The following is a 115,343-nucleotide window of genomic DNA, read 5'->3' as shown; positions in this document are numbered from 1 at the left end:
GGAGACGGCATCGACCAGCAAACCCTCCTGCACGGGCGGCCAGGCCACTTCGGGCTTCCAGGAATGCAGGCCCACGCGCAACGCATCGGCGCCTCCATTGAGATCCTCAGCGCACCCGGTAAAGGCACGCGCATCACGCTTCGCGTCCTGACCCGGCAGCGAACCTGGCGGTGGTGGAACACTCTCCGCCGCCACTCCAACCCCACCCATGCCGCAGCACCAACCACATACGAAACAAGCAGGCCGAATGAACCCAATACCCCACCAAGCCAAAACCCAGCCCTCTGAGTCCTTGCCGGAATCGCTCGCCATCCCCGGCACAATCACCGTCCTCATCGTGGACGATCACCCCATGGTCCGCGAGGGCCTCGCCGGCGTGCTCGAACGCCACCACATGAAAATCACCGGCCTCGCCGCAAACGGCCGCCAGGCCATCGAGATGTACGCGGCACAACGGCCCGACGTCATGCTCCTCGACCTCCGGCTGCCCGACCAGAGCGGCTTCGACGTCGTCCGCTCCGTATTGAAAACCGACCCCGCCGCCCGCATCATCATCCTCAGCTCTGCCCAGGGAGACGCATCCATCCACACCGCCATCGCCCTCGGCGTGCGAGGCTACCTGCTCAAGGGCATCGATGGCGCCACCCTCGCCGAACAGGTCCGCCACGTGGCGCGCGGCGGCAAAGCGCTCTCCTCGGAGTCAGCCGAGAAACTCGCCTACTTCGTCGCCTCCCGCAAGCTCACCGACCGCGAACTCGAAGTCCTCAGCCTCATTTCCAAGGGCAACAGCAACAAGGAGATCGGTAAACTCCTCTTCGTGACCGATAACACCGTCAAGATGCACGTCAAGAACATCCTGTCCAAGCTCGAAGCCAGCGATCGCACCCAGGCCGTCGTCATCGGCATTCAGCGAGGCCTCCTGGATAGCTAAAACGTCGATGTCCTGAACGCCGCTGTTTATATCTCGTATAAATCCACTTAATATCTCTGCGTAACTTTTCCTACCTACCCTTTTGGGTACTTCCAAAACTATCCCTAAGATGCCGGTCATCCCAGCACATTGTTGCTAGTCTTTGGCCAGAGTTTCTTCCAGCTTTCATAAAGCCGGTCCCACTTACATGCATCCTTCCGGGCCACGTGCCGGGGAGCCAGAGATCCACCTTCTTGAAAACTCTGCCAGCGCAGCTCGGAACTCCCACCGGCAGCCAACCCCAAAACTTCCCCGCAACACTTGATCGAAACACGCTGCTCAGCACAGAAACATTTTTCGGAGGCAACACCATGAGGATTGGAAACTACATTCGCAAGGCCTGGATCGCCAGGCAACTCTGTCGCGCGGCCGCTGCACTCTTGCTCGTCGCCGGCGTCTCTGCCGCCTCGGCGCAAAGCTCGCCGCAAGCTCAGCCCAGGCCCCAGATCACCACCGCCGTCAATCCCGCACAGCGAACGGTCATCGGCAACTCCGTCCATCCTTTGGCCAACTCCGCCAACGACCGCGGTCGCGCCGAATCGGGCACTCCCATGAAAGACATGATCCTCCTGCTGCACCCGACGCAGGACCAGGCCGCGGCGCTCAAGCAGCTCGTCAGCGACATGCACAATCCCAACTCGCCCAGCTTCCACAAGTGGCTCACCCCTGCGCAATACGCCACCCGCTACGGCGTAGGCGATGCCGACATCCAGACCGTGAGCAGCTGGCTTTCGTCGAGCGGATTTACCGTGGACCAGGTTGCCAAGGGCAAGAACTGGATTCGCTTCTCCGGCACCGCCAGCCAGGTGGAATCGGCCTTCCAGACCAGCATCCACCAGTATTCGGTAAACGGCGAGAAACACATCGCCAACGCCACCAGCCTGTCGATCCCCGCCGCCCTCACCCCCGCCGTTTCCGGCGTGATCCGCGTGAACAACTTCCTCTCCCAGGCAGAACACATCGCCCCCGGCAAGATCACCCGCGATAAATCCGGCAAGCTGGTACGCACCAACGCCACTGGAACCGCGCAGGCGACAACCGGCAACAACAACCCCAAGCCAGCTACCACCATCAACGGCGACCAGACGGAAACCTTCCTCACCCCCGGCGACTTCGCCAAAATCTATGATTCGCAGTCTTCGATCGCCGCAGGCGTCGATGGCACCGGCACCTCCATCGCCATCGTAGGACGCTCCGACATTGAACTCTCCGACGTCGAAGCCTTCCGCAAGCTCTTCGGCCTTCCCTTCAACGACCCCACCGTCCTCTACGCCACCACCGACCCAGGCGACGTCTCCGGCGATGATGTCGAAGCCACACTCGACGTCGAATGGTCCGGCGCAGTCGCACCCAAAGCTAAAATCAATTTCGTAGTCGGCGCATCCACGGGTGCCACCGACGGCGTCGACGTAGCGGCAACCTACATCGTGGACAATGCCCTCTCGCCCATCATGTCGGTCAGCTTCGGCCTCTGCGAAGCCTTCATGTCCGACACTCAGGTCGCCTTCTACAACCTGCTCTGGCAGCAGGCAGCCTCCGAAGGCATCTCCGTCTTCGTCTCTACCGGCGATTCCGGCGCAGCCGCTTGCAATAACCCTGGCTCCCCTTCCACTGTCTACGGTTTCGGCGTCAGTGGCATCGCCTCCACCCCGTACAACACCGCCGTCGGTGGCACCGAATTTGACGACGCTACCCTGACCACCTACTGGAACCTCACCAACAACGACTCCGATCAGAGCTCCGCCAAGGGCTACATCCCCGAAGCCGTCTGGAACGAGTCATGCACCGAAGGCATTCCCTTCGGACCGACCAACTGTAACTTCGCTCCCTACAACGTCGATAGCTACGCCGGCAGTGGCGGCGCCAGCTCCTGCGTCAGTCGAACCACGGACGACTCCGGCGATGAGTTCTGCGCTACCGGATACCCGAAGCCCTCGTGGCAAACCGCTCCCGGCGTTCCAGCCGATGGCGTTCGCGATATTCCCGACGTCTCGCTCGCCGCAGCCTCCGCGCACGATGGCTACACCTTCTGCTTCGAAGGCGGATGCCAATGGACCACCAACAACGACGGCAGCCTGAACATTCAGAACGCCAACGTCATTGGCGGCACCTCGGCCTCAGCACCTTCCATGGCCGGCATCCTCGCCCTGGTCGAATCCAAGCACGGCCTCTTCCAGGGATTGGCGAACTACCAGTTCTACAACATCGCCGCAGAATCCAGGAACAGCTGCGACTCCAGCAAGCGCACCGATCCCACCCAGGCCAGCTCCTGCGTCTTCAACGACGTCACCAGCGGTTCAAACGCAGTCGCCTGCTTCTCCGGCAATCAGGATTGCCAGGGCACAGATCAGCCCGTCCAGGTTGGTGTACAGCTGCCGGCAGCCGTATTTTTCCCCAATAGCCAGATGGACGGCCACGCCGCCACAAACGGATATGACCTCGGCACCGGTCTCGGTTCGGTCGATGTAGCCAATCTCATCGCGGCATGGGGAACATCCTCGACGGCCAGCTCCGCAACCACCCTCCAGCTCTCCAAAACCACCTTCGCGCACGGCACCCCTGTCACCATCGTCGGAGCCGTGGCACCTGCATCCGGAACAGGAACCCCAACCGGAGACGTCCTGCTGGTGACAAGTTCCAACACACCGGTACTCACCACCCCGCTGACAACCGGCGCCTACAACACCAGCAGCATCGACCTGCCCGGTGGCACCTACACGGTCACCGCGAAATACTCTGGCGACACCACCTTCGAAGCCAGCGCATCGCAGCCCGTCTCGGTAACGGTCACGTCCGAAAGCAGCAGCCTCGCCGGAGCAACCTTCGCCCCCAGCCGCTTCTTCATCCTGGGCAGACAGCCCATCATCCAGACCAGCAACACCCTCCTGGGCAATACCTTCTGGGTACAGGTTCAGGTTGCCGGCGCCTCAGGATCCACGGCAGCCACCGGCACCATCAAGCTCAGCATCGCCGGCAAGACATTCGGAACCTACCCCGTCAACAACTCCGGCCTGATCTACATCACCTGCGGTCCGGAAACCGAATGCGATCTGCCTCCAGGCACCTACAGCATTCAGGCGGATTACTCCGGCGACAGCAGTTTTCAACCGAGCACCACCACCATCCCCTTCACCGTCACCAAGGGCCACGCCTATTGGGAAACGCGGGCAAACATTGTCGAACCCGTTGCCAACACCCCGGTCATCGGATACGTCATCTTCAACAGTGACCCCGGCATTCCTCCCACCGGATCAGTTACGCTGACCCGCGATGACACCGGCGCCGTCCTCGGCACAGCAACCATCGACAAGACCGGGGTCGCAACCATCCCGTTCTCGCCGGCTCCAGGCGACTTCAACCTCATCGCAACCTACGCTGGCGATAACAACTACACAGCAGGCGGGCAGCACTCGACCCAGGAAATCATTACCCTGGTCAACTCCGGCACCAAGAAGATGGGTCTCGGCATCAACCTGGGCGGAACCACCTTTGCCCTCGGCCAGCGCAGCCAGGTCAACGTCACCGCCATCTCCACCACCCCCGGCAGCACGGCAACCCCCATCGGCTACGTCACGCTGTACAACCAGTATGGGCAGGTCGGCGGTCAGTTCCTGCTCACCAACGGCAAAGCTACCGGCCTCGTCGAGTGGGATACCCCTGGCGCGCAAAGTGTCTACGCAGTCTATGGCGGAGACGGCAACTATGCCCCCGGATCGAGCCCCAAAGTCGCGATCACCGTCAACAAGGGTGTTCCGACCGTCGTTGTCCAACCCCTCGCTTCCGTCGTCGCAGTCGGTGGTCAGGCCAGCGTCACCGCCCTGCTCGGCAACCCCAACCCAGCTTCAGCAACCGCTCCCGCTCCGACCGGCACCATCCAGTTCTACGACTCGGTCAACGGCGCCGCTGCTGTCGCCCTCGGAACTCCGCAAGGTGTGACTGGCGGCAACCAGGGAACGCTGCTGGCAACGCTGGCTCCAGTCCTCGCGACCGGCTCCAACGTCATCACCGCCGTCTACTCCGGCGATGCCAACTGGGCCAGCGCAACCTCCGCTCCAACCGCACCCATCCTCGTCACCAGCCCGGGCTTCACTGACTCGGCAACCCCCAACGCGCTCGCCATCACCGCCGGTCAGACCGCAACCGTCTCCGTCAGCACCCAGAGCATCCTCGGCTTCACCGCCGACATCGCCCTGAGCTGCGGCGGAACCCTGCCCGAAGGCGTCACCTGCGCTTCCACCTCGGTCGCCCCTGGCTCCACCGGCACCATCAGCATCACAACGGTCGCTCCCGGCGAAGCAACGGCAACCGCCTCCAACCACAACCCGCTCCTCGCAGCTTCAGGAGTCGTCGCGATGGCCGGGCTCTTCTTCATCTGCATCCCCAACCGCCGCCGCTTCTACAACCTGTCCGCTGTCCTGCTCGTCCTCGGCCTCTTCGGCGGAGTCATCGGTTGCGGCGGAACCTCCGTCAAAACCACCTCCCTCGTCCTGTCCTCGGCCAGCACCAAGGTCGCCTCCGGCGGCACCGTAACTCTTACGGCCAACCTCCAGTCGCGAAACAACGCCACCGGAACCGTCACCTTCTACGACGGAGCCACCGCCATCGGCTCAGCCGTTCCGGTCACCAGCGGCGTAGCCACCCTCACCACCACCAGCCTCGCCGTCGGAACGCATCCCATCACAGCCAAGTACTCCGGCGACAAGCATGACACCGCCAGCCCCAGCTCCAACACCATCGAGCAGACCGTCACCGGCACCTTCACCCTCAACATCAACGCGACCTCAGGCACCCTGAGCGAGCCCATCGCCATCCCCGCAACGCTGCAGTAAACCAGCGTCGCCGCACAATCGAAGGCAACACAGAACGAAAACGGGGTGACCGGTTTCCAGGCAGCTGTCCTGGAACTCCGGTCACCCCGATTTCGTTTGCCCAAGATTCATGCCAATAAAAAACGAGAGCTCCAGCAGAAGCAAAGCGGCTAATCGACCAGGCGCCCAGAGCACGCGCACCCGCCGTTGCTCTAAACTCTACTCATGGCAGAGCGAACACCGTACCAGGCAATCACCCGAGCAATCGCAGTAAGCGTAGAGCCCGCATATCACGAAGCAAATTCTTCCCCGGCCAGCTCGCAATACTTCTGGGCCTACCGCATCACCATCGAAAATCAGGGCACCGAAACCGTCCAGCTCCTCAACCGCCACTGGATGATCACCAACGCCCGCGGCGAGTTCACTGAAGTCAAAGGCCCCGGCGTCGTCGGCGAACAGCCAATCCTCAAGCCCGGCGAGAGCTTTCAGTACACCAGCGGCGCACCCCTCAACACTTCATCCGGCATGATGGGCGGAGCCTACCAGATGCAAAGCGAGACCGGCGAACTCTTCGACATCGAGATCCCCACCTTCTCGCTCGACACCCCAAATCAAGGCGTAGTCCTGAATTAGTAGTCCTGAATTAGTAGTCCTGAATTAGTAGTCCTGAACGAGTAGCCCTGAATGAGCCGTTACTGCGCCTTACCCTCCAGCCGCCCCAGCAGCAGCTTCAGAAAACCACCCTCATCCGACTCCAGGCAGACATTGGCATTCGGCTCCCCGTCCACCTTCGTCGTCAAACCCTTCTCATCCACCGCAATCCGCATCGGCGTCATCGGGCATAGATCAGGCCGGAACGTGTAAGCCGCCGCCACCGGATCGAACAACGTCGGCGTCACATTCTTATCCCACGAACCAGCGATCCACTGGTGATACAGGATCGTCAACTGGTCCGTCAGCGGATTCCCCACCGCAAACAGCGCATCCCGCTCCTTCGTCTCCAGCGGAATCTGCGTCGAATCCAGCGGTGCCATGTAAATCGCCACCCCCGCCTTCAGCAGCTGCGCAAACCCCTTCGGATACTGGTCGATATTCCACTCCGGCACCGCCGGTGCCGGAGGCTTACCCTTTCCGCCGCCATACCCCCGGTTGATCGACCCGCCCATCATCACCACCCGCTTCAGCTTCTTGAACGTCGCCGGATCCCGCTCGATGGTCGCCCCGACAGTATTCAACGGCCCTAGCGCAATCAGCGTCACCTCACCCGGATGCGCCCTGATCGCCGCCAGCATCGCCGCCACCCCATCCCCATGCTTCCGGTCCGGAGCCTGCCGCCCATACGCCCCCTGCGTCATCGGATTCTTCGTATCCGAATGCGGCCCCGCAAAAACGGGAATCCCCTTCTCGCCCGTAGCCGCCAGAAACCGGTCCAGAATCCGCGCCCGCATCTCCGTATCGCCATACGTCGTCGAAACCCCCAGCAACTTCAGCTCCGGGCTCCGCACAATCAGCCCCACCGCAAACGCGTCATCGATATCGTCCCCAACATCCGTATCCACCCAGACCAGTTGCGGCGTCTTCGCCCCCTGCGCCTGCCCCCGTGCAGACAAGGCCGCCATAGCCCCAACCACCATCAGCCCCGTCAACACCACCCTTCCAGCCAACCCATTCCCAACCCGCATCCCCGCCTCTTTCGTTGAGCCAATCCCTAACCGCAATCTCCGTACAGTAGCATCATGCCAGACCCACCGCCATCCGCAGCGAAACGCACTCAGCGCAGAGCAGGACCTGTCGAGCAGGAAAGTCGTCCAGCATGAGCCTCGTCTTGCCGTACAAATTTTGTCCGTAAAGGCTCAATGAAAGACAGCGCCAAAGGCGCGCGCTATACCAGCCCAGCCTGAAGGGCTGGGTCAGCCAAAGCAAGAAATCCGAGGGCTGAAGGCCCGTCCCATCTCTGCATTCCCCAATTTCAGAGACAATAGAAACGTGCCCCTACCCCCACAGGACCGCCAGCTCCTCCAGATCGTCGACGCAGCCTTCGCCGACTCCGCCCGCCGCAGCGGCCCGCATCTCGTCTGCCGCCCCGGCTGCACCCAGTGCTGCCACGGAGCCTTCGCCATCAACGCGCTCGACGCCCTACGCCTCCGCGAAGGCATGGCACAGCTCGCCCTCACCGCTCCCGAAAAGGCAGCAGAAATCCGCAACCGCGCCGATAAATATTGGAAGGAATTTGCCCCGGACTTCCCCGGCGACCCCATCACCGGCATCCTCGGAGACAGCGAAGCAGAGCAGGAAGCCTTCGAAGACTTCGCCGACGAAGCCCCCTGCCCCGCACTCAACCCCGAAAACGGCCTCTGCGAACTCTACGAATATCGCCCCATGACCTGCCGCGTCTTCGGCCCACCCGTCCGCAGCCAGGCCGAACCCCACACAGAAGATGACCCCAGAGACGATTTCTCCGAAGACGCAGAGCCCGAAGAAGGTATCGCCATCTGCGAACTCTGCTTCACCACCGCCACCCCGGAAGAAATCCAAGCAGCAGAAATGCAAGTCCCCCACAAAGAGGAAGAAGCCCTGCTGAATCAATTAACCCAAAGCGGCAACACAATCATCGCCCACTGCCTAATCACTAACCACTAACCACTAACCACTAAATCACTGCTTCTTCAGCACCACAGTAGCCCGCTCATCGGAAAGAATAACCCCCTCCAGATGCCGGAAGTCCGCCTGCTTCTCCGCCGGCAGCTCCACCTTCTTCACCGTGTAATCCCGCTCGTAGTGCAGCACTTTGTCCTTCGCCGAAATCGTCGAATGGTAGCTGGCAAAATCCGTATCCAGGTTCACCGGATCAGGCATCTCATCCACCACATACCCATCCGGCAGCGCAATGTCATAGCTGTCATGCCAGTGCCCGGTAGCATTCAGATCAATAGGCACCGTCCGCGGCTTCGGTGAAAACTGGTGCGCATAACTGGCCACCACTCGGGGCCTGACCAGCATCAGAGGCCCTGCGAGGTGCCCATATTGGTGCGCCGTAAGTTCGTAGTGCAGCGTAACCGGCTTTTCCAGCGCCTGCGGCTCATCGTACTGATACTTCTCCAGCGATACTCCGGGAATGTCGCGCCCCAGCGACTGTTCCAGTTCGTCGTGTCGCTCCTTCTCGTCGCTGCGCTTCAGGTGTAGCCGCAGATTCCCGCCGTCTGCCCCGATCCGCGACGTGTCAACTTCTCCGCTCAACGTTCCATCCGCCGCCAGCTTGAAAGCTCCCTTGCGGTCCGCCCCGCTCGCATTCGGAGCCAGCACCGGAAGCTGAAACACCTGGCTATCCGAGCCAGCCACAAGCAACCCAAAACTCCCCTGCAAATCCGACCGCAGATACCCCACCGGCGTCCGCTCATCCGTCGGGTCAAAGATCAGGTACCGCTTCCCATTGCCTGCCTGGATGACAGCCTGCAGCCGGTCATCCTGGAAACCCGCAGGAACCTCAATCGCCGAAATCATATGGTCGCCGTACGCCGAAGGCAGCGCCGGGTCCACAAAGCCGCGCCGGTCATCCACCGGCACATAGTAGGCATGAATCCCCGCCACCTGCAGCATCGAGATCACCAGCGTCGCCTTGTCCTTGCAATCCCCATACCTGTACTTGAAGATATCCCCCGCAGGATGCGCCTGGTGTCCGCCAATCCCGCGCTCGATCACAAAATAGCGGATGTTCCGCTGAACATAATCCGCCACCCGCGCCAGTTTGTCGTAGTAGTTCGTTACCCCATCGGTCAACTCATGTGTCTTGGCAGTGATCTCCGGCGAAGGGTCCGTCCGGTGCGCCTCCAGTTGGTCGAACCATTGGCCTATCGCCCGCCACTGGTTATCGCGCCCAGCTACCGATGCGCCGCCCCACTGCACCGTCATCCGAGCAGCCAACGCTTCCCACTCCGGGTGCGCCGGGATATCCCGCAGATCGAGCGCCGGAACGTTGCTCAGCTCCCACCGCCAGTGGTTTGGAGAGACCTCAGTCGGCTTCACGGCGGCAAAGTTATGCCATGAATCACTATGCGCCCTTCCCGCCGGCAGGTCCACTTCCAGCGCCTCGCTCACCACAGGAACCGAATACTGGAAGCGCCACATCTTCTCATCAATATAAGAGCGCAGTTGCACCTCAGACTCGCATACAACCACAGCGCCCGGATCGGCACCCGGCCCCATCACCAGCCGTGATTTCTCAGTCTCCAGCAGAATCGAATCCTGCGTATATCCAATCTCGTAAAAGTCGGACTCCATCGCCTGCAACTGCTTGCCGTCCGGCAGAATCGTCCATACACGCAGGTAGTTGATCTTCTCGTCAACGTCGTAGCTGGCCCCACATACACCCCACTTGCGCCCCTGCGGCTTCAGGATGCGCTTCACCTCACGCTCCCGCTCCACGGCGCGCCCCTGACCATCCACCGTCAAAAGATACTCATCGGAGAGAATCACCGCTTCGGCATCCTTCGCGAGATCAGGCGTGCGCACCTTCGCCGTCTCCACACCCCACTGCGGAGCAGGCTGCGGCTTCTCATGCCCGAAGATTGGGCCGGCCAACCCCGCCGCCGGCAAAGCCACCAGCACACAACCCACCAAAACCCGCCGTCGAATTCGCATCGTTCCCCCGATTCCCCGCTCGCCCAGCCCCAAGAACGGGCCTAGTTCCCCGGAGCCTTCGCCGCCCCCACCTGACCAGCCCCATCCTTCGCCGGCGCCGCCACTGCAGCCGTCAGCACGAGCTGCTGCTGATCCGCCGTCTGTACCTTCTGATAAAAATCCCGCAGCGCCCCGTAATCCTTTGGCTGAACCAGCGCAAAGGCCCGCGCAAACACCCGGTCTACGATGACCCGATTCTTATCCACCTTGGCCTTCAGCACGAATGCCGCGTGCCCCGTCCACGGAATGCTCGTATCCGCGGGCGCGCTCTCCACCGAATACGCCTCAGGCATCTCGTAGGTCACCTCGTCCTGCGTCTGCTCGGCATATTCCATGTCCACGGTCGTTGTCCGCTGGTCGGTCGCCACAAACGGGTGCCTCGCCCGCGACTCAAAGAACACCCCCGGCACAAACGCCCGCTTGCCCGTCGAGTTGCCAATGTTGCCCGAGATCTTCACGATCCCCATCAGCTGCGAATGAAAGTCCTCAAGTCCAAGAAAGTGATCGAAGTCCGCTGTCACTCCATCCGGCACCAGGTTCTTCATGTACTCGTTGAACTGCTTTTTGATCTCATCCTCGTCGTTCTCAATCGCTAGCTCGCGCCATCGCGTGGCCCTCGGCCCGTTCATCGAAACGCGCGCTGTTCCCGATATGTTGCCTTCCTTGTCGATCGTCAGGATCGCCGTGCGCAGCGTCGAGGCATCCTTGTAGGAGTTGGCGGGCGTGCCCACCAGCATTGCACCTTTGTCCGATTGCCGTATGCCTCCTGCCAGCGAATGCCGCCAGTCCAGTTGCCCGTACGGAGCAAACTTCTTCCCCGGATCCAGAAACTGCTCTTTGTCGCCGATCGTGACCATGACGATCACATCGTCAAACTGCCGCATCGAGAGAAAATATGGATTGAAAACTTCGCGATCGCGATTGCAAACCGTGACCGCATACGCCTTCAGTCCTGCGCTGCGGGCCATCGCGATATAAAGCAGCGCAATCTCATCGCTTGAACCGCTCTTCTGCCGCCAAACATCCTCGGCGGTCTTCGCCTGCTTCAGCCCCATTTGCTTCAGCTCTACCTGGCTCTTGCGGCGCGTGTAATCGGTATTCTCCAGCGTCATCACCTTGTCATAGATCTTGCGCGCCTTTGCCTCGTCACTGTCACCCGGCGCCACAATGCCCGACACTTCTTCCTTCAGCCCCTTGCTCTCGTTGGCAAAACGGTCCATCTCCTTCGACCATCGCGAACCCTCATGCTGCCAGAAGTCGTCCTTGCTGGTATACGGCGTGTAATAGAACTGCACCTGGGCGATCAGGGAACTCATCGGCGGCATGTATTCCTCATCGGGAATCGGCGAGAGATCACCCACATCCAGCACATAGCGTCCCGACGCTTCATACACAACCTTGGAATTCGCCGGCAGCAGAGTGCTGTACAGCAGCTTGTTTGCCGACTCGCCCTTGCCGTTGGTCACGTTCTCCAGATACTTGTAGGGAGTGAACGCATAGTGCGCCTTGCGCACATAGTAGCGCTGCTGCAGATCCCAGTAAGGCGAGTTGAGCCGGTCATCATCGTAACGCAGAGCCCAGCGAAATTCGAGAATGCTCCCCACCTCGACACTCGGCAGCGTGAACACCACCTTGTTGATCTGGTAGCCTTTGCCCTTCGCCTCCACCAGGTCCGTCGGCTTCACATCCAGGGGAATCACCTTGCCGTCGGAATGAATCGTGCGCGCCTTCACATCTGTGATCGAAACCGCGCCCTTCTCATAGGGAACGCTCTGCGTCGCCAGTTCCTTACCCTTCTCCGTCAGCACCTTAATCCGCGCATAGAAGCTGTGATAGTGCAGATTGTCATCCACCGTCTCTTCGCGATACAGATAGACCGCCGCAGCGCCCGGAGACTTCGGCTCCGAAGTCATCGACAACTCTTCAGCAGTCGGCTGCTGGAACTGGGCAAACAAGGCAGCGGGAAAGAGCAACGTCGCGAAAGCGACCAAAACGTACAAGCGGCGGCGAACTTGCATGACAACTCCTGTGGATTACGGCCCCCGAAACTGCCGAGAGCCAGACTGATTTTTTGCGCCTGAATCGTGCCGACAGAAGTGTCGATTTCAGAGACGGAGTACCCAAACAGGTTTCTGGAGAACTGTGCTCAAACTAACTGCATCGATGGGTGAAAAGCAAGGCATACTAAGTAACACCAAAGTTCGCACCTGCGCGTGTATTGCGATAAGAGTTATAACTCGGGGTAATGTTGATTACTTTAGCAATACCATCAAGACTGAATCACGATGGGATCGGCTCAACCCACCCCCCCTGCAACGCCAGTCCGGCATCGAAGCCTCCCTCCGAACACGCCGAAAATGGCCCGGATCAGCGTCCCCTTCTGCTATCGTTCAGCGCAAATTGAGGCCTTTAGCAACCCTAAGAACCACCCGCCAGCGGACGAAAATGTTCCACGTGGAACATCGCATCCACCCATCGCACCAGGCCACACCAACTCTCAGCTGCTTAACCAGTCCAACTCTCCACATGCTTCAGCAGCAATGTTCCACACATTGTTCCGCGTGGAACAATTTCCGTATTCCCCCGCTGCAAAATCCTGTCAAGCATTTTTGTTCGAAGCCCTTAGCCTGCAACACTTTGCATTTGCGTAAAATTACCCCCATTTGTGCATCAGATTTTCTTGACCGAATTGCCCATAGCAGAACTGATATATCCTCGACCCCAAGCGATTTCCAAACAGCCTTTGAAATTGCTAGGGGATTTGGCCGTGTTGTGGTTTGCTTAGGCTTATCCAACTATGCGCATTTCTCTCGAACGCTATTTTGAGTTCCATCGGCTGGGCACCAACTGGCGCACTGAGATTCTGGCTGGGGCCACTACATTTCTGACCATGGCATATATCGTGGTGGTCAACCCCTCGATTTTGAAGCAGACTGGGATGCCGCTGGCGGCGGTGACGGCGGCTACGTGCCTTTCGGCGGCGTTTGGGTCGATCCTGATGGGGATCATTGCGCGGTACCCGATCGCGCTGGCTCCGGGGATGGGGCTGAATGCTTACTTCACTTTTACCGTTTGCCTGAAGATGCATATTCCCTGGCAGACGGCGCTGGGGGCGGTGTTTCTTTCCGGTGTGGTCTTTCTGCTGCTGACTGCGTTTGGCATCCGGCAACTGATTCTGAAGGCGATCCCGCAGGAACTGTATGCCGCGGTGGCCTGCGGGATCGGGCTGTTTATTGCGTTTATCGGGCTGACCAAGGCTGGCCTCGTCGTCAAGAGTGACGCCACGCTGGTGCAGATGGGCAATATCAAGGACCCGAGCACAGCGCTGGCCCTGCTGGGCCTCGGCCTGATGGTAGCTCTCGAAATCTGGAAGGTGAAGGGCTCAATCCTGATTGGCGTGTTGACCGTGACGGCAGCGGCGTGGGGAATGGGTCTAACGCACTTCACGAGGGCCGAAGGCGGAATATCGAGCCTCACCGCGACAGCCTTTAAACTCGACATTCCCGGCGCGCTGCGAGTCGGGCTGGTGGAGATCGTCTTTATCTTCTTCTTTGTGGACCTGTTCGACAATCTTGGAACGCTGGTGGCTGTCACCAAACGTGCCGGCCTGCAGGCGCAAGATCACTCGATTCCGCGGCTGAATCGCATCCTGTTTGCTGACGCTGTTTCGACCGTGGCTGGCTCGCTGACCGGTACCTCGACCGTGACCAGCTATGTGGAGTCGACTGCTGGTGTCGCTGCTGGCGGACGCAGCGGCGTGACGGCGATTGTCACCGGGATGCTGTTCCTCGTTGCCATGGTAGCTGCGCCCTTTATCGGCATCGTGCCGGACGCGGCCACAGCTCCGGCGCTGATCCTGGTCGGTTCACTGATGCTGACGACAGTGACCGAGATTCGCTGGACGGAGCCGCTGGTGGCAGTGCCGGCATTTCTTACGCTGATCCTGATTCCGCTCACCTATTCGATCGCCAATGGACTTGGGTTTGGCATCATCGCCTGGGCTGTCCTGCATCTGGCTGCGGGCAAGGTCACGAAGAAAGACTGGCTGTTGTATGTTCTGGCGGTGCTGTTCCTGGTGCGGTTCATCTATCTGTCCGCGAGCTAACGTGAATGCCGAGTGCGCGAAATGGTTCGCTGGATTCGAGTTACGCGACAACTGCAACGGAAAGCCGTAAACTGACTGGGACAGCTTCAAATCAATGGACACAGCAGGCAGCTGGTGGGCAGAGGGCATGACGAGAGACGCAATGGAGATTTCCGGAGGGAGTTCGGGGTTGGGAATGGAGACCGGAAAGAAGCGGCTTTCGCTGCGGATGCTGTCGGTTGCGGCAGGGTTGAGCCTGGCTGGTTCTTTGCTGCTGGCGGGATGCCAGAGCATCTCCGGGTTCAAGCAGGTGAGCCTGGTTCGGGTGATCGATGCCTCGTATAACGCTCCGGCGATCAACGTCTATATCGAAGGCGCGATTTACGCTTCCAATATCGGGCAGGGCAACATCTCCGCCTACGGCCAGTTTGCGCCAACGAACAATGCAGTGGTGAAAGTGACGGCTACCTCCAGCACCAAGTCCCTGGTGACTTCGAATGCCACGCTGGCGGCGAACAAGAGCCAGTCGGTATTGATCTCTGACATCAATGCGCAGTACCAGGTCCAGGTGCTGGAGGATCAGGCAACGCCGGCTCCCAGCGGCCATTCGGAATTCCGGCTGCTGAACCAGGCTCCGTCGACGGGCGCGGTGGATGTGTACTTCCTCTCCGGGACTTCGACGACGGTATATGCGACGGCCAAGCCGGTGATTACATCGCTGGCGGTAGGCGCGACTTCCGGGTACGTGACGATTCCCTCTTCGACCTTATATATGGTGATTGCTCCGGCGGGGACGACTCTTAGCACGACGGCGACAACAATTTATAGTTCGGCAGCCCTGCCGCTGGTCGGCGGGGAGGTACGCACGGTATTGATTGTCGATCCGATCCTGGTGACGCAGCCGGTGCAGGTATATATCGCGAACGACGTGGACTGACCCTCCACAACTCACGCTATTTCGAAACAACCAGAGTGAAAACAAGCGAAGCCGTCTGCCCGGACGAGCCGACGGTGATTTTTGGTGTATAGGTGCCGACGGGAGCGATTGCCGAGGCGACCAATGTGAGCTGGCCGGAGGGGTTGGATTCGGACTCCTTGTATGTCTCGGTCACGCCTGGAGGCAGCCCGCCAATGGCGAAGGTGGCTGTCTCAGTCGGGGCGACGATGACGACCGGCACCTGGACGGTCGTTCCCTGGGCGATTTCCACGGTGGGGTTGCTGAGGGAGACGGAGAGAACGATGGGTGGGGGCGCATTGCTGGTTTTTCCGCCGCAACCGGTCAACACCAGCAGGGCTGCTGTAGTTGCCGCAGCACACATGCCAATCAGAAACGCTGGCGGAGTTCTCTTCACCGTGCTCTCCTGCGAATGGGAGTGATTAAAGCACGGACAAGTTACAGCGTGCAGTCAAATTCGCAGGCGCACGGAAGAGAGATCGAAGTTTGTATCGGGTAAGCGAGCGCTCCCGGCTCCAGGGGTTGGGACTTAAACGTCCTGCTGTTTTTGGAAGCAGGCGCGGCAGAGCACAGGCCTGCCCTGAACGGGGCGAAACGGGACTGTTGTCTCCGTGCCGCAGTTGGCGCAGGTGGTCCTGATTTCGGGGCGTGGACGAGGACCGCTTGCGGCTCGCTTGGCCTTGCAGGGCTTACAGTGCTTGGGGTCGTTGGTGAAGCCTTTTTCGTGAAAAAAAAGCTGTTCTCCTGCGGTGAACACAAATTCATTGCCGCATGAGATGCAGGTGAGAGTCCTATCCGTGAATTCCATCTCCGGCTTTCCAGATCAGGCGATCAGAAGCCCAAGCCGCAGGGGTTTCGCAGCTCGGTGAGCCGATCGCCAATATCACAAACGTGAAATTACGACTGGGGCCCCGAGCCGTCAGAGAACCTGAGCGGCTATTCCACGAAAGGCGGATTGCTAGCCAATCGGGAAGTTAGATCGCGCGCTTGATATGTGCGCGATGGAGATAGGGTCGAAAGACTTGCGGTCTTGACCGAGTTGGAGTTTGTCGGCTTCGCCCTGGTCGCGGAGAAATTTCTGCGAGTTGGGAAACCGGAACCTCAGTAGCGAACTCTCGCGGCTGGGGCATGGACCGGATGGCACGTATGTACGGTTAAGCCGGCCCGGATTTCGGTGGACTGAAAACCGGACCGGTTTGGATTAATCCTGCTCTTTACGAGCTTTCTTACGATTCCGCTTGCGCGCCAGTGCTTCCTTGACGCGACGCTTCTCACCGGGCTTCAGGTAGTAGGAGTGACGTTTGACTTCCTTGATGATGTCTTCCTGCTGAACCTTCCGCTTAAACCGGCGGAGCGCATTCTCAAGCGGCTCGCCTTCTTGTACGCGAACCTCTGCCAAAGTGTATACACCTCCCAACCTGCCTAGTGGCTCTTACTAGAATACGGGATTTTTGGGGTTTCTGCGAGTCGTTTGGGAAAGCATCCTTTATTCCCATCCACATCAGGTCTCCGTTCGTGAATTCGTATGCTATAACTTCGCATGGCTCCGGTGCTCGATCATCTTCTCCACTGGTTCTGAGGCCAGATCTGTGCCGGAAGCGGTGTGGGCGACATAAAACGGTAGCAACGAAAAGCAAACAACAAACGCCACCCAGATAAGCACGCGTCTGAGTTGCTCACCCACCCAGGTGAGAGCTATCTGTCGATGTGGCGGGGAGTTAATGCTGGTTGTCGCAGCCATTGGCGCCGACTCCATTGGCCGTCTGGTGACCAAGCTCTTTCCTTCGAGATTCCCTGCGCGCGTCCGGAGGCATGCCGCAACTCCAGGATTCTCAGAACTCATCCTTTTCTTGTGCAGTGGCGCTCTCGTCTTTCTCGCATCTGTGCAGTATGTGATCCTCAGAGCCCACGGCGTCACGTTCGCTCCAGAACGGGCTCACGAAGCCGTCGCGCAATCCGAAGGGTTTTTCCTGGCGGCGATCCTAATCGGGATCGGTGTTATTCTGACGACGGACGGGTGAATCCATGAGCGAATACACGATTGGCGCACTCATTGCCGGTTTCATCGCTCTGGTCGTCGGCGTGTCCAGGGTAACGATGCGTGCCAGGCAGATCGCTCAGCACGGCTTTGAAGAAGAGGATCGACCTGCAACCGTGGCCAAGAAAAGCCGGACGGTGGGTACATAGGCTTCCGACACACCATCGACGAAATCCCGGTGGAACACTATGCTGTTTGAGATGGCTGGTCAGCGATGATCAGCCTTTTCCATTTGGCTCTCTGAGGAGAAATGCATGATTCGGACGTATCAGGGACATCACCCGGCGGTGCCGGAGTCGAGCTACATCGATCTTTCGGCGCAGGTGATTGGGGATGTGGCGATTGGCGAGCACTCCAGCGTTTGGATGAATGCGGTGATCCGAGGCGACGTGAACTCGATCCGCGTGGGAAGCTACTCGAATGTGCAGGACTGCGCGGTGCTGCATGGGCAGCGGTATCTGTATTCGGTGACGGTCGGCGACTGGGTGACGATCGGGCACAATGCGACGGTGCATGGGTGTGTGCTGGAGGATGCGGTGCTGATTGGCATGAATGCGACGGTGCTGAACAACGCCAGGGTGGGCGAAGGATCGATCATCGCTGCCGGAGCGGTGGTGCCGGAGGGAACCATCGTTCCGCCAAAGACGCTCTGGGCCGGGATTCCGGCGAAGATGCGGCGCGAGCTGGGCGATGCCGACCGCGAGCTGATCCTGACCTATGCGCGGAACTATGTGGACTATACGGCGATCTATTTAAGGGAGACGGGACGGTAGGCAAAGAGCTCGAAAAGTACGGGTGACACGCCTGGGCGAAGAAACGTTACACTCGACTCGTGAAAATAAAGACTTTGTTTCGACCTATCTTCGTATTCGTCTTCGCGACTGCGCTCGCGTCGACCGTATCTGCGCAAACCAACAAAGCGTTTCTGGGACGCTGGGATCTCACTGTGACTCCGGCCTCCGGCAAGCCCTATGCACAGTGGATAGAGCTTACGGAGAGTGGCGGCAAGATCGAAGGACGCCTTCAGCCACGGGGTGGCGCCTGGCATCCAATTTCCGGCGCTCACCTGGAATCGGGCAAGCTGATTGTGCCCCTGGGCGAGCCCGGCTCTGCTTCGACGGCTAGCTGGGAGCTCACTGCGCTTGGTTCCGGTAAGCTGACGGGCGTCGAAAAGAGCGGCGAGGCAGCCGACGGTTTGACGATCGCGGGAGTGAGGGCGCCTGCGCTGGATCGCCCGATGCCGAAGAAGTGGACAGCTCCCAGGGCTCTTTTTGACGGCAAAGACCTGCAAGGCTGGGAGCCGATCGGCAATGTTGAGAACAACAAGTGGGTGGCGCGCAATGGCGAGCTGGTGAACGACAATCCTGAAACGCCCGGTCAACAAAACCACGGCGCTGCGAACATCATGACTACGGAAAAGTTCCAGGATTTCAAACTGCATATTGAAGTGAACTGCCCGGATGGCGGCAACAGCGGAATCTATCTGCGTGGCCGCTATGAGGTGCAGGTGGGCACGGAAGGCGGCAAGCAGCCGACGCATGAAATGGGCGCGATTTACAGCCACTATCCACCGCCGGCGGGCGCCGAGCTTGGTCTTGGAAAATGGACGGCGTTTGATATCACGCTCGTGGGCAGGCATGTGACTGTCTTGCGCGATGGCAAGATGTACCACGACAACGTCGAGATTCCTGGCCCGACGGGCGGCGCCCTGGACAGCCATGAAGCAGAACCGGGACCTTTTTTCCTGCAAGGGGATCATCACGGGGTGGTTACTTTCCGCAATATCATGGTTTCCGTGCCGGAGAAGTAGAGGCCGCAGGAATAGGGATTAGGGAATAGGGATTAGGGAATAGGCTACCCCCATGCAGATTCAATAACTATTGCTTAATCAAAATGAAAACGCCTGCCGGAGTGGCAGGCGTTTCTGTTTGCTATTCCCTAATCCCTATTCCCTGCTCTTTAGTGTCCGACACCAGCGGGCTTGGGGTTTGCCTTGTCGTAGCGGGCTACCTGGATCTTCTTGGCGAGGCCGAGCTTGGAGAGCGTCCAGATGATGTAGAAGTTGGGGTCAAACTCATACCAGCGGAGGCCGTGGCGCGCGGAGACGGGGTGGGCGTGGTGGTTGTTGTGCCAGCCTTCGCCGCCGGTGATCATGGCAACCCAGAAGCTGTTGCGCGAGTCGTCGCGGGTTTCAAAGCGGCGGCTGCCCCAGAGGTGGGTGGCTGAGTTGACCAGCCAGGTGGCGTGCAGGCCCAGGGTTACGCGAAGGAAGACTCCCCAGAGGACCATCTTCACGCCGCCAGCCAGTCCGTGATCGATCCACGAGCCTAGGCCGAAGAGAACAACGCCGCAGGTGACCAGCGTGACCCAGTGATACTTGCTCAGCCAGACATGCACGCGGTCGCGGGCGAGATCGGGAACGTAGCGGGCCAGGACCGAGGTCTTGGCGTGCATGGACTTGCCGAGAACCATCCAGCCGATGTGCGCCCACCACGGGCCTTCTTTCGGAGTGTGCGGGTCGCCGGTGTGGTCGCTGTGCTGATGATGAACGCGGTGGACGGCGACCCAGAAGATCGGTCCACCTTCGAGCGAGAGTGTGGCGCAGATGGTCAGGAAGTACTCGATCCACTTGGGGGTCTGGAAGCCGCGGTGCGTGAGCAGGCGGTGATATCCGACGCCAATGCCGAAGTTGATGGCCAGCACCCAGAGGACAACGAAAACTGCCAGGCGGCTCCAGCTAAAGTAGAAAAGAGCGGCGATGGCACCGATGTGGAAGGCACCGATGAAGCCAGCGGTGATCCAGTTGATACCGCCGTAGTTGGCTTCGCGGCCCATACGAATCTCTTCACGTGCCGGGGCGCGGCGAGTTGCGGTAGAGACTTCCGGGGAGCCGGGGTGGACTGCAACTGCGGAATCGATTTCCGGCAGGACGTTCGTGGCGACTGGGGTCATCCGTTACTGTACCTCTGGCGAAACTAAAGTCAATAAATTGACTGGTACCTCGATTGTACCGTCCAAGTAAGTATTTAGCATCGATTGTTTGTTGGCTGAGCTGCATTGACCTTTGACGCAGCTGAAAATGGGGCCGCATGCGGCCCCATTCTGGGAGGGTGAATTTAGCTTTCCGGTGCGGTTTCGGGGGGAACTTCGGGGACTGGTCGCGGGTTGCGGTCAGCAAACTGGCGTTGATGCCAATACGGATAGACCGGGGTCTGTTCGCTGGCGCGGTCGAGTTTGGCAACCTGCTCCGGGGTGAGGTTCCAGCCGATCGCGGCGAGGTTCTGGCGAAGCTGCTCTTCGTTACGCGCGCCAATGATGACGGACGAAACAGTAGGACGCTGCAGAAGCCAGTTGAGCGCAACCTGGGGAACGGTCTTGCCGGTCTCCGCGGCTACGGCATCGATGGCGTCGACCACCTTATAGAGGTACTCGTCTGCGACCTGGGGCCCGAAGTCCGCGGTTTTGTGCAGGCGGCTGGTTTCCGGCAGCGGCTGGCCGCGGCGGATTTTGCCGGTGAGGCGTCCCCAGCCGAGCGGGCTCCAGACGAGCGCGCCGACCTTCTGGTCGAGAGCGAGCGGCATGAGTTCTTCTTCGTAATCACGGCCGATGAGCGAGTAATAGACCTGGTGGGCGACGTATTTGGCCCAGCCATAGCGCTCGGAGACGGCGAGCGACTTCATCAGGTGCCAGCCGGAGAAGTTGGACGCGGCGATGTAGCGGACTTTGCCCTCGCGGACGAAGGTGTTGAGGGTGTCGAGGGTTTCTTCGATGGGGGTGGAGGCGTCGAAGGCGTGCAGGTGGTAGATGTCGACGTAGTCGGTGCGGAGGCGGCGCATGCTGGCTTCAAGAGCGCGGCGCAGGTGGTAGCGCGAAGATCCGACGTCGTTGGGGCCGTCGCCGAAGCGGAAGGTGGCCTTGGTGGAGATGAGGGCCTTGTCGCGATTGCCTTCTAGGGCGGCGCCGAGCACTTCCTCGGAGAGCCCCTGCGAGTAGATGTTCGCGGTGTCAAAGAGATTGATGCCGGCTTCGAAGCAGATGTCGAGGAGTTTGCGGGCTTCCTCAACGTCTGTGGAGCCCCAGGCTTTGAAGAATTCACCACCGCCGCCAAAGGTGGCGACGCCGAAGCTGAGTGCGGAAACCTTGAGGCCGGAGCCTCCGAGAAGTCTATATTCCATGCCGTCTTGGATGCGGAGGCCTTTGGATTGGGTTCGCATAGGTTTCGCCATTTGAAACTCAGATGGGCCAGGGCGGGGCTTTATGCGGTTACGTTCCCAGATAATTGAGAAGTGAAAACTCTGGAAGCAGCTTCTTCGGTGGAAGCGTTGGAAATTCTGGCGGCGCGGATTGCTCCGCTGCGAGCCCGGTTGGCGGCTCACCCGCTGTATGCGCGGATTCAGACGGCGCAGGATTTGCGGACGTTTATGGAGTCGCATGTGTTTGCGGTCTGGGACTTTATGTCTCTGCTGAAGGCGCTGCAGACGCGGCTGACGTGTGTTGAGGTGCCGTGGCGGCCGACGGAGTTCCCCGAGAGCCGGCGATTTATCAACGAGATCGTGCTGGGTGAGGAGAGCGACGTCTTCGAGGGGCGGGCTATCAGCCACTTTGAGCTGTATCTGGAGGCGATGCGCGAGGCTGGTGCAGACGTTGGCCCCATGGCTGACCTGCTCGAAGGATTGAAGACCGGGGCAGTTGATCTGGACGGCGTTCCAGAGGCGGCGAGGCGGTTTGTGGCTTCCACCTTTGCCTTGATCGACGCAGGCGGAGTGCATGAGCTGGCCGCAGCGTTTACCTTTGGCCGCGAGGATGTGATTCCGGATATGTTTCGCAGCCTGGTGCGCGACTTGAATGCTGAGCTCGGCGGCCAGTTTGCCAAGTTCCAGTGGTACCTGGAGCGGCACATCGAGGTGGACGGCGAAGACCACGGCCCGCTCTCGCTGCGCATGGTCGCCGATCTCTGTGGGACCGATGAGCAGCGCTGGGAAATGGCTTCGGTTGCCGCAGAAGAGGCGCTTCTGGCACGACTGGCGCTCTGGGATGGGATTCTGGAGTCGCTGTGAGCCGCTACCAGATGCGCTGAACGCCGTATGTATCGAAGATCGCGTCGCGGCTGACGAGCGGGACGTTCAACTCCAGCGATTGCGCGGCCAGCAGGCGGTCGAATGGGTCGCGGTGGTGAAAGGGCAGTAGACCGGAACGGATCGCCTCGGCGGTTTCAATACTCTGGATCGAGAACCCCAAACGGAGCACTCGCTGTTCGAAATCAACCAAGAGCTTCGCAGCCTGTAGTTTGCCGGAGTTCGATTTGATTGCCAGTTCCCAGGGAACAACGATAGACACCTTTACTGTAGAAGCTGGATCGTGAAGAAGACTGTCGGCGGTTTTGGACAGCTTTTCCGGAGCCGTCGACGCCCATAGAAAGGTGTGGGTGTCGAGCAGGATCTTCATCCAGCTAGTTTCTCTTCGGCTTCTTCGCTAACCAGCTTGCGTTCCAGCATGAAACCAAAGCCGTAATCCACAAGCTCTTGATCCGTGAGCGGATCGAAAGCGCTATCGTCGTACTCGGCGAGCCCACGGAACTGTCCGAGGACACGCTCGTCAGGCGCAGCTACCGGATCGCTCGCCGCAGCGATGACGATGCGAATCCCAGGCTTGCCCTCGCGCTCAATGACGACTTCCTTCCCTTCCTCGGCGTCGGCGAGGAGTTGGGCGAGATTGTTCTGTGCCTGCTCGAGGGTGTACGTCATGGATTCAAGTATGGGATTGGTTAGAAACGAAGTCAACCAGCGCTGAGGTTTGGGTCGGCTCTGCTATTCCCTTTTTGACCCTTCTATCTCCGGTTTCCAGTTGAGGCCGAAGAAGCGCGGGTCGCCTAACATGCGCTGGTAATAGTCTTCTTTCGGATACGGGTTGTAGATGCGCTGGCCTTCGTGGAATTTCGAGTACTTCGCCCAGACCGGGTTGCTTGCGTCTGATCCACCAAGATCGGTGAAGGTGAAGGTCAGCCAGGGCCAGACGCGCATAAACTCAACGGCGATATGCGGGATTTTGTTCTCCTCCTCGATCACTTTGCCGTAGACCCGGACGAGCGCCAGCGGCGGGATGGACTGCGGATCGGCGTGCAGCGTGGCGCGGAAATCTCCGCCGCCGGAGTACGAGACAAGCATAATGTGCGAATCGGTCATACCGTCGAAGAACTTCTGATCGAGCAGCAGCGTGATTTCGTTCTTCTGCGGATCGGAAACGCTGATTCCGCGCACGATTCCATACCAGCTCACGTACTTGCCTGCCTTGCCATGGATCTTGTAGGGGGCCAGAAACGATACCGTCGAGACTTCGTCCCGGCTGAGTCTCTTGTAGTAGGGCTGCTCCTCGGCTACAGGCGAATACATGGAAGTGGATAGTGTGCCGGTTGGCTTGAGATCTTTGACGGGCTCGACGTAGATCGGGGTCTGGGCTGCGGCCACCAGACTGCACATAGACAACATGGCAAGGACAATTGCCGGAAGTCGCATCGAGACCTGCTTTCGGTGAAAGATGATGCTTGGACGTGATTTGCTTCTTGGGGTGATCTCACTTTACACGCGATTTCCTGCCGGTGGCACTGCTTATGTACGACTGACTCCCGTGCTAGGATTGCGTCATCTCTATGCGTAACTTCCAGCTGCTTTCCCTGTTCCTGGCTTCCTGTCTGGCTGTCGCTTCTGCCCGGGCGGATGGCGTGAAAAAGGCGGAAAAGCCCGGTCCGCATGAGCTTGTGGGATTTCTGCTTCGACAGAATCGCACAGCCATTGAGACGCGTCTTGGAAAGCCATTTCATCAGGAAGAGGCCGATGGCTGGATGGGCTATGCCTATCACCTTGAGAAAGGACGAGACGCATATCTGGTCGCCTTCTATGGCAAGAAAGATCGCGTACTCAAAATGGAGCTAACGGGCGACGACTACACCGGTCCGACCGGCTTCTTCGGCTTGCGGCTGGGAGACTCAGCGGAGAAAGTGCAGGCTGCGCTCGGTAAACCCGCGACGATCTCGCATGAGGCAGATGTCAACGTTGACTTATGGGATTACAAGGATGCGACCTACTCGGTTGAGATGAGCGCCGACCATAAGCTCTACAGCATCCAGATTGTGGATGACAACGAATCCCTTCCCGCTGCATATCCGGAAGGAGATGCGGTCTATGCTTTTGCCAAAACGTATGCAGAGCACGATATGGATGCGGTTATGGCTGCCGCGTCTGGGGAGATTGAGTGCTCGGACAAGGATGACTACGGCATCCAGATGGGCGAGGCGCGGAAGTTGCTTTCCGACGACAAGAGCGCCATTTCGGTTTGCCTGAAGAAGGCGGCCAGCGCGATCCTGGCCCTTGGCCCGGAGATGGAGGGAACTGACGACTCGATGCGGGTTTGGCCGGAGGTGAGTCGAACTGGAGCAGTGGTGAAGATGCCTGCGACTTCGCCGCTAGCTGAGGTGGTGTTCGTTGTGGAGACAGGTGGCTGGCGTGTGTATGAGGTCACGTTCCGGCAGAAGACCGGCGTAGGCAAACCTACGCAGTAGCCAAACTCTTGTTCGATCGGATCGAAGCCACAAACTGGAACGTTACCGCTAGAGCAGCGTGAGGAAATGATCTATCGTCAGTCCGGCTATCTTAATCAGACTTCTCAGAGTGCCTTGAGCTAGTTCTGTGTGCATCGGAACTGTGAGATTCGCACGTTCACCCGATTTCGTCATGACGCAGTGGCTGCCCACTTGGCCCCGTACGCTCCAGCCGCACTTTTCAAATGCCTTAACAGCCTGTTTCCCTGAGATATTGCTTAACCTTCCCATGGAACCTCACACCCTCAATTGCAACACAAATGGGGCTGTGGATAATTCGGCATGTGCATCGATTTAGGGCTACACGGCTACAAGCAACGGAGACATTCCAGGCGGAAGGGCGTCGGTCGCTTTCTGGTCCTCTGCCCAAAGCCAGCCTGCGATCGCTTCTTTGATATTGGCGAGGGCCTCTTTTTCGTCCTTACCCTGGCTAATGCAGCCGGGGAGAGCAGGACATTCCGCAACGATCCAGCCATCTTCTTCGGGGTGCAGGACGACGTGAAACATCATGGCTTGGCTCCTCGGAATGCTCTATGCCGTATTGTGGCGGCCGATCCAGTCTGTCGTCAATCGCCGACAGACGTATGGATTTAAGCCTACCACCATCGAACATTTAGACTAGAAGAGCGATGAGTACATTGAAGGCAGTGCGGGGGACGCGGGATCTTTTGCCTGCGGAGACAGGGCTTTGGAACCGGATTGAGGCGACGGCTCGGTCGGTGTTTGCGCGGTACAACTTTGGGGAGATTCGGACGCCGGTCTTTGAGGATACGGCGCTGTTTGCCCGTGGTGTGGGCGAAGAGACCGATATTGTCTCGAAGGAGATGTACACCTGGGAGGACCGGGCGCGGGCGCAGTCGGAAAAAACCCAATCTCTGACGCTGCGGCCGGAGAACACGGCCGGCGTGGTGCGGGCTTATATTGAGCACAAGCTGGGCGAGACCGGGCAGTTGCAGAAGCTCTATTACATCGGGCCGCAGTTCCGGCGGGAGCGGCCGCAGCGGGGACGGTACCGGCAGTTTTCGCAGATTGGGGCAGAGGTGATCGGGCCGGTTTCGGCTGGGTCCGAGTCACCACTGCGCGATGCCGAAGTGCTGGAGATGCTGGCTACCCTGCTCGACGAGCTGGGAATTTCCGGCTGGGTGTTGAAGATCAACTCCGTGGGCTCGTCGTCGGACAGGCCGAAGTATATCGAGACGCTGCGCGAGGCGCTGAAGCCGGTCGTCGGACAGATGTGCGTGGATTGCCAGCGGAGGGCGGAGACCAATCCCCTGCGCGTGCTGGACTGCAAGGTGCCGGAGGATCAGCCAATCATTGACGCGCTGCCGAAGATTGCCGATTGCCTGGACGAGGCTTCGCGTGCGCACTTTGCGGCGGTCTGCGCGGCGCTGGATGCGGCGGGTGTGCCGTACGAGCGCGATCACCGGCTGGTGCGCGGGCTCGACTACTACACGCGTACAACGTTTGAGTTCACGCACGGCGGCCTGGGCGCGCAGAATGCCCTGCTGGGCGGCGGGCGGTATGACGGGCTGAGCGAGATGATCGGCGGCCCGAAGGCTCCGGGCATCGGCTTCGCCATGGGTGAGGACCGTCTGGTGCTCACGTTGCAGGCGCTTGAGGCCGCAAAGCCGGAGCTCGCGGATGCTTACATCGCTCCGCTGGGCGACGGGCAGAATCCGGCGGCGCTGGAGCTGGCGCGGGAACTGCGCCGCGCCACTCCGGAACGGCCCGGCCTGCGCGTTGAGTTGGGTGACGGCTCGTTCCGGCTCAAGAAGTCGTTTGAGGCGGCGGATAAGGTGGCGCGGGCGATTGTGTTGCTGGGTGAGGATGAGGTCGCGTCCGGTATTCTTACGGTGAAGGATTTTGCTGCCGGGGAGCAGGTCAAGGTGGCCCGGGCGGAGTTGGCGGCGCATCTGATTGGTCTACGGAAATAACCGCAATCCTGTTGCTTTCCCACGTGGCGTTGTTACTCCCACCCCGATTTTTGTTGTTCAAGTAAAGGAATTTTTCAGTGCTTGATTTTATTGGCAAGTTGGAACGGACGAACACCTGCGGCGAGTTGCGCGCGAAGGATGCTGGCAAAGAAGTCGTGCTGATGGGCTGGGTGAACCGGCGCCGGGATCATGGCAATCTCATCTTCCTCGATGTCCGCGACCGCAGCGGCATTACGCAGGTGGTCCTGGATAAGGAACTGACGCCCGCGGGCCACGCCAAGGGCGAGATGGTTCGTCCGGAGTATGTCGTGGCGGCCATCGGACGCGTCTGCTTGCGCGAAGAGCTGGCCATCAATCCGAAGATGCCCACGGGCGAGATCGAGATTGAAACCACCGAGCTACTCGTGCTCAATGACGCCCGCCTGGCGCCGTTCTCTCCTGCTGAAGAAGCCATCGCCAACGAAGAAGTGCGGCTGAAGTATCGCTACATCGACCTGCGCCGCGCGGAGATGCAGCGCAACTTCCGCGTGCGGCACAAGATCACGCTCGCCGTGCGGCAGAGCCTCAGCGATCAGGGCTTTCTCGAGATCGAGACGCCCATCCTGACCAAGTCAACGCCGGAAGGCGCGCGCGACTTCCTCGTGCCGAGCCGCGTGCATCCGGGCGAGTTCTACGCGCTGCCGCAGTCGCCGCAGATCTTCAAACAGATCCTGATGATCTCGGGCTTCGATAAGTACTTCCAGATTGCCCGCTGCTTCCGCGATGAGGACCTCCGCGCTGACCGCCAGCTTGAGTTCACCCAGGTCGATCTGGAGATGAGCTTCCCGCAGCAGGAGACCGTTTTTGGCGTAGTCGAGAAATTCCTCGCCGCTGCGTTTGCCGCGGCTGGCGTGACGATTCCTTCGCCCTTCCCGCGCATCACCTATGACGAGTCGATGCGGCAGTTTGGCAGCGATAAGCCGGACCTGCGCCTGCCCGGCCTCACCGACGTGCGCTCTGCATTCACAGACGAGCAACTGGCCACATTGCAGATCGATCCGGCGCTGCCGGTGGTCGCGCTGCGCATTCCTACGGTTGGCGAATTGAGCCGCAAAGAGCGCGAGGATAACCATCCCAGCTTCGATCTGAAGAAGGGCGCGAAGTTCATTGACGACTTCAAGCGGCTGGCCAAGGGCTTCCCTGAAGCTGCTGCGAAGGTGCGCGAACTCGCCGGTGCTGCAGAAGAAGACTTTGTCATCATCGTCGCTGGCGACCCGGCGCATCACATCCATGCCAGCGACACCAAGTTCCCTGGACGCTTGTCCGAGCGCGAGATCAATGTCTATCTTGCAGCGGGTAACTTCCGCAGCGAGCTAGCCAAGAAGTATGCCTCGCGCCACGGAGCTTTCGGCGTGACCGAAACCATCGTCGCTGCCGCTGATCCCGACGGCGAGTTCGTGGATGGCAGCAAGGCCTTCCAGCCAATCTGGGTTACGGACTTTCCGATGTTCGAGTTCGATGCGGCGACCAGCAAGTGGATGCCTGCGCATCACCCGTTTACGGCTCCCTTCGATGCGGATATGGCGAACCTGGTCTCAGACCCCGCCAGTGTGCGCGCCAACTGCTATGACCTGGCAATGAACGGCCTTGAGCTCGGCTCAGGCTCGATCCGTATTCACCGCAAGGATGTGCAGCAGCAGATCTTCAAGGCACTCGGCATTTCGGACGAAGAAGCACGAGCCCGTTTCGGCTTCTTCCTGGACGCGCTGGAGTACGGCACGCCTCCGCACGGCGGCATTGCCCTCGGCCTCGACCGCATCGCTATGTTGCTGGCAGGCGCACCAAGCCTGCGCGAAGTCATCGCGTTCCCCAAGACGGCTAAGGCAATTGATGTGATGGTGGATGCGCCTACGTCGGTGACCGAGCAGCAGTTGAAGGAACTGCATGTGCGCGTGGCATTGAAGAGCTAGTCAGCAGCTTGAGATAACCTCTCAAGCTGCTGTCGCCTTAGTGCCGAGTCCAGTCTTTCGGTAGCTCGTCGCCCGGCATGGGCGGATCATTGGGAGCCATGCGCAGATAGTGTTCGAGCCCCTTGCCAGACTTAGCGGCTCGGCGACGAAAGAACTCTGCTGCAGTTTCCACGGCGCCGATCTTTTGCGCCAATGCGGAAGTCACCCAGGCGTCAAGCGAAATGCCGTCCTCGCGAGCCAGCTCCTCGGCACGTTTGACGAGAGATTCCGGGAGTTCGAAGGTTCGCGTCATTTCGTTGCCTCTTTTCGTCTGAGCAATTCCAGCACTTCTGCAGGAGATAGAACCTGCAATCCAAATTTCCCGGCCGCAGGAATAAAGTCTCTTCTATTATGAGTCACAATCGCATCGGCGTGTCCATTGATTGCCGCTTCGATGACCATCTCATCTCCTGGATCGATCAGTAAAGGTCTCCAGACAAAGTGAATTTCGACCGGCTCGATGAGGTTTGCCAGTTCGTCGAGGACTCCGTCCAGCACGTCCCGATCAAGCCCGAGATGCTCCCGGTAGAGGACTGCTTCATATTCGAGGAAGAGTGCTGGACTCGCGACGACTTGAACCTTTGCCGCAGCTACTTCAAGGAGTAGAGCCGCGCTGGCTCCAAGCTGCGAACGCAAGCCGGCGACCAAGACGGAAGTGTCCAAGATGCATCGTAACCTCTCGGCCACTCCCGCCTCCCTCGCGCAGACCTACTTACGAAATAGCTTACTGCTTGTCGAGCCAGGACTTCAGGTTCGGCTCCTGGGCCGAACGCAGCGAGATGCAGTCGTTGATTTGATCGGTACTGATCTTCAACGTGCGCTCTGCCGCGGCTACTTTATGCGAGGCAAAAAAGGCGGAGACCTCATCCCGCTTATCCGCGCTGCAGAAGCTGCCGGTTGATCCAACGATGTAGGCGCCGCTCGAAGTGGTGAGCTGAGCCGCAACTTTCTCCCAGTTCTGCTGCATGAACTTCCATGCAAGCTCCCGCGTTTCAATGTTGCGCAATTCGACCGATAGGAACCCTGCCACATCCTGATTGCGCACCTGTCCTGACACAGCAAATTCGAGCGCACGCGTTTCCAGCGCAGGGTCAGTGAAGTGTTCGAGACCACGCAAGCCGAGGCCGCGCTGCTGTGGGTTGGGCGCGTCGAGACTGAGCTTCTGCAGCTTGTCAAAGAGCAAGGCATCGCCGTTCGCTGCGGCAATGTTGATGGCTACTGTGAAGAGAGTCTGATCGACGCTGGCACTGTCCGCCAGGCCGCGGTCTGTGATGGCTTTGGCCTGCGCGATAGCTGCAGGATCGTTGCCGAGACCTGCAACCAACGTCAGCAGATTCGCGCGCAGTTCCCTCTTTGCCGGGGTGTCCGAGGCTTGCGGTTCACCGGTGGCCTTCAACGCCGGACCGAATTCGCGCGCGATCCACGCTGCAAGTTGTTTACGCTCTTCCGGTGTAGCGGCGATGCGGTTGTCGATGGTGCGCAGGCTGTCCGTCACTGCCTGGATCACTTCGGGAGTTGGGTCACTCTTCACGGTTGAGATCAGGTCCAGATACGACGTAACCGTAGCGCTATCAGCTCGGGTAAGAGCCCATTGATCGCCGAGCAGGCTGATGCGCTCTTCAGCGGTGAGGCCGCTCTCAACATGCGGCAGGATGGCGCGGAACATATCAGCCGGATAGCTGGTGCGGTAATAGCCTTTGCCCGATGCGTTGGCGAAGACGAACGTCGAGGCCGAGGCTGGCAGCGTTTGCTGGGCGGCGGAGAGTATTTCGCAATTAGCCTGCGCGCCGAGCTTGAAGCAGACGGGGACAGTCCACACTTCCGCCACGTCCGGCTTGTTATTCGCGTTCAGGAAGAACCGGCGCTGTGCAACCGACACATTGGCACCATTGGCCGCGTCAAGAACAAGCAGTGGCTCGCCGGGCTGCGAGACAAAGCTATCCATAATCTTGTCGATAGGCTTATGGCTTGTCGCGGTTTGTGCGGACCAGAAGTCTTCCGCTGTTGCATTGCCGAACAGGTGCGCAGCGAGATAGTTATGCACGCCCTGGCGGAAGGTCTCCTTGCCGAGATAATGCTCCACCATGAGCAGCACAGCGCCGGCCTTACCGTAGCTGATGCCATCGAACATCTCGTTGATTTCATCGGGTGTATCGGCCTTGGCGCGAATGGTGCGGGTGGTCTTCTCGGCATCAAGATCGAGCGTCTCCTGATTGCCGAGCGCTACCTCCTGCGGGATGTTCCATTCAGGCTTCCAGGCTTCGACGGGCTTGTTCTCCATCCATGTAGCAAAGCCTTCGTTGAGCCAGATGTTGTCCCACCACTGCATGGTCACCATGTCGCCAAACCACTGGTGCGCCATCTCATGCGCTACGACGAGCGCGACGTTGCGCTGCGCACCAACCGAGGCATGCGTGGAGTCGAGCAGCAGGTCAGTCTCGCGGTACGTGATGGCGCCAAAGTTCTCCATGGCGCCGGCTTCGAAGTCAGGCAGCGCAATCATGTCGAGCTTAGGCATCGGATACTTAATGCCGAAGTAAGTGTTGTAGTAGTGCAGCGTAAATTCAGTTGCTTTCAGAGCGAACGCACCATACTGCACCTGATCCGGCGTAGCGCAAACACGGATCGGCGTACCGTCGCTGGAGCCGTTGAGGCACTTGAAATCGCCTACGAGGAAAGCCAGCAGATAGGTGGACATCTTCGGCGTGGGCGCGAAGGTGATGGCGTGCTTGGCGCCTTGCTGCGCAGCATCATGAACGATATTCGTATTCGAGATGGCTGTATCGTTCTTGTCGACGACCAGCGTGACGGAGAAGGTGGACTTGAAGGCAGGCTCATCAAAGCTGGGGAATGCGCGGCGTGCATCCGTCGATTCAAACTGCGTGACGGCGTAGTTGCGCTTGGCTGTCTTCGAGAGATAGAAGCCGCGCAGCTCGTTGTTGAGGATACCGGTGTAGTCGATCTTCAGCTTGAGCTTTCCGGCGGGCAACTGCTGGCCAAAGTCGAAGGTGGCCTGCTGCTTCTCTTCGTCGGTTGTGACCTTGGCCGTGACGGTCTTGCCATCCACTGTGGTGGTCACGCTCTGGAACTTGATCTCGGCGGAGTTCAGCGTGATGGTTGCGGACGGCGCGGTGAGCGCAACATCGATGGACTCTTTGCCGGTGAATGTCGCGGCCTTGAGGTCCGGCGTGAGGCGCAGGTCGTAGTGCTCGGGCTTCACGGTCTGCGGCAGGCGCTGGGAGTATGCAACGGGCGCGAAAAGGAGCAGGGCGAGGCCTGCGAGCGAGAGGGGTTTGAACATTTTTATCCTTACTGCTGGCTACTTGCTTTCATCCCCATTGTTTCACGGAGCAGGAAGCAGGCTGCGAGACAGGCTTCAGCAGATTGAAATTGTGATAGATATGAGTACTCTGAGCCTCCGGAGAACTGGCGATATAAGCTCCCGGTCGTGGATGCGTTGTGGATGGCCGTAATTCTCGCCCTCCCTGCACCTGCCCTGCCGATGGTTCGGTCAGGTGAAGGCGCGGCGGCGACTGGGGGCTGAGCTATCTCTGACAATTCACGGTAGTGGGTCAGAATGAATCGATCGTTTCGAACTCTGGACGACAGATAGGAGTTTGAGTGACGAGAAGCGCGTTTCTCGGTACTAACCCCGTCCACACCCGTTGAGCGAGTGCTCAATGCGTACATCGCCCTAAAGTCGACAGTCGAGAACACTAGGCGCTGTGCCTAAGTCGCGCCCGTCAGCTTCCTTTGGCCCGAGACGCAGGATTGTCCGAAGGCTTCGGATCCGAGCGCCTAATGTGTGAAACGATGAATTGCCTCATGGGCGTTATCTTGAAATGATGTGTTTTGCAAATCGGTAAAGAAGGTGCTCTGGTCCACCATGTCGCCGGACAACTTACCCTCTTTGCTGGCATAAAATACGCCGCTTTTATACCGGTCATCCGAAATGGCATCTACAAAGCGTTTTGCTCCCACGTCCAGCGTATGCACCATTTCGCCCATCAAAGGGAAGACGATAGGCATCATCACATAGTTCAGCATGAATCGCATTGGGGATGGAAGACTGTCTGCCGCCTGAGTTCCTTTCGTATTCCCTGGGCTCACAGCAACAAACTTGAGCTTGGGGTACTTTCTGGCCATGGATAACGCCCACATGGTTTCTGCATACTTGACATATGAGTATGCATTCAATGCCACGAACTTCTTGCCGAAATATGACCCATCAAGAACAGCAGCAAACTCATCGACAGATGAAGTGCTCATTGAAACTCGCTTTACTCCGAGCATCTTTACGCCTGGAACAGCTTCGGCACTGACTGCCAGAACTGCCTTCCTTAACTTGTCCCGTTGGATCAACTCATCCACGAGGACCACGTTGCCTAAAATATTCGTAGCAGCTAATTGATTCATGCCGGAAGGCGTAGAGTTCGCGGCCTTTTTCCCGATGACGCCACCTGCATTTAGAACGACCGAATCAATCGGTTCCTTTATCTCCTCTACGGCTTTTCTTACGGAATCTGCATCTGCAACATTTCCAATAACAATTGAAAAAATCTTTCTCCCCGTCTGCTCCTCTAGGTCTTTTTTTGCTGCTTCTGCTCTCGCACGATTTCTGCAAAGAAGAATTACCTTTTTTGTTTCTTGTTTTAATGCGAACTGTCGGGCAGTCTCTTTCCCGAGCCCAGCATTTGCTCCGGTTATCAAGATACTTTCGATCATTTGTCTCTCCTTCTTGGGTTGTTAGTTACTTGGGGGAATGGAGCAATCCGACAGTCAGTTGATGGCCGCTCAGCGCGGCTCGGCGGCGGGCAAGCGGGCTGTGGCGTGACCGACCCTGGAGGTGGCACCGTTGACGAGAGCAATCGAATGTTTGAACCTGCTCCTGTCGAGTCCTGTCGTTATGCTTCTTGCAGCGTTACATACGCGAGAGTACGATAATCATAGATGCAATGCAAGGAGTTTCGTACGCGATGGTAACTAATATTGCAAAGCGTTCCCCGGGACGTCCAAAAGGCTTTATCCCCGACGAAGCACTCGACCGCGCAGTTGAGATGTTTTGGGAGCATGGATTTGAAGGAGTCGACGTGGAGCGGATCGCGCGCGCCGTGAACGTCACCAAACCCGCGCTATACCGGGCCTTCGGCGACAAGTCCACTCTGCTGCTCAGGGCGGTTGAGCGCTATGCGCTGATCTATGGGGCTCCGAAAATAGCAGCGTTTCAGGCGGAGCCGGATATCCACAAGGCCGTGACCACCTTCTGCGAGGCTACCGTCAACACCGCTACCGGCGACGCTCGCAGCGGCTGCATGTTGGCCGCCGCCGCGCTGGGACACTCGGATCGGGTGACGGAGATTCGTTCCTGGCTCGCGAAGGGTTTAACGGCATCCGCTGATATTTTCGCGAAACGTTTCGAGCAGGAGATAAAGGTGGGGCGGCTGACTCGGACCCCGTCAGCTAAGGTGCGAGGCCGTTTACTCGTTGACTTGTTGCAGGGTGTGCAGCTTCGCGCCAAGGTTGGTATCACTCGCGAGGAATTGCTGGAAGATGTCCGAAGCTATGTGCCCCTGATTCTCGGCGAGCAAGTCTAGGGCACGTCTCGGGCAGCGGCTGAACGAGTGCGAAATTGCCGAGGCACTCATCGAGGCCGACTTAGAAATGGGAAGTCGGCTTATGGGAATAACGTTGACCGCGAGACCCGCCTGCCTGTCGACAATTTCAAAATAGGCCATTGTCTACTCAGTGCTGCGCTGGCATTCGGGCTGTTCGCTCTGGTAGCCTTAGCTGTTTTCCAGGCTGTTTTGCGAGTTTCGCTGGAGGGTGATTTTGTCAGTGTTGAAGCAGGATGCGGCGATGCGTTCGTTGACCGAGTTGAGTGAGGATGAGCGGCTATTTCAGGCCACGGTGCGGCGGTTTGCGGCGGAGGTGATTTCGCCGCTGGTGCGCTCGATGGATGAGGAGCAGAAGTATGCTCCGGGGCTGATCGCCAAGATGGCTGAGCTGGGGCTGATGGGCATTGAGATTCCGGAAGAGCTGGGCGGGGCGGGCGGCAGCTTCTTTGACGCGATCCTGGCCGTCGAGGCGATCTCCGCTGTGGATGCGGCGGTCGCTCTGGTCATCGATATTCAGAATACGCTGTGCGTCAACTCCATCCGGCGCTGGGGCAGTGAGGCGCAGCAGCAGGAGTGGCTGCCGAAGATGGCTGAAGGCGTGGTCTGTTCGTATGCGCTGAGTGAGGCGGGGTCGGGGTCGGATGCGTTTGCCATGGAGACGCGCGCCACGAAGACCGGGGCCGGGTACAAGCTGAATGGGCGCAAGCTGTGGATCAGCAATGCGCGCGAGGCTGGGCTGTTTCTGGTCTTCGCCAATCTCAACCCTGAGGCTGGGTATCGCGGCATTACCGGCTTTCTGGTCCCTGCCGGGACGAAGGGGCTCACGGTCGGGCGCAAGGAGGACAAGCTGGGGATTCGCGCCTCGTCGACCTGCGAGGTGATCTTTGAGGATTGCGAGATTCCGGCTGCGAGTCTTTTTGGCGAAGAAGGCAAGGGATACAAGTACGCGATTGAAGTGCTGAACGAGGGGCGCATCGGCATTGGCGCGCAGATGCTCGGCCTCGCCCAGGGAGCGTGGAACCACGCGGCTCGGTACGCGCAGCAGCGCAAACAGTTCGGCAAGCCGATCGCCGAGTTTCAGGCGGTGCAGTTCACCCTGGCGGAGATGGCGACCGAGATCGAGGCGGCGCGGCTGATGGTCTATAACGCAGCCCGGCGCAAGGATGCGGGCCTGGCCTATGTGACCGAGGCGGCGATGGTGAAGTACTACGTTTCGCAGGTAGCCGAGCGCGTGGCCAGCCAGTGCGTCGAAGTCTTTGGGGGCAACGGTTATGTGCGCGATTACCCGGCAGAAAAATACTTCCGTGATGCCAAGATCGGAAAGATTTACGAGGGCACTTCGAATATGCAATTGATGACGATTGCCAAGCAGTTGCTGTCCACGCCGGTGAAAGTTTAAGACGATTTTTCCACAGCCGAATTGCGTTGAATTATGCCCGAAAAGCGCATAATGGAGACACGTCAACCAATCAGCCGCAGATGCACCCCTCGAACTGAACGTACCAGTAACTGTTGCGTGCACAAAAGTGCGTCAAACGTGCACAGATTCGAGCTGGCAACCATTCCTTAGCTCTATTTCTATCAATGGTTTACGGAAGGATGATGGGGAATAAATACCCCCTCCCCCCTCTTAACCGTGTATCGCATCCTTTGATGCTTAACGAAGTGCTTCCGCGACGGCTTGAATGTGCGCTGGACGCGTCCGGCAGCAACCGCCGACGATCTGCGCTCCGGCGGCGAACCACTGCTTCGACTGCTCGGCGAAGGTCTCTGCGGGATTGGTGCTGCAGGCATCGGGCTGCTCGATCCAGCAGCGGTTTTCTGCGTCCCAGCCTTCGCCGGAGTTGGGGTAGAGGACGATTGGCTTGTCGCTGGCCGCCTTGAGTTCCGGAATCAGGATGGGGAGCCAGCGGGGCTGGGTGCAGTTAAGGCCGATGGCGACCGTCTGCGGAAAACTGGCGGCGACGGTGGCGCAGTCGCGGAGGAGTTCGCCGTGGGCCACCTGCAACTGCGGCGCGCGGTTGTCGGGGGCGTTGAAGCAGAACCAGGCGGCTATGTTGGGCCAGGGTTCAAGGGCTTCGCCGATGGCGCGGGCTTCTTGAAGCGACGGCAGGGTTTCGAAGGCGAGCAGGTCTGCTTCGCTCTGTACGAGGACGGCGATGCGGGAGCGGTGGAATGCGACCAGTTCGGCGTGCGTGCAGTCGTAATTGCCGTGGTATTCGGCGCCGTTGTGCAGCGCTGCTCCGTAGGGGCCGAGCGAGGCGGCGATGAGGATGTTGCGGTCGGCGAATTCGGCACTGGCTTCGGTTCTGGCCTGCTTTGCAATCTCGACGGAGCGAAGGAGCGCGGCATCGGCAAGGGCTGGGTCAAGACCGAACTCAGCGTAGCCTTTGTGGGAGACCTGGTAGCTGGCGGTGAGCAGGATGTCCGCCCCGGCTTCGAGGTAAGCGCGATGGACGGCGAGGATTTTCTCCGGCTCTGCCTCGAGGACGTGGGCGGACCAGAGCGGGCCACTGATGTCGGAGCCGAGGAATTCCAGCTCGGAGGCCATGCCGCCGTCGAGGACGTGGTGGGCGGAGAGATCGAGCTGATCACGCGACGTCATCGTTTCATTATCGATGAGACGCGAGAGGGGCAGGGTTCAGAGAAAGGCGGCTTCTCTGGTACACTTACAGAAGTGCGTTCCTGCTGCTGTTCGACTATGTTTGACCAGGCCAGGCAGATTGGGTACGCAGCTAGTTGATAATGTTCGGGGAGTGGCTCAGCCTGGTAGAGCACCTGCTTCGGGAGCAGGGGGTCGGAGGTTCGAATCCTCTCTCCCCGACCAATATTTTCAATAACTTACAGGCCACGCCGTATTCAATCCTTTCAGGCTTGTGTCACGATCTGTGTCATGGCTTTCGCCTCGTCTCTTCCAACTCTTTGGGTTCCTCCGATCTCCGATTCTCCGCACCTCCACAGATCCGCCTACTTGATCGATAGCTACTCCCGAAAGAAGTTGAGTTCGGGGCCGCGTGAGGATGCAATTCGGGGGACTGAGGATCCTTATAATCCGGGAACTCTGGAGCGGAGTTGCTTGGCCTGCCGCTCGCTTACCTGCAATTGGGTACTTTCAGCGTCGGCCATCCGAATGATGTAGCTGCTCCTAAAGTAGGGCTGAATCTCGCGAATCCGGTTGAGATTGATGAGAGCCGCACGGTTCGCGCGGAAGAACTGGCGAGACGAAAGGTCGCTCTCCAGGTCGTTGAGCGGAAGGTCTACCGTATAAGACTCCTTCAGGCTGTGAGCCTTGACCAGCCCATCTTCCGCAGAGAAAAACACGATTTCATCGGGGCGAAGCAAATAGAAGCGATCACGCTTCTTGCCTACGATACGGTCCATCGGGGCGCGTCGCCTGGTAACGACATCCCGCAGATTGTCCGCGTCCGTTTGCCTATCCCGCGCGTTAGTCAGGAGAAGACGTGCGCGATCAAGCGCAGATGACAGACGTTCCTCTTCGACCGGTTTCAGCAGGTAAGCGAGAGCATTCGCCTCGAATGCTGCAAGCGCGTGTTCGTCGTATCCCGTGATGAAGATGACCAGTGGGATTGGACTGCTTTCTGGCAAGGCTCTCAACATCTGGATGCCATTCAACTGCGGCATCTCAATATCCAGAAATACGAGGTCGGGTGATTGCTGAAGTATCGCCTCCAGACCCGCAGCTCCATCCTCGGCTTCGCCGATGATCGCTAAGTCGTCATGGCATTTCAGCAGCCTCTTTAACCGGGAACGCGATGATGTCTCGTCATCGACGATTAGACAGCGCATGCAAAGCCTCCGTTGGCTGGGATGACGATTGACACTCTGCATCCGGCGGGTGAGGCGGAGTCAACCTGAATCGAGGCCTGATCTCCATAGGTTGTTCTCAAGCGAGCCTCCGTATTCTTCAGGCCCACACCGCTCGATTCCTCCTGGCCAGGAAAGCGGGACCCGGTTTGGCTTAGACCGGGATGGTAGCCAACGCCGTCATCTTCGATTTGGATCTCGATGGCATCATGCACTCGATGTGCACGGACATCTACCCGACCGCCGTTCTGCTTTGGAGAGATGCCATGCTTGACCGAGTTTTCTAGAAGCGGCTGGAGCAGCAGCGTCGGGATCACTGCGTCCGCAGCCTCAGGAGCGAGCATAAAGTTCACGCTAAGCCGCTTTCCGAACCGCTCCTGTTCAATCAGGGCATAGTTCCTCAGAAACTCGAATTCTTCGCGCAGGCTTATGAGTTGACGGTCGCTTTGACGAAGAACATGACGGAAGACACTCGCGAGGCGGAGCGTCATTCTTTCCGCATCCGCCGGACTGGTAACGACGAGGTCTGCGATTGTGTTCAGCGAGTTGAAAAGAAAATGGGGATTGATCTGTGCGCGCAGTGCGTAGCGGTCAACATTCTCTCCTTGTAGCCCGACTTTTGTCCCCTTGCAACGAGGGGGCGAAGGATCGGCATCGGTAACGTCTTTAGAATCGCTGCCGTGAGTGGAGGCAGGCCAAAGGCATCAATGGTGAGTCCGTCGCGCAGCACTTGAACCTGTTTCCACTGCAGCCGAATCCAACGTTCGCTCGCAGCTTCAACATCTACGTCGGAGTAAAGGACCTCGTTCGCTATGGAACTCACACCCGCGATGTTCTCTCGTTGCCCACTCTCCGTGAAAAGGAAGATCTTGACTGGATCGTCGGCCCCTGGCAACTGCGACAATGCGTCGAGGAAGTCGGGAGGCAAGGGTCGTACAGGATCGTATGGACTGCGGTTGGTGTGTCTGCGCGGAATGGCACGATAGAGGTCGCTCTCTTCGCGAGGGCCCGGTTGAACCACGACACGAGCGACAGGTTCCAGAGTTTGTTTCGGGAGCCGGCCGGTCAGGCTACCGTACGCGAGGATCGCAGACGCAGAATAGCCGCAAGCTGGCGCAGCCAGCATCAGATTTTCCAGCGCACAACCCATCCCGAGGTACTCCTCTCGAAGGTACGGATCCAGGTTCCCTACGTTGCGGCTACGGTCCATGTGGAGCGCGACCGAGGAGTCCGTGAGTTCAAACCGCCAAGGTTGCGTATTGTGCGGACTCGCGGCAAGAATTGCTGCCCTGACGAGCGGTAAGGTTTGCTGGCCGTTTCCTGCCTGCCAATGCTCCCACGCGCGAAAAGCCTCGCCTCTAGCTGTGCTAAAGACGCCATGATCGTAGGTGTACCAGGAACCTCCAGTTGCAGCGACAGCCGTCAACACTCCGCCGGTCTTTAGGAACTGTCTGCGATTCATCGTTCGACTCCTTGAGGCTTGGCACCTTGTGTCTCTGCCAAGCAAATCGATGATCCAGAGTCAGAGACGGCCTGCGCCACTCTTTCACAATGAGCGCGTCTTATCGACCGATGAGCGCGTGAGCCAGATGGGTAAGCGTCGGAGACGCTCGCTCCAATGAAACTCGACCTTTCGATAACAGGCAAAGTGACACAGGCAGCGTCAGAGTTTCGAGCGGACTCCTTCACGCCACGCGATCATCGAACGAATTTCCGCGCTGATCCAGTTCTTGTTGAGGCGGCCCTGAGGGTCGCAGTAAGTTCGCGTTGTCAGGCGAAGCCGCCGAAGGCCGCTCGACGGGAGGATGTTATGAAAAGGTTTATCTCTATATTCGCGAAAGCGGCATTGATTGCAGCTACTCTACCCTTGGATGTTTCCGCCAAGGCACGGAGACTTTGCCGTCGGTGGTGTAGTGCTGCACTGCGTGCCGCGCCTCGCCAGTGATGCGAACGATGGTGGTCTCCACGGTCAGGTGAGGATCGTTGTGATCGATGCGCAACGTGGTGTTGCTTGACCGCTTCGGCGTGCAGCGCTCGCCGCTTAGCTTCCACGTGCCAGAGAAGTCCGGGTCCGGCTGCGGCCAAAGTTCGGCCGGAGCTAGAAGCAATATCGGAGCCATACTCAAAAACGATCGTCTTCTCATCATGGAATGCCTCGGGTGCTTGTTCCTGGAGCTGAGCTGCGCTAGAACTGCAGACGCAGGGCGAACTGCATTTCACGTGGCGTTCCTGAGCCGACAGGGGTTATTGGGGAGATGATGGCCGTGTTCAGGTTTACCGTATTGATGATGCTGCCGAAGCCTGCGGGCTTAGCGGGATTGAAGGTGGATTGCGGCTGGCCTAACTGCGGATGATTGAAGATGTTATAGAACTCCGAGCGGAACTCCAACTGCGCGCGTTCTTTGAAAACGAACGTTTTGGCCGCGCCCAAATCTATCTGCCACGTGCCGGGACCGCGAACCAGGTTACGAGGCGCGTCGCCGAACTCTCCGGCTGGAAGAGCGAAGGCCGCGGGATTAATCCACTGTGCGACCGTCCTTCCGCCGGGCGGTGTAAGCGAGACGCCCGGCACCAGGTCAGGACGTTGCGTGCCAGAGTTTCCATCGGGCGCAACGTAGCTGCTTGGCAAAAGCACGTTGACGGGAAAGCCGGTGCGCGCCAGCGCCGTTGTGGTCAGTTGCCAGTTGCCCACGATGGCGCTGGCAATCCCGCGATCGTGCAGCATCGGCTTGCCAATGCCAAAGGGAAGCTCATAGACCACATTCCCGTTGACCACATGCCGAGCGTCCCAGGCACCGCTGGCCCAATCGCAGGCGGGACAAAGTGCATTCTGCGGCGATAGCTCGTCACCGTCTCCGCTTCCGTTAGAGCCATTGTCGAGCTCGTGCGCATAGGCGTAGTTGGCCGCCACCAGCAGCCCGTTTGCGAACGGCCTTCGCATCGAAACGGCGAGGCTGTTGTAGGAGCTCGCGCCGATTGAGCCACGCCAGGCGATAGCCGGGGCAAAGTTCGGGTAGGGCGCCAAGCCGGTAGTCGGATCGATCAGATTGACGACGTTTGTATCGAGCAGATGAACGCCGTGGCTTCCCAGGTAGGAGATGGTGGTCACGAAGTTCGCAGGCAATTCGCGCTGCACGGAAAGATCCCACTGCTCAACGTAAGTATCCTTACGATCCCGTTGTTCGGCGTTGGGCGAGATTTTTCCTGGGCCGGTGAAGTATGGGTCAACGGGGTAGGTGACATTCTTGACTGAGTAAGATGGGATCTCGTTTTTCGCGGGCAGATTCTGATCATCTAGTTGGCCGTCTTCGTGGTAGATGCCGAATCCGGTGCGAACGACGGTTTTGCCGACTCCCATTGGCGACCAGACCAGCCCTACCCTTGGATCTATGTCGCCGTAGTTTTGCTGGCCGAAGCTTGCACCGACGCCACAAAAACCCTTAGGACCGCAGGTATCGAAATCGAATGGGTTGGCTTTGCCGTGAGCCTCATTGAAGATCTGAAACACGGTGTACCGCACGCCAAGATTCATAGTAATGTTGGACTGTAACTTGAACTCGTCCTGGACGTAGCCGACGATCCAGTTCTTGCGCAAATCGTTGACAGGGAGAGCACCGGAGAGGCTTGCTTTCGCCACCTTGTTCGCTGCAAGAGCCTGCAGGCTGGAGAACGTGACCGTGCCGTGCTCCCCATAGTTCTGATTCAGTTGGATGTGGCGGACTTCGACTCCCGCTTTGATGGTTTGTCTGCCTCTTACCCACGTCAGATTGTCGATGTACGAAAAGGTGTTGCCCACATAGATGCTGTTGTAGTCGTAGTTCTGCGTGCCAAATCCCGGCCCGGGTCCGGTGGAAACTGCAATCTGATAAATAGTTCCTGTTTTGCTTGAGTTGTAGGTGTTCGATGTCGACCGATTGAATCCAAACTTGGCTTCATTGACCAGGCTGGAATTAAAGACGTGTAGCAACTCAAGGGTTCCATTGACCGGCGTGGTTACCCTCTGCTGCAAGTCTGTCGCGGAGGCAGAAAGCGGCTGCGTGTTGACCGACCGGTCGTAATTGAAGCGCATGAAAGCGGTGGTCCTCGCTGAGAAATGTTGGTCGAGCCGTAGCATCGCCGAGTTCTCGTTGACGACTTGTGTGCATGAGCAGGTCAGCAGGTCATAGTCTAGGTAGTTCGGATCACCAGGGTCATTGGCCGGCGTGTAGGGCATCAGACTGGTTCTCGGGCCTGCTCCGGGGTAGGAGTTGATGATCGCGTAGACCGGAGATGAGCTTGGAACCGTTGCTTTGAAAGCGTCGCTCGGTACGTCCCCGCTCACCGGGTAGCCCCAGACCTGCCGGTAGGCTTCAGAGGTGAGGTAAAAGAAGGTCTTGTCATGCACAATCGGTCCGCCCAGCGATCCGCCGAACTGATTCAAACGAAGAGGCTGTTGCAATTCGCCGTTCGATGCCCAGAGAGGTTCGGGAGCGTCAAAATAGTCGTTGCGCAGGTACTCAAAAAGGCGTCCGTGAAAGTGGTTCGTACCCGATAGCGAAGTGACGGCTAATTGAGCACCGCCTGTCGCGCCTTCCTCGGCGGTTGCGAGTTGTGAATCGACGCGGAACTCCGCGATCGCGTCGAGCGGAATGGAGAGACGCGCCCAGGTGCGTTGCGTCTGGCCCACAATGTTGGTGGCATCCACTCCGTCATAGGTGAAGTTGCTGTCGTCGAGGCCGCGCCCAGCGAACCGGATCGACCGCTGATTGCTGCCGCCGGTGTCGATGGCGCCGGGAACGTAGGCTGTGAGCGCCGCCCAGTTGCGGCCATTCAGCGGTAGTTCGTCAGCTTGTGTTCTCTCAATTAAGCCTGTCACCGCGCTGGTGCTGCCGTCGATCAACTTCGAACTGGCAGAGACTTCTATGCGCTCGTTACCGCCTGAGACCAGTAACGTCGCGTTGAGTGTACGCGTCCGGCCGATCACCTGCTCCACGTCAACGAAGGTCAGCGTTTTGAAGCCAGAATGATCGAAAGTGATGGTGTATCTGCCGACAGGAAGTTCAGGAATTGCATATCGTCCATCCTGGTGCGAAACCGTTTCACGCCGCAGTTGAGTGGCGTTGTCGACGACAGCGATGTGCGTTTGTCCCAGCAACCCACCCGTCGAATCAGTCACGGTGCCGGTCAATGAGCTGCGATCCACTTGAGCGAACCCCGCGATTGCAAAAGGGAAGAACAGTGTTATGGAGAGTACGAATTTGAGAGGAGAGAGAAATGGGAGGGATTTTTGCATACTGAGCTCAATACTAAAACGGCTATGAAGCGACTGAGATTGGGGGATAGGAGGAACTGACAATCGGGCACGGCGAGTGCAGGAATCTCACTTTTCGCGCACAACCACTACAGCTAGGCAATCTACGGCATCCTTTGCTTGTGGTTTGTTACAAACAGCCAACAGGTTTGTTAATAACGGGACCGAATTTGGTTCGGCTTCAATCAATCGGCCCAGTGCCAATGGATCCGCCCGGAGGCCCGTGGGCTAGATGACAAAAATGTAATGTTCCTGTCACGCCGCTGTCCAGCAGATGCTTCTAGTCTCCGGTGTGTCGGCAGTAAGACCGCGGCGCGTTTAGCAGATATTGATTCACAGCTTTCTTACAAGGATTTGGCAACCGGGATATGTGATCAGCCCCTACGTCCGTCAGGACGGAGTCGTGGAGTCAACCTACTATACCCAGGTAAACATGACGCGTACCATCGAACAGATTCTAGGTCTGAAGCCGATGAACCAGTTCGACCTCGTGGCCTCGCCGATGAAGACCATCTTCATCGATCAGCCCCCAGCGGAAAACTTCAAACCTTGGTCCCATGTGCCCAACATCATTCCACTGGATCAGGGCGTCACCACGACAGCGTCGTTGAACAAAAACGAGAGCCCTGCCGTAAAGGCTTTGCGCGTAGGCTGGATGAAGAAGAAAGCCCAGGTTTTCGCCGGTAAGCACACACTGCCTGAATCGGAAGATTCAGACACCGTCAATCACCTCAACTGGTATGAAGCCACCGGATTCATCCGGCCCTATCCTGGCGAGGCAAAGGTCCGCCCCGCGAGCGACTTTAAGAACCGCAAGGCGCCAGCCGGCGACAAGGACGACGACGGCGAATAAATCATTACAGCTAAGTTTCAACTGCCCTCTCTCCGTTCCGCGGAGGGAGGGATTTTTTGCGCCTACGATTGAAGATTTAGCGGAGAACAATCAATGCCGAGTCAACGACACGATTTGCATTGACCCGATGTTTGGCCGTCTGTGCATATACCGCTGAGAGGGGTTAGTTATACAGTTGACGAGCTGGAGCGAAGCCCGAAGGGCTTAGCGGAGGCAGGCCAGAATCGAACGCCTGGCGGCCCCCACAAGCCGCTTGCAGCGCTTCCTTGCCCCTACTCACTTGGACGGAGCGCATCAGGTCTACGCTCACGAAGAGTCGAGTGCGTGGGAGGGCAAGCCCATATGGCGACGGAAATGACAACCGAGGAGAAACAGCCCTTGCTAGTCAACCCTGGAGCGCTCAGCAACTCGAGGTTTCCCTCGACCTGTCCAGCGGCCCGCATGACAGCATTGACATCCAGCTGCTCCATTTCGCTGCTGTCGTTCAGATAGCCCACCAAGTACGATTCCGATTCGATTTCAACGCAGGCTCGACGGCAGACGAGGTACGCCACTGACTCCGCCTCCACCTTCCCGCTCCCGATGGAAAAGCGTCGAGCGGTCAGCAATCTTCAGGTAGCGATCGCCCCCGAGATGCCCCAAGAACAGGTGAGCCAGCTCGTGTGCCAAGGTGCCGAACTGCACACGTTCGGATCATAGGTTGCGTTGCTAAGAATGCGATACGTCGGAGGGATTTTCCGATCGGATGAGTGGCTCTCAGCGCTGAGGGTAAGCCGATCCATCCCGAAGCCAACGCGGCTGCACATCGTAGCCTCCGCTGAGACGAACTCGATCACCAAGTGACGGCTGTACGGGCATTCCCCAGCGTAGCAAGCTGTCGGAGGCGATTCGCTCACTGGACACCGGAAAAGTGGCGTTTTCGGACGTTTCGAATCGTAGTTTCCGATAATCCGACTTCTCGGGCACATCTCGACAGGTCTCCGGGATATTCATGAGTGTCTCGGCGATTATGCACTCCGCCAGATCGCAGATGACGAGAAGGGTGTTTATGGGTAGTGAGCGTGGCAAGAGACAAGACCGATGCCGACTGTGCGCGGGCCAGCCGCGACGGAGGCCTGCTTGTTTTGTGAGCTCAGAGGGTTGGCATCGTTGTCCTTCCTAATCCATCTAACCTGGTAGAGGAGACACATAATGTCGAAGGCAGTGCTGTTTTACAAGACCGGCGGTCCAGAAGAACTTAAGCTCGAAGAAATTGCAGTCCGCGAGCCAGCGGAGGGCGAAGTCAAGCTTAGAGTAGAGGCCATGGGCCTGAATCGCGCTGAGCTGATGTATCTTGGCGGCTATTATCTGGAGACGGCGAAGTTGCCTTCCCGGATAGGGTATGAAGTTGCTGGTATCGTGACGGACGTAGGGCCGTATGGGGACGCATCGATCGTTGGGCAGCGCTTCTCGACAGTCCCTGGGTTCTCGATGAACACCTATGGATCCCTGGGAGAGGAAGCAGTTGTCCCTGTTAGCCGGCTTGCCAGGTACCCCGAAAAGCTCTCCGCGGCGGAAGGGGCCTCGATCTGGATGCAGTATCTCACCGCGTATGGGGCGATCGTGTGGCACGGCAAGGTGACCCAAGGCGACTTTGTTCTGATCACCGCGGCTTCCAGCAGCGTAGGGATTGCTGCTATCCAGATAGTCAAGGCAGAGGGCGGTACTGCCATTGCCACGACGCGGCACAGCGATAAGCGAGATGCTTTGCTGGCGCTGGGCGCCGATCACGTCATTGTGACCGAGGAAGAAGACCTCAAGGCCCGTATGGACGAAATCACTGGCGGCAACGGGGCAAGAATCGTATTCGACCCTGTCGCCGGTCCGTTTGTCGATAAGCTTGCGGAGGTCACGGCTCAGGGCGGGACGATCTTCGAATACGGAGCGCTCTCGCTCCAGCCGACACCCTTTCCACTGATGCTCTCTCTGCAGAAAGCACTCCGTGTGCAGGGCTATACGCTCCACGAGATCACGTCCCTGCCACCTGTGCTTGAGCAGGCGTGCAACTATGTACGTGAGCGCCTGGAAGATGGCCGCTTCAAAACGACTATCGCCAGGACATTTCCATTGGAACAGTTCAGGGAAGCTTACGACTACCTCGCTTCTAATCAGCAGATCGGCAAGGTAACGATCACCATTCCGTAGCACTGGAAGAACAATGCCGGGCGAAGTTGGAACGCAACCGTCGTCCGGCAATTGTTGTGATCGACATTTGATGGTCAAAATGGAGAAGGCGAGGCTTTACAGCGAGACCCCGGGCGGTAACGATAAGTCGGCTTCTCGGAAGCAAGCCGCCCAGGCATTCTCAGTCTGCGAGAACAGGCCAATGCACGTTTCCAGATTGACATCCTGCTCGACGAGCACATCGGCGATGAAGCATCCATCGAGCTAGCGGCGAACATTGCCTTCTCACCATCCGCCCCCAAGGACGTTGTAGAGCGTCACCAACGAGAGAGCTTCTTGCTGCTGAGCTGTAACTAAGGAGAGTTGAGCGTCGTAGAGGGTTGCTTCACTGGTGAGTACCTGTAGATAGCTTGTCGATCCACCTTTGTGCAGTATGTCCGCAAGCCGAACTGCTTCTGCTGCGGATGCTACCTGTGCCATTTGCTTGTCTCGATATTCCCTGGTCTTGGTATAGGCGATCAAGGCATTCGAGACATCACGCAGCGCTCCCGCTATGGTCTGCTGATAGGTGTCGATATATTCCTGATCCTGCGCTCTGTAGTAGCGCAGATTGTTCCGCAGCTTGCCGCCGTCGAAGATCTGCTGGCTGACACTGCTGTAGGCTTCATAGTAAAAGTTCTTTGAATCCAAGAGAGCTTTGAGCTGACTGCTGGATGTACCGCCCTCTCCCGAGAGTGAGAATTGTGGGAACAACTGAGCCTTCGCTGCGCCGATGTTGGCATTGGCTTGTACGAGTAGCTCTTCGGCGTGACGAATGTCTGGCCTACGCTCCAGCAACTCTGACGGCAATCCGACGGGGACCGCTACTGGATGCGGTGTATCGGCAATAGGCCAGCCCCGTTTCACCGTTCCCGGATTGCGACCGAGCAGGAGTGCCAACTCGTTTTCCTGCTGTTCGATCTGGCGTTCATAGTAAGGAATATTGGCTTCCGCTGCGTAAAGCAATTCCTCAGCTTGCTTTACATCGGCGAGGGTATCGTTCCCACCTCGTTGTAGAGTCTTTGTCAGGTCAAGGGAACGCTGGCGTGCATCCTGTGTCTGCCTGGTAATTTCCAGCTCTGCATCAAGGGTACGGAGTTCGTAGTAGTCGGTGGCCACATCCTCTACGAGAGTGCTGTAGGTCGTCTGCTGAGCCCAGACGGTGGCACGGAGGTAGGCGCGTTGGGCTTCTGTCTGTCGCCGGTATAGGCCCCAGAAGTCGAGGTTCCATGCGGCCGAGGCGGTGATCCCACCATACTGATGGTTCCCCGTTGTCGAACTGCTGCTGGTGCCGCTATTGCTCGTGCTGCTGCTGCCGTTCGTGTTGTTGCCGCCGCTCGCGGTGAACGTTCCCCCAAGGCTGAGCGTCGGGAATTGCGCAGCTCTCGTTATGCCTAACTGAGCTTGCTGCTCAAGCACACGGTCAGCAGCGATCTTCACGTCGTAATTGTTCTTTATCGCTTCGGCGATGAGTTCCTGGAGTACGGGGTCGGTGAAGACTGTATTCCATTTCTGTGCTCCCAGAGGCGTAACTCCCGGTGCCTGCTGAATATCGGGGGCCGTGATTCCACGAAATGAGGCAGGGTTGTTCGCAATGACAGGGCGTTTGTAATTTGGGCCCATCCTGCACCCCACGACCAAAATGATGGCGCCAAGGCCTGCAAGGGAAAGTGCAATCCGTTTCATGCGACCTCCGGTAACGGAGCGGCTGTGGGTGGATTGCCAGTGGGTGGCACAACGGGCGGTGGTTCGTCAGGAGAGTGCTTTTCATCGAGACTCGCACTCCGGGTTGGGCCGAATCGCTGTGAAATCCGTTCCGAAAATGAGTATGTGACCGGAACGAGCAAGACTGCGATGAGGGTTGCGGCGGTCATTCCACCGATCACAATCGTCCCCAGAATCTCACGCGAAACGCCTCCGGCACCGCTGGCAAACCACAGCGGTATGCAGCCAAAGATGAACGCAAATGCCGTCATCAGGATAGGGCGAAAACGCAGCTTGGCCCCCGCCAGCGTCGCGTCATAGATGCTCTCACCTTCTTCGTACTTTCCTTTTGCAAACTCCACGATCAAGATGGCGTTCTTGGCGGCGAGCCCGATAAGCATCACCAGTCCAATCTGTGCATAAACGTCGTTCTCCAGATGCCGGAGTGTGAGCGCAAGGTAGCCTCCAAAGATAGCCACCGGCGTGCTGAGCAGAACACCGAACGGCAGCGACCAGCTCTCATACTGAGCAGCCAGTATCAGGAAACACAGGAAGATCGAGATGGCGTAGACCACCCACGCTGGCGTTCCCAGGTCTGCCTGATGTTCCTGATAGCTCAGGCCTTCATAGTCATAGCCCATACCCTGCGGCATGGATTGCCTGAACACCTGTTCGAGTGCGGTCATCACCTGGCCCGAGCTGAAGCCGGGAGCGCCGTTAATGGTCAGGGTTGCTGCCGAGTATTCATTGAAACGTGTCGTGAACTCCGGCCCAGTAGTTCGAGTCACCGTTACGAGCGAACTCAACGGTACGCGGCTGCCGTTGGCAGACTGCACGTAGAGTTGATCGATACTCTTGATGTCTTGTCGATACTCTTGATGTCTTGTCGATACTCTCCATCGGCTTCGACGTAGGTCTGCCATTGCCGGCCGAATCGGTTGAAGTAGTTCACCAGGTCTCCACCCAGAAACGCGCCAAGCGTCGTGTAGACATCGCTCAAGGTCACCTGTTGCTGCGATACTTTTTCCTTGTTCACCTCGACGTGAATCTGCGGAACGCTTGGGTAATAGGTCGGGATCACAGCCGCAATCTCTGGACGTTTGCCCGCAGCCGCCAGAAATTTGTCAACATTTTGCGTTAGAAAAGCAGGGTTGTTCTTGCCGGTTCTATCTTCCAGCACCATCGAAACGCCGCCCGAGCTGCCAACCCCGGGAATCGCCGGCGGAGGAAACGAGAATGCGATCCCTTGCTTGATTCCTCCAAGAGCTTGCGTCAGATTGCTCTGCACAGCTGCAAACTGCTCATCGTGCGACTTGCGTTTGCTCCAGTCCTTCAGGCTGACAAAGAAGAAAGCGTTATAGGTGCTCTGAGTACCGCTCAACAGACTGAAACCGATGACTGAGGTGACGCTATCGATGCCGGGAACCTTCATCAGTGCGTTCTCGACATCCTTTGCGGCGTCTGACGTCCGCTTCAACGAGGAGCTTTGAGGAAGCGAAAGCCCAACAAAGACATAGCCCTGATCTTCCGTCGGCAGGAATCCTCCGGGTAGTCGGATGCCAAGATAAAGCACCAATACGGAGATGCACAGCAGCACTACGAAAGCGACTCCAGACTTCCTTACCAGCCAGCCAGATGTGCTGATGTATTTGTCCGTCACGCGCCCAAAGACACGATTGAAGCCTTCAAAAAAACGCGTCCGAAGCGACTTTTTCTTGCTCTCGGACTTTGGCTTCAGCAGCATCGCGCACAAAGCAGGGCTAAGCGTAAGCGCATTGAAGGCAGAGAAGATGACCGAAATCGCAATCGTGATCGAAAACTGCTGATACAGGCGACCGGTGATTCCTGGAATGAACGCAGTCGGCACAAACACCGCAGACAGTATCAGTGCGATCGCGATGACGGGGCTGGAAACCTCTTCCATGCCCTTGATGGCAGCATCGCGTGGGGTCATTCCCTCTTCAATCAGCCGCGTAACCACCTCCACGACAATGATTGCGTCATCCACAACAAGCCCAATCGCAAGAACCAAACCCAGCAAAGAAAGCGTATTGATGGAGAATCCCAACACGGGGAACACCATAAACGTGGCAATGAGTGCAACCGGAACAGCCAGCAGGGGAATGAAAGTTGCGCGCCAGCTTTGAAGAAAGATGTAGACCACAAGGATCACAAGCACCAGTGCGATCACCAGAGTGGTCAGAATGTCGTGAATGCCAGCGTTGACGGCCGCAGTGGTGTCCAATGCCACATTAGCTTCCATGTCGGAAGGAAATTCGGTTGAGAGCAATCCTAGCGCTGCACGAACATCCTTCGCGCATTGCACTGCATTCGATCCAGGAAGCTGATAAATTGCCATGACGGCTGAGGGTTTGCCATTGAAACGACCGGAAAGGTTGTAGGTCTGCGAACCCAACTCGATGCGCGCAACGTCCCTCAAATGAAGCACGGAACCGGTTGTGTTCGAGACCAGAATGATATCGCCGAACTCTTCGACGCTGACCAGACGGCTTTGCGTCAATACGTTATAAGTAAAATCCTGATTTCCGGGGACAGGCTCACCATTAATCTGGCCCGCCGGGTTGACGTTATTTTGCACTGAGAGCGCATTTGTAATCTGTGTGACCGTGATCCCGAGCTTCGCCATCTGATCTGGCTTCAGCCAGATTCGCAGCGCGTACTGTCCAGCCCCAAAGACCTGTACCTGGGCGACACCTTTCACGCGGCCCAGTTGGTCCACCATGTTGATGTATGCGTAGTTCGCCAGAAAGGTTGAGTCGTAGGTCGCTTTGGGCGACGAAAGCGAAAGCAGCATGAACGGTGACGAAAGCGACTTCTGGACAGTAACGCCGCCAAGCTGAACCTGACTGGGCAACTGACTTTGCGCCTGAGAAACGCGTAGTTGGGTCAGAATCTGGTCGTCATCGGGATTGGTCTTCACATCGAAGTCCACCGTTAGCTGGGCAGATCCATTGCTGGCGCTTGTGGAGTACATATAGTTCATGTTGTCCACGCCATTCACCTGCTGTTCAATCGGCGTAATAACGGATTGCTCCAGTGTCTTCGCATCGGCACCCGGATAGGTGGCCTTCACAATAATTTCTGGCGGGACGATGTTCGGAAACTGCGCTGTTGGCAGGCTCAAAATGCTGACGATACCACCCATCAGCATTAGGATCGCGATAACGATGGAAACGATGGGCCGTCCGATAAAAAACTTGGACATTGTTACTTCCCCTCAAGTTTCGGGGCCTGTGATTGCGCTGCGGGCTGAGCCGATGAAGCGGCAAGATGCGGCGCTACCTTCGTACCTTCTTTAATCTTGTCCACACCCTCTGTGACAACCTGATCTCCACCCTGTAAACCGGTCAAGATGACCGAGTCTGTCCCAATCGAAGGGCCCAGTGTGACCGTCCGTAGATGGGCGATGTCGTCCGCACCCACCACCACGACCTGGTACAGCCCTTGCAACTCGTTCACGGCCCGCTGCGGAATGAGGATGGCATCGTTCAGCACGTCCGTTTGAGCCGAAACCGTTCCGAACTGACTTGGCCGGAGCACATTGCCAGGATTGGGAAAACTGGCAGCGATCCGAATACTTCCAGTCTGTGTGGTGACAGCGCGATCAACCGAGATCACATGCCCTGTCTTCGAGTGCTTCTGGTTGTTTGCCAAGGTCAAGGTCAGGGGCAGAGTATCGCCAGTGCTCAGCAAGTCGGTTTTACCCATGCCACGAGCGCGGGCCGAGAGTGACATATACTCTTGCTCGCTGACGAAAAAGTAAACCTTGATTGGATTGAGCTGAGAGACTTCAACCAATTGCGAGGTGGTGGATACAAGATTTCCGACCTGGATTGCGGCTTGGCCCGCGACACCATCAATGAGCGATCTTACCTTGGTAAATCCCACATTGAGCTTCGCGGACTCCAGCGTTGCCTCAGCACTCTCCACCAAAGCCTTGTCAGCCTCTTGTGTTCCGAGCTCTGTATCCAGAGAACTTTGTGCGTATGCTTGCGCCTGCACGAGAGGTGTGTCGCGAACGACGTTGACGGTTGCCAATTTGTATTGCGCCTTCGCCTGTGCCAGCGAAGCACTGTCCTGATCCTGGATGGCTTGCCACGGACGCGGATCGATCTCAAAGAGCACTTGTCCTTTTCGGACTACCGTGCCCTCTTTATAGTCCTGGCGAATGACATAGCCACCCACTTGAGGCTGGATTTGGGCATTGACCATACCGTCTAGCGTTGCCACCCAGCTGCCTGTGACGGGCACGGTTCGAACAATTGCGGCTACCGTATCGACGGCTAGGGGAGGCGGTGTGGGTAGCGCACTCTTACGGCATCCAGCGATCAGCAACAGATAAAGAGTCGCGGCAGAAACCTGCCAGATTCGACATTTTATGCTTCGCATCGGGCCCCTTGGCGGTCAAGCTTTAGAGCCGCAGCTTGAGAGTCCCATTGCTCGGGTGATTGAGTATGGTCAATCTAGCTCGGAAAGGGACGAAGAAGGAAAACCCAAATGAACTCCCTGAGAACCGTAACGCACACCTATCCCGACGACATAGACTGCGTCAAGAGGAGTGTCTCGTACGTCAGCTCCCTTTAGAAATGTCGAAATTGATCGGTTGATGTGCTGGACGGATGCGTGGGATTGACGACATTTTGCTCGTTTGACCGTTCCGACTTCGCTTCCAGGGATCGGCTTACTAATTCACGAGAGCCAAGTCCTACCGCCAGTGCAAGCGTCAGTACGATGCCACCGAACAAAATTCCGAATGCCAACTCAACAACATTGCCACCGATCTGCAAGTGGTCGAGCACCATAGCGGCCGTTAACACCAGCACAAGCCATTTGACGCCCAGGGACAAAAATCGAGCATACTGCACATGCGCGTTCACCGCTCCGATCAGCACTGTCCGCGCCAGGAACCTGGCAATGATGTTGCCTGCAACAAGAAGCAGGATTGCTCCAACCGCATGCGTCAGAGAGGGCAGCAGCGAGACGGGCGGTGTTGTTCCCGTCGCGTAGCTGGCATCGAAAGCCGACACGCCTATCACCAGCCCCAGCAAGATGCACGCCCAGAACGACGCGCGTGCAATCAAGGCACTGGGAGAACTGGATGGAGCCCAGTCAGTTGTAACTCGATCCCGTGTAATGCGATCGTCGAACTTTGCAGCTGACAAACCTTTTCGCAATAGCGCAGAGAGCAACATGCCAACTACCGTGAACAGACCCAGAGCGACGAAGAAAGCCAGGATGCCAGGCAGGATCGCGATGAAAAGGGACAGTACACGATACATCGATTGAAAAAGCGCATCCGACATGTGATGCCACATCGAAGTGTGCTCGACATAAGCCGGCTGGGGAACCGCAGATACATCCGTCTGAATCATCGTAGCCAACATGGATAGCATAGGATTTACTCCTTGAATCGACTTACTTGCTGTGTTGAAAGTAGTTCATCCTTGGGTGGGTTGATTCCAGCGATCAAGGATTGAAACGATCGGGCCAACGCCACCTAGCAACTAAGTAGGGCTTATCTGTTTGAAAGGCAGTTGCCACTTCTTCGATGTGACGCTCAGAGTCGGTGCCCGAAGCGGTGATGTTGATGTGGCTTGCTACCCACGCCAGATAGAGCGGAATTAAAGCACCCAACAAATGGCCGCGATTGATCGTCCGCATTCTGTAGGCCAACATGAAGTCGTAGACGATTCTGGCCCACAGGCTATCGGGCATTCGAAACGTTGACGCATCTGTTATCGACAATCGTTTTAACCCGAGCAGAGAATTGGGTGGTAGAACCAGCGACCAGATCTCCCGCAAATTTGTGTACGCGAGCCTGAACGCATCCAGCATTGGAGCGATTTCTGCTGGTTCTGTCGTCCACGGCTGCGCGATCAGATTGCGCATTGCTGGCAACGGTCGAGCGCGCTGCCAATACGCTGCTTTGGCATCGATATCCGAAAATAGGGATCCCGTTACAAGCGCGAGAATGGCGTTGATATCCGCCTCAGCAGGCTGTGGCAACGCACGCGTACCAACCTCTACTTCTGCGATGTTGAATCCTACGACTGAGGCCTCATTGATAGGCCAGATCAACGCTTCGCCTTGGTTCAACGCGGTGAATCTTTGTGCGGCAGTAGCAAGTCGCTCAGCCATGCGGATAGACAGTCCAAGATCCACGGCGAGCGGGAAGCGTGCTCGTTGCGCAAACAAAGCTCGAGTCAAAGGATAGAGAATCGCCGAGTTGACTAACCCTGCGCGGGGAGGCAAATCATAATGCGGAATCGCAAGATCGACTGAGGAGGTGATGCTGTTGCCCAGATCTTGCAGGGCTGTAGAGGTGAGTGAAGCCGCCTCCGGTCCTAGCATCAGGATTTTTTTTGCTTGATGTTTCTGTGCAACTTGATGTGCACCGACGAAGTCCGAGGCCGTCAGGGTCCATGAAGCTTTTGTTGCGGCGGCGGATGCGATTCGAAAGGGCGTCTCATACTCCGGCGCAGGAACGTCTGGTGAAACGATCAGAGTCGTCTCTGCAGGAAAAGAGTCCGCTAACCGGCTGAGCAAATATTCGAATTGCTCCGGCTGCATTGAAGCAACCACAACCAAGAGGTCATTCGCGACATCGCCGGCGGGAGGGGTAAGGTCCGGAATTGGATTTGCTGTCGTCATGGTTACTTTCTCACCGGTTTATTTCTTGAAATCAAAGCTGAAACCAATCATTGATTCAGCGAATCGCTTTGTTTCGACTGCCTCTATAAAGCAAGGATGCCGGTAAGCGGAATACGGAGCCATGCAGGCCGATTGTTGAGCTCATAAAGCAACTCATAAAGCGCCTTCTCCAACAGGTAAGCCGCAAGCAGCGACTGCGATTGTTGCGGCGATGGAAGCAAGGATGGATTCACACGGATTGCGTCTCGATAGCCCCTCAGAAATTCGGAAGATGCCGAGTTCTCCCACAGCTTTGCCCAGCCGGAGAGGCGTTCAATTTCAGAAGTTTGTGTGACGTCGCGGCCGGTCAGGAATTGATCCAGTCCGGTGTAAGCCACATACGAAAACGATCGTAGCATTCCGGCTACGTCTTTTAACGGTGATTGTTTTTGCCGGCGCTCGATGAGTGGCCGAGCCGGCTCGCCCTCGAAGTCGAGCAAAACAAAATCTCCAGCTTCGCCGTTTGTCGCCGGAGTGCGGAGTATCTGGCCGAGATGGTAGTCACCATGAATACGAATTCGCTGACCTGCTGGCGCTGAAGAGACGATGGAATGTGCGCGAGCGAAGAGGTTAATGCGTTGTGACAGGAGAAGTGCAGCATCGTCTGCAGTCAGCTCCTTCAAAGTCGAGAGCTTCACCCTCAGCGCCTCGAGTGTCGAGTTTATTTGCGCATCGATGCGCCGAGCATCGGTTGCAAGATCAACGCTGGTCAACGCCTCTGCTGCGAATGCAGGATCGTCGGTGGATGTAGCTAATGCAAGATGCAATTCGGCTGTGCGCCTGCCTAGCAAGGCGGCAGCTTCAAGCGCAACGGCCGCTAAGTCTCTAACTTCGTGCGGCAATGCTCGTTCTTCGAAGAAGCTGGTCGTGTGCGTCTCACGTGGCGCGGCGAGTTCTGCGACGCTTGCGAAATATTCCCCGAGTTGATCCAGGAACCACTGCCAGCCATCACCTTCATTGGCGACTATTCCCTGCAGCATGGCGATGGTGGTTTTTTGTCCGTTGACGGGGATGATTGAGATATCTCCGAGCAAAGGAGCAATGTGCGGATAGTGCGCTACTTCAGTGAGGAAACGGCCGATCTCCACATCAGGATTTTCGCCGGGCTGAAGTCTGCGGAAGAGCTTGAGGATCAGCTCTTGCCCGTACAGCAATGACGTGTTCGATTGTTCGGCAGAACCTACTCGCGATGCGAGGCGGCTAGCCACATCGCGATCTGTGAACGCGCTCGAAGACACACACTCCAACTGACTTGATTCCGCAGCTTTTGGAAAGACTATTGTGCCGCCTGCAGTCTGGGTCTCCCGCGGAATGATATTCGCATTCGACTGTACGACCGCCCCCCCGCTGCGTACTTCCGGAGCTGCCTGCCCCGGCTGCGCATCGAGTGGAGCGGGGAGGTTCGGCAGAGTCATTGAAGAGCTAACATCGTTGCGATCGGCCACTCCTGCTTCAAGAGGCAATACTGCATTACTCTCGATGAGGGACAAAAGGCTGCGGCGGACATTGTCGAGAATCGTAGCGTCGTGCAGCACGGCTCCAGAAGACAACGCTGCAATGACGTGATCAGGATAGACGGATGCAATGTTGTCAGCATCCTCGCCCGTGCTGACGGCGAGGGGCACTTGATACGTATCGACATCTCCTTCGGTATACCGAAGCTCGATAAAAACGAGCGCTGGCTTCGGAGTTTCGATGGACGTGCGCTCATGTGGAGTGAGCTCAGAGCCATCGTGGCTATCAAAGACAAGAAGGTCAACCGGAAGTTCAACCCAATTCAGCACGCGCATCGCCTGGATGGTGCGAGATTTTGCCCCGAACCATCGCTGCTTACGTAGCCATGGCTGCATCGCGGCATCAAAAGCGGCTTGTCCTTGACCCAGCAGGCCGGCCCATGCGGAGGTACTCAGATCCAGTCCGATGATCGGCTCATGCTCAGTCATTCCCGACATGGCATTCGGCACCAATTCAGCAACAGCTTCCGGCTTTGAGCTGGCGGGCTGCAACTCAAGCCACAGGAAGGAATAGGGTGCGAGTGTCAACGGGTAAGGAGCATCGGTGATGGTGGGGAAAGAAACATATCCCAGCATTTCAACTGGCTCCAGGCTCCGGTAGTCTGCAAGATCAAGCGAAACAGGTTGCGCAAAGCGGCTCAGATTAGCAACACACAGCACTGTCTCGTGCGTGCCATCGCCACGATCAAGATCTCGCAGATAAGCCAGTATCTTACGATTGGTTGGGTTGAGGAACTTGAGCGTTCCACGTCCGAAGACCTGAAAAAGCTTGCGCAAGGCGATCATGTTCCGAGTCCAGTGCAGGAGGCTGGATTGATCACTGAGCTGAGCTTCTACGTTGACGACCTGGTAGCCGTAGATAGGATCCATCACGACAGGAAAATAAAGGCGGGCAGGGTCGCACTTGGAGAAGCCGGCATTGCGGTCCGAGTTCCACTGCATCGGCGTTCGCACACCGTTGCGATCGCCCAGATAAATGTTGTCACCCATTCCAAGTTCATCGCCGTAGTACATGATCGGCGTTCCAGGAAAACTCAGCAGCAACGAATTCAAGAGCTCAATGCGCCTGCGGTTGTTGTCTACCAAGGGCGCGAGCCGCCGTCTGATCCCGACATTGATGCGCATCCGCGGGTCTGCAGAGTATGCGAAGTACATGTAGTCGCGCTCATCGTCGGTGACCATCTCAAGCGTGAGTTCGTCATGGTTGCGGAGAAACAACCCCCACTGGCAGTTGTCCGGAATTGCCGGAGTCTGCGCCATGATGTCGGTGATTGGCAGCCGGTCTTCCTGCCTGAGCGCCATGTAGATTCGCGGCATCAGCGGAAAGTGAAATGCCATGTGACATTCGTCGCCATCGCCAAAGTATGGACGTACATCGGCTGGCCACTGGTTCGCCTCAGCCAGCACGAGGCGATTCGCATAGCCGTCATCAATCGCAGCGCGGATTGCTTTGATCGCCGCATGTGTTTCTGGGAGATTTTCGCAAGAGGTGCCATCCCTCTCGACAAGGTAGGGAATGGCATCCATACGAAGTGCGTCCACTCCCATGTCCAGCCAGAAGCGCATCGCCTTTAACACTTCTTCAATGACGACTGGATTGTCAAAGTTCAGGTCGGGCTGATGCGAAAAGAATCGATGCCAGTAGTAGGCTTTCGCTGTCTCGTCCCATGTCCAATTGGATTTCTCCGTGTCGGTGAAGATGATGCGAGCGTCTTTATAAAGCTGATCCGAATCCGACCACACATACATCTCTCGAGCGGCGGAGCCGGGAACCGACGCACGCGCTGCCTTGAACCAGGGGTGTTGATCGCTTGTATGGTTGATCACTAGTTCGATCATCACCTGCATATTTCGCTGGTGAGCAGCATCGAGAAAGGCTTTGAAGTCACTCAGTGTTCCATAGGATGGGTTGACGTCTACATAGTTTGCAATATCGTACCCATCATCCCTGAGTGGAGAAGGGAAGAAAGGTAGAAGCCAAATGCAGGTTACGCCCAAATCCTGGAGATAATCGAGCTTTGTAAGCAAGCCGGGGAAGTCACCGATTCCGTCGCCGTTGGAGTCAGCAAAGGCTCTGACGTGCAGCTCATAGATGATCGCGTCTTTATACCAGAGTGGATCGGTTGCACTTGCGAGCTTCTTCAATCGTCATCTCCAGGCTTCTTGGGTTACTTCTGTCATGCCACACTGCTCAGTCTACCTGCGTGTCGCGGATGACGCGAAATATGTGCGCAGGCTGAATGTCTGGCTTTAACGCCACATAGTTCCATTCGCTGCGCCAACGGTACTGCGATCCCGTAAGTAGATCTTCTACGGTGAAATCCTGATCGCAGGCTAATCCAAGCTCCTTGAGATCAAGTTCAATCCAACTACCCTGCTCATTGAATGGGTCGAGGTTAAGCGCAACCAAAATCACGTTGTTAAGGCTGGCCGTCGACTTCGAATAGCAAATGATTTTTTCGTTCTGCGCTGTGTGAAAGTGCAGCGACAGGTTCGCATGCAGCGCCGCATTTTCGCGACGGATTCGATTGAGCGAAGCAATCACCGGTACAAGGGATCCGGGTGCGTTTCGATCTCGTTGCCTGATCTGATACTTCTCGCTGTCCAGGTACTCCTCTGAATGAGTCTTGCCCGCGGGTGGCTTGGCTGGCGCGTTCTCTCCCAGTTCAAATGCAGGTCCGTAGATGCCATAATTTGCTGTCATCGTGCTGGCGAGAATGAGCCGCTGCATGAACGCAACGCGGCCACCCTCCTGCAGGGATTTGTGCAGGATATCTGGCGTATTTGGCCAAAAGTTAGGCTGGAAAAAATCACTGACCGGCGGTTTGGTGATCTCCTCGAGGTATTCTTCAAGCTCAGTTTTTCCCGTCCGCCATGTGAAGTAGGTGTATGACTGGGTGAACCCGGCTTTCGCCAGCGAATACATCACGTGTGGACGCGTGAACGCTTCGGCGAGAAAGATGGTATCAGGGTAATGATCATGCAGCTTACCCAAACACCACTCCCAGAAAGGGAGAGCCTTCGTGTGAGGATTATCCACTCGGAAGATGTGAATATCCCGCTTGATCCAGAACTCGAAGACTGAGTAAAGCTCATCCCAGAGTGCCCGCCAGTCTGGCGACTCGAAGTTCAATGGATAGATGTCCTGATACTTTTTGGGGGGATTTTCAGCATATTGAATGCTTCCATCAGGGCGGTTGACAAACCATGTCGGGTGTTCCGTCACCCAAGGGTGATCGGGGGAACACTGAAAGGCTATATCCAACGCTATCTCAAGCCCACGCTTTTTCGTTGCCGACACCAACCTGTCAAAATCCTCGTACGTTCCAAGCTCGGGATGAATTGATTTGTGTCCGCCGTTATCGTCCTTGTTCTTGGACGAAGCTACAGACTTGTCACCGATTGCCCAAGGGCTGCCGTGATCGCCTGGTTGCGCCGTCGTCGAGTTGTTTGGTCCTTTGCGAAACTCCTTGCCAATGGGATGTATCGGCGGAAAGTACAACACATCAAACCCCATCGCCGCGATCTCAGGCAACTGCATCTCTACATCTGAGAATTTGCCGTGCTGCCCGGGGATCGGCGACGCGGACCGCGGAAAAAGCTCGTACCAAGATGAATAGCGAGCGCGGTCACGGTCCACGCGAAGCGGGATCTCCGGCTCGTAACGAGTCGCAAGGGTAAGATCCGGATACCGGGCAACTAGATCGTGAAGCTCGTCCGTCAGTGGGTAATCATAATGCGAGGCTTTTGCCTCTGCAGCCTGGAGGAGACTCTTCGCCAGTTCAGCGAGTCTTCTTGCATCAGCCCCCCGAGCCCGCTTAGAGGCTTGCTGGACCAGCAAAGCACCCGTTCGGAAGGCGAGCGGAATATCCTGAGGGATGGCATTTGGATCAGGATGCTCAGGATCAGGCTGGGCCTCTAGCCGTTTCTTTAGGTCGCTCGTCCAAGTATCGAAATGATCGACCCATCCAAGGACGGTGAATTCCCAGCGACCCAACGAGTCGACGGTGAATGAACCCGTAAACATGTCATTGGAAGATGCGATCATCGGAGCGAACCGCCACTTCTTGTCCGTGGTCGGACGAAACAAGACCCGGGCCAGTACATGATCGTGGCCGTCGGCGAAGACTGCAGCCGTGACGACAATTTCATCGCCAATGACACGGCAGACAGGGTAGCGCCCCGCGTCCACTTGTGGCGTGATCTCTTCGATCACAACTCTATTTCGGCCCAAAGCTGGTTTTATTTGGCTCATCTTCCCTTCTATGTAGCGACCGTGCGGCCAACCTTGAACACATTTGCCGCGGAGAATCTCATTTGCTTAGCGACCATATGGATATGGATGCAAAAAGTGCGTGCGGAGATGACCTATGCGCCAAATAGTTCCTTGCAATGTGTGATGTTTTGCTTTCCACGATGAGCCGGAGGGAACACAGTCCGCCGACATCATAAAATCAGTTTCTAGACCAATTTTGATCATCCCTTCGATCGATGCTTATATGAACACCACCTGTCTCAGATCACCCGAGGCGACCGTCGCTTTTGCGACTTCACTTACAACCTACTGGAGACCGCAATTCGAGAAACCACCGCCTGTTTCCCAACGTACGTACATTTCCTGTGCGGGTCTGATCTCCGTCTCTTTGATGGGTTCGTGTCTTACGATGGAAGCAGGCGACATCATAGTTCATGTGTCGATGGGTATTGTTGAAATTTGCGCCTATGGCTTGCTAGTTCCGCTTGCTTACGAAGGAATAAAAGCCAGTTCCCTTCCCAGACTTTGACTCGTCTCTCTTATTGCTGCGGACCGACAGAGATGTACCGGTGCTACCCAGTGCGTCTGCAAGGCACGAGCTAAACCGCGGCTCTGCTTCTCCCTCCTGCTCCCGACTTCACCGTGTCGCTCGGATCATGGGTTGCGTTGATATGAATTCGATCCTATTGGGCCAACCTTGAGAGAAGCAGAGCCCTGCATGACTGTCGAGCTTCCTCGCCCGCGACGAAGACTGGCCTATACAAAGGGCGACCCTAGTTGAAGTGAACGGTTGGCACTACGGACATGCCAGGACGAACCTTGTCCAAGCCGTCTTGATTGGGGTTCAGCCGGATACGTACGGGAAGGCGCTGTACGACCTTGACATAGTTGCCTGTTGCGTTTTCTGCGGGCAATACGCTGGCTCGGTCGCCGGTTGAGGCAGCCATGCTTTCGACTGTTCCGTCGAATGAGCGGTCCAGTGCATCTACTTTCACGGTGACGCGTTGTCCGGGATGCATCTTGCGAAGCTGGGTTTCCTTGAAGTTGGCAACGATCCAGGGCGAATCCACCTGGGCGACCATGAGCAACTGCGTGCCGGCCGAGATGCGCTGGCCCTTTTCCGCGGCCCTCTGCATGACGATGCCGGCAACCGGGGCTACGACGTGGCAGTATGCGAGATTCAGCTTGGCCTGGTCCAATTGCGCCTTGGCGACCTCGACGGCGGCAGCGTTGCTGGCAACAGTGGCGTGCTTGATCTCGACTTGGCGGGGAGCATTTGCGGTGGTTTGCTGGTACTTGGCGCGTTGCTGAACCAGCTGCGCCTCGCGTTGCTGAATGACTTTCTTGTAGGAGTCGGCAGAGGCTTCGGCCGCATTGACTGCAGCTTGCTGTGACCGTGCGTTGGATACATACTGGTCGTAGTCGGAGTTGGCAACCTCCTGCTTTTCCAGCAGTTCTTTGTAGCGGACCAAATCGGATTGGCTCTTCAGATTGGTTGCCTCGGCTTGACGCAGCTTGGCGATAGCGCTCTCGTAGTCGCTATTGGCTGCGCTTAGTGCAGCTTCCGCACTCTGCACCTCGGCTTGCTGTGAGGCAATGTCGCTGACGTTGGTCGCCTGCGTGATGGGAACGTTTGGGTTCTGCGCATTGAGCTGGGCGACGGCCTGGTCGTAGCTGGCCTGTGCCTGGGCAAGGGCAACTGCTGAATCATTCGGATCAAGATCTACCAAAGGCTGCCCAGCCTGCACTGTCTGATTGTCTTCGACGTACACGTTGGTCACGGTTCCTTGCACTCGAGCGGCAATGGGGTTGAGATGAGCGTCTACTTGGGCATCGTCGGTTGATTCATAGGTGGTGGAGTACAGGAACCAGCCGATGCATCCAGCAACGAGAACGATTGCGACCAATGCGATGCCGATAAGCTTCCTTCGCTTCTTAGCCGGATCGACTGGAGAATTGGGATCATGGGTAATGTTCTCTTGCTGGTCTCTGGTTTCTGCCGTGGGCATTTCTTCCGTTTGCGTCGACATGATAGATGTCCTCTCCTTGCGATAGGGGTTACTGAATGAGGTTAGGAACGGTGGTTTCAGCCTGGCCCATTGCGCGGGCAAGGTTGATACGGCTAACGTTGAGGGAGAAGAGTCCGTTGATATAGTCCAGTTCCGCCGAAACCAGACTCTCCTGCGATTGCACAACTTCCACTGAAGTCGTGACTCCAGCGGCAAATCGATCCTGAGATTGCTTGAGTGTGCTCAGTGCGAGTTGGCGATTACTCTCTGCGACTTTGACTTGTTCTCGAGCGACATCAAGATCCAGGAGCGCCGTGCGTACGTCATGTTCGACAACGCCTTTCTTGTCCTCAAGCTCGGCCTTGCGTTGACCAACGGCCGCGTCTGCCTGTTGAACGTCGGACCGTACGCGTCCACTCGACCAGATAGGGATATTGAGGGTGGCTGTCGCCTGAAAGACGTTGGCACCCTTATCGGGATTCACACCCTGCAAGCCAAAGCTTCCATTGACGGAGAAGGATGGCAGGTACTCCGACCTGGAGGCGCTTCGTGCCTGGAGCGCCGCCTTGATCTGGAGGCCCGCGGCTTGCAGGTCGGCGCGATGATCCAAACCTTGCTTGATGGCGAAGTCCGAGGTTGGCGCCTCAGGCGCCGAGTTAGGAAGCGTCTCCGAGAGCAGGAGTTGCCGGTCCAGAGGCAGGCCGATGACGCGCGCAAGCGACATCTGTTCTTTGATCAACTGGCTTTTGTCGGAAGTAAGTCTTTGTTGCTGTGACTGTAGTTCGACGAGGCTGCGGTTGGCGTCGATCTGTGCCTTGGTCCCCGCGTCCGTCTGCGCTTGCGCCTGTTTATAGGATGCGTCCGCATACTTCACCTGCGCCTCCTGCGAGATGACCAGGGCCTGCGTTGCGAGTACGCGCAGGTAAGAGCCGCTCACTGCTACAACGACCATCTCGCGCGCATCGCGATCGTTCATTGCAGCCGCCTGACGTGCTTGCTCGGCGGAGCGCAGGTTGTGCAGCGCTGTGAAGCTGAACTCCTCCGAGAGATTGGCCTGTGCGCTGTAGTAGTGGTAGGGACCAACTACCGTGGGCAGTGCTACTCCGGGAAATACCCCGCTGCTCAGGCCCTGCGTTTGTAGATCGGTCTTAGCTCCGGTTTCAGAGATCGTCGCGTAGATGTTCGGCAGCATCTGGCTTAACGCGCTCAACCGCTGTGCGCGGGCCTGCTTCATCGAAGCGGATGAATCCAGTGCGCCGAGGTTGTATTTGAGTCCCCGCTGAATTGCTTCTGCAAAGGTTAAAGGGATGGGTCCATCACCGGGGACAGACCCGGGCACACTTCCCTGATAGGCCCCCTGCACCTGAACGGTAGTGTTGATGGTGTTGACGCTCGAGGTCGTGCTCGCGGCAGCGGACTGCTGCAGCGAGGCGGAGTTACTGCCCTGGGGCAGGCCCGAGAGTTGAACCTGCTGCGCTTTCGGGCTTTGCGACTGCCCCTGCTGCGCCTGCGTCACCGCCAGGGTCAGTGTCCAGACGGTAACTCCAAGCAAGAGAAATGCCAAGCGGGGCAAACGGATTGATAGGCCCGCGTGAGGATAGGTGTTGTTCATGGAAATGCCTCTCTTAGTGCATGACGACTTGACCGCCGCCGGTGGGTGCCTTCTTCATCAGGAAGGCAACGGGAATCATGATGGCGCAAGCAAATGCAAAGAAATAGATAATGTCCAGGTAGGAGAGAAGACTCGCCTGCTGCTGCACACTCTGGTAGATCTGCTGCAAGGCGCCATGCTCGCCCTTAGACTGCATCAATTGGCTCAAGTAGTTGTTGAAGAACACGTTTCCGCGGGTGGTATGACGGACGAGGACGTTCTGATGCAATTGCTCATGGCGGGCAAGCATGGTGGTAAAGATTGCCGTGCCGCATGAGCCGCCGATATTGCGCGCCAGATTCGTCATGCCCGCAACATCGTTGTTCTTATCCGGAGCCACCCCCACATAGGACATGGTGCTGATAGGGATGAAGAGGAAACCGATGCCGAGCGATTGGAAGAAACGAAGCCTGGCGGCGTAGCCCATACTCATTTGAAGGTCAAGCCCGCTCATGTAAAACAAACCGCAAGCGGTCAGTATGAAGCCGATCGCAATCAGTTTGCGAGGATCCACCTTCCCGATCAGGAAGCCGACCAGCGGCATACAGATCAGAGTCGCAAGGCCACCGGAGGATAAGGTTAAGCCTGACTGTTCCGCCGTGTAATGCATCAGGTTTTGCAGCAGTTGGGGCAGCAGCGTATTAACTCCATAGAGAGTGGCCCCGAGCACGAACATCATGACAACCGAGAGTGCGAAGGTTCGGTTCTTGAACAGCACCAGGTCGAGGATTGGTCTCTGCTGTGTACGCGCCATTCGCAACTCCCAGAAGATGACCGCGATGAGCGATACGACCGATATGGTGAGGAAGGTAACGATGAACGTGGAGTCAAACCAATCGTCCTCCTGTCCCTTATCGAGGACAACCTCCAGGCATCCAAAGGTAAGAGCGAGAAGACTGAAGCCGATGTAGTCAACGCGAAAATTACCGCTCTGTGCCTCCTTGACCTCACGCTTGATGGTTGGGGTGTCTTCGACGAGCCGGTTCGTCATATAAAGCGACAACACCACAACCGGAAGGTTGATGAAAAAGATCCATCGCCAGTCGAAGTTGTCTGTTATCCAACCACCGATCGTTGGCCCGAGTGTGGGGGCCATGACGATTGCCAGGCCATAGAGTGCAAAGGCTTGTCCACGCTTGGCGGGAGAAAAAGTATCGGCAAGGATCGACTGCTCCGAGGGACCAAGACCACCCCCGCCGAGCCCCTGTAGAACGCGAACGAACAATAGCATCGGTAGAGTTGGTGCAAGCCCGCACAGCAGCGAACTGATCCCGAAAAGCGCAACGCACATCATGTAAAACCGCTTGCGTCCCATCAGGGTTGAAAGATAAGCGGCAAGTGGAAGGATGACAGCGTTGGAGACGAGGTAGGAGGTCAGGACCCATGTGGATTCATCCTGGCTTGCGCCAAACGAACCCGCGATGTGGGGTAAAGCGACGTTTGCGACTGAGGAGTCCAGAACCTCCATGAACGTCGCCATGCTCACCGTGATTGCAATGAGCCATGGATTATGCTTCGGCACCCAGGGTTGTGGATCGATATCACTCATGCTGCTCCTTAGCTCCTATTTCAGCTAACAAACGGAAGGCCGTTCGAACGGTAAGAGGGTAGGTGCTCGCTATCGCTTAGCCCACCACTCGGGGATTGGGATTTTGGGACGCGGCAAATGATGTTCGGCGAGGAACCGGAAGATATCCGGGGCAAACTCCGCGCCGAGGTTACTGCCAGCGAGACGTGAGAATTGAAATACAATCCGCTGATCAGCGTGCGCTACATCATCGAATCCGCTGGGAAGATAGGACATACCCACGTAGCCTCCAGCGGCGAGCCCAGCGAAGTTGGCAAGAGCCGGACGAGCATGTCCAGCGTCAGAGCGGTCGACGAAGGTGTAGGTAAGAGCATGACCTGTCCGCATGAAGAAGTTGGTGCTCGTGGATGGATGGTAGCGAAGATCCTCATGCAGGGCTGCACCGGCGGCGAACCGGGCTGTCTGGAAGGAGGCAACCGTTGCCAGCTGGTCGCCGTAATTTCTGCCGAACGCTGCGGCTCCTTTTCGCCATTCAGCGGGGAAGTGGTCGGGAGGATTGGCCATGCGGATTGCAGCGGGAAACGCCGGGCCGAACAAGGCACGCGGACCAGCAGTTGTTACGGCATATGCCACGAACTTGTCATGCAAGGTCTGCGGCAACAGCGGCAGCGGTCCCATACTGTGCGGAAGCGCGGGGCCGCCCGAGTTCATGGGAGTTGCTTGCGGCTCATCGGGCAGCTCACCTTGTAATTCATCTGGCCTTACCCGACCTCCGAATTCACTGAGTTGCACCGTTTGCGAAGAATCGGACTGTGGGATTCGCTCTACGACCGAGTCCTGCGACAGAGCGCTTGCTGAGCCCAGAGCCAGCGATAAGACTCCGCATGCGACCGGAAGAACTAATGCTCTCATGTGTCTCCTATGCATAGGCCAGTTGGTTGGAGTGACTGAATCCGGTTGCTCGATCCAGATAGGTGTGCATGGAACTTTACCGACTGCTCGTTTCGCCCGCGATCGGCGTGTGTGCAAAAGCACTGCTGAGTTCCCAGGCCGTTGTTGCGTATCGTTCATGAAGGTCTGCCTCGTGGATCAAAGAATGGCTTGTGCGAAACGAAACGTTCGTTTCGTCTTAAAAGATAGACTCAGGGTATCGAAGAAAGGTGCAGAAAAATTGTGATCAGGACAAAAGGACGAGAAAAACAGTTCACATGCGCGTCCATCAGCGCCACTGCGTCAGAATCGGTCGATAAACTAGACGCCTTCACGCACACGGGGTCCGCGCAGGACCGCGGCGACCGCAAAGGGGGTAACCGCAAGGCCAATCGCCATACCGTACAGGCACTTCAGAAGCAGCAGGGTTTGAAATGGAAGCGAAGGGGCAAAGAGTCTCGGCAGGGCCAATGGCAGAACCACGGAACTCATCAAACATGCCGCCAGTGCAATCAAGAATGCGCGGATAACAATTCGAATCGTCGACGTCTGCAGGGTTGCCGGGCCTGGCTTTGTGAGCATCCATAGAGAGGTCATGACGGATGGCGGCAATATGCTCATGAGAGTTGCGATGAAGGTCTGGAAGATCGAGTCCACGATGAGGCTGGGACTGCCGGAGAGCGGCACAATCGCCATGTGGCGAAAAACCAGCCAAACTCCGATGGCGCTGAAAACGCCATTGAGGTAGACAGCCGTGAGTGTCTGTTTTATTAGGAACCGAATCTGGCATCGAGACATGAGGGAGATCTCCGAATGATTTTCTTCTGGCGCTCTGGATTCCCTGGCAGCGTGAAAACAGTATAACCGAAACGAAACCTTCGTTTCGGTTATACTGCGCTAGACGCATCCTGTTGAAGAAAGTTGCAGGAAAGTATAGGTTCAGTGGAATGACGAAGAAAACGGCCACGAAGAGAGCGCCGGAACAGTCGAAGACGGAGCTCCGAACGGAATTGCTGCTTGACCGATTGCTCGACGCAGCAGCCAAGGTTTTTATGGAGAAGGGCTTCGACGCAACCAGCATGGGGGAGATCGCTAAGCAAGCCCATGCTTCCACGGAGACGTTTTATCGCCACTTTCCAACCAAGGAAGAACTCTTCCAAAGGGTGCTGCTGCGCCACACGGAACTTCTCAAAGGGCAGCTGACCTCCGTTCTCATGTCTCAGGAAGCACCGGAAAAGGCCCTGGCCGCCTTTGGAGAACTGGGTCTGTCTTTGCTGCTTGCTCCTGAGATGCTTTCCCTTCACCGCATCCTGGTAATGGAAAAGGGACGCTTCCCCGAGGTGGTCGCATCGTTTCACGCGCAAGGCCCGGCACGGGTACAGGCCGCCCTTGCCGCTTATCTTGCGGAGCAAGTCAAGAAGGGAACTCTGCGCAAGATGAATACGGAGGTCGGCGCACGCCAGTTCTTCGACCTTGTCGTCCCGGAGTTCCTATTCGAAATCAATCTCAATTCCAGACCGTCTCCGACGAAGGCGGAGATGCGGCAAAGGGTGAAGGAAGCAATTGCCTGCTTCCTTCACGGATATGGCTCAAATGGCTAGAGGCTGCATTCTCGTTTCTTATGTGGATGCAGGTTTTCCGTCACAGTGCGTCTCGAGAAGTCGCCTTGTGACGGATGGAATTACGCTTGTGAAGACTGCATTCCCTCCCCTCAATCGGGTGATACATGCTCGGCAGCAGGACAAATCGGCGCGGGTTGGGGCTTAACAAATGAAGCGTTTTGGGCTTTCTGAAGATGCCTGCAGGAAGATCCCAGTGACGGCCTCCACAGCCTCTGCATTGACCGGGCTTGACATAGCTAGACGCAGGCCATGTGTGGCCGCACCCGCCGCAGTACCAATGACGAACGAGTTGATTGAGTTGGCTAGATCGCTTCGTTTTGATTCATATTCCCGATGGATTGCAGACCACATCGATTGCTGCTTCTTCTGACGAGGGCGGATCGGGCTTGGCTGCGCGCCAGAGAATCACCGCAGTGATCGCGGCGGTGATGACCATGCCGAAGCCGAATTCTGTGGTGAGGAAAGGCGCTTTACCGTTGTCGACAGTCATGCGGTCGAAGATTGCCTGGACGAAGAGATTGTGGGTCGCGTGGAGCATGGCGCAGGGCCAGAGACTCTTTGAGCGGAGGCGGAGCCAGGCGAGGATGAAGGCGTCTGCGATGACCATGAGGGTGAAACAGGCGAGGGCGTAAGGCTTTGGCGTGCCGGAGTTGTAGTCCGCGCCAAGCAGCAGCGGATAGTGCCAGGTGGCCCAGATGCAGCCGCTTATCAGTGCGCCGATACCAACGCCGAAACGCTGGGTGAGGCGTGGGAGGAGGAAGCCGCGCCAGCCGATCTCTTCGCCGAGGGCTGTGGAAAGGCTGCGGATCGCGCCATACGTTGCATAGATGGGCAGGGCAAGCAGGAAGGTTACGGTACGCGGCGAGGCGGGGAAACCGAAGGAAGTGCCCATGCTGGTGGCGAAGTCTGAGAAGACGCAGGAGTTAGGGATGAAGAGCCAGCAGGCGATGTAGACGGGCGCGGCGTAGAGGATGGGCAGGACGTAGGCGAGGGCTTCGTAGCGGACGGGGCGCCAGCGCCAGCCGAGTGTGCCGAAGTCAATGCCGAGGATGCGGCAGGTGAGTCCGGCGGCCAAGGCTGGCATCCACATGAGAGTACCGACGACGGCGCCTCCACCAACGGCGAGGTGGCCGGCGTGGATGGCGAGGAGCCAAGGGCCGAGACTGAGTGCAATGACCAGCAGCAGATAGGTGAGGATGCCACGGCTTGTGAGCGTCATGAGACGCAGCATAGCGGAATTCAACGTTTGTTGCGATGATTATTTTGGCTGCTGCTCCGTTTTTCGTGCATGTTGGCCCAAGATTCGATTGACATCACGGATTTCGACGGCGATATTAATGGCAGTTGATACGGAATACCTTTCCCACTGCAACGTATGTTGCGGATACCACATTACAGGCAGCGGTTGGCGCGGCTTTTCAGGGTACCTGTGTTTTCGCGCAGATGGATCGCTGAAGGAGAATGCTTCGATGCGTATTGCCGAGCGTGAATTCAAGCTTGCGTCTTTGAACCTGCCTGCGATTGCAGGGCGGGTTATTTGTGCTTCCCTGCTGCTGACGATGGCTGGTGGCTGGATAGCTCGTGCGCAGGCGGATGGGCCGGTGATCAGTGGCGACGCGCTGAATCATCTGACGCTGGCGAAGATGGTCTTCCCGCAGACGTATACGACGATCTCGCCGACTGTGGTGAAGATGGATGGGCGCGATTCGCTTTGCTACGAGCTATATATCGTGAATATGGGCTCGTCGCCGCTGGAGTTGAGCCGCATTGAGGTGCTGGATGGCGCAGCGGTGCTGCTGGATGCATCGGGCACGGCGCTGACGGGCGCGCTGAAGCATACGGCGAAGACGCCCGGAGCCAAGACGGCTGCTCCTGCGGTGGGGGCCGAGGGATTGGTGGGGCCGGGTGAGCAGATTGTGTTTTATGCCTGGGTGGACTTGCCGAAAGGGTCGGCTGCGCCGAAGGAGATTCGCCATGCGCTGACGCTGAAGCAGCAGGGCGCGGAGGCGGCTCTGCGGATTGTGGCTCAGCCGATTGCGGTGAAGCCGGCGACGGTGGTGATCGAGTCGCCGCTGCGCGGGTCGAATTGGCTGGCTGGGAATGGGCCCGGGAATGTTTCGGGGCATCGGCGCGGGATTATTCCGATCGACGGAGCGGCGCGGGTGCCGCAGCGGTTTGCGATTGACTGGGTGGAGGTCAACAAGGAAGGCAAGACTTACTCCGGCGATGCACTGAAGAATGAGAACTACTTCTGCTATGGGCAAAAAGTGCATGCGGTGGCCGACGGCGTGGTGACGGAAGTGAAGGATGGGATTCCTCAGAACGTGCCTGGGGTCGATTCGAGAGCGGTGCCGATTACGCTTGAGACCGTGGGCGGGAACCATGTGATTCTTGATCTTGGCCACGGGGTGTTTGCGTTCTATGCGCATCTGCAGCCGGGGTCGCTGAAGGTGAAGCTGGGGGATCATGTGAAGGTTGGGCAGGTCTTGGCGCTGCTAGGGAATTCGGGAAATTCTACGGAGCCGCATTTGCATTTTCACTTGATTGACCGGAGTTCTCCGCTGGGTGGCGAGGGGCTGCCGTTTGCATATTCTGCGTATGCGCTGCTGGGTAAGGGGACGCTGGAAGAGAATGCTGCGAAGATCGAATGGCTGACTGCGAAGAAAGATGTTCGTGGGGAGATTCCAGCTGAGAATGAGATTGTGGAGTTTGCGGATGAAGATAAGTAACAACGGACGTAAACGAGGAGTTCGCATGAAGGCTTACGGGAAGATAGTTGGCGCGCTGGCGTTTTCTCTGTTCTTTTTCAACGCTGTTGGCGTGGCTTCTGCTCAGGCTGCGGATGAGTTTAAAGAGACAGATGTGATGATCCCGATGCGGGATGGGTTGAAGCTACAGACGGTGATCTTTACGCCCGTTGTGGCGACGACGGCGCTGCCGATCCTGTTGACGCGGACGCCTTATGGGGTGCCGGAGAATCAGGCTGGGCTGGTCGCCAAGGATAGTCCGTTCCGGCCGCTGATTGCGGATGGGTATGTGCTGGTGTTTCAGAATATTCGCGGACGATTCAAGTCCGAGGGAACGTTCGTGATGCAGAGGGCGCCCACTAAGGACAGTGATCCTAAGTCTTTCGATGAGTCAACGGATGCGTATGACACGATCGACTGGCTGGTGAAGAATGTTCCGAACAACAATGGGAAGGTCGGTATCTGGGGTATCTCTTATAGCGGATGGACAACGGTGATGGCGTTGCGGAATCCGCATCCGGCGTTGAAGGCAGCTTCGGAACAGGCTTCGCCTGCGGACATGTTCATGGGGGATGACTTTCATCACAATGGGGCGTTCCGGCTTAGTTATGGGATGGAGTATTCGGCGCTGGTGGAGGCAGAGAAAGAGAGTAACTTCCACTTCGCTTTCAATTATTCGGATACGTACGAGTGGTATCTGAAGCTTGGACCGTTGACGAATGTGAACGATAAGCATTATCACGGGAAGATTGCTTCGTGGAATGACTTTGTCGAACATCCATCACGGGATTCTTATTGGTTAGCGCAGGCTACGGAGACGTGGCTACGTGGGACGACTGTGCCGGTGCAGAATGTGGCTGGATGGTGGGACCAGGAAGACTTTTATGGTCCTGTGAAGACTTACGACATTCTGCAGAAGGCTGGCGCTGCTGACAAGAACTGGCTTGTCGTTGGGCCGTGGAATCATGGCGGATGGTTTCGTGGAACGGGATCGCATCTAGGCGACATTGCATTTGGATCGGCTACTGGTGAGTATTTCCGCGCGCAGGTGATGGCGCCGTGGTTCAAGTACTGGCTGCATGGAGAGGGAGCAGCGCCGGCAGCGAAGGTGCTGGCCTTTGAGACGGGGACGAATGAGTGGAAACAGTATCCGGAGTGGCCACCTAAGAGTGCCAAGGCTACGCCTATTTATTTTGGCGCAGGGCGCACGCTGTCATTCACGAAGCCTGCTGCCGGGAGCGCTGCGTATGACGCATACGTTTCCGATCCGGCGAATCCTGTGCCTTATCGGCCGCGACCTATCAGTCCTACGTATCCCGGTGTGGAATGGCCTAAGTGGCTGGTGCAGGATCAGCGATTTGTGGATCACCGGCCAGATGTGCTGACGTGGGAGACGGAGCCGCTGGAGAAGGACGTTCGCGTGGCGGGGGACGTGCTGGCGCACTTCTATGCTTCCACGACAGGTACCGATGCAGACTGGGTGGTGAAGCTGATCGATGTGCAGCCCGAAAATGCTGTGTCCATGATACCGGCGGAGGGTGGCGAGGCGGAGCGCAAGGTGGAGATTGGCGGATATCAGCTGATGATTGCTGACGAGGTATATCGTGCGCGGTTTCTGCATGGATTCGATAAGCCGCAGCCTTTAAAGGCGGGTGAGGTCGTGGAGTACAAGGTGGATATGCATACGACCGATCATGTATTCCAGAAGGGCCACAAGATCATGGTGCAGATTCAGAGCACGTGGTTCCCTATCATCGATCGCAATCCGCAGACGTATGTACCAAATATTTTCAAGGCAAAGGCGGAGGACTATGTGCCAGCGACGCAGAGGGTCTATCACTCAGTAGCATATCCATCGAGCGTGGAGCTGCCGGTTGTGGAGACTGAATAGCTAGGCTGAGAACTCGTACCAGCGATAGCCTTCGCGTTGTTCCTTGGCTGCTTCGCGGAGGCGGATGAGGGTGGCTTCGCGGTCGTAGTTAGCGCAGGCAACGAGGAGCAGGTTCACGAGGGCGACGGGCGCCACGTAGGAGTCAAGGAAGGAGTCGCTATCGACAGAGGCGACGAAAAACTCGTCGGTGAAGCGGGCGATGGGCGAGACATAAGTGCCTGTGATGCCGACGCAGTAGGCGCCGTTTTCATGGGCACGCTTAACTGCTTCGACTGTCTGACGAAGGCCGCGGCGAAAGCTGATGGCGATGACGAGGTCGCCTTTACCGAAGACGCGGGAGAGATGGGTGCTGGTACCCTGCGTGGTGCCGATGAAGACGGGCAGGCCGATGACGGCAAGGCTGTATTCGACGTAATGCACGAGCGAGGCGGCTAAGTCGCCGCCGACCACGAGAATGCGCTTGGCGGAGTGGATGCGCTTGGCTACGAGTGCGATTTTGTTGACGTCGAGCGTATTGCGAATGGCGTTGAGGTTCTTGAAGTCCTGTTCGAGCATGGCCTGCAGGTGGTCGGGTGTCTTAGCATCTCCGTCGCTGTGGGCCTGCATGCCGTCGAGTGATGTGGCGTTGGCAATGGAGAGGTCCTGGAGATAATTCTGAAAAGCGCGATAGCTCTCGAAGCCCATCTTCTGAATGATGCGGACCATGGTGGCGGGATCGGTGGAGAGGCGTTCCGCGGCGGAGCGCACGCTGAGGAGTACAAATTCGCGAGGATTCTTGAGGACCTGGCGAATGATCTCCTGCCTTCGCGGGCTGAGCTTCTTGATCCAACTGGTGGGGTCTTCGCTGAGTGTTGTCTTACTCTGAGGGCTTTTCATGGTCTCCGCAGCATCACCCAGGGGAATGGTTCTGTCAACTCTCGTCCGGGCTTGCTTATGAGTGTAACGGAGTTTGTGCCGTTGTACTGCACACTGCAGGTTGCACCATGATTGCTGCAACAGCACAAGAGTCAACAACGTTTGTTGCACGCTTAGACTCTTTGCACAGACAGGATAGCCACTGAAAATCCAAATATTCCTCAATTGTTAAAAAACTGTTGACATAGATGGCTTCTCACCCGACACTAGCGCCAGAAGCACTTTCGCAATATATGTTTCTTTTCTAGTTCACAAGCCTCGCTCGAGACCGCATCCCCCATGCGCATCCAGCCAGGCCTCAAACGGACGCACCCTTAGACAAACAATTCGGAGGATCGGATGATCAGCATGCTGACTTGTCGTTCTTTGAGGAACAATCTTCTATTCCATGGTTTGATCGCCGGGTTGTTACTGGCGGCATCGCTTACGGGTTCCTTGCAGGCACAGACTACGTCGACGATTACCGGCGTGGTGAGTGACCCGGGCAAGTTGGTGATTGCGGGTGCGACGGTCGAGGTGCTGTCAAAGGAACAGGGCACTTCACGAACCACGACTACGGACGCACGCGGCGTATACCACCTGGCGGCGCTTACGGCGGGAAGCTACCGAGTGACGGTGACCAGCACCGGCTTTGCGACTCAGGTGATTCCGGACCTGACGTTGACGCTGGATCGCACGGTTACGCTCGATGTGACGATGCAGGTGGGCAGTGCTTCAGAGCACGTTGAGGTTTCAGGCGAAGCACCGCTGATTGATACGTCGACGCCTGCGACAGGCATGACGATTACGCCGGAGCAGGTGCATGATATACCGCTGAATGGGCGTGCGTATCTTGACCTGCTCCAGATGGTTCCCGGCGTTTCGGTCAACCACCAGGATGATCCGGGGTCGGATACGGCGATTTCCGTGCTGGGAGAGCGCGGCAACAATACAGGCTATCTGATTGACGGATTGAACAATTCGAACCAGTTGACTGGCGGAGCTTCCGCAGAGTTCAACATGGATACCATCTCTGAATTTGAGGTGATTACGAGCGGTTACAAGGCTGAATTTGGCCACGCCTCTGGTGGTGTAGTGAATGTTCTCTCGCGGACTGGCGCGAATAATATTCATGGCCTTGCATCGGTATTTCTGCGCAACAGCAAGCTGGATACGAGCGACATTCCGAAGACGGATACGCCATACCTTTTACGCTGGGACTATGACGTGGCGATGGGTGGTCCGATCAAGAAGGATAAAGTCTTTTGGTTCATGTCCGCTGAGAACATTCATGAGAATGAGCAGCTGAACTTCACTATTCCTACTGGCACGCCGCAGATCCTAATCGATAGCGAGACGGCTTATGGCGGACCTGCGCGCACGCGCGAAATCAGGGCTTTTGGCAAGCTAACCGAGCTTGTGGGAAGACACAAGCTGGACGAGGAGTTCAACTACACAAACTCTCATATCAACAACTTCCTTCCTCTTTCGGCATCTACGTCGCTGCCTTCGACACGGAAGAACTACGGGAACACGGCGACGATGATTGGCGCAACGGATTCCATCCTGCTTGGAGATCGATCGAATCCCTGGATCATGGCGTTGTATGGGCAGTATCGCAGTGAACCTTCCGCAGTTGGTCCGGCACATCCGCAAGCTGGTCCGGATACGCTCTTTAATCTGTTCAGCGGTTACAACACCGGCGGGATTTTCGGAGATCTCGGGCAGGTTGAGTTCGGTTCGCTGACGACGAGCGGATACCTGAAGCAGAAGTATGGCGATGGAGGCTTCAGTACGACCAAGAACTGGAAGAAAAACACGTTCAAGTTCGGCTATGACTTTCTGCGCACTCAGGTGGATGGTGTGGAGCAGAACGTGCAACAGAACCAATTGTTCGCGACACTGGACGACTATGCGAAGTATGGGCCGATCGATTCAGGCTTCTTCCTTCTCTACACGATTGGTGGAGCGACTCCTGCGGACAATGACGTGAAGCTGAGGAACAACTACAGTGGCGCGTATGTGCAGGACGACTACAAGCTATTCAGCAACCTGACCATCAGCGCAGGGCTGCGATGGGACTATGATTCGCGCTTCAAGATCAAGACAAACTTCGCTCCTCGTGTTGGCTTCTCCTGGTCAGTGAATCCCAAGACGGTTGTTCACGGCAGCTTTGGTGTGTTCTATGATCACTTCCGGCTCGGCCTGGCGCGTGACATTCCTGCCTTTGGCGGCGCGACTCTTGAAGCGATTCAACCGCTCTCTTATCCGCGGTTGTTCTATGGGGTCCCGACGATTGCACCGGCGCTGTTTGGTCTTTGCCTATCGGAGACGGAGACGGACGCACAACTGGCCGCCAGCGATGCAACTTGCCCCTTCTTCACCGGACCGATTTACGGTGTGGACCACTTGAACAATGTTGTTGCTGCGGGGCATTCGCCGATTCCGGCGGAGAGCGTGGTGACGTCCGCAAATGTCCAGGATCTTTCTGGTCTTGACCCTACAACCTACCTCAATGATGCCGCGGCAGCTATTGGCAAGCCAAACGGGTATTTGTTCTGGGGACCGTATGGCGCGCTCTCTTACCTGGTGAACCCGGCGGGCAGCTATCCCGTTACGCTTGATCCTTCGTTTGCAACGCCTTTCACGAGGGCGTACACGTTGGGGATTCAGCGGCAGGTGGGGCGGAACTTTGTGGTCTCGCTTGATCTGTATCACAAGGCGATCGAGAACATCCTTGGTGTCCGCCAAACCAACCTTCCGTTTGAGTCGCGCATAGCGAACGACTTTAGCGGAACCTATGTCAATGGCTATGGGCCATGGTATTCGGGCAAATTTGACTCCGCTATTTTGTCTTTTGAGAAGCGGTACAGCAACAACTTCACAGCCGGCGGCAGCTACCAATACACCTCAGAGAATGACGATGCACTGTGCTCAGAGTTGGGCCAAGGACCGACTGGTGTCTGCTATCCGACAGACAGCTTTGTTGGCACGACTACTTTGGTGACGGACCCGACCAGCGGCAAGAGCAACGCCAGCGCAGGGTTCTATGCAAGCAATGGGAACTATGTACCGAAGGCCGGCATTCACTGGAATGGACCCAAGCTGGATTCTGGACCTTCAGACTTCGCTCTTCGACAGACATTGCAACTGCATGGCATGGTACAGATTCCATTCAAGATTCAATTCAGTGGTTTGTTCCGAGCGCAGAGTGGCTTCCGGTATACGGCTTCTGCAGTGGCGCCCGTGGATCAGGATGGCAATGGCAACTACGGACCACGTGATCTGAAGACGGGGCGCAACCAGTTCACGTCCCCGATGTACGTGAACCAAGATCTTCGCATCGCCAGGGACTTCAAGTTTGGGGAACGTTTCAAAGTTCAGCCAATCTTTGAGTTCTTTGACTTATTCAACAATGCTAACCCGGCTGCGATTCAAGTACAGCAATCGACTGGCGCTCAGTTCGGTACGATCTCGCAGAGGCTTCCTGGGCGGCAGGGTCAGGTAGCCGTCCGGATCGAGTTTTAGTGCGGACTGATGATGCTGTTGTGGTCTTGATCGAGGTAGAGGTATGGCTGAAGAGAGCAAGCCGAAAGTCACCCGCACGTCCAGAGTTATTCGCTGGACGGTGCGGGTGATCGTTTCTCTTGTTGTATTGATCATAGTTCTGGCAGGCGTTGGCCCGATTTGGAATGTGCTGGCACTGAGGCACTATCGCGCGATTGCGGGCGTGCCTGGGAAGCTGTACCAAGTGAATGGACGCGCGATGCACATGTACTGCACTGGCTCTGGTTCTCCGACGATTGTGCTGGATGCTGGGCTTGGGAATGACTCGATGATCTGGGGAAAGAATCAGCCGGAGTTGTCGAAGCTTACGCGAGTTTGTGCGTATGACCGCGCGGGCTTTGGATGGAGCGAGGTGCGGCCTGGTGTGCGTGACTCGAACGCGATTGTTGCGGAGTTGCATGGGCTTCTGCAGGCTGCAGACATTACCGGACCGATCATCTTGATGGGCCACTCCATTACGGGGATTCACATGCGCAGGTACGTGATGGAGTACCCGCAGCAGGTGGTGGGGATTGTGTTTGTGGATGGTTCGTATCCGCAGCAGGAGCGGATTTTTCCGCAGGCTATGCAGGATCTTCAGAAGAAGTATGTGCTCTATCTATTTCCTTTGGTCAAGGTGGCCACGGAAGTGGGGGTGCTCCGCGCGTTAGGCCAGTGTACTGAGGTGACGCCGGGGATGGAGGCGTATGCAGCGTGGATCAAAGCTGATTCCTGTGATCCGCAGCAGGTCACTTCAAGTATTGCCGAGATGAACGCTGTGCCAGTGTCCGGCGACGAAGCTGTGAACGCTGGACCGTTCGGAAATCTGCCTATTTTGATTTTCTCGCAGGATACGTCACAGCCGATGAAGGGGCTACCCGCCGATCTTGGCCAGCAAGCTTCTGTTACTTGGAACCGATTGCAGGAGAACACGAAAAAGCTTTCGTCGAACAGCCGGCGGATTATCGCCAAGGGCAGCGGTCACTATGTGATGGTGGAGCGATCGGAGCTTGTGAATCGTGAGGTTGCGAGTTTCATTGAACAAGTGAGAACGGGCGCGGTGTCGCCACAGAACGGAACAACCACCACGCAATAAGTGCTACGCGAAACGGGAAGAGGACTTAACGATGAAATTCAAGTCAATTTGGATGGGTGCGTCTGCTGCTGCAACTTTGGCCGCGGTTGCGATGAGTGGAGCGGTGCAAGCGCAGACCGTGACGAGTTCGCCGGGGACGCCGGCGTTTACGCCGGAAGATATCGGAGCTTTTCTCGATGGCATTGTTCCGATGCAGTTGAAGCGCGAGAATATCGCCGGAGCCACTGTCATTGTGGTGAAGGACGGAAAGGTGTTGTATGAGAGGGGCTATGGGTACGCGGATGTTGAAAAGAAGATCCCGGTAACGCCCACTACTCTTTTCCGGCCGGGTTCCGTGTCGAAGCTGTTCACCTGGACTGCTGTCATGCAGATGGTGGAGCAGGGCAAGATCGATCTTGATCGCGATATCAATGACTATCTTGACTTCAAGATTCCCGCGACGTACCTAAAGCCGATTACTATGCGAAACCTGATGACGCATACGCCGGGGTTTGAAGAGGCGATCAAGGATCTGATCGTGACCAAGGGCTCTGAGCCTGTTTCGATTGGGGAATACCTCAAGACTCATATGCCGAAGCGGGTGTATCCGCCGGGTGTGACGCCGGCCTACTCCAACTATGGCGCTACGCTGGCTGGGTATATTGTCGAGCGGGTTTCGGGCATGCCGTTTGACGATTACGTGGACAAGAATATCTTTGGCGCGCTGGGGATGACGCACACAACTTTCCGCCAGCCGCTCTCCGCGCAACTCTTGCCGATGATGTCCAGCGGCTATGCGCTTGGCAGCGATGATTCGAAGCCATACGAGATCATTCGCGCGGAGCCCGCGGGCAGCTCGGCTACTTCGGCGGAAGATATTTCTCATTTCATGATCGCTCACCTCAGCAATGGTGAGTACAACGGTGTGCGGATCCTTAAGCCGGAGACGATTGCGCTGATGCATTCGCCACAGTTTGCTGTGAACCAGGCGCTGCCACATATGTGTCTCGGCTTCTACGAGCAGACGCGCAATGGACATCGGATGTTCGGGCATGGCGGGGATACGCAGTTCTTCCACAGCGATCTGTTCCTGATGCCGGATCAGAATATGGGGTTCTTTGTCTCCTACAACAGTGCGGGACGTGGCGAGACTGAACAGCGGGCGAATCTCTTCAATGCTTTTCTTGACCGCTACTATCCCTATTCTGTGCCGCCCGGTGTTAAGCAGCCTGATCCCGCAGGAGATGCGAAGCTGGTGGCTGGCGACTACATCACGAGCCGGCGGCCGGTGACGAACATTCTGAGCTTCATCGGCTTTCTTGAAAATCTGAAGGTGACGCCGGGCAAGGATGGCACGGTGATTGTCGATGGGTTCAAGGGAATTAACCAAGTGCCGAAGACTTGGGTAGAGATTGGGCCGCTGCTCTATCGCGAAAAGGATGGGCAGGATCTGCTTGCTTTCAACAAAGACCCTGATGGGCAGATGGTGCTCTCGATGGACTATCCGTTCATGGATTGGACCCGAGCGACGCTGACGAACACAAAGGCATTCAACATTGCGATCATCGTTTTCGTTATCACCGTTTCGCTTCTTACGGTCCTCTTCTGGCCGCTGGGCGCATTGATACGCAAGCATTACCAGCGGCCTCTCCTGCTGGAGCGTGGCCAGGGTAAGTGGCGAGTCGCTATCCGAGTGGTGGCCGCATTCGAATTGCTGTTCGCGGCCTGCTGGATTGGAATTCTTGCCGCTTCAGGTGGGAGCCCGCTGTTTGACGCGAGCCTTGACCCCACACTGCTTATCGTGCAGATCATCGGATGGATTGCCAGTCTTGGAACGTTCGTGATCCTCTACTCGGTTTTGAAGACATGGCGGGCTCCGGGTGAGTGGTGGCTTTCACATCTGGGCAACGTGGCAATTGTTGTGAGTGCGCTTTCGTTCTCGTGGTTCCTGTTGCACTGGCACCTGCTGCACTTCAGCCTGATGTATTAGAACCAGCAGGCTATAGGCCTACCCGGGGAGCTCTGTGGTGTGGTCTCTACGATCGAGATCCACACCACAACTTCACGATACCAATGTCATTTCGAAGTTGCTATCGGCGCCGAGGCGCTGTGGAGTCTTCTCATGATGAGATTTCATCGGACTTTTTGCTCGCTGACGATTGCGATTGCAGCGATCGCCTGCCTGGACGCAAGTCAGTTTGGGAAAGCACAATCCTTTACGATTGAGCAGGTCCTCAGCGCACCGTTTCCGACGCAGCTTACTGCAGCACGGAAGGGGCCGCGCATCGCATGGGTGTTCAGCCAGCGCGGTGCGCAGAATGTCTGGATTGCCGATGGACCAAGCTTCGTTCCAAAGCAAGTCACGCATTTCACAGGAGACACGGGTACGCCGATTGCTTCGCTGAGGCTTTCGCCGGATGGCGCGAGTGTGATCTATGCGCGCGGGACGGAGATTAACGAGGAACAGCGTAGTGCGAATGCCCTGGGAGAAGCGAAGCAACCGAAACAGGAGGTTTGGATTGCTTCGGTGAGTGGCGGTGAGCCGAAGCTATTGGGCGAGATGGGTTGCGAGGCTGAGGGCTGCGAAGACATTCAGGTTTCTCCAGATGGAAAGTGGGCAGTATGGGAATCGAAGCATGAGTTGTGGATTGCTGCCACGGACGGCGCTGGGACAGCAAAACAACTGACGGATATTCGTAGCAGCGTTGCTTCGCCGCAATGGTCGCCGGATGGAGCGCATCTGGCAGCGATCATCGGGCGGCGTGATCACAGCCTGATTGCGTTACTGGATGTGCACGATGGGACGCTGCAGGCATTTCATTACATTGCTCCTTCAACGGAACGTAACATGGCACCGCGATGGTCTCCTGATGGGAGCCACGTTGCATTCTTGCGCGTCGGTGGTGTAGAGGAAAAGCGGACAATCATTCCGCAGCACCCGATGCCGTGGAGTCTTTGGGTGGCGGATGCGCACACGAACGCCGCTAGAGCCATCTGGACGAGTGGGGAAGGAGCGCGTGATTCCCTTCCTCCGTTTGGACCGGACCAACTCTTGTTTGCCGCTGATGAGCGGATCGTATTCAGTTCGGAGGTTGACGGACGCAATCATCTTTATTCGATTGCAGCTTCTGGTGGGGCAGCGAAGCTTCTGACCCCGGGTGAGTACGACGTTGAGGAGGCCGTTTTGGCGAGCGACCGGCGTTCTGTGTTGGTGGAGTCAAACGAGGATGATGTCGACCGGCGACATATCTGGCGCGTGCCGGTGAATGGAGATGCTGCTCCAGTCGCGCTGGCGAAGGGCGAGACGATTGAGTGGTCCCCAGTTGAGACGGGTGATGGCAAGGAGATCGTGAGCCTTGGCTCTACTGCGACAACACCGGGTTTGGTGTACAAGCTGGCCGGTGGAACGCGTGAATTGATCACGAAGGATGCGCTGCCGAAGGAGTTCCCTGCTGCGCAGTTGGTGGTACCGAAGCAAGTGATTCTGACAGCTTCTGATGGGATCACAGTGCATGGGCAGTTGTTTGTGCCGAAGGGGCAGACAAAGCCCGGGCCTGCGCTGATCTTTACGCATGGCGGGCCGCCGCGGCAGATGCTTCTGGGCTTTCACTACATGGACTACTACAGTAATGCTTATGCCGCGAACCAGTATCTGGCCAGCCTTGGATACACCGTGCTTTCGGTCAACTATCGGCTTGGCATCATGTATGGGCATGACTTTCGTGAGGCTCCGAATTCGTGTTGGCGAGGTGCTGCGGAGTATAACGATGTGCTTGCTGGAGCGCATTATCTGCAGGGGCTTCCGAATGTGGACCCGAAGCGGATAGGTCTTTGGGGTGGATCGTATGGGGGCTTTCTCACAGCGCTAGGGCTGGCGCGGAACTCCGATATCTTCGCGGCTGGCGTGGACTTTCATGGCGTGCATGACTGGTCGCAGTTTCTCCCGTCGTGGGAGCAGGGTGCTGAGTCTGCGCCGGACCTGAAGGATGCGGAGAAGCTGGCTTTTTCTTCTTCGCCGAATGCTTCGATCGCGAGCTGGAAGTCACCGGTGTTGCTGATTCAAGGCGACGATGATCGCAACGTTCCATTCAGCCAGATGGTGAGCCTGGTGCAAAAGCTCAAGGAGCAGAAGGTGCCGTACGAAGAGATTGTGTATCCAGACGAAATTCACGATTTTCTTCTGTGGAAGGACTTTGTGCGATCGTACGCTGTGACTGCTGCTTTCTTTCAACAGCATCTTGATGGCAAATAACAAGTAGGGAACAGGACTTCGGTGGACATGACTTCCCCGTCAGCGAGTGGTGTGGATCTTTCTGAGATTTTGCGTGAGGTCAGCGGACGTGAGGTGATGCTCATTGAGCGCCTGCGGCAGTTGACTGAGATTGAATCACCGAGCAGCGACAAGGCTGGAGTTGATCGCGCGCAGAGCTTGCTCGCCGGATGGGCTTCGAGTGCTGGAGGCGCAGTCACACGACACCATTTTCAGGAGTTTGGTGATTCGATTGAAGTGCAGTTCGGGGAGGAACAGTGCGGTGAAGATAGAGTCCTTCTTCTTGGACATCTGGATACGGTTTGGCCGCTTGGGACGCTTGAACGAATGCCTTTCCTGGTTTCCGATGATCGCATTGCCGGGCCGGGCGTGCTTGATATGAAGGCTGGTGTACTGATGGCGCTTACTAGTGTTGAGGTACTCCACAATATGAGGCTTCTGCGCAGGCCGGTGACGCTGTTGATTCATGGAGATGAGGAAGTGGGCAGTCCTGCTTCTCGCACATTGACGGAGACTGTGGCGCGGCGGTACAGCGCTGTTTATGTGATGGAGCCAGCGCAGGGTGATGTGGGCGCATACAAGACGGCGCGCAAGGGTGTAGGCCAGTATCGGCTTGCGGTGCGTGGTGTTGCTTCGCATAGCGGTGTGGACTTTGAGAAGGGCCACAGTGCGGTGATTGAACTGGCACGTCAGATTGAAGTGGTGCAGAGCCTGACTGACCTGACTCTTGGGATCACTGTTAACCCAGGGGTGATTGGTGGCGGAACTTGCTCGAACGTGATTGCGGCTGAAGCTTGGGTTGAAATTGACGTGCGCATTGCGCGCAAAGAGGACATGGCGCGGATTGATGAAGCGCTACGCGCTCTGAGGCCGATGGATGACGGATGCACGTTGACGCTTAGTGGCGGGATGAATCGTGGTCCGATGGAGCGGTCTGACGGAACGATTGCGCTGTTTGAGCGAGCTAAGGGATTCGCTGTAGAGCTTGGCCTTGCGCTGGAAGAGGCAGCGACGGGTGGTGCTTCAGATGGGAATCTGACTGCTGCGCTAGGGATTCCGACGCTGGATGGGATGGGGGCTGTTGGTGCTGGGGCGCATGCGCCGCATGAGCATCTTAACCGCGCACATCTGCTGCCGAGAACGGGGTTACTGACGGCGATGCTGCTCTGATCGGACGGGCTGGGACTGGAGAGACTATGAAGTTGATTTCTGGATTCATGATTGCAGCGACTGTGGCGGCTGGATGCTGGAGCGTAGAGGCACAGGTGCCGCCTGTTTACGATGTTGTGATTCGCCATGGGCGAGTGCTGGATGGTGCTGGTAATCCTTGGATCGCCGCGGATGTAGCGATCAAGGATGGGCGTTTTGTAAAGATCGGCAAGGTTGAAGGGACTGGTAAACACGAGATTGATGCGGCGGGATTGTATGTCTCGCCTGGATGGATTGACGTGATGGATCAGTCTGCCGAGGTGCTGCTGAAGAATGGCGAGGCGGACAATAAGCTGCGCGAAGGGGTAACGACGGCGATTGCGGGCGAGGGCGGGACGCCGGTGGATGCGGATGGCATTGAGGCTTATTTTGCGAAGCTAAAAAAACAAGGTATCAGCATGAATTTTGGCTGCTACTACAGTGAGACGCAGGCGCGGGAAGCTGTGGTTGGAGAAGTGGACCGGCCGCCCACTCCGGCGGAACTCGCGAAGATGAAACTGTTGATGGCTACTGCGATGCAACAGGGTGCGATGGGGATGACAACAGCGTTGATCTATCCTCCCTCGAGCTATGCGAAGACGGATGAGTTGATTGCCATGGCGAAGGTCGCTGGCGCATACGGGGGACTCTATGCGAGCCATATGCGTGGCGAGGGCAAGGAAGTGGTGCAGTCCGTTGACGAATTGATACAGATATCGGAGCAGGGGCATTTACCTGCTGAGATTTTCCATCTGAAGGTGGCTTATCAGCCTGACTGGGGCAAGTCGATGGCGCTGATTGGCGAGCATGTTGCTGCGGCAAGGGCGCGTGGAAATGAGATCGCTGGTGATCTTTACATGTACACGGCGGGTGGGACAGGGCTTGAGGCGACGATTCCTTCGTGGGCTTTTGATGGTGGCGAAGAGGCGCTGAAGAAGCGGCTGGCTGATCCTGCAATGCGTGAGCGCATGAAGCATGATCAACAGACGGGCGTGGCGGGCTGGTGGAACATCATTGAAGCTGCGGGTGGATGGGATGGCATTGTGCTGGTGGATGCTGCCGTGCCTGCGAATAAGAAGTATGAGGGCAAGTCAATCACGGTGATCGCGAAGGAGATGGGCAAGTCTCCTGCCGATGCGGCGTTTGATCTGGTGGAACAAGGACAGTCTCGTGTGCTTGCAGTCTTTCACATGATGAGCGAAGGGGATATTGAGACTGCGCTTAAGTTCAGCTGGACGGCGATTGGGAGTGACTCTGGTGCGAGCGAGGTTGCGGGGCAACCGGCTGACTTGAATCATCCGCGTGCCTATGGCAATTTTCCACGCGTGATTGCGAAGTATGTACGCGAGACACATACGCTGACGCTGGAAGATGCTGTTCGGAAGATGACTTCATGGCCCGCCACGCGGCTGCGATTTTCTGATCGAGGGGTGATTCGCGAAGGGGCTCGCGCGGACGTTACGATCTTTGACTACGAGAAGATTCAGGATACGTCTACATATGAGCATCCTGTCTCTTATCCCACGGGAATTCCGTATGTGCTGGTGAATGGAGTTCTTGTCATCGATCATGCAGCACATACGGGCGCGAAGCCGGGCGATGTTATTTATGGGCAAGGGCACGGTTTGAACCTGCCTCAGGCAGTGCAGTAGAACTCTTCATCATCGGAGATAGAATGAACCTTCCGCTTCAGCGTCTGATCGTTTTCCCTACCGTTGTATTGGCAGTTTTACTGTTGAATTGTGCTGCGCCAGCGCAGGCTCCGGATAGCGAATGGAAGCCTGTCATCGCAGTGCTGCGTGAACGTATTACGCACGAAATGGCGGACAAGCAATTGCCGGGATTGGCGATTGCGCTGGTAGATGATCAACGGGTGGTATGGGCGGAGGGGTTTGGATATCAGGACCTGGCTCATACGATACCGACGAATGTCGATACCGTGTTCAGAGTTGGCTCTGTATCGAAGCTCTTTACCGATATCGGCGTGATGCAGCTTGTTGAGACGGGCAAACTTAATCTGGATGCACCGGTGACTCGATACCTACCGGGATTTCATCCTGCGAGTCCATTTGGTGGCGAGATTACTCTGCGCGAACTGATGTCGCACCGCTCTGGACTGGTGCGCGAGCCTCCGGTGGGACACTACTTCGATGTTTCGGAGCCGAACCTAGAGGCAACTGTCGACAGCTTGAATCAGACAACGTTGGTTTATGCGCCGGGGACAAAGACAAAATATTCGAACGCTGCGATCGCTACGGTGGGAGATGTATTGCAGACGGTGGCGGGGCAGCCTTACGCGGACTATTTGAGCCGTGCTGTGCTGATGCCGATGGGTATGACCCACAGCTCGTTCAAGCCTGAGCCTGCGTTGATTAGCCATCTGGCAGAGGCGCAGATGTGGAGCTATGACGGGCTTAGTTTTGCAGCGCCGAAGTTTCAACTTGGCGAAGGGCCTGCTGGGTGTATGTATTCGACAGTGGGTGATCTGGGGCGATTTGTGAGCGTGCTGTTTGCCTCGGGAAAAACGGGCAGCGGTCAGTTGATCTCGGCCAATTCGCTGCAGGAGATGTGGAGGCAGCAGTTTGCCAGTTCAGGACCGAGGAAGTTTGGACTGGGTTTTATCCTGGGCAGTCTAGATGGCGAGCGGATGATAGGGCATGGCGGCGCTATCTACGGGTTTGCCACGCAGGTGGCAGCGCTGCCGGATCGTAAACTTGGTGTTGTCGTAATTGCTACGGCCGACTCTACGAATGCTGTCGCAAATCATATTGGCGACGATGCGCTGCGGCTGATGCTGAGCGTGCGCGAGCAGAAACCGTTGCCGCGATTAGTAACGACTCAATCCATTCCGATGGAGGTTGCACGCAAGGCGGCGGGACATTACTCCGGTAGGGATAGGTCGGTTGATCTCTTGGAGGAGAGTGGGCGGATTTTCCTTTCCTATCCCGAGGGTGGGCAGTTGGAAGAATTGAAGGCGCTGGGCTCTCATTGGATACGCGATGGTCGTGTTGCCTATAGCGACTCGCCCATCGTCTATTCGGGAGATGGTGGCGCTGGCGATACCTTGAGCGTTGACGGACAAGTAATTCATCGCAAAACTGTAGCGATGCCTGCGGATGTGCCCGCGGAGATGGCCGACCTGCTGGGCGAGTATGGGTGGGATTTTGACAAGTTGTATGTATTCGAAGATCACGGGAAGCTCAATCTCCTGATCGAGTGGTTCGATCATGCTCCGCTTACGCAGGTATCGCGCGACACTTTCAAATTCTCTGACAGCGGTTTGTATCAGGGAGAGACGGCTGCCTTTCAGCGTGCTGCGAACGGAAGTGTGACCGGGGTTAAGGTGGGCGGTGTGCTCTTTCCGCGCCTTGCTACGCCGGCTGACGATACCGTGTTTCAAATCACTCCGCTGAAGCCGGTGCCGGAGTTGCGCCGGACTGCCCTGGCGAGCCAACCTCCGAATGAGCAGGGGGATTTTTATGCTACCGACCTGGTGGAGTTGACGAAGCTTGACCCTTCGATCAAGCTTGATATCCGCTATGCAACGACGCGGAACTTTCTTGGGTCGCCTTTGTATCTGCAGGCGCGCGCATATATGCAGAGGCCTGCGGCGGAGGCTGTAGTTCGAGCGTCACAGGCTTTGCACAGGCTTGGATACGGACTGCTGATCCACGATTCCTATCGGCCCTGGTATGTGACGAAGATGTTCTGGGATGGTACGCCTGACGATAAGAAGATTTTTGTTGCCGATCCCAGCAAGGGATCACGGCATAACCGAGGCTGTGCGATTGACCTCACGCTTTACGATTTGAAGACGGGAAAAGCGATTCGTATGACGGGTGGATATGACGAAATGTCGCAGCGATCCTATCCGTTTTATCCGGGTGGGACTTCGTTGGAGCGATGGCATCGCGATCTATTGCGCACAGCGATGGAGCGTGAGGGCTTTGCCGTGTACGAGTACGAATGGTGGCACTTTGACTACAAAGACTACCCGCACTACCGCATCGGCAATGCGACGTTTGAAGATTTGGATCGCGCTGCTGGAGCGAAATGAGCAATGGCGGCTCTGGTGGCTAAGACTTCTGCTCTGCTGACGCCTTGCTTGTCTTGAATACCAGGTAGAGCGGTACTCCGAGTAAGACAAGTCCGATACCGTAGGCGGCGTGGAGTGGGTCGGCAAGGATTGTGCTGAGCGCGATGCCCGCCGCAGCAAGAACGAATATTATCGGTACCCATGGATATCCCGGGGTGCGGAAGCTGCTGGACGGCGTGGTATTGCGGCGGCGAAGAAGGATGACGCCCAGTACGGTGAGGCCGTAGAAGATCCAGGCAGTGAAGACTACATACGTGAATAACTGCTGAAAACTACCCATCAGAGTGAGTGCGGATGACCATACGGCCTGAACGATAGTGGCAAACACGGGCACGCGAAAGCGCGCGCTGATTTTTCCGAAGTTGCTCAGGAAAACTCCGTCTTTGGCCATTGCGTAATAGACGCGCGGTGCGGTGAGGATCATTCCGTTGAGGGAACCGAGGATGGAGACTAGGATGACTGCGGAGACGAGCAGCATTGCGGACTGTCCCCATGCAGCTTTGATCGCGCTACTGGCGGCGCTGGAGCTCTGGCTCATTTCTACCGGTGACAGAACGGCATAGTAGGCGAGGGTGAGAAGGAGATAGATGGCGGTTACGATGAGTGTTCCCCAGAGCAGGCTTCGCGGCAGATCTCTGGCTGGTGATTTGAATTCGCCAGCGGTGAAGGAGACGACGTGCCAGCCTTCATAGCCCCAGAGTACAGCGACCAATGCTATTCCGAACTCGACAAGGATGGAAGAGGATGGCCTGGTGGTCAGGGTTATGTGTAGGAGACTGGTGTGGCCGCGCGCGATCAGTAGTCCGAAGACCAGGGCTATCCCTATCAACTTGCTTATCGTGCCGATGTTCTGTACTGCGCGGGCAATGCGGATGCCTACAAGATTGACGAGCGAGAACAGCAAGATGCAAGCGATGGGGAGCGCCTTCAATTGCAGAGGTGAAAGGGTGAAGATCTTTGAGGCATAGAGTGCCAGTCCTGAGGCCAAGGTTGCGATGCTGCCGGATTGGATGAGGCTGAAGAGCGCCCATCCATAGAGAAAGGCAAGAGGCTTGCCGTAGATGTGCCTGAGATAGATGTACAGGCCGCCGGCGCCGGGATAGTTGCTTGCGAGTTCTCCGATAGAGAGGCTTCCGAAGAGACTGAGAATGCCGCCTGTGATCCAGACGAGCAGGACGAGCCCAAGCGATGGAAGGTGTTGCGCGATCGGCCCAGGAACGAGGAAGATTCCCGAGCCGATTACTGTGCCGACGACGATTGCGATGCCATCACGAACTCCGAGCACGGACTCAAGCGAGGCATTGGGAGTGATATTGGCCGATCCGGTGGTGTGAGGGCTCTGAGCCACGAATAAAACCTCAGTTTCGAAGATTCCATCAAACGTTTCACTTTAAGACTTAAGGAGCATGCTTCCATGCTTTTGTTTCTTGACTGTATCCTTTGATGTGTTCTATTTATAGCTAATAACGCGATTAATGCAATGAGAAACAAAAGTTGCAGTTTTGAATCACAGGGGATACCACAATGTCATCGGTGCTGGATTCCGGTCGCGATCAAGAGTTCCGAGTACGGTCGCTCGAAAGCTTACAGGACTTTCAGGATGCCGAACGACTGCAACGCGAAGCCTGGGGCTATGACGATATTGACATCGTACCCGCGGCGATCTTCTCTGTCGCGCGAAACTTTGGCGGACAAGCGATTGGTGCGGTGCATGAATCGCGTGACGGGAACCGGCTCGTTGGCTTTGGATTGTCTTTTGGAGCTATTGACGAGGGGTATGCGCACTTTCATTCACACATGGTTGCGGTGGTGCCTGAGTATCAGAATTGCGGACTGGGAAGACTGATCAAGCTTGCGCAGCGGGAGGACGCTCTGCGCAGAGGCATTGATCAGATTGTGTGGACGTTTGATCCACTGCAGTTGCGCAACGCTTATTTCAATATTTCCAGGCTTGGCGGTTTGGGTGTGCGCTATATCCCTAATTTGTATGGGATGACGAGCAGTCCTTTGCACGGGGGTATTCCTACGGATCGACTGGTGATTGAGTGGAATCTGAAGAGTGTTCATGTCGAACGGGCATTGAAGGGAATGCAGCGCGAACGAAGTGCGGCTGCAGTTTCTATCGAGATTCCCTCGGCATCGAAAGATGTGCCGAGAGAGATTCGCCTGGATGGCCAGATGAGATTGCGTGAGCAATTGATGGCGCTATTCGACGACGGATTTGCCATTACTGGTTTTGGAGCTGCTGACAACACTGCGCATTATTTCCTTGAGAAGCACGACAAAGAGACTGGGGAGAAGAGATGAAGATTGAATCGATTCAAGTGCGTGAACTGAAGATGCGCCTGAAGACACCGTTTGAAACAAGCTTTGGTGTGACCCAGGACCGGCGCGTGGTGTTGCTTGAGGTGCATACCGATGTTGGCGCGGGATGGTCAGAGATGACAGCGATGGAAGGCCCCTTCTATAACGCTGAGACGATCGATACTGCGTGGATGATGGGACGCGACTACCTGTCCGGGCTGGTGCTGGATGTTGATGTTGACTCTCCTGAAGAGATTCCGGCGCTGATGGAAAATGTGCGCGGGCAGGAGATGGCGAAAGCTGGGATTGAGTGCGCTGCGTGGGATGCATTTGCACGGTCGCAGGGCAAGAGTCTTGGTCATACGCTTGGAGGGACGCTAAAGACGATCTCGTCCGGTGTTTCGCTGGGGATTCAGTCGGATACGGGCAAGCTTTTGGACACGGTTGCTAAGGAGTTGGCGGATGGCTATCGTCGTGTGAAGTTGAAGATCAAGCCGGGGCGTGATGTGGAAGTGGTGGCTGCGGTGCGAAAGAGCTTTCCTGATATTGATCTGACTGTCGATGCCAACTCGGCGTACACCCTCGATGATGTCGATCTGCTCAAAGAGCTTGACGAGTTTGGCCTTAGCTATATCGAGCAGCCATTGCCGTGGAACGATATCTATCAGCACTCGTTGCTGCAGCCGCAACTGAAGACGGCGCTCTGCCTGGATGAATGTATTCATGGGCTGCGTGATGCGGAGACGGCGATTGCGCTTGGAGCTTGCCGCGTAATCAATATCAAGCTGGGCCGGGTGGGTGGACACACTGCGGCCAAGCAGATACAGGCGCTCTGCCTGTCCAAGAGTATCCCGGTGTGGTGCGGCGGGATGCTCGAGTCCGGTGTGGGACGGGCTCACAACATTGCGATGTCGACACTGCCGGGATTTGTGTTGCCGGGGGATGTATCGGCCAGCAAACGGTATTGGATTGAGGACATCATTGAACCAGAGGTGACTGTATCGGCGGAAGGGACAATCGATGTGCCGACGGGGCCTGGTATCGGCTTTGCGCTGAGGATGGCGGAGATTGAGAAGCTGACGGTGAAGCGCGAGGAGTGGAGCAATCGGGTTGTTGTTGTGGTGGGCGCTGCGCGTTAGAACTCAAGCTTTACGGGGTGCGACGAAGAACACATTCTATTGAGAAAAGAGACTTGCATCAATGAAGGCTACTATTCGTCTTGGCTTTTCTGCCTTTCTGGCTGCGTTGTTTACTGGTGCACTGATAACCGCGGGTGCACAGGTCAATCCTGAAGTTGAGAAGAAGATTGCGGCTATCCTGGCGCGGCCTGAGTATGCACACTCGCGCTTCGGGATGGAGTTCTATTCGCTCGACACGCATAAGGTTGTGTACGCGATGAACGAGCAGCAGTTCTTTGTGCCGGGGTCGACGACGAAGCTGCTTTCGGAGGGGACTGCGATGCAACTGCTTGGGCCAGACTTTCGCTTCAAGACCAAGGTGTATGCGATTGGAAAGGTGGACCCGAAAGGAACTCTGAAGGGCGATCTGGTGCTGGTAGCGAGCGGTGATCCGAATCTCTCCGGCAGACTACAGGCGGATGGAACGCTGGCGTTCAAGGATGAGGATCACGACTATGCTCCGATGGCAGGGGCGGCCGTGGTACCGGGGAATCCTCTTGCGGCGATCGACGATCTTGCCTCGCAGGTGGTGGCTCGTGGGATACATCGCGTGGATGGGCGTGTGCTTGTGGACATTTCGTTATTTCCCGAGGGAGAGCATGATGGCGGCACCGGCATTACCATCTCTCCAATCTGCGTGAACGACAATGTGATCGACGTGACGGCGACGGAAGGCGGTGCGGTTGGTGCTCCCGCAGAACTACACTATTCGCCTGACACACGCTACGCGCAGTTCGTCAACAAGACCAAGACTGTTGCGAAGGGTGGGGCGTTTGCGCTGGAGTTCGAAAGCAAAGCACAATCCGATGGAACGCAGATCGTGACCGTGACTGGCACCGTTCCTCAGGCTACGCCGCAGAGTCTTACGATCTATCGAGTGCCCGCTCCTTCGGTGTTTGCGAAGACGGTGTTTGCCGAGGCACTTGCAGCCAAAGGCGCGGCATTGGGATCGCATGATGCCGGTGTCGCCGCTGATTTTGCGGCATTGAAACCTTATTACACTGACAAGAATGTGGTGGCTGTGCATACCTCCGCTCCGTTGAGTGAAGAGGTCAAGGTTACGCTCAAGGTCAGTCAGAATCTACATGCATCCATGACTGCTCCTTATCTGATTGGCACGTATGCCGTGGAGCCTAAGGGTGAGGGTAAGGCCGATCCGACGACGGCTGGTTTTGCGGCGGAGCAGAAGATGCTGAAGGATGCAGGGTTGGATGTGGGTGGGGCGATGCAGTCGGATGGAGCGGGTGCGGATGCATTCTTCACGCCTGATTTCATGGTGCACTATCTGGCTTTCCTTTCACAGCAGAGCTATGGTCCGCTATTCCGCTCGGCCTTACCCATTCTCGGGAAGGATGGTACGCTGGTCGCGATTCAGAAGGATGCTCCAGCTGCGGGACATGTCTTTGCGAAGACGGGAACATATGGGACTGCCGATCTGTTGAATCATCAGTTGTTCCTTACGGGTAAAGGGTTGGCGGGATACATGGTGACGGCAAAGGGGCAGACGCTGGTGTTTGCTGCGTATGTGAACCTGATTCCTGGACCGGGTGATCCTGCTGCGGCTACGGCCCGCGCGGGCAATGTGCTGGGTGAGATCGCCAACATCCTTTACGAAGGCGCCGACTGACTCTACAGTTCTTCGCGCTGCTTACTCTCCGATTGCTGCGTCACATCGTTATCTCTTTCTCCAAGGATGCTGCGCGGTCTTTGAGGCCGCGCAGGTCTATCTTCCCTGTGCCCAGGACTGGGAATGCTTCGATTGAGAAGACCAGGTTGGACTTGGGCTTCCACAATGCGGGCAAGTCGGATTGCGCCAGCTTTTCGAGGACCTCATTGAGTTGCTGCTGAGGAAGAGTGGACAGGACTACGATGCGTTCTCCCTTCTTCTCATCGGGGATGGCGGTTACGGCGAAGGCTTGCTCTGTCGCAGCTGCGAGTTCGTGGAGCTTGTCTTCGATCCTGATATGGGGGACCATCTCGCCGCCGATCTTGCTGAACCGGGCGAGGCGGTCGGTGATGGTGATGAAGCCATCTTCTTCAATGAGGGCGATATCGCCGGTGGTGTACCAGCCGTTCTGTAAGACTTCCGCTGTCATCTCCGGTTTGCCCAGGTAGCCATGCATGATGTTGGGGCCTTTGACCAGGAGCATGCCTGCGGTGCCGAGTGGTGCAGGCTGACCCGTTTCGATGTCTACGATCTTCACTGAGATGCCGGGGAGCGGATGGCCTATTTTGCCGCGTCGTGAGGCGATTTGACGGAAGCCGGGCGCGCGGAAATCGCGGCTGTTGACGGTGACGACGGGTGAGCATTCGGTGCAGCCGTAGCCTTCCAGTGGGCGGATGCCGAAGGTGTCTTCGAAGGCTAGTGCCAGGCGTTCCGGGAGTTTTTCTGCGCCGGTGAGAACGTATTGCAGCGAGCCGAAGTTCTCTGGTGTGCAACGGCGGATGTAGGTCTGCAGAAAGGTTGGCGTTGCAATGAGGAAGGTCACTTTGAACTTTTCGACAAGGGCACCGATAGCCTGCGCGTCGAGTGGGTTGGGATGATAGACCACACCGAAGCCGTTCACCGCAGGCATCCAGAGAGCAGCCATGAAGCCGAAGGAGTGGAAGAAGGGCAAGATGCCGAGGATCTTGTCGCGGCCGTCGAGCATGAAGACTTGGAAGACCTGCTGGATGTTGGAGAGGATGTTGAAGTGGGACAGCATCACGCCTTTAGGGTCGCCGGTGCTGCCGCTGGAAAAGATGACTGTGGCGAGTTGGTCTACATCGGAGGTACGGGTCGAATCGTGACTTGGGCCGGCGAGGATTCGCTTGAGCAATGCTGCGGGCGTGAGCCATGCGAGTGCCATGGCTGAGAGCTTCTCCGTCAGGCGCGGTGTGCTGAGAGCACCTTCGAGGAAGAGCGTACGGCAGGGGATGATGAGGTTGGGGAAACGCTCGACGAAAGACTTTGAAGTGATGACGACATCGATATTGCACTGGCTGGCACAGGAGGCGAGGATCTCGCTCGATGCGGTGTAGTTGAGGTTGACGGGGATGCGGCCCGAGAGCATGAGGGCGTAGTTGGTGAGGGCTCCGCCGACGGATGGCGGGAGGAGCATGCCCACCATTTTTTGATTGCCTATCTGAGCTTTGAGACGGCGAGCGATGTAGAGCGTCTTGACCAACGCAGATGCGAAGGTGATGGCGGGCGTTCTGCCATCGGCCATCATGAAGCGGAATGGGTGGCGGCGTGCGGTACTGACGAAGGTGCGGTCGAGGGTTTGCATGGTGCGCTTGCGGTTGTTGAAGGCTTCGGATTGGAGTTCCTGTACCGCTGTTCGCACTTCGACTGCGGTTGAGGTTGAGGGCATGGGTTGGCCGATGCTTACCGTTACCGGGTAGGGGATGTGCTGAGGCATCTTCCACAGGAAGCGGCCGCGGGCGAAGCTGAAGATGCTGCCCCAAACGCCGTCCAGGTTGATGGGGATGATGGGTACTTCGACACCCTTCATGATGCGTTCGAGGCCGCGTCGGAACGGCAGGAGCTGACCGGTGCGGGTGATCTGTCCTTCGGCGAAGATGCAGACGAGTTCGCCGCTGCCAAGCGCTTCACTTGCGACGTGGAGCGAGCGGATCATGTCGCGAGGGTGGAGTTCGCTGGAGATGGGGATGGCCTTCAATATCTTGGCGAAAGGCTTGATGAGCTTGTTGTCGTAGATTCCCTGATACATGAGGAAGCGAATGGGGCGGTCGGTAGCTGCGGTGAGCAGAGCTACATCAACGAAAGACATGTGATTGCAAACGAGGAGTGCGCCCGATCTCTCTGGGAGGTTATCGCGACCGATGACTTTGACCCGATATATTGTGCGTGTCACGCAGAAGAGCAGCAGGCGCGCGAACCACTCTGGCAAAAGGTAGAGAACATAGGTGGTGCTGACGGCGGTGATGAGTGAGGCAGCCACGATGACCTGGCGTGAGTCGAGATGGATGTATGCGGTGAAGATGTAATACACGATGGAAGAGAGGGCGATGCCGACGAAGGAGAGGAGGTTCGAAGCAGCGATGATGCTGCCTTTATCTTTCCCTGCAGGGCGGTGCTGGATGAGGGTGTTGACGGGTACTGCGAAGCATCCAGCCCAGAAGCCGAGAGAGGCGAGCAGGGTTGCCGAGCCGACAATGCCGTGATGTGTGATGCCAAGCAACAGCCCTGTCACCGTCATACCGATGGAGCCTAGCGAGATGAGACCGTACTCGATTTTGTTGCCACTGATGAAGCCTGCGGCGAGACTACCGAGGCCTATACCGATGGCCAATGTGGCGTTGAGATAGCCGGTCCTGGCCTGGCCTATGTGGAGGACGTCTGGCCCGTAGACCACGATGGTTGATACGAGTAGAGAGCCGAGGAACCAGAAATAAGTGTTGCCCAGCACGGCGAGGAACAGAGGGCGATCCTGACGCATGAGGTTGATCTGCTGCCAGAGGTCACCAACAATATTTGCGCGGAAAGGTTTATCCGGCGCGGCTGCGGGGACCTTGCTGATGCCTAAGCTGGTGAGCAGCCCGACAAGCGAGAGTGCCAGGAGGACGTATCCGGCGACGATCTCGCGGCCATTCAGCTTCTCTGCCAATGCAGCACCGGTGACGGTGCCGAGGATGATGGCGAGGAAGGTGCCCAGCTCAATAATACCGTTGCCCCAGGAGAGGCGTTTGGTGGGGAGCAGCTCCGGGAGGAGGCCGTATTTGGAGGGACCAAAGAGTGCTGCCTGCGAAGCTACAAGCGTGAGGGCTACGAGTGAGCATGGAATCGAATGCATGGCCAGGCCAAGGGTTGCGACGGCCATGGAGACTAATTCCATGAACTTGGTCCAAATGGTGATCTGACGCTTGCTATAGCGGTCTGCGAGCCAGCCGCCGGGCATGCTGAAGAGGATGAACGGAAGTGAGAAGAGGAAGGTGATGATGGAGACAAGAGACTCGCGATCTCCCCGAGCCAGGCCCATCCCAACGATCATCGAGAGCAGCAGGTTGCGCAGGATGTTATCGCTGTAGGCGCCTTGAAACTGGGTTGCGATAAGCGCCCAGAAGCCGCGCGTGGAAGGCGATGTCGCTTCATGATTGGACGGTGTGTACATGATCAAACCTCTTCAGCGGAGTTGCTGATGAGGTGAGCATACGAATTGCGATGACGCCGGAATGGGGATTGAGGACGGTTTTTGAAGTGTCACAAGAGTGTAGGGGAGTAGCGCATGAGTTCAACGCGTGCGGAGTCGGCGAGCAGGGGGAAGACGATTGTCCGGGGCTTGCGCGGGAGAGTGGCAAGAGAGGCAGTGTAGGCGTCACAGAGGATGGCAGTGGTCTGGTCCAGGCCGCGGCTCCATCTTGGCTGGCGGGCGTCGCGAAAGATGAGTGAGTCGGGATTGACACCGGCTGCGACTAGCATGGTGCGGGCTATCTCGAGAAACTCTGGCCAGTGCGAGACGATGCCGGTCAGCTGTCCAGACTTGCCTTGCGAGAATGCGGGGAGCCAGGGAGTCAGCCAGGTGTTTGCGAAGCGAATCTGCAGGGTGATGAGCTCGATGCCGGACGGGAGTGCGGTGCGGATAGCCTTGGATTTACTGGGCCTGCAGATGGGGATGGCGGCAGCGAGCGCTTCGGGAGACGCGCAGGCGTCCATGGGCGCGCCAGTGCAGGGGAAGCTGGTGATTTGATGGATTTCAGCAAGCAATATCTGACGAAGCTCGGGGTCTGGATCGATGAGTAGAAAGTGGTCGGGTGGCGGTGCTGCGAGCCAAGCCGCGACGCGACTACGAACGATGGCTGATGGCATGTTGAGTTCGCGGACGGCGCGAAAGAAGCCTGCAATGTGATGATCGAGAATCTGCTCTGGAGTGGAAGGAGCTTCAGCGTTGGCACGAATGAAAACACCACTGCCATGGCGAGTCTCCGTCCAGCCTTCACGGTCCAATTGACGATAACCTGCACTGACGGTGTTCGGATGAATCGCGAATCGGCGTGCGAGCTCGCGGGTGCTTGGGAGGCGGTCACCGGGGCGGAGGTCACCGCTGAGGATCGCGAGGACAACCTGGGTGACGAGCTGCCGGTAAATGGGGACTTCGCTGCTTGGGGCGAACCAGAGTCTCACGGAATTCCTCTGAGCTATTGTGCCTTACCTGGCGTCCACACGGCACCGTCGGTGCTGATCCAGGTGGATCCATCGGCGGTAACAATCTCGAAGGAGGGTGCTGCAACCAGCAGCTTGGCTTTATCTGTTTTGCTTTGGTCTGTGCTGGCAGAAGATGCGGGAAAAGACTTGTCCGCAGTGGATGCGTGGATGCGGACTTCGAGTGCCCGGCTCTGCCACTGCTGCGGGATGAGGGTCCAGGTGGCGCCGCTATCTTCACTGCGGAAGACAGCGCCGGAGGTATCGAGTGCCAGCAGCCGGTGCAGCGCTGACACTGTCGAGACAGCTGTGAGTCCGTCAGGCAACCTTGTGTAAAGGATGCGGCTTGCGAGTTCTGAATCTTCTTTCGTTGCTGGCTGGTGCTGCGGTGCTGGTGCACTGATTGCCAATTCGGAACTGAGCGGCAGGTTTGTCACGTGGTTCGTTGCAGGGGACGACTTTGCAGCGATGATACCTGCGACACCGTTATGATGCGGGGCAGAAGCAATCGAATGAGACGGCGTGAGGATCTTCGCTGAATTGAAGGTCTTCGCCTCCAGCAGAGGAATCTGCCCACTGGAGACGTGTGCTTGCAGTTGCAGTTCCTTGGCAGAACGTTCCGGCTGGATACTTACGAACACTGAAGACGCAGACACTGTTACGGCTAGATCCTGGGTTACGGGCAACGCTGGTTGTATCAGCGGGGCTGCTGCGACGGCTGACTGAGAGAATGCTGGCGTGTTGTCGGGTGGCGAAGGCTGAACTGTGTGGGATACATGTTGTTCTCCATTCGATTGCTGCATGGATGGCTTGCTTTCAGCTCGTCGCGGGAGCATCGATTGCGACAAAAAAGGCGCTGGCTGCTGCTGAAGGTCCTCGTCTCTTTTCGCAATTGACGTTGACGGCAACGGGTTGAATCGGATTTGTTCGCCTGGCGCGCGGGTCGCATGGCGGGAGGCGTCCGTTCCCTTGCTCGTGGCCTGGTGCACGGGGGTATCGATTCGCGGCCGCAGAAGGATGAGCGTCACAATCGCTGCACAGGCTGCAAGTCCGGTCGGAGCCATGCGCCAAATTACGAACCGTGCGAAGGGGTTTGGCTTGCGCTCGATTGCTATCACGTGGGACGGTACTTCCTCCGCTGCTCCGACGGCGAGCTGAACGATTTGGCGGCACCGTGTGCACTCGGCCAAATGAGCGAAGACGGTTTCTCGTTCGTGCCCGGGTAGAGCGTGCTCGGCGAACGCGTTGAGACTTTCCACGTCGGGATGGGTGTCGAGGTGAGAGATGGTATTCATTGGCCACTCTTTTTTAAGAACGTTTCAGATTGCGTTGCTTGCAGCAGTTTCCTGAGGTTGATATTGATGTCACGTGGGTCGGTTCCCAGAGCTTCTTCTGCTGCTCTTGGTTTGAGACCGAGGGACTGCAGGTTGCGTAGGAGTTGCTTGCGAAGTTCGCGGGTGACTTTGTGCAGCTTGCGGCTGATGGTTGCTTCGTGCACTCCGAGTACGCGTGCGATCTGACGCAGGGGTTGTTCGTCAAGATAGTAGGACATCAGTAGAAATCGAGCTTCGGTAGGACTCTGCTGCAATGTCATTCGCATCGCTTGAGTGAGTGTGGCTAGTTCGACGGAGGACACCGGGGAGGTTTGCTCCAACACGAACGGCGCACTTGTAGCGAGCTCATCGTCGAGGGGCTGTTCCCGGCGTGTGCGCCGATGATGGTCTACGTGACGCTGAGCCAGTATGGTGCGAAGCCAGCCAAGCAGTGAGCCTCGACCCTTATAGGTACCAAGCGGACATCTTCTTTCGCCATTTCGGAGCGTTAGACCGTAGATTTCAGCGTAGAGTCCGTGGGCGAGTTCACGGCCAAGCGTGTCATTCCCGGTGATCGCGATTGCTGAACTGACCAGGGCTGGCTGGTAAAGTTCCACGAATCTATCCCAAGCGCTCTCCATACCGCGAGCACAGGCTTGGGCAAGGAGTAAATCATCCAACTTCAGCGCGCGGAGGAAGGCTTCCTGCTGTTGACTGGTGGGTACTGTCGTTGCGGGCTGGCCGAAGTTCTGCGAAGTGCCAACGGTGAACAAGATGAGTTCGAAGTCGCTGCGTGTCAGCTCGTGCTTGTCTGCTTCGCTGAGCTGCCATAACTCATTGACCAGAGGGGCGAGCATGTGATCGCTGGGCGGAGCAATGCTCACACCGGCAATGATATCCACGGATTGTGCTGGCGTAATCCCCACGCCATGAAGATAACTCAACAATAGCCTGCAAGAAACTTTTCCTTTTGCGTTCTTCAGTCATAGGCCGGTGGTTCATGAGTGCCTGGAGGAGCGTTATGCGCAGGTTGGGCGGGTGGGGGATGGTGTGCGCCTTTTTCGTGATTCTCGCGAGTTGGAAGCTTGGAAGTTCAGTACATGCCGGAACAGATTTACCGGATCGGCATCACGGAGAGTACAAGGTGCTGACGCCGATTGAGAGCGGCAATCTGCTGTTATTTCCCGTGGTGCGAACGGATGGCAAAGCTCATGAGGGTTCAGGTTTTCTGACTCTCGATGAGGGGATTAAGAGCGGACAGGTCGAGGTAACAGAATCGGGTAAAGCGAACGGTCTTGTGAGGCCTCGCGGAGGACGGGTGCGGCTCCAGGGGGATCAAGTGAATACGCTGGTGCTGACGAACAACTCGAAGCAGCCGCTCTTGCTGCTTGCGGGTGAGATTGTGACCGGAGGTAAGCAGGACCGGGTGATTGCAAAGGATCGTATTGTGCCTGCTGGAAGCGATCCGATTGATCTGGCGGTCTTTTGCATTGAACCTGGTCGTTGGACGGAGAGTTCGGTGAAGTTTGGAGCAGCGGGTAAGATGCCCGCAAGCGGATTCATGGTGCAGCCATCTGTACGGCGACGCGCGATGGTGGATAAGGACCAGCAGCAGGTGTGGCGTTCGGTTGGCGGGGCTATTTCGCATATGTCTTCAGCCCGTGTTGCACCTTCGCCGCTGACTCATGGAACCACTTCGGCGGAGTTGGCAGTTCCTCTTGCAACGACGAGCTATGCGAAGGTGATGCAGGACAACGCAGTCAGTTCCAGCGTTGACGAAGCCGCTCCGGTAGTCAAGGCTCGTGATGAGGTGATCGCGAAATTGCGTTCCGAGAATGCAGTTGGTGTTGTGGTTTCAGTTCGCGGAGAGATTGTGTGGGCAGATGTGTTCGCTGACACGGAGCTGCTATCGCGATACTGGACTAAATTAGTGCGATCCTACGCTGCGGAGAGCTTGACTGGCAGCGAGTTGCGAGCAGGCGCCGGTGCACCTCCAACGGTGGGGGAGGCGCTGCGATTCCTCGATATGCCTCGTGGGGGAAGCGAGACTACCGATGGTGAGGTTGGGATATATCGATATCACGAGCTGAAGAGAGATGGATCGGATACGTTTGTACTCGAATCCCTGTTACATGGAAGTGGATACGAGGTGCACATGAGCAAACTCAAGGTAGCGGCACCCGATCCCTTGATTCGTCCGGGTGTGATTCTTCGCTGAGCCTGCTTCGTCGGAGGTTCGATTGAAGCCGTGAGGAGAAGCCGCTGTTCTGCCTCTAGTACAGTTTCGCCAGAGGTATTGGTGTTGGACTTGACGGGCGAACTCTGGTTGAATGAGTGCAAGCTTTTCAGATTCTCGTCTGAAGTTGGTGGTCGTTAAGACGCGGCTTCCGATGAGATTGCGCCTCGGCAAAGCGCATAGAAAGCATTCCTTGCGCGGAGAGACCTTTGACCTCATCCCATGATGGACACGTCGCCTGTCTGGAGAGGCGTAGTTCCCTAAATCCTGCTGTTGGGCTTACGTTCCTCATCGAACTTCGGGCGCCTCGCGGGTGTCAGCGTTGAGCGGATCGCATGGCTGCTGGGACCGCAGCCTGCAACGGTCGTCGAGATCGATCTGGTCTCGGCGGCGATTTCTTGGCATGAGTGCGGCTGCGGTTTCCTATGGTGCGGTCGCCGGATGCCGATCATCGTTGGGGCACGGGCTCACGCATGCTCTGGGCTGGGTGCCCAATGTCGAATATGCGAACTTCTGGATAGCACTGGATCAGGGTCTGTTTGCGCAAGAAGGGGTGCCGCTGAAATATCTGGCAGGTGGGCCAAACGTTCCGCAGCCAGTGATTGAGATTGCGGCGGAGCAGGCCAATATTGGTGACAGCGATTGGCTGCCGCTGCTGGATGCACTGGATCATGGCAACGATTTTGTGATCCTAGCGTCTCTCTTTCCGGTTGCGCCGGTGGGCCTGATCTCACTACCTCGGCGACCGATTCTAAAGCCAGCGGATCTGGTGGGTGCGAAGTTGCTGGTGCAGGGCCCTGCGGAGCGACGAGTGATGGATGCAACATTCAGGCTCAATCATTTGCCGCGTGAATATGAGTTTGTTCCGGTGGGTTTCTCTCCGGAAGCGCTGATGGCAGGTGCCGGCGATGCCTATTACTGCTTCATCACCAATCAACCGCTGACGCTTGAGGCGATGGGACTAAAGCAAGGTACGGACTTCTTTGTCACGCGCATGTATGACCTTGGGTATCGCGTGCCGTCTGCGCTGGTTATTACGCATCGTAAAACGCTTGAGACCAAGAGACCGATGCTTGTGGCATACCTGAGAGCCCTGCTGCGGGCTCGCGCTATCAACCTGCTCAATGCTTCCTACGCGGCCACTTTGACTGTGACTCGCTATGGCGGTGATCTGGGACTTGATCTGGAGCAGCAGACGCGTCTGAATGCGTTGCAGACGCCATTGGAGATTGCGCCTTCGAACGGTCTTCCCTTCTGGATTGGGCATGAAGACCTGAGCGGTGTGATGTACGAAGCCGCAGCTATCACAGGACACACGTATCTCCCTGATCCAAAGCGTTTACTTGATAATTCGCTCATCGCGGAAGCTCATCGCTCGCTGGGGCTCATCCACGCTTAGAACAGCGCAACTACATCTCTGCAAGGAGTTCGATCTATTGTCTGATTCGCAAGGACTTGCCAATCCATTCGACGCGTCAACTACGGCACCCCAGTCTGTAGACCTTCTCGTGCTTGGCGCTGACGTTGTGACGTTTGACGATCAAAACAGGATCATTCCTGCAGGCGCAATCGCGATCCGAGGCAATGCGATCGTCTGGCTTGGAACGGAAGCAGAGGCGCGAGAGCGATTTCGAGCATTGGAGATATGTCATGCTTCTGGATTGATTGCGATGCCGGGCTTGATCGACGGGCACTATCACACTGCTCAGCAATTCCTGCATGGCAAGTTCTCTTCCCTTCGGCGCAATGGTGAGTACCTTGAGCCGGTTTGGCAGAGGTATCTGATTCCGTTTGAATGCGGGCTTGAGCCGGAGGATGTGTACTGCAGTGCTTTAGCTGGGTATGCGGCGATGATTGCTTCGGGAACGACTTGTTTTCTTGAGGCCGGTGGGCCACATCCGGATGAGATGGGTCGGGCAGCTGCGGAGATTGGCATTCGCGGACGCATTGCCATGTCGACGATGGATATGGATGAGGCAGTGCCTGCGAAGAGCCGCTACACTACTGCGGAAGCACTGCGGCGCAGCGAGGAATTGGTGCTGCGGTGGAAGGATCATCCGCGAGTGAATGCGTGGCTGGCGCTGCGGCAGTTGCTGGTGAATACGGAAGAGTTGCGCGTTGGCATGCGGGAACTGTCGCATGCGCTCGATACACCGATTCACACGCACCTGGCCGAGGGCACGTACGAGGTGGATTATACGATCAAGCATTGGCGGCTTAGGCCTGCGGAGTATCTTGCTTCGATTGGTTGCTTTGACGAGTATGTCCATGCTGCTCACTCGGTCTTACTGAGTAGTGATGAGCTTGATCTCTATGTGAAGCACGATGTCTCGGCTTGCCACTGTGCGCTCAACAATTATCGTATTGGTGTGCCGAGGCTGCACGAGATGATTCGGCGCAATGTGCGGGTTGCACTTGGGTCGGACGGGGCTGCGACGCGATCTACGCTGGACCTTTTTGCGGTGGTGCATGCGGCGCAGGTTGGAGCGCAGTCTGTTTCGGGTACGCCGTATCACTGGGACACGCCGCTCAGCAATGAGCAGCTTTTGCGACAAGTACTGTGTGGGGGTGCCAGGGCAGCTCGTCTGGAGAATCAGATTGGCAGCCTTGAAGTTGGGAAGCTCGCGGATATCATCCTAGTAGCTGCGGATGATTACGATCAGTTTCCGAATATGGATCCGCTGATTACACTGGCTGAAAGCACGACCGGACGGGATGTACGGCATGTGATTATCGATGGCCGCATGGTGATGCGAGACCGGCAAATCTTGACGATGGATCTGGCGCCTATGCGGGAACGGATGGCGCAGCAATATTCCACGATCATGGGTCGATTTGAAGCGGCAATCCAGTGACGAGAGACCATGATTGAGCTGAGCGGAATCTCGAAGGAGTATCGGCTGAACCGGCGTGAGACGGTGCGCGCGCTGAGCGAGATCAATCTCACGATTGAGACTGGTGAATTTGTTGCGTTGCTGGGTCCTTCGGGTTGCGGAAAGAGCACGATACTGCATCTTCTGGCTGCGCTTGAAGATCCGAGTTCGGGATCTGTTCTCATTCACGGAAGGCCGCCTGCGGAGTTGCGTGCGGAGCATCAGCTTGGCGTTGCCTTTCAGGAGCATGCGCTGCTGCCGTGGAGATCGGTGCAGTCGAATCTTGAGTTGCCGTTTCAGGCTGCGGGTGTCGCAATCGATCACGAGCGCATCCGGTATCTGATTCAACTGGTGGGGCTGCAGGGCTTTGAATCGGCAAAGCCGAGACAGCTTTCTGGAGGTATGCGGCAACGTGCGGCGATTGCGCGGTCGCTGGCATTGAAGCCGCAATTGCTGCTACTCGATGAACCCTTTGGCGCGTTGGATGCGGTGACGCGGCGGCATCTGAATCACGAGATGCAACGCATCTGGCTGGAGCAGAGAGCTACTACTGTGCTAGTGACGCATTCCGTCGAAGAAGCTGCGTTTCTTGCAGATCGCATCGTTGTGCTGACTGGCAGACCCGGGTGCATTCTACGGGAATATCGAGTTCCGTTTCCGCGCCCACATACGCTGGAGCATACGCGGATGGAGGTGTTTCATCAGTTGTGCGATGAACTGACGCTCTGTCTCGATCCGGATGCTGCTCGTATTCTGCGCGAAGATAAGGCGGATGACCGATGAGCTCTGCTCGAGGGGTCCGCGTCTACGGAATCCTGGGGTTCGTTGTATTTCTATGCCTTTGGCAGCTGACGGGGATGCTGCATCTTGGCGGGCCGTCGATCCCATCCATTGGAGCGGTGTTGGCTATCTATCGACAGCCGTGGAGACTGGCGCTACTGGGAAGAGCCGTCGCCTCCACTCTCCTGTCAGCGGCAACTGGCCTCAGTGTTGGTGCTCTGCTTGGGACACTAGTGGCCTTGGTCGCGCATCTGATAAGGCCTATGCGCACAGGGCTGAATCGGCTGGCTGTGATGATCAATGCTGTGCCTGCGGTTGCTCTTGGGCCGATCCTCATTGTTACTGTGGGGCGCGATTGGACGCCTACAACACTGTCTTCAATTCCCGTATTTTTTCTTACTTTTGTTACGGTAAGCAGTGGTCTTCGATCGGTGAATCCACGGTTGAATGATGTCTTTTCGACGCTTGGCGTAAGCCGCTTTTCCCGGCTTATCCATCTTGAATTGCCTGCCGCAATTCCTGCATTTCTGGCTGGTATGCAGGTGTCCGTGTCTGCTGCGATTGTAGGCGCCATTGTAGGTGAGTGGTTCGGATCTTCGACAGGGCTTGGAATCATTATCCTGAACACCATGCTCAACTTCCAGATCCCGTTGATGTGGGCTGCGGTTGTGTTTGCAGTTGCGGCATCGTTGATCGCATATGGCGTGATCGGCAGCCTCGAACGTCGCGCACGGAGGTATTTCTCATGATGGCCACGACACTGCTTCGGAGGGGGGTGGCGTACGGCTCGCGCGCTGTTTCTCAGCTCTGGGCAGCCGGCTTACTGCTTGTGCTTTGGCAGGTCTGGGTGGACACGACGACACCGAACAGTTTGATTGTGGTGCCTCCGGCAGAGGTCTTGCGAGATATCGTGTCGAATCCTTCGATGTATATTGCGGCGTCGCTGTGGACACTAGGAATTGCACTTGCGGGGTTGGTGAGTGGAATTCTGCTTGGTCTGATGCTGGCTGTGCTTGCGTGGACTTCGGATCTGATTTCTGGTTTTTTGGGACCGGCTGCGATTCTGGTCAGTTCGACACCAGTGGTGTGCATTATTCCCTTGTTGGCAAGGATATTCGGCTATCGAACACCTACGGAATACTTCACTGTTCTCATCATGATGTTCTTTCCCAGCTTTGTATTCGCAGCGTCGGGGCTTCGGAATTTGCCGCCGATGTCCGGTCAATTGCTGAGTACATGGGATACGCCCAAATCGAGACAGTTGTGGCTGCTTGCGCTTCCGTCAGCCTTGCCTTCGCTGGCGACGGCACTGAGAACGGGAGCAGCAGCAAGCATCCTGGTTGCTGTGGTGGCCGAATACCTGATGCAAACTGGGGGATTGGGTGCTCTTTTCGCGACGACGATGCAGCAGTTCAACATACCGCGAGCATTCGGAGCGAGCATCGCCGCGATGCTGCTTTCTGCGACCTTGTACATACTGGCGGGTTCAGTGGAACATCGCATTCGTGAGGTCTTTGGGCGCGCCTGAGAGGATGTTACTTCAACGCACCGCCGACGGCGAACGTTACTCTGACTTTGGGCCGTAGAGTTTACGGAGGTAATCGCCCCACTTGGTTTCGAAACCTCCGACCTCATCGTCTAAACGCGCTCCATCACTCCACCAGTGCTCTGTACCTCTACCCATCGCTGCACCGCGGCGGGTGTGGATGTCGAGCATGTAGTCTTCTACCTCTACCTTGCGCTCTCCACGGGTGATCACTTCATGAGCCCAGCCGGCGAGTTCCATCGAGGTGCGATCCTTCTTTGCGGTGGTGAGAATGCGAACGGCGTGTGCGGAATACATACACCGCTCGGCGCCCTCAGCCATGCGCAGTCGCTGCTGGTTGATTGCTTCAAGCAACATAGGCGCCTCGATCAGGCCGAAGCCGACATCTTCCGTCGCAATAATTTCGAGCCTGCGCCACAACACTTCTTCAGCTTCAGGCCCACTGGCGAATAGCTCATAGGCGGCTAGAGTTGCTTCTTCGAGTTTGCCTCGCCGAATGGACTTTTGCAGGACTGAACGAATTTCGTCTACTGGATATCCGTTGACGGTCGTGGTGCGGCTCCAGACATCCTTACTTTGGTAGTTCTCTGCCATTCATTTACCTCGCTTCGCGTTCAAGATGGACAATACCGGGAGACTAACGAGTCAGATCGGCTGTACTTGGGTTGGGAGAAGCTGTAGGTCCAGACATAAGTTTAATCAGCTCTCGCTGTAATTTTGCAGAGTCAACATCTAACTGAGCATGGACCTTGTTCAGCTTCATATTAGGTGCAAGATCATCGTCCCAGGTCACCGTATTTCCATAACCTGCGCCTCGGTTGGTATCGACGTCCAGCTTGATGTCACGCTCGCGAGTGATGATGGATGGATCGAGCCACGCCAAGGCGGCTAATTCATCCCATAGGTAGTTAGGAAAGACGGGGCGTTCAAAGTATTTTGTCAGGTACCGAGCGGCCGGACTATCTGCCTTCGCAATCGCGTCCAGGACCTCGGGCTCTGCGCGAGTTTTGAGGGACACATCAACGGTGGTTACTGTGATCTTGGCCCAGCCTGCGTGCATCGTGATCGAAGCGGCTTCGGGATCGAACCAGAAGTTGAATTCATGGCGGGGATCGTTGACCCATTCCTTCGCTTCGGTCTGGGGATTCAGGCTACCGCCCATGATGACGAGTTCCTGAGCGAGCTCCGCAAAGTGTGGATCGATGCTGATCGCAAGCGCTACGTTTGTCAGCGGTCCGGCCGCGTAGATCGTGATCTTATGCGGGTATTTGTGGACCATGCGAACCATGAAGTGGGCGGCGTCTTCAGTCGCAGGTAGCGTTACGGGATTCCCTTCCTTCAGCGGAGACATGTCATCCCACGACTTGCGGTTCTGGTTATCAGAGAACGCACCTTCCCAAGCTGCGCGCCCGTAGATTTGCGCCGCCAGGCGAGTCCATTCCAGGGTGCGTAACAATGGGAAAGCTGCGCCAGGATAGACCTTGACGTCGGTACGTCCAACGGTTTCGAGTAGTCGGAGAGCGTGTCCCACTTCCTGATCGCGCCAACTATCGCCAGTGACGACAGTGATGCCGAGAAGCTGGACATCGGGCGATTGGAGGAAGACGAGAAGCGACATCATGTCCGAGCCGCCGGGGCCGGATGCATCTTGATCGGCAATAACCATGCGCCTTTCAACGGCCCATCCACGGGCCGTAGTCGACGCGAGAGTAAGACAGCCGAGACAGACGAGGGAAATGTTTCGCCAAAGAGAGAGACGACGCTTCGTTCTTGCCGCGCGCATGGGACGAACTCCGTTGGAGATGAGACGGACACTGTTGCGGGATCCTTTTTCGCCGGATTGAGCGCAGGCTGCACCGATGCATTCCGCACACGTGCCGATATCGCCCATCGTGACGTACCCCCGGCTAGATGTCAATTCCAAATCGCTCTTGTAAATGTATTGACGAATGTTCCACGCGCAGGCGCGAGCGTTGAATCCACGAAAAGGCTAGGCGCGCAGACTGCCTTGTGGTTTAATACCGCTTATCGAGACTACTTTTGCCCCGATGCATATTGTCGATTTCCCGATCGGCTTACTTCAGTAAGTTGCACGCTGCGACCCCGCAGGCTGTGCAGGATAGTCGCCCGGCAGCACGGGCAAACGTTGACGGTCGGCCCAGACCGCGATGATAGAGCGGCGTTTCTTGAAATGCCGACATGACAATGCACTGCTTTGCAACATGACATTTGCAACGGTTCACCGCGCTCATGCGGTCGTGTCTTTCATCTCTACTTTCAAACATCTTTTCATTCCAAGTTCAGAAAGGCCTTGTCTATGCTCTCAGGCATATCTATCTCTATCCGCAAACTTCATGCGGTACTGTGGTACGGAGTTTCCCTTCTGTTCATCGTGATCGGCTGTGCGGTTCAGAGCGCAAACGGTCAATCGCTGGCCGGTCTCGGCGCGGTGCATGGCACGGTGACGGATCCTACTGGAGCGGTGGTGCCTGGCGCCGCTGTCACGGTAAGCAACAGTTCGATCGGCATTGTGCGCGAGCTTATGGCGTCCTCTGATGGTGTATTCGAGGCATCGTCGCTGCCGCCTGCGGATGGCTACGTAGTTACGGTGAAGCTGGCGGGATTCTCGACGTACATCGCCAAGGGCATCAGTGTTCATGTTGGCGAAGATCTCGGGGTGTCGGTGACACTGAAGATTTCGCAGTCGGCGGAGACCGTTTCGGTTGACGCGGCAGACGAAGTGCTTGAAGTGACACGCTCTGGGGTTTCTGAGTTGGTGAGCCAGAAAGAGATCAACGAGCTGCCGATCAATGGGCGCCGCGTTGACCAGTTTGTGCTGCTGACGCCGGGTGTGACCACCGATGGCGCAGGCGGCGAAGTTACCTTCCGTGGTGTACCCGGAAACAACATCTTTCTGCAGGACGGTATGGACGTAACACAGCAATGGGGCCAGGACGACGCAGGCAGCACGAGCGCCTTCTCACCGTTGAGCCAGGACGCGGTGCAGGAGTTCCAGGTGTTGACCTCGGGCTACACGGCTGAATTCGGCCATGCGGCTGGCGGCATTGTGAACACTCTTACCAAGAGCGGTACGAATGGCTATCACGGGTCGGGGTTCTGGTTCTTCAAGAACCGTACCCTCAATTCGACCGATCCGTATTCCTTTGACAGCAACGGCAACTCTTTCAATCCTCCCAACTGGCGTCATCAGGTTGGCGGCAGCGTGGGTGGTCCGATCATCAAGGACAAGCTGTTCTTCTTTGCCAACACGGAAGAAACTCGGGAAAGCCGTCCGCTGGTTTCTTCGTACAGCACATCGGCATCGCTCAACTCGAACGGAAGCTTCAAGGCAGGAGCCTGCACAGCATCGGACGCGCAATGCGCTGCGGCTCAGGCTTATATTCAGCGCACGTTTGCGGTGCTGCCGCGCAGGCTGAACGAGAACATCGGGTTTGGCAAGATTGATTGGCGTCCAACGCAGAAGGACAGCGTAACGGCCAACTTCAACCTGATGCAGTTTGCTTCTCCGAACGGCACAGTGAGTGCCACGGCACTGACGGATGGGAGCGGGTTCTATCCGAACGGCAACCAGATCGATCTGACGCGTTGGGCGCGCCTTTCGGAGACCCATGTGGTATCTCCAAGTGCGCTGAACGAGTTTCGATTCGGCTGGTTCAAAGACACGCGCAAGCAATCTGTGAACGAGGCAATTGCACCGTCGGATGGCCTGCGATCGGGGCTCTCGGTGGCCGATTTGAGCAACCTGGGTATGTCTGTCAACATTCCGAATTCGCAGCCGTCGGAAGATCGCTTTCTCTTCACGGACAACTTCTCCTGGACGGTCAAGAACCATCAGTTCAAGTTTGGTGCGGAATCAAACTATATGCGTGATGTCGAGAATGCGTTGTTCTTTGCGAAGGGTGAGTACTTCTACAACACGATCACCGATTGGGCGAAGGATCTCACTCCTGCGGACGGAGACGCGCAGGCCGGATATCACTACTCTGGGTTTCTGCAGAGCTTTGGGCCTCTCCTCACTCGGGCGATTGTGCGCGACTACAACTTCTATGCACAGGACCAGTGGCAGATCACTCGTGCTTTCACTGTGAACCTTGGTTTGCGGTACGAGTTCAACCGATTTACGCAGCCACCGGAGAACCCTGATTACCCTCAGACGGGCAAGCTGAATCAGCCTAAGCACAACTTTGCTCCTCGCGTCGGATTTGCATATTCGCTCTATGGCGGGAAGACTGTGATTCGAGCGGGTTACGGCTTGTCGTATGCGCGACTCCCTTCCGCCAGCGTGATCCGTCTGCAGCAGCGAAACGGTACCGTACAGAAGACGATCTTCTTCCTGCCGTTCTTTACCAATGCACCAAAGTTTCCAGGTTATCTTCTTTCGACGGACATTGCAGGGTCGGGCAGCAATGTCACCTATGCCGATCCAAATCTGAAGACGCCGTACACGGAACAGGGAGACCTGACCGTAGAACAGAAGATCGATAGCAAGACGGTCGCTTCAGTCTCTTATCTCTGGAACGATGGAGTCGACTTCCTCACTCGCCGTGATGACAACCTGGTACCTCCTACCTCGAGCTACACATGGAATATCGTCAACGCAAGCGGGGCGACCACAGGCACCTATACAACGCCGCTGTACACTCAGAAATACGATTCGCGCTATGGCGTGCTGAATCATATCCATAACAGCGGACGTCTATATTACGACGGCCTTGCTGTTTCGCTGAATCGCCGGCAGTCGAAATGGCTGGAAGGATCGATCGCCTATACGTGGTCGAAGGCGATCGACCTTGGGTTGGGAGCCGGTGCGGATAACATTTATTACACCGATCCACCTGTGATGGTTTACAACGGCGATCAGCGATTCGAGAAGGGACGTTCTCCCCTGGATCAACGGCAGCGCGTTGTTGCGACTGGTTTGTTCACGCCACCGGTGAAGGATTTTGGCTCGCGATTCGCCAATAGCTCTTTGAATGGTTGGCAGTTGTCTGCTATCGAGACCTACGGGTCGCCGCAGGGTGTCGATCCGTATGTGAGTATCAGCGGACTGCCAGCATCGCTTTCCAACGATGTGTATTCGACAACGATCAGCGGTGACGGAATTGGGTTCGCCTCTTACCAGCGTGCGCCCTTCCTTCCGCGCAGCAGTCTCAACCTCGGAACGACATTGAGAACGGATATGCGCGCGACGAAGACGTTCAAAATGCCTCGAGAGACCAGCCTTGCACTGAACTTTGAACTGTTCAATGCATTCAACTACAGCACGATCACCTCTGTGCAGCAGGTGGCTATCTTCGCCAATGCCGATGGAACATTGTCTCCGTCGGGATCAGCAGGCAAGGGTACGGCATCCGCTGGATTCCCTGATGGCACCAATGCGCGGCGCGGCCAGGTATCGGCTCGTTTCACTTTTTAGTATCAAGGCGGCATCGAAATCTGTGCTAGATGAGAGAGGGCGCTCCTGAGACAGGGCGCTCTTTTCTCTTCAAGCCAGGTTCAATCTGGTACTTGGATCAGACACAGATCAACGGACCATGACAATTTTGTTATTTTTGGACAAACTGTCTCTTGCTCTGCGAATTGCCTCATAGTACGTTGTAGCCTCTACCTCAGCCAAAACCAGTGGTCGGTGCGGCGTGATTGGCAATAGAAGAGTTCTCAGGCTCTCATCATCCTGGATCCACCCCGATCCTTGCACGTTCGTTTTTCTTTTCGATGACGTAACCACGTACATTTCACATTTTGTTCTCTTAAGGAGTTTTGTATGCCAGGACGCATTCAGATCCGTCTTTTTGCATTGATTCTGCTGGGGATTTGTTGCCTTCTCCCAGCCTCCGCGCAGAACGCTATCTCTACCGGTGGCCTGACCGGGTCCGTACAGGACGCATCGGGAGCCGTGGTCACGAATGCCTCCGTAACCATCGTCAATACGGCCACCGGCATCACTTGGAAGACAACAACCAACTCTCAGGGTGTGTATACCTTCCCGGCTCTTCCTGTCGGAACCTACACTGCAAAGTTTGCGTCGACCGGCTTCAAGGGAACTGATATTACCGGTTTGAGCGTGGGGGTTGGCCGTGTGACGGACGGCAATGCGACGCTGACAGTGGGATCAGCTGGCGAGAGCGTAACAGTTGAGGCGAGTGAGGCGTCTACGCTGAATCCGAGTGATACTACGATCGGAACGCTGGTAGAAAAGCAAACGATCGACAACCTGCCTCTGAGTGGACGGCGTTACACGGACTTTGTTCTCCTGACACCGAACGTAACGATGGACGGTGAGTTTGGTCACATCAGCTTTGCCGGCCAGTCGGGTGGCGATCTCTCCGGCTATAACAACACGGCCGGTGGTGCTTCCAACGCGAATGGATCGAGTTCGTTTACTGTCGACGGCGCCGACTCGACGAGCTACTACTATGGCGATAATCGCGGCTTTACGCGCATTCCCTACGTGTTTGGATGCAGTCGATTCAGGAATTTCAGGTGCAGCCGAATGTGTACAATTCGGCTTACGGCGGGGCCGGTGCGGGCTTCATCAACACGGTTACCAAGTCGGGAACGAACCAGTGGCATGGCGATGCGTTCTACTACAATCGCAACTCGGCGACCGGTGCGAATGACGCGATCGACAAGGCGAACGGAAACCCTCGTCCGCTGAATGTGCTGCAGCAGTTTGGCGCTGACATTGGCGGTCCGCTTATGCGAGACAAAGCGTTCTTCTATTTCGATTATGAACAGCAGCGGCATAAAGATCCTCTGTATGCTGTCAATCCCGCGCAGGCTGCTACCGATGTAACTGACTTCGGCCTTCCTGCAGGAACTGCCTTGCCTGTTTTCAATTCTCACTACCCTGCGGCGGCGAATCTCTCGGAGAGCGATGTCGCGGACGATCCAACAAACCCCGCATATCTACAAGGTGTGGCGAACGCGTTGCATGTAATTCACTCGAACCTTGGACCGCGTGCCCGCCGCCGTGATGATGTAGAGTTCTTTCCGAAGTTCGACTGGCAGATTAGCGCCAAGGACCATGTGACCGCGCTCTACAACTACAACCACTTCCAATCACCGGGCGGCATTATTACGTTCAGCCCGGAGAGCTTTGGCGGCGATGAGCTGCTGGGCGATAATGGCGTTCGCGACCACGTGGGCACAGTTCATTGGACACATGTGTTTAGTCCCGGGATTGTGAACGATATGCACGCCAGCTATGTGCGTGATGAGCAGTTGTATAAGCCCTCGGGTCTAGCTGAGTCAGCGACTTCGCCAGAGATCATCATCACTGCGGCCCATGCGGGAGCATCATCCGCGCTCCTGCTGGGCAATGCTACCTTCTCCTACAACAATGTTCGTGAGTATCAGTGGCAGTTCGCTGACCACGTGATCTGGAGCGTTGGTAAGCATCAGCTGGACCTCGGCTTTGATCTCAACCATGACTCGATTGCCACGGCGAGCACTGGCGGATACTACGGTACCTACATCTTCCTCAGCCTGGAAGATTTTGCTCTCGGCAAGTGGAATATCTTTCAGCAGACGGCTGGCGATACGAAGTACAACTTCAGTGACCCCTTCATTGGCTTCTATGTCAATGACACGTGGAAGGTTTCCCCAAAGCTGACCTTGACGGGAGGCGTCCGTGAAGATTTACAGATCTATCCGAACCCTTCCGGCAATCCGGCTTTCCCCTTCACACAGAAGTTTTCGAATCAGTATGAGCGAGTGTCCCCGCGGCTGGGCTTCTCCTATTCGCCATTCAGCAAGACAGTCGTTCGCGGCGGCGCAGGGATTTATTACGAGATTTTTGTTGGTGGCAACTACCAGAATTCATCCCAGGCCAATGGAGTCTCACAATCCGGAGCAGAGCTGTTTGACTTCAGCAACACCTCTGTTGCAGCGACGTTGCCGGTTGCCTTTCCGGGAGCGTTGCCTTCGAGCAGCTCTGCTTTTGGAGGCGGGACAAACATTGCGACGATTGCCCCTGGATACAAGACGCCTTCCGTGATCAACGCCAGCCTCCAAATCGACCAGGAGATTGCTCCGCATACGATTCTCACGTTGGGCTCGATGTGGTCGCATGGCATGCACCTCACTTCATCGACCGCTTATGACTTGAACCAGAATGCTCCGACCGGCACTGTCACCTATCACTTGCCGAATGGAAAGGACGTGGTCGAACCGAACCTGAACAATCTCACGGAAGGCAGGATCAGTGCGAACTTTGGACAGATCAACGCTCTGATCAGTCCGGGTATCAACAACTATGTTTCCTTCTTCACGCAGCTGAACCGGCAGATTACGAGCGGTGCGAGCGTCATCGTTTCTTACACGCTGGCGAAGAGCACGCAGTCGGGTGTGGACTTTTACAATCAGTTCGATCTGAGCAACACGAAGGGCCTTTCGCTGCTGGATCAGCGTCATCGGCTGTCGGTGGCGAGCGTGTACTCGCCTAAGTACGAGGGAAGCAATCCAACGAGTCGGGCCTTCCTGAA

The 115,343-nt window shown here is 56.9% G+C and carries 85 protein-coding genes, 1 tRNA gene and 1 pseudogene (2 of these 87 only partly in view); 41 read left to right on the top strand and 46 right to left on the bottom strand.

What is annotated here, in order from left to right:
- From AC5S27_RS05720 to apaG, 4 genes are all read left to right on the top strand, one after another.
- Positions 1-288, top strand: partial view of a sensor histidine kinase gene (locus AC5S27_RS05720; RefSeq protein ID WP_493933600.1) — the 3' portion only. 3,054 nt of this gene lie to the left of the window's left edge; only the last 288 of its 3,342 coding nucleotides appear in the window; its start codon lies beyond the left edge, outside the window; it ends in the stop codon at positions 286-288.
- Positions 248-931: a response regulator gene (locus AC5S27_RS05715; protein WP_493933599.1), complete on the top strand. Its 684-nt coding sequence runs from the start codon at positions 248-250 to the stop codon at positions 929-931. Before AC5S27_RS05720 ends, AC5S27_RS05715 begins: the two co-directional genes overlap by 41 nt.
- Before the next feature lie 350 nt (positions 932-1,281).
- Complete coding sequence (locus tag AC5S27_RS05710) at positions 1,282-5,799, top strand: Ig-like domain repeat protein (protein WP_493933598.1); 4,518 nt, start codon at positions 1,282-1,284, stop codon at positions 5,797-5,799.
- Between the two features lie 204 nt (positions 5,800-6,003).
- On the top strand, positions 6,004-6,411 hold the full coding sequence (apaG, locus tag AC5S27_RS05705; protein ID WP_493933597.1) for a Co2+/Mg2+ efflux facilitator ApaG/CorD: 408 nt from the start codon (positions 6,004-6,006) through the stop codon (positions 6,409-6,411).
- Between the two features lie 59 nt (positions 6,412-6,470).
- Here apaG and AC5S27_RS05700 read toward each other — a convergent pair whose 3' ends face one another.
- Complete coding sequence (locus AC5S27_RS05700; RefSeq protein WP_493933596.1) at positions 6,471-7,460, bottom strand: nucleoside hydrolase; 990 nt, start codon at positions 7,458-7,460, stop codon at positions 6,471-6,473.
- A gap of 304 nt (positions 7,461-7,764) precedes the next feature.
- Here AC5S27_RS05700 and AC5S27_RS05695 point away from each other — a divergent pair, with 304 nt between their 5' ends.
- Positions 7,765-8,418 (top strand): YkgJ family cysteine cluster protein, encoded by a 654-nt coding sequence (locus AC5S27_RS05695; protein ID WP_493933595.1) that lies wholly within the window; start codon positions 7,765-7,767, stop codon positions 8,416-8,418.
- A 15-nt stretch (positions 8,419-8,433) separates the two neighbouring features.
- Here AC5S27_RS05695 and AC5S27_RS05690 read toward each other — a convergent pair whose 3' ends face one another.
- Together AC5S27_RS05690 and AC5S27_RS05685 are read right to left on the bottom strand one after the other, a co-directional pair.
- Complete coding sequence (locus AC5S27_RS05690) at positions 8,434-10,416, bottom strand: DUF3857 domain-containing protein (protein WP_493933594.1); 1,983 nt, start codon at positions 10,414-10,416, stop codon at positions 8,434-8,436.
- A 41-nt stretch (positions 10,417-10,457) separates the two neighbouring features.
- A complete protein-coding gene (locus tag AC5S27_RS05685) occupies positions 10,458-12,473 on the bottom strand; it encodes a DUF3857 domain-containing transglutaminase family protein (RefSeq protein WP_493933593.1) in 2,016 nt (671 codons plus the stop codon).
- Positions 12,474-13,252: 779 nt separating this feature from the next.
- On the opposite strand from AC5S27_RS05685, the gene AC5S27_RS05680 reads away from it, so the two are divergent.
- Both AC5S27_RS05680 and AC5S27_RS05675 read left to right on the top strand, forming a co-directional pair.
- Positions 13,253-14,560, top strand: coding sequence for an NCS2 family permease (locus tag AC5S27_RS05680; protein WP_493933592.1), 1,308 nt, complete (start codon positions 13,253-13,255; stop codon positions 14,558-14,560).
- Positions 14,561-14,702: 142 nt separating this feature from the next.
- Positions 14,703-15,476: a DUF4397 domain-containing protein gene (locus AC5S27_RS05675; protein WP_493933591.1), complete on the top strand. Its 774-nt coding sequence runs from the start codon at positions 14,703-14,705 to the stop codon at positions 15,474-15,476.
- A gap of 16 nt (positions 15,477-15,492) precedes the next feature.
- Here the strand turns inward: AC5S27_RS05675 and AC5S27_RS05670 are convergent, their stop codons facing one another.
- The 4 genes from AC5S27_RS05670 to AC5S27_RS05655 all read right to left on the bottom strand — a co-directional run bounded on the left by AC5S27_RS05670 (position 15,493) and on the right by AC5S27_RS05655 (position 17,235).
- On the bottom strand, positions 15,493-15,891 hold the full coding sequence (locus tag AC5S27_RS05670) for a hypothetical protein (protein ID WP_493933590.1): 399 nt from the start codon (positions 15,889-15,891) through the stop codon (positions 15,493-15,495).
- 132 nt (positions 15,892-16,023) lie between these two features.
- Positions 16,024-16,302: a zinc-ribbon domain containing protein gene (locus AC5S27_RS05665; RefSeq protein ID WP_493933589.1), complete on the bottom strand. Its 279-nt coding sequence runs from the start codon at positions 16,300-16,302 to the stop codon at positions 16,024-16,026.
- 393 nt (positions 16,303-16,695) lie between these two features.
- Positions 16,696-16,893, bottom strand: a complete 198-nt coding sequence (gene rpsU / locus AC5S27_RS05660; protein ID WP_263338703.1) for a 30S ribosomal protein S21 — start codon at positions 16,891-16,893, stop codon at positions 16,696-16,698.
- A 129-nt stretch (positions 16,894-17,022) separates the two neighbouring features.
- Positions 17,023-17,235, bottom strand: coding sequence for a hypothetical protein (locus tag AC5S27_RS05655; protein WP_493933588.1), 213 nt, complete (start codon positions 17,233-17,235; stop codon positions 17,023-17,025).
- A gap of 284 nt (positions 17,236-17,519) precedes the next feature.
- On the opposite strand from AC5S27_RS05655, the gene AC5S27_RS05650 reads away from it, so the two are divergent.
- The 3 genes from AC5S27_RS05650 to AC5S27_RS05640 all read left to right on the top strand — a co-directional run bounded on the left by AC5S27_RS05650 (position 17,520) and on the right by AC5S27_RS05640 (position 19,342).
- Positions 17,520-17,681, top strand: coding sequence for a hypothetical protein (locus tag AC5S27_RS05650; RefSeq protein WP_493933587.1), 162 nt, complete (start codon positions 17,520-17,522; stop codon positions 17,679-17,681).
- Between the two features lie 105 nt (positions 17,682-17,786).
- Positions 17,787-18,305 (top strand): gamma carbonic anhydrase family protein, encoded by a 519-nt coding sequence (locus AC5S27_RS05645; protein ID WP_493933586.1) that lies wholly within the window; start codon positions 17,787-17,789, stop codon positions 18,303-18,305.
- Positions 18,306-18,379: 74 nt separating this feature from the next.
- Positions 18,380-19,342 carry a 3-keto-disaccharide hydrolase gene (locus AC5S27_RS05640; RefSeq protein ID WP_493933585.1) on the top strand — a complete coding sequence of 321 codons (963 nt, stop codon included), beginning with the start codon at positions 18,380-18,382 and terminating at the stop codon, positions 19,340-19,342.
- A gap of 149 nt (positions 19,343-19,491) precedes the next feature.
- On the opposite strand, the gene AC5S27_RS05635 is transcribed toward AC5S27_RS05640, so the two are convergent.
- Complete coding sequence (locus AC5S27_RS05635) at positions 19,492-20,484, bottom strand: acyl-CoA desaturase (protein ID WP_493933584.1); 993 nt, start codon at positions 20,482-20,484, stop codon at positions 19,492-19,494.
- Between the two features lie 164 nt (positions 20,485-20,648).
- The gene (locus tag AC5S27_RS05630; RefSeq protein WP_493937275.1) at positions 20,649-21,707 is read right to left on the bottom strand and encodes an aldo/keto reductase; all 1,059 of its coding nucleotides are present in this window, start codon (positions 21,705-21,707) and stop codon (positions 20,649-20,651) included.
- A 111-nt stretch (positions 21,708-21,818) separates the two neighbouring features.
- Between AC5S27_RS05630 and AC5S27_RS05625 the strand changes: the two genes are divergently transcribed.
- Positions 21,819-22,589, top strand: coding sequence for a DUF3050 domain-containing protein (locus tag AC5S27_RS05625; protein ID WP_493933583.1), 771 nt, complete (start codon positions 21,819-21,821; stop codon positions 22,587-22,589).
- Positions 22,590-22,593: 4 nt separating this feature from the next.
- Here AC5S27_RS05625 and AC5S27_RS05620 read toward each other — a convergent pair whose 3' ends face one another.
- From AC5S27_RS05620 to AC5S27_RS05610, 3 genes are all read right to left on the bottom strand, one after another.
- Positions 22,594-22,977: a type II toxin-antitoxin system VapC family toxin gene (locus AC5S27_RS05620; protein WP_493933582.1), complete on the bottom strand. Its 384-nt coding sequence runs from the start codon at positions 22,975-22,977 to the stop codon at positions 22,594-22,596.
- A complete protein-coding gene (locus tag AC5S27_RS05615) occupies positions 22,974-23,276 on the bottom strand; it encodes a type II toxin-antitoxin system Phd/YefM family antitoxin (protein ID WP_493933581.1) in 303 nt (100 codons plus the stop codon). The genes AC5S27_RS05620 and AC5S27_RS05615 overlap by 4 nt, the downstream gene beginning before the upstream one ends.
- Before the next feature lie 63 nt (positions 23,277-23,339).
- The gene (locus AC5S27_RS05610) at positions 23,340-24,044 is read right to left on the bottom strand and encodes a hypothetical protein (RefSeq protein ID WP_493933580.1); all 705 of its coding nucleotides are present in this window, start codon (positions 24,042-24,044) and stop codon (positions 23,340-23,342) included.
- A 134-nt stretch (positions 24,045-24,178) separates the two neighbouring features.
- Between AC5S27_RS05610 and AC5S27_RS05605 the strand changes: the two genes are divergently transcribed.
- On the top strand, positions 24,179-25,087 hold the full coding sequence (locus AC5S27_RS05605) for a hypothetical protein (protein WP_493933579.1): 909 nt from the start codon (positions 24,179-24,181) through the stop codon (positions 25,085-25,087).
- Positions 25,088-25,135: 48 nt separating this feature from the next.
- Here the strand turns inward: AC5S27_RS05605 and AC5S27_RS05600 are convergent, their stop codons facing one another.
- Both AC5S27_RS05600 and AC5S27_RS05595 read right to left on the bottom strand, forming a co-directional pair.
- Entirely contained in the window at positions 25,136-25,357 is a 222-nt protein-coding gene (locus AC5S27_RS05600) for a type II toxin-antitoxin system HicA family toxin (RefSeq protein ID WP_493933578.1), read from the bottom strand.
- Positions 25,358-25,426: 69 nt separating this feature from the next.
- A complete protein-coding gene (locus AC5S27_RS05595) occupies positions 25,427-25,636 on the bottom strand; it encodes a type II toxin-antitoxin system HicB family antitoxin (RefSeq protein WP_493933577.1) in 210 nt (69 codons plus the stop codon).
- 119 nt (positions 25,637-25,755) lie between these two features.
- Between AC5S27_RS05595 and hisS the strand changes: the two genes are divergently transcribed.
- Both hisS and aspS read left to right on the top strand, forming a co-directional pair.
- Complete coding sequence (gene hisS / locus AC5S27_RS05590) at positions 25,756-27,060, top strand: histidine--tRNA ligase (protein WP_493933576.1); 1,305 nt, start codon at positions 25,756-25,758, stop codon at positions 27,058-27,060.
- Positions 27,061-27,137: 77 nt separating this feature from the next.
- Complete coding sequence (gene aspS / locus AC5S27_RS05585) at positions 27,138-29,009, top strand: aspartate--tRNA ligase (protein WP_493933575.1); 1,872 nt, start codon at positions 27,138-27,140, stop codon at positions 29,007-29,009.
- A gap of 37 nt (positions 29,010-29,046) precedes the next feature.
- On the opposite strand, the gene AC5S27_RS05580 is transcribed toward aspS, so the two are convergent.
- The 4 genes from AC5S27_RS05580 to AC5S27_RS05565 form a co-directional block, all read right to left on the bottom strand.
- Positions 29,047-29,301, bottom strand: a complete 255-nt coding sequence (locus AC5S27_RS05580) for a hypothetical protein (protein ID WP_493933574.1) — start codon at positions 29,299-29,301, stop codon at positions 29,047-29,049.
- A complete protein-coding gene (locus AC5S27_RS05575) occupies positions 29,298-29,711 on the bottom strand; it encodes a putative toxin-antitoxin system toxin component, PIN family (protein WP_493933573.1) in 414 nt (137 codons plus the stop codon). Before AC5S27_RS05575 ends, AC5S27_RS05580 begins: the two co-directional genes overlap by 4 nt.
- 61 nt (positions 29,712-29,772) lie before the next feature.
- Positions 29,773-32,349, bottom strand: a complete 2,577-nt coding sequence (locus AC5S27_RS05570) for a M1 family metallopeptidase (protein ID WP_493933572.1) — start codon at positions 32,347-32,349, stop codon at positions 29,773-29,775.
- A gap of 497 nt (positions 32,350-32,846) precedes the next feature.
- Positions 32,847-33,773, bottom strand: a complete 927-nt coding sequence (locus AC5S27_RS05565; protein WP_493933571.1) for an SDR family NAD(P)-dependent oxidoreductase — start codon at positions 33,771-33,773, stop codon at positions 32,847-32,849.
- 251 nt (positions 33,774-34,024) lie between these two features.
- Between AC5S27_RS05565 and AC5S27_RS05560 the strand changes: the two genes are divergently transcribed.
- The gene (locus AC5S27_RS05560) at positions 34,025-34,642 is read left to right on the top strand and encodes a TetR/AcrR family transcriptional regulator (protein WP_493933570.1); all 618 of its coding nucleotides are present in this window, start codon (positions 34,025-34,027) and stop codon (positions 34,640-34,642) included.
- Between the two features lie 241 nt (positions 34,643-34,883).
- Complete coding sequence (locus tag AC5S27_RS05555; RefSeq protein ID WP_493937274.1) at positions 34,884-36,062, top strand: acyl-CoA dehydrogenase; 1,179 nt, start codon at positions 34,884-34,886, stop codon at positions 36,060-36,062.
- Positions 36,063-36,320: 258 nt separating this feature from the next.
- On the opposite strand, the gene mmuM is transcribed toward AC5S27_RS05555, so the two are convergent.
- Positions 36,321-37,268 (bottom strand): homocysteine S-methyltransferase, encoded by a 948-nt coding sequence (gene mmuM / locus AC5S27_RS05550; protein ID WP_493933569.1) that lies wholly within the window; start codon positions 37,266-37,268, stop codon positions 36,321-36,323.
- Positions 37,269-37,413: 145 nt separating this feature from the next.
- Between mmuM and AC5S27_RS05545 the strand changes: the two genes are divergently transcribed.
- Positions 37,414-37,490, top strand: a tRNA-Pro gene (locus AC5S27_RS05545).
- Positions 37,491-37,708: 218 nt separating this feature from the next.
- Here AC5S27_RS05545 and AC5S27_RS05540 read toward each other — a convergent pair.
- The 5 genes from AC5S27_RS05540 to AC5S27_RS05520 form a co-directional block, all read right to left on the bottom strand.
- A complete protein-coding gene (locus AC5S27_RS05540) occupies positions 37,709-38,470 on the bottom strand; it encodes a LytR/AlgR family response regulator transcription factor (RefSeq protein WP_493933568.1) in 762 nt (253 codons plus the stop codon).
- Complete coding sequence (locus AC5S27_RS05535; RefSeq protein WP_493937273.1) at positions 38,458-39,021, bottom strand: sensor histidine kinase; 564 nt, start codon at positions 39,019-39,021, stop codon at positions 38,458-38,460. Before AC5S27_RS05535 ends, AC5S27_RS05540 begins: the two co-directional genes overlap by 13 nt.
- Before the next feature lie 5 nt (positions 39,022-39,026).
- Positions 39,027-39,950 carry a twin-arginine translocation signal domain-containing protein gene (locus tag AC5S27_RS05530; RefSeq protein ID WP_493933567.1) on the bottom strand — a complete coding sequence of 308 codons (924 nt, stop codon included), beginning with the start codon at positions 39,948-39,950 and terminating at the stop codon, positions 39,027-39,029.
- Positions 39,951-40,344: 394 nt separating this feature from the next.
- Complete coding sequence (locus AC5S27_RS05525; protein ID WP_493933566.1) at positions 40,345-40,608, bottom strand: hypothetical protein; 264 nt, start codon at positions 40,606-40,608, stop codon at positions 40,345-40,347.
- A gap of 65 nt (positions 40,609-40,673) precedes the next feature.
- Positions 40,674-43,760, bottom strand: coding sequence for a TonB-dependent receptor (locus tag AC5S27_RS05520; protein WP_493933565.1), 3,087 nt, complete (start codon positions 43,758-43,760; stop codon positions 40,674-40,676).
- Positions 43,761-44,148: 388 nt separating this feature from the next.
- Here AC5S27_RS05520 and AC5S27_RS05515 point away from each other — a divergent pair, with 388 nt between their 5' ends.
- Both AC5S27_RS05515 and AC5S27_RS05510 read left to right on the top strand, forming a co-directional pair.
- Positions 44,149-44,631, top strand: a complete 483-nt coding sequence (locus AC5S27_RS05515) for a hypothetical protein (RefSeq protein ID WP_493933564.1) — start codon at positions 44,149-44,151, stop codon at positions 44,629-44,631.
- Between the two features lie 1,191 nt (positions 44,632-45,822).
- The gene (locus AC5S27_RS05510; protein ID WP_493933563.1) at positions 45,823-46,815 is read left to right on the top strand and encodes a zinc-dependent alcohol dehydrogenase family protein; all 993 of its coding nucleotides are present in this window, start codon (positions 45,823-45,825) and stop codon (positions 46,813-46,815) included.
- 264 nt (positions 46,816-47,079) lie between these two features.
- On the opposite strand, the gene AC5S27_RS05505 is transcribed toward AC5S27_RS05510, so the two are convergent.
- The 13 genes from AC5S27_RS05505 to AC5S27_RS05445 form a co-directional block, all read right to left on the bottom strand.
- The gene (locus tag AC5S27_RS05505) at positions 47,080-48,519 is read right to left on the bottom strand and encodes an efflux transporter outer membrane subunit (protein ID WP_493933562.1); all 1,440 of its coding nucleotides are present in this window, start codon (positions 48,517-48,519) and stop codon (positions 47,080-47,082) included.
- Positions 48,516-49,373, bottom strand: a complete 858-nt coding sequence (locus AC5S27_RS05500; protein WP_493933561.1) for an efflux RND transporter permease subunit — start codon at positions 49,371-49,373, stop codon at positions 48,516-48,518. The genes AC5S27_RS05505 and AC5S27_RS05500 overlap by 4 nt, the downstream gene beginning before the upstream one ends.
- Positions 49,340-51,763 (bottom strand): efflux RND transporter permease subunit, encoded by a 2,424-nt coding sequence (locus AC5S27_RS05495; RefSeq protein ID WP_493933560.1) that lies wholly within the window; start codon positions 51,761-51,763, stop codon positions 49,340-49,342. Before AC5S27_RS05495 ends, AC5S27_RS05500 begins: the two co-directional genes overlap by 34 nt.
- 2 nt (positions 51,764-51,765) lie before the next feature.
- Positions 51,766-52,947 (bottom strand): efflux RND transporter periplasmic adaptor subunit, encoded by a 1,182-nt coding sequence (locus AC5S27_RS05490; protein ID WP_493933559.1) that lies wholly within the window; start codon positions 52,945-52,947, stop codon positions 51,766-51,768.
- Between the two features lie 191 nt (positions 52,948-53,138).
- On the bottom strand, positions 53,139-53,951 hold the full coding sequence (locus AC5S27_RS05485; RefSeq protein ID WP_493933558.1) for a hypothetical protein: 813 nt from the start codon (positions 53,949-53,951) through the stop codon (positions 53,139-53,141).
- 73 nt (positions 53,952-54,024) lie between these two features.
- Positions 54,025-55,209 (bottom strand): hypothetical protein, encoded by a 1,185-nt coding sequence (locus AC5S27_RS05480; protein WP_493933557.1) that lies wholly within the window; start codon positions 55,207-55,209, stop codon positions 54,025-54,027.
- A gap of 83 nt (positions 55,210-55,292) precedes the next feature.
- On the bottom strand, positions 55,293-58,907 hold the full coding sequence (treS, locus tag AC5S27_RS05475; RefSeq protein ID WP_493933556.1) for a maltose alpha-D-glucosyltransferase: 3,615 nt from the start codon (positions 58,905-58,907) through the stop codon (positions 55,293-55,295).
- 46 nt (positions 58,908-58,953) lie between these two features.
- Complete coding sequence (locus tag AC5S27_RS05470) at positions 58,954-61,017, bottom strand: alpha-1,4-glucan--maltose-1-phosphate maltosyltransferase (protein ID WP_493933555.1); 2,064 nt, start codon at positions 61,015-61,017, stop codon at positions 58,954-58,956.
- Between the two features lie 773 nt (positions 61,018-61,790).
- Positions 61,791-63,047: an HlyD family secretion protein gene (locus AC5S27_RS05465; RefSeq protein ID WP_493933554.1), complete on the bottom strand. Its 1,257-nt coding sequence runs from the start codon at positions 63,045-63,047 to the stop codon at positions 61,791-61,793.
- Between the two features lie 28 nt (positions 63,048-63,075).
- Positions 63,076-64,638, bottom strand: a complete 1,563-nt coding sequence (locus AC5S27_RS05460; RefSeq protein WP_493933553.1) for a TolC family protein — start codon at positions 64,636-64,638, stop codon at positions 63,076-63,078.
- Positions 64,639-64,651: 13 nt separating this feature from the next.
- Positions 64,652-66,226: a DHA2 family efflux MFS transporter permease subunit gene (locus AC5S27_RS05455; protein ID WP_493933552.1), complete on the bottom strand. Its 1,575-nt coding sequence runs from the start codon at positions 66,224-66,226 to the stop codon at positions 64,652-64,654.
- A 69-nt stretch (positions 66,227-66,295) separates the two neighbouring features.
- Positions 66,296-67,117, bottom strand: coding sequence for a hypothetical protein (locus tag AC5S27_RS05450; protein ID WP_493933551.1), 822 nt, complete (start codon positions 67,115-67,117; stop codon positions 66,296-66,298).
- Positions 67,118-67,456: 339 nt separating this feature from the next.
- Positions 67,457-67,933 carry a hypothetical protein gene (locus AC5S27_RS05445; RefSeq protein ID WP_493933550.1) on the bottom strand — a complete coding sequence of 159 codons (477 nt, stop codon included), beginning with the start codon at positions 67,931-67,933 and terminating at the stop codon, positions 67,457-67,459.
- A gap of 149 nt (positions 67,934-68,082) precedes the next feature.
- Between AC5S27_RS05445 and AC5S27_RS05440 the strand changes: the two genes are divergently transcribed.
- Entirely contained in the window at positions 68,083-68,736 is a 654-nt protein-coding gene (locus tag AC5S27_RS05440) for a TetR/AcrR family transcriptional regulator (protein ID WP_493933549.1), read from the top strand.
- A 343-nt stretch (positions 68,737-69,079) separates the two neighbouring features.
- Here the strand turns inward: AC5S27_RS05440 and AC5S27_RS05435 are convergent, their stop codons facing one another.
- On the bottom strand, positions 69,080-69,988 hold the full coding sequence (locus tag AC5S27_RS05435; RefSeq protein WP_493933548.1) for a CPBP family intramembrane glutamic endopeptidase: 909 nt from the start codon (positions 69,986-69,988) through the stop codon (positions 69,080-69,082).
- A gap of 238 nt (positions 69,989-70,226) precedes the next feature.
- On the opposite strand from AC5S27_RS05435, the gene AC5S27_RS05430 reads away from it, so the two are divergent.
- Both AC5S27_RS05430 and AC5S27_RS05425 read left to right on the top strand, forming a co-directional pair.
- Entirely contained in the window at positions 70,227-71,486 is a 1,260-nt protein-coding gene (locus AC5S27_RS05430; protein WP_493933547.1) for a M23 family metallopeptidase, read from the top strand.
- Positions 71,473-73,395, top strand: a complete 1,923-nt coding sequence (locus AC5S27_RS05425) for a CocE/NonD family hydrolase (RefSeq protein WP_493933546.1) — start codon at positions 71,473-71,475, stop codon at positions 73,393-73,395. The genes AC5S27_RS05430 and AC5S27_RS05425 overlap by 14 nt, the downstream gene beginning before the upstream one ends.
- Here AC5S27_RS05425 and AC5S27_RS05420 read toward each other — a convergent pair whose 3' ends face one another.
- Positions 73,396-74,271, bottom strand: a complete 876-nt coding sequence (locus AC5S27_RS05420; RefSeq protein ID WP_493933545.1) for a MurR/RpiR family transcriptional regulator — start codon at positions 74,269-74,271, stop codon at positions 73,396-73,398.
- Positions 74,272-74,658: 387 nt separating this feature from the next.
- Between AC5S27_RS05420 and AC5S27_RS05415 the strand changes: the two genes are divergently transcribed.
- The 7 genes from AC5S27_RS05415 (at position 74,659) to AC5S27_RS05385 (ending at position 88,425) form a co-directional block, all read left to right on the top strand.
- Complete coding sequence (locus AC5S27_RS05415; protein ID WP_493933544.1) at positions 74,659-77,817, top strand: TonB-dependent receptor; 3,159 nt, start codon at positions 74,659-74,661, stop codon at positions 77,815-77,817.
- Positions 77,818-77,860: 43 nt separating this feature from the next.
- Complete coding sequence (locus tag AC5S27_RS05410; RefSeq protein WP_493933543.1) at positions 77,861-78,931, top strand: alpha/beta fold hydrolase; 1,071 nt, start codon at positions 77,861-77,863, stop codon at positions 78,929-78,931.
- Positions 78,932-78,962: 31 nt separating this feature from the next.
- Positions 78,963-80,900: a serine hydrolase domain-containing protein gene (locus AC5S27_RS05405; RefSeq protein ID WP_493933542.1), complete on the top strand. Its 1,938-nt coding sequence runs from the start codon at positions 78,963-78,965 to the stop codon at positions 80,898-80,900.
- A gap of 132 nt (positions 80,901-81,032) precedes the next feature.
- On the top strand, positions 81,033-83,162 hold the full coding sequence (locus AC5S27_RS05400) for a S9 family peptidase (RefSeq protein ID WP_493933541.1): 2,130 nt from the start codon (positions 81,033-81,035) through the stop codon (positions 83,160-83,162).
- 27 nt (positions 83,163-83,189) lie between these two features.
- Positions 83,190-84,350: a M20 family metallopeptidase gene (locus AC5S27_RS05395; protein WP_493933540.1), complete on the top strand. Its 1,161-nt coding sequence runs from the start codon at positions 83,190-83,192 to the stop codon at positions 84,348-84,350.
- A 26-nt stretch (positions 84,351-84,376) separates the two neighbouring features.
- On the top strand, positions 84,377-86,020 hold the full coding sequence (locus AC5S27_RS05390; protein WP_493933539.1) for an N-acyl-D-amino-acid deacylase family protein: 1,644 nt from the start codon (positions 84,377-84,379) through the stop codon (positions 86,018-86,020).
- A 23-nt stretch (positions 86,021-86,043) separates the two neighbouring features.
- Positions 86,044-88,425, top strand: a complete 2,382-nt coding sequence (locus AC5S27_RS05385) for a serine hydrolase (protein ID WP_493933538.1) — start codon at positions 86,044-86,046, stop codon at positions 88,423-88,425.
- A gap of 19 nt (positions 88,426-88,444) precedes the next feature.
- Here the strand turns inward: AC5S27_RS05385 and AC5S27_RS05380 are convergent, their stop codons facing one another.
- Positions 88,445-89,812: an APC family permease gene (locus AC5S27_RS05380; protein WP_493933537.1), complete on the bottom strand. Its 1,368-nt coding sequence runs from the start codon at positions 89,810-89,812 to the stop codon at positions 88,445-88,447.
- Positions 89,813-89,988: 176 nt separating this feature from the next.
- On the opposite strand from AC5S27_RS05380, the gene AC5S27_RS05375 reads away from it, so the two are divergent.
- The 3 genes from AC5S27_RS05375 (at position 89,989) to dacB (ending at position 93,573) form a co-directional block, all read left to right on the top strand.
- Positions 89,989-90,771 carry a GNAT family N-acetyltransferase gene (locus AC5S27_RS05375; protein WP_493933536.1) on the top strand — a complete coding sequence of 261 codons (783 nt, stop codon included), beginning with the start codon at positions 89,989-89,991 and terminating at the stop codon, positions 90,769-90,771.
- Positions 90,768-91,907, top strand: a complete 1,140-nt coding sequence (gene menC / locus AC5S27_RS05370) for an o-succinylbenzoate synthase (protein WP_493933535.1) — start codon at positions 90,768-90,770, stop codon at positions 91,905-91,907. Before AC5S27_RS05375 ends, menC begins: the two co-directional genes overlap by 4 nt.
- A gap of 61 nt (positions 91,908-91,968) precedes the next feature.
- Complete coding sequence (dacB, locus tag AC5S27_RS05365) at positions 91,969-93,573, top strand: D-alanyl-D-alanine carboxypeptidase/D-alanyl-D-alanine endopeptidase (RefSeq protein ID WP_493933534.1); 1,605 nt, start codon at positions 91,969-91,971, stop codon at positions 93,571-93,573.
- A gap of 40 nt (positions 93,574-93,613) precedes the next feature.
- Here dacB and AC5S27_RS05360 read toward each other — a convergent pair whose 3' ends face one another.
- From AC5S27_RS05360 to AC5S27_RS05345, 4 genes are all read right to left on the bottom strand, one after another.
- Positions 93,614-97,060: an acyl-[ACP]--phospholipid O-acyltransferase gene (locus tag AC5S27_RS05360; RefSeq protein ID WP_493933533.1), complete on the bottom strand. Its 3,447-nt coding sequence runs from the start codon at positions 97,058-97,060 to the stop codon at positions 93,614-93,616.
- Between the two features lie 89 nt (positions 97,061-97,149).
- The gene (locus AC5S27_RS05355) at positions 97,150-98,070 is read right to left on the bottom strand and encodes a GntR family transcriptional regulator (protein WP_493933532.1); all 921 of its coding nucleotides are present in this window, start codon (positions 98,068-98,070) and stop codon (positions 97,150-97,152) included.
- Positions 98,071-98,084: 14 nt separating this feature from the next.
- Positions 98,085-99,383 (bottom strand): zf-HC2 domain-containing protein, encoded by a 1,299-nt coding sequence (locus AC5S27_RS05350; RefSeq protein ID WP_493933531.1) that lies wholly within the window; start codon positions 99,381-99,383, stop codon positions 98,085-98,087.
- Positions 99,380-100,345 carry an RNA polymerase sigma factor gene (locus tag AC5S27_RS05345; RefSeq protein ID WP_493933530.1) on the bottom strand — a complete coding sequence of 322 codons (966 nt, stop codon included), beginning with the start codon at positions 100,343-100,345 and terminating at the stop codon, positions 99,380-99,382. The genes AC5S27_RS05350 and AC5S27_RS05345 overlap by 4 nt, the downstream gene beginning before the upstream one ends.
- A 77-nt stretch (positions 100,346-100,422) precedes the next feature.
- Here AC5S27_RS05345 and AC5S27_RS05340 point away from each other — a divergent pair, with 77 nt between their 5' ends.
- The 6 genes from AC5S27_RS05340 (at position 100,423) to AC5S27_RS05315 (ending at position 106,818) form a co-directional block, all read left to right on the top strand.
- Positions 100,423-101,619, top strand: coding sequence for an ARPP-1 family domain-containing protein (locus AC5S27_RS05340; RefSeq protein WP_493933529.1), 1,197 nt, complete (start codon positions 100,423-100,425; stop codon positions 101,617-101,619).
- 421 nt (positions 101,620-102,040) lie between these two features.
- Positions 102,041-103,036 carry an ABC transporter substrate-binding protein gene (locus tag AC5S27_RS05335; RefSeq protein WP_493933528.1) on the top strand — a complete coding sequence of 332 codons (996 nt, stop codon included), beginning with the start codon at positions 102,041-102,043 and terminating at the stop codon, positions 103,034-103,036.
- 37 nt (positions 103,037-103,073) lie between these two features.
- Entirely contained in the window at positions 103,074-104,492 is a 1,419-nt protein-coding gene (locus AC5S27_RS05330) for an amidohydrolase family protein (RefSeq protein WP_493933527.1), read from the top strand.
- A gap of 9 nt (positions 104,493-104,501) precedes the next feature.
- Positions 104,502-105,293 carry an ABC transporter ATP-binding protein gene (locus AC5S27_RS05325; protein WP_493933526.1) on the top strand — a complete coding sequence of 264 codons (792 nt, stop codon included), beginning with the start codon at positions 104,502-104,504 and terminating at the stop codon, positions 105,291-105,293.
- Complete coding sequence (locus AC5S27_RS05320) at positions 105,290-106,039, top strand: ABC transporter permease (RefSeq protein ID WP_493933525.1); 750 nt, start codon at positions 105,290-105,292, stop codon at positions 106,037-106,039. Before AC5S27_RS05325 ends, AC5S27_RS05320 begins: the two co-directional genes overlap by 4 nt.
- Positions 106,036-106,818 (top strand): ABC transporter permease, encoded by a 783-nt coding sequence (locus tag AC5S27_RS05315; RefSeq protein ID WP_493933524.1) that lies wholly within the window; start codon positions 106,036-106,038, stop codon positions 106,816-106,818. The genes AC5S27_RS05320 and AC5S27_RS05315 overlap by 4 nt, the downstream gene beginning before the upstream one ends.
- Positions 106,819-106,854: 36 nt before the next feature.
- On the opposite strand, the gene AC5S27_RS05310 is transcribed toward AC5S27_RS05315, so the two are convergent.
- The gene (locus AC5S27_RS05310) at positions 106,855-107,430 is read right to left on the bottom strand and encodes an AAA family ATPase (RefSeq protein WP_493933523.1); all 576 of its coding nucleotides are present in this window, start codon (positions 107,428-107,430) and stop codon (positions 106,855-106,857) included.
- A gap of 43 nt (positions 107,431-107,473) precedes the next feature.
- The gene (locus AC5S27_RS05305) at positions 107,474-108,502 is read right to left on the bottom strand and encodes a nucleoside hydrolase (protein WP_493933522.1); all 1,029 of its coding nucleotides are present in this window, start codon (positions 108,500-108,502) and stop codon (positions 107,474-107,476) included.
- A gap of 651 nt (positions 108,503-109,153) precedes the next feature.
- On the opposite strand from AC5S27_RS05305, the gene AC5S27_RS05300 reads away from it, so the two are divergent.
- The 3 genes and pseudogenes from AC5S27_RS05300 to AC5S27_RS05290 form a co-directional block, all read left to right on the top strand.
- On the top strand, positions 109,154-112,273 hold the full coding sequence (locus tag AC5S27_RS05300) for a TonB-dependent receptor (protein ID WP_493937272.1): 3,120 nt from the start codon (positions 109,154-109,156) through the stop codon (positions 112,271-112,273).
- A 348-nt stretch (positions 112,274-112,621) separates the two neighbouring features.
- Positions 112,622-112,951, top strand: a pseudogene (locus tag AC5S27_RS05295) (carboxypeptidase-like regulatory domain-containing protein); the annotation flags it as partial.
- A 389-nt stretch (positions 112,952-113,340) separates the two neighbouring features.
- Positions 113,341-115,343: the 5' portion of a TonB-dependent receptor domain-containing protein gene (locus AC5S27_RS05290; RefSeq protein ID WP_493933521.1), read on the top strand. Its footprint extends 472 nt past the window's final position; the window shows 2,003 of its 2,475 coding nt (coding positions 1-2,003); its start codon is at positions 113,341-113,343; its stop codon lies off the right edge, out of view.

Source organism: Acidicapsa borealis, assembly GCF_059115245.1.
The sequence above is the reverse complement of the archived record's forward strand: the minus strand, read 5'-3'. Positions and strand labels throughout refer to the sequence as shown.

Coding starts and splice junctions, on each gene's coding strand:
- AC5S27_RS05300 (WP_493937272.1), top strand. CDS start 109,154: ATGCTCTCAGGCATATCTATCTCTATCCGCAAACTTCATGCGGTACTG.
- AC5S27_RS05310 (WP_493933523.1), bottom strand. CDS start 107,430: ATGGCAGAGAACTACCAAAGTAAGGATGTCTGGAGCCGCACCACGACC.
- AC5S27_RS05525 (WP_493933566.1), bottom strand. CDS start 40,608: ATGGCTCCGATATTGCTTCTAGCTCCGGCCGAACTTTGGCCGCAGCCG.
- AC5S27_RS05390 (WP_493933539.1), top strand. CDS start 84,377: ATGAAGTTGATTTCTGGATTCATGATTGCAGCGACTGTGGCGGCTGGA.
- AC5S27_RS05645 (WP_493933586.1), top strand. CDS start 17,787: ATGATTCGGACGTATCAGGGACATCACCCGGCGGTGCCGGAGTCGAGC.
- AC5S27_RS05560 (WP_493933570.1), top strand. CDS start 34,025: ATGGTAACTAATATTGCAAAGCGTTCCCCGGGACGTCCAAAAGGCTTT.
- AC5S27_RS05325 (WP_493933526.1), top strand. CDS start 104,502: ATGATTGAGCTGAGCGGAATCTCGAAGGAGTATCGGCTGAACCGGCGT.
- AC5S27_RS05700 (WP_493933596.1), bottom strand. CDS start 7,460: ATGCGGGTTGGGAATGGGTTGGCTGGAAGGGTGGTGTTGACGGGGCTG.
- menC (WP_493933535.1), top strand. CDS start 90,768: ATGAAGATTGAATCGATTCAAGTGCGTGAACTGAAGATGCGCCTGAAG.
- AC5S27_RS05445 (WP_493933550.1), bottom strand. CDS start 67,933: ATGTCTCGATGCCAGATTCGGTTCCTAATAAAACAGACACTCACGGCT.
- AC5S27_RS05490 (WP_493933559.1), bottom strand. CDS start 52,947: ATGCGAAGCATAAAATGTCGAATCTGGCAGGTTTCTGCCGCGACTCTT.
- hisS (WP_493933576.1), top strand. CDS start 25,756: ATGAGTACATTGAAGGCAGTGCGGGGGACGCGGGATCTTTTGCCTGCG.
- apaG (WP_493933597.1), top strand. CDS start 6,004: ATGGCAGAGCGAACACCGTACCAGGCAATCACCCGAGCAATCGCAGTA.
- AC5S27_RS05630 (WP_493937275.1), bottom strand. CDS start 21,707: ATGGAATATAGACTTCTCGGAGGCTCCGGCCTCAAGGTTTCCGCACTC.
- AC5S27_RS05315 (WP_493933524.1), top strand. CDS start 106,036: ATGATGGCCACGACACTGCTTCGGAGGGGGGTGGCGTACGGCTCGCGC.
- AC5S27_RS05420 (WP_493933545.1), bottom strand. CDS start 74,271: ATGAAAAGCCCTCAGAGTAAGACAACACTCAGCGAAGACCCCACCAGT.
- AC5S27_RS05610 (WP_493933580.1), bottom strand. CDS start 24,044: ATGCGACTTCCGGCAATTGTCCTTGCCATGTTGTCTATGTGCAGTCTG.
- dacB (WP_493933534.1), top strand. CDS start 91,969: ATGAAGGCTACTATTCGTCTTGGCTTTTCTGCCTTTCTGGCTGCGTTG.
- AC5S27_RS05425 (WP_493933546.1), top strand. CDS start 71,473: ATGAAGATAAGTAACAACGGACGTAAACGAGGAGTTCGCATGAAGGCT.
- AC5S27_RS05350 (WP_493933531.1), bottom strand. CDS start 99,383: ATGAATACCATCTCTCACCTCGACACCCATCCCGACGTGGAAAGTCTC.
- AC5S27_RS05650 (WP_493933587.1), top strand. CDS start 17,520: ATGAGCGAATACACGATTGGCGCACTCATTGCCGGTTTCATCGCTCTG.
- AC5S27_RS05455 (WP_493933552.1), bottom strand. CDS start 66,226: ATGAGTGATATCGATCCACAACCCTGGGTGCCGAAGCATAATCCATGG.
- AC5S27_RS05440 (WP_493933549.1), top strand. CDS start 68,083: ATGACGAAGAAAACGGCCACGAAGAGAGCGCCGGAACAGTCGAAGACG.
- AC5S27_RS05530 (WP_493933567.1), bottom strand. CDS start 39,950: ATGAATCGCAGACAGTTCCTAAAGACCGGCGGAGTGTTGACGGCTGTC.
- AC5S27_RS05510 (WP_493933563.1), top strand. CDS start 45,823: ATGTCGAAGGCAGTGCTGTTTTACAAGACCGGCGGTCCAGAAGAACTT.
- AC5S27_RS05430 (WP_493933547.1), top strand. CDS start 70,227: ATGCGTATTGCCGAGCGTGAATTCAAGCTTGCGTCTTTGAACCTGCCT.
- AC5S27_RS05540 (WP_493933568.1), bottom strand. CDS start 38,470: ATGCGCTGTCTAATCGTCGATGACGAGACATCATCGCGTTCCCGGTTA.
- AC5S27_RS05480 (WP_493933557.1), bottom strand. CDS start 55,209: ATGACGACAGCAAATCCAATTCCGGACCTTACCCCTCCCGCCGGCGAT.
- AC5S27_RS05565 (WP_493933571.1), bottom strand. CDS start 33,773: ATGATCGAAAGTATCTTGATAACCGGAGCAAATGCTGGGCTCGGGAAA.
- AC5S27_RS05435 (WP_493933548.1), bottom strand. CDS start 69,988: ATGCTGCGTCTCATGACGCTCACAAGCCGTGGCATCCTCACCTATCTG.
- AC5S27_RS05600 (WP_493933578.1), bottom strand. CDS start 25,357: ATGGGAAGGTTAAGCAATATCTCAGGGAAACAGGCTGTTAAGGCATTT.
- AC5S27_RS05710 (WP_493933598.1), top strand. CDS start 1,282: ATGAGGATTGGAAACTACATTCGCAAGGCCTGGATCGCCAGGCAACTC.
- AC5S27_RS05580 (WP_493933574.1), bottom strand. CDS start 29,301: ATGACGCGAACCTTCGAACTCCCGGAATCTCTCGTCAAACGTGCCGAG.
- AC5S27_RS05395 (WP_493933540.1), top strand. CDS start 83,190: ATGACTTCCCCGTCAGCGAGTGGTGTGGATCTTTCTGAGATTTTGCGT.
- AC5S27_RS05450 (WP_493933551.1), bottom strand. CDS start 67,117: ATGAGAGCATTAGTTCTTCCGGTCGCATGCGGAGTCTTATCGCTGGCT.
- AC5S27_RS05405 (WP_493933542.1), top strand. CDS start 78,963: ATGAAATTCAAGTCAATTTGGATGGGTGCGTCTGCTGCTGCAACTTTG.
- AC5S27_RS05635 (WP_493933584.1), bottom strand. CDS start 20,484: ATGACCCCAGTCGCCACGAACGTCCTGCCGGAAATCGATTCCGCAGTT.
- AC5S27_RS05320 (WP_493933525.1), top strand. CDS start 105,290: ATGAGCTCTGCTCGAGGGGTCCGCGTCTACGGAATCCTGGGGTTCGTT.
- AC5S27_RS05505 (WP_493933562.1), bottom strand. CDS start 48,519: ATGAAACGGATTGCACTTTCCCTTGCAGGCCTTGGCGCCATCATTTTG.
- AC5S27_RS05385 (WP_493933538.1), top strand. CDS start 86,044: ATGAACCTTCCGCTTCAGCGTCTGATCGTTTTCCCTACCGTTGTATTG.
- AC5S27_RS05675 (WP_493933591.1), top strand. CDS start 14,703: ATGGAGATTTCCGGAGGGAGTTCGGGGTTGGGAATGGAGACCGGAAAG.
- mmuM (WP_493933569.1), bottom strand. CDS start 37,268: ATGACGTCGCGTGATCAGCTCGATCTCTCCGCCCACCACGTCCTCGAC.
- AC5S27_RS05400 (WP_493933541.1), top strand. CDS start 81,033: ATGATGAGATTTCATCGGACTTTTTGCTCGCTGACGATTGCGATTGCA.
- AC5S27_RS05690 (WP_493933594.1), bottom strand. CDS start 10,416: ATGCGAATTCGACGGCGGGTTTTGGTGGGTTGTGTGCTGGTGGCTTTG.
- AC5S27_RS05305 (WP_493933522.1), bottom strand. CDS start 108,502: ATGGTTATTGCCGATCAAGATGCATCCGGCCCCGGCGGCTCGGACATG.
- AC5S27_RS05375 (WP_493933536.1), top strand. CDS start 89,989: ATGTCATCGGTGCTGGATTCCGGTCGCGATCAAGAGTTCCGAGTACGG.
- AC5S27_RS05680 (WP_493933592.1), top strand. CDS start 13,253: ATGCGCATTTCTCTCGAACGCTATTTTGAGTTCCATCGGCTGGGCACC.
- AC5S27_RS05595 (WP_493933577.1), bottom strand. CDS start 25,636: ATGATGTTTCACGTCGTCCTGCACCCCGAAGAAGATGGCTGGATCGTT.
- AC5S27_RS05665 (WP_493933589.1), bottom strand. CDS start 16,302: ATGGAATTCACGGATAGGACTCTCACCTGCATCTCATGCGGCAATGAA.
- AC5S27_RS05655 (WP_493933588.1), bottom strand. CDS start 17,235: ATGGCTGCGACAACCAGCATTAACTCCCCGCCACATCGACAGATAGCT.
- AC5S27_RS05495 (WP_493933560.1), bottom strand. CDS start 51,763: ATGTCCAAGTTTTTTATCGGACGGCCCATCGTTTCCATCGTTATCGCG.
- AC5S27_RS05460 (WP_493933553.1), bottom strand. CDS start 64,638: ATGAACAACACCTATCCTCACGCGGGCCTATCAATCCGTTTGCCCCGC.
- AC5S27_RS05520 (WP_493933565.1), bottom strand. CDS start 43,760: ATGCAAAAATCCCTCCCATTTCTCTCTCCTCTCAAATTCGTACTCTCC.
- AC5S27_RS05410 (WP_493933543.1), top strand. CDS start 77,861: ATGGCTGAAGAGAGCAAGCCGAAAGTCACCCGCACGTCCAGAGTTATT.
- AC5S27_RS05415 (WP_493933544.1), top strand. CDS start 74,659: ATGCTGACTTGTCGTTCTTTGAGGAACAATCTTCTATTCCATGGTTTG.
- AC5S27_RS05470 (WP_493933555.1), bottom strand. CDS start 61,017: ATGAGCCAAATAAAACCAGCTTTGGGCCGAAATAGAGTTGTGATCGAA.
- AC5S27_RS05465 (WP_493933554.1), bottom strand. CDS start 63,047: ATGTCGACGCAAACGGAAGAAATGCCCACGGCAGAAACCAGAGACCAG.
- AC5S27_RS05605 (WP_493933579.1), top strand. CDS start 24,179: ATGCGTAACTTCCAGCTGCTTTCCCTGTTCCTGGCTTCCTGTCTGGCT.
- AC5S27_RS05715 (WP_493933599.1), top strand. CDS start 248: ATGAACCCAATACCCCACCAAGCCAAAACCCAGCCCTCTGAGTCCTTG.
- AC5S27_RS05620 (WP_493933582.1), bottom strand. CDS start 22,977: ATGAAGATCCTGCTCGACACCCACACCTTTCTATGGGCGTCGACGGCT.
- AC5S27_RS05685 (WP_493933593.1), bottom strand. CDS start 12,473: ATGCAAGTTCGCCGCCGCTTGTACGTTTTGGTCGCTTTCGCGACGTTG.
- AC5S27_RS05340 (WP_493933529.1), top strand. CDS start 100,423: ATGCGCAGGTTGGGCGGGTGGGGGATGGTGTGCGCCTTTTTCGTGATT.
- AC5S27_RS05570 (WP_493933572.1), bottom strand. CDS start 32,349: ATGTTCAAACCCCTCTCGCTCGCAGGCCTCGCCCTGCTCCTTTTCGCG.
- AC5S27_RS05615 (WP_493933581.1), bottom strand. CDS start 23,276: ATGACGTACACCCTCGAGCAGGCACAGAACAATCTCGCCCAACTCCTC.
- AC5S27_RS05335 (WP_493933528.1), top strand. CDS start 102,041: ATGAGTGCGGCTGCGGTTTCCTATGGTGCGGTCGCCGGATGCCGATCA.
- AC5S27_RS05360 (WP_493933533.1), bottom strand. CDS start 97,060: ATGTACACACCGTCCAATCATGAAGCGACATCGCCTTCCACGCGCGGC.
- AC5S27_RS05485 (WP_493933558.1), bottom strand. CDS start 53,951: ATGCTATCCATGTTGGCTACGATGATTCAGACGGATGTATCTGCGGTT.